96 protein-coding genes, 2 pseudogenes and 1 riboswitch (1 of these 99 cut by a window edge) are annotated in these 96,146 nt (G+C 72.7%); of the genes and pseudogenes, 52 read left to right on the forward strand and 46 right to left on the reverse strand.

The features are described from left to right. Window positions 1-228, reverse strand: partial view of a hypothetical protein gene (locus tag ACIO92_RS08935; RefSeq protein ID WP_402058377.1) — the 5' portion only. 177 nt of this gene lie to the left of the window's left edge; the window shows 228 of its 405 coding nt (coding positions 1-228); its start codon is at window positions 226-228; its stop codon lies beyond the left edge, outside the window. A gap of 249 nt (window positions 229-477) precedes the next feature. Then, the gene (locus tag ACIO92_RS08940; RefSeq protein WP_366443062.1) at window positions 478-1,932 is read right to left on the reverse strand and encodes a penicillin-binding protein 2; all 1,455 of its coding nucleotides are present in this window, start codon (window positions 1,930-1,932) and stop codon (window positions 478-480) included. A 277-nt stretch (window positions 1,933-2,209) separates the two neighbouring features. Between ACIO92_RS08940 and ACIO92_RS08945 the strand changes: the two genes are divergently transcribed. Next, window positions 2,210-2,707, forward strand: a complete 498-nt coding sequence (locus ACIO92_RS08945) for a cupin domain-containing protein (protein WP_401235600.1) — start codon at window positions 2,210-2,212, stop codon at window positions 2,705-2,707. A gap of 87 nt (window positions 2,708-2,794) precedes the next feature. On the opposite strand, the gene ACIO92_RS08950 is transcribed toward ACIO92_RS08945, so the two are convergent. Further along, window positions 2,795-3,565 (reverse strand): IclR family transcriptional regulator, encoded by a 771-nt coding sequence (locus ACIO92_RS08950; protein WP_402279202.1) that lies wholly within the window; start codon window positions 3,563-3,565, stop codon window positions 2,795-2,797. A gap of 141 nt (window positions 3,566-3,706) precedes the next feature. Between ACIO92_RS08950 and ACIO92_RS08955 the strand changes: the two genes are divergently transcribed. From ACIO92_RS08955 to ACIO92_RS08970, 4 genes are all read left to right on the forward strand, one after another. Continuing rightward, the gene (locus ACIO92_RS08955) at window positions 3,707-5,200 is read left to right on the forward strand and encodes an aldehyde dehydrogenase (NADP(+)) (protein ID WP_402279199.1); all 1,494 of its coding nucleotides are present in this window, start codon (window positions 3,707-3,709) and stop codon (window positions 5,198-5,200) included. A 328-nt stretch (window positions 5,201-5,528) separates the two neighbouring features. Next, window positions 5,529-6,005, forward strand: coding sequence for a GNAT family N-acetyltransferase (locus ACIO92_RS08960; protein ID WP_366443066.1), 477 nt, complete (start codon window positions 5,529-5,531; stop codon window positions 6,003-6,005). Window positions 6,006-6,074: 69 nt separating this feature from the next. Continuing rightward, the gene (locus ACIO92_RS08965) at window positions 6,075-6,782 is read left to right on the forward strand and encodes a DsbA family oxidoreductase (protein WP_366443067.1); all 708 of its coding nucleotides are present in this window, start codon (window positions 6,075-6,077) and stop codon (window positions 6,780-6,782) included. Window positions 6,783-7,408: 626 nt separating this feature from the next. Next, a complete protein-coding gene (locus tag ACIO92_RS08970) occupies window positions 7,409-8,467 on the forward strand; it encodes an aminotransferase class V-fold PLP-dependent enzyme (RefSeq protein WP_402279195.1) in 1,059 nt (352 codons plus the stop codon). An 87-nt stretch (window positions 8,468-8,554) separates the two neighbouring features. Here ACIO92_RS08970 and ACIO92_RS08975 read toward each other — a convergent pair whose 3' ends face one another. Further along, window positions 8,555-9,064 (reverse strand): MarR family winged helix-turn-helix transcriptional regulator, encoded by a 510-nt coding sequence (locus ACIO92_RS08975; protein ID WP_366443069.1) that lies wholly within the window; start codon window positions 9,062-9,064, stop codon window positions 8,555-8,557. Window positions 9,065-9,180: 116 nt separating this feature from the next. Between ACIO92_RS08975 and ACIO92_RS08980 the strand changes: the two genes are divergently transcribed. After that, a complete protein-coding gene (locus ACIO92_RS08980; RefSeq protein ID WP_402279192.1) occupies window positions 9,181-10,248 on the forward strand; it encodes an alkene reductase in 1,068 nt (355 codons plus the stop codon). A 93-nt stretch (window positions 10,249-10,341) separates the two neighbouring features. On the opposite strand, the gene ACIO92_RS08985 is transcribed toward ACIO92_RS08980, so the two are convergent. After that, window positions 10,342-11,439, reverse strand: coding sequence for an aminotransferase class V-fold PLP-dependent enzyme (locus ACIO92_RS08985; protein WP_366443124.1), 1,098 nt, complete (start codon window positions 11,437-11,439; stop codon window positions 10,342-10,344). Between the two features lie 222 nt (window positions 11,440-11,661). Here ACIO92_RS08985 and ACIO92_RS08990 point away from each other — a divergent pair, with 222 nt between their 5' ends. Then, entirely contained in the window at window positions 11,662-12,747 is a 1,086-nt protein-coding gene (locus tag ACIO92_RS08990) for an amidohydrolase family protein (RefSeq protein ID WP_366443071.1), read from the forward strand. 536 nt (window positions 12,748-13,283) lie between these two features. Here ACIO92_RS08990 and ACIO92_RS08995 read toward each other — a convergent pair. Continuing rightward, entirely contained in the window at window positions 13,284-13,847 is a 564-nt protein-coding gene (locus ACIO92_RS08995) for a GNAT family N-acetyltransferase (protein ID WP_366443072.1), read from the reverse strand. Then, window positions 13,844-15,982, reverse strand: a complete 2,139-nt coding sequence (locus ACIO92_RS09000) for a penicillin acylase family protein (protein WP_402279188.1) — start codon at window positions 15,980-15,982, stop codon at window positions 13,844-13,846. The genes ACIO92_RS08995 and ACIO92_RS09000 overlap by 4 nt, the downstream gene beginning before the upstream one ends. 113 nt (window positions 15,983-16,095) lie before the next feature. On the opposite strand from ACIO92_RS09000, the gene ACIO92_RS09005 reads away from it, so the two are divergent. Then, entirely contained in the window at window positions 16,096-16,815 is a 720-nt protein-coding gene (locus ACIO92_RS09005; protein WP_402279185.1) for a siderophore-interacting protein, read from the forward strand. Between the two features lie 328 nt (window positions 16,816-17,143). Then, entirely contained in the window at window positions 17,144-18,217 is a 1,074-nt protein-coding gene (locus ACIO92_RS09010; RefSeq protein WP_402279182.1) for an SCO1860 family LAETG-anchored protein, read from the forward strand. Between the two features lie 73 nt (window positions 18,218-18,290). Here the strand turns inward: ACIO92_RS09010 and cobC are convergent, their stop codons facing one another. Beyond that, window positions 18,291-19,349: an Rv2231c family pyridoxal phosphate-dependent protein CobC gene (cobC, locus tag ACIO92_RS09015; RefSeq protein ID WP_366443076.1), complete on the reverse strand. Its 1,059-nt coding sequence runs from the start codon at window positions 19,347-19,349 to the stop codon at window positions 18,291-18,293. Further along, entirely contained in the window at window positions 19,300-20,223 is a 924-nt protein-coding gene (locus ACIO92_RS09020; protein WP_402596706.1) for a cobalamin biosynthesis protein, read from the reverse strand. The genes cobC and ACIO92_RS09020 overlap by 50 nt, the downstream gene beginning before the upstream one ends. Here ACIO92_RS09020 and ACIO92_RS09025 point away from each other — a divergent pair. Next, on the forward strand, window positions 20,140-20,898 hold the full coding sequence (locus tag ACIO92_RS09025; RefSeq protein ID WP_402279175.1) for a ZIP family metal transporter: 759 nt from the start codon (window positions 20,140-20,142) through the stop codon (window positions 20,896-20,898). The genes ACIO92_RS09020 and ACIO92_RS09025 overlap by 84 nt on opposite strands. A 2-nt stretch (window positions 20,899-20,900) precedes the next feature. Here ACIO92_RS09025 and ACIO92_RS09030 read toward each other — a convergent pair whose 3' ends face one another. From ACIO92_RS09030 to ACIO92_RS09060, 7 genes are all read right to left on the reverse strand, one after another. Beyond that, complete coding sequence (locus tag ACIO92_RS09030; protein WP_366443078.1) at window positions 20,901-22,319, reverse strand: cobyrinate a,c-diamide synthase; 1,419 nt, start codon at window positions 22,317-22,319, stop codon at window positions 20,901-20,903. After that, window positions 22,313-22,921: a cob(I)yrinic acid a,c-diamide adenosyltransferase gene (gene cobO, locus ACIO92_RS09035; RefSeq protein ID WP_366443079.1), complete on the reverse strand. Its 609-nt coding sequence runs from the start codon at window positions 22,919-22,921 to the stop codon at window positions 22,313-22,315. Before cobO ends, ACIO92_RS09030 begins: the two co-directional genes overlap by 7 nt. Next, window positions 22,921-25,089 (reverse strand): putative cobaltochelatase, encoded by a 2,169-nt coding sequence (locus tag ACIO92_RS09040; RefSeq protein ID WP_402058354.1) that lies wholly within the window; start codon window positions 25,087-25,089, stop codon window positions 22,921-22,923. The genes cobO and ACIO92_RS09040 overlap by 1 nt, the downstream gene beginning before the upstream one ends. 112 nt (window positions 25,090-25,201) lie before the next feature. Beyond that, the gene (locus ACIO92_RS09045) at window positions 25,202-26,710 is read right to left on the reverse strand and encodes a cobyric acid synthase (RefSeq protein ID WP_366443081.1); all 1,509 of its coding nucleotides are present in this window, start codon (window positions 26,708-26,710) and stop codon (window positions 25,202-25,204) included. Further along, window positions 26,707-27,669, reverse strand: a complete 963-nt coding sequence (locus tag ACIO92_RS09050; RefSeq protein ID WP_402058356.1) for a cobalamin biosynthesis protein — start codon at window positions 27,667-27,669, stop codon at window positions 26,707-26,709. Before ACIO92_RS09050 ends, ACIO92_RS09045 begins: the two co-directional genes overlap by 4 nt. 31 nt (window positions 27,670-27,700) lie before the next feature. Next, window positions 27,701-27,843: riboswitch (cobalamin riboswitch) on the reverse strand. A 125-nt stretch (window positions 27,844-27,968) separates the two neighbouring features. Then, the gene (locus ACIO92_RS09055) at window positions 27,969-28,190 is read right to left on the reverse strand and encodes a hypothetical protein (protein WP_366443083.1); all 222 of its coding nucleotides are present in this window, start codon (window positions 28,188-28,190) and stop codon (window positions 27,969-27,971) included. Window positions 28,191-28,202: 12 nt separating this feature from the next. Further along, window positions 28,203-29,477, reverse strand: a complete 1,275-nt coding sequence (locus ACIO92_RS09060; RefSeq protein WP_366443084.1) for an inorganic phosphate transporter — start codon at window positions 29,475-29,477, stop codon at window positions 28,203-28,205. Between the two features lie 374 nt (window positions 29,478-29,851). On the opposite strand from ACIO92_RS09060, the gene ACIO92_RS09065 reads away from it, so the two are divergent. Both ACIO92_RS09065 and ACIO92_RS09070 read left to right on the forward strand, forming a co-directional pair. Beyond that, entirely contained in the window at window positions 29,852-30,979 is a 1,128-nt protein-coding gene (locus ACIO92_RS09065; RefSeq protein WP_366443085.1) for a hypothetical protein, read from the forward strand. A gap of 100 nt (window positions 30,980-31,079) precedes the next feature. Then, window positions 31,080-32,480 carry a hypothetical protein gene (locus tag ACIO92_RS09070; protein ID WP_402279168.1) on the forward strand — a complete coding sequence of 467 codons (1,401 nt, stop codon included), beginning with the start codon at window positions 31,080-31,082 and terminating at the stop codon, window positions 32,478-32,480. A gap of 43 nt (window positions 32,481-32,523) precedes the next feature. Here ACIO92_RS09070 and ACIO92_RS09075 read toward each other — a convergent pair whose 3' ends face one another. Both ACIO92_RS09075 and ACIO92_RS09080 read right to left on the reverse strand, forming a co-directional pair. Continuing rightward, entirely contained in the window at window positions 32,524-32,925 is a 402-nt protein-coding gene (locus tag ACIO92_RS09075) for a VOC family protein (protein ID WP_366443087.1), read from the reverse strand. Between the two features lie 68 nt (window positions 32,926-32,993). Beyond that, on the reverse strand, window positions 32,994-33,884 hold the full coding sequence (locus ACIO92_RS09080; protein WP_402279164.1) for a neutral zinc metallopeptidase: 891 nt from the start codon (window positions 33,882-33,884) through the stop codon (window positions 32,994-32,996). 265 nt (window positions 33,885-34,149) lie between these two features. On the opposite strand from ACIO92_RS09080, the gene ACIO92_RS09085 reads away from it, so the two are divergent. The 3 genes from ACIO92_RS09085 (at window position 34,150) to ACIO92_RS09095 (ending at window position 37,355) form a co-directional block, all read left to right on the forward strand. Continuing rightward, window positions 34,150-35,748, forward strand: coding sequence for an ABC-F family ATP-binding cassette domain-containing protein (locus ACIO92_RS09085; protein ID WP_366443089.1), 1,599 nt, complete (start codon window positions 34,150-34,152; stop codon window positions 35,746-35,748). 455 nt (window positions 35,749-36,203) lie between these two features. After that, entirely contained in the window at window positions 36,204-36,425 is a 222-nt protein-coding gene (locus ACIO92_RS09090) for a helix-turn-helix domain-containing protein (protein ID WP_006123601.1), read from the forward strand. 129 nt (window positions 36,426-36,554) lie between these two features. Beyond that, window positions 36,555-37,355 carry an enoyl-CoA hydratase/isomerase family protein gene (locus tag ACIO92_RS09095; protein ID WP_366443090.1) on the forward strand — a complete coding sequence of 267 codons (801 nt, stop codon included), beginning with the start codon at window positions 36,555-36,557 and terminating at the stop codon, window positions 37,353-37,355. A gap of 241 nt (window positions 37,356-37,596) precedes the next feature. Here ACIO92_RS09095 and ACIO92_RS09100 read toward each other — a convergent pair whose 3' ends face one another. After that, window positions 37,597-38,235 carry a hypothetical protein gene (locus tag ACIO92_RS09100; protein ID WP_366443091.1) on the reverse strand — a complete coding sequence of 213 codons (639 nt, stop codon included), beginning with the start codon at window positions 38,233-38,235 and terminating at the stop codon, window positions 37,597-37,599. Window positions 38,236-38,328: 93 nt separating this feature from the next. On the opposite strand from ACIO92_RS09100, the gene ACIO92_RS09105 reads away from it, so the two are divergent. The 5 genes from ACIO92_RS09105 to amaP all read left to right on the forward strand — a co-directional run bounded on the left by ACIO92_RS09105 (window position 38,329) and on the right by amaP (window position 40,859). Continuing rightward, complete coding sequence (locus ACIO92_RS09105) at window positions 38,329-38,805, forward strand: Asp23/Gls24 family envelope stress response protein (RefSeq protein ID WP_366443092.1); 477 nt, start codon at window positions 38,329-38,331, stop codon at window positions 38,803-38,805. 49 nt (window positions 38,806-38,854) lie between these two features. Further along, complete coding sequence (locus ACIO92_RS09110) at window positions 38,855-39,046, forward strand: hypothetical protein (RefSeq protein WP_366443093.1); 192 nt, start codon at window positions 38,855-38,857, stop codon at window positions 39,044-39,046. Between the two features lie 7 nt (window positions 39,047-39,053). Further along, entirely contained in the window at window positions 39,054-39,410 is a 357-nt protein-coding gene (locus ACIO92_RS09115; protein WP_402058361.1) for an Asp23/Gls24 family envelope stress response protein, read from the forward strand. 284 nt (window positions 39,411-39,694) lie between these two features. Next, the gene (locus tag ACIO92_RS09120; RefSeq protein WP_366443095.1) at window positions 39,695-40,267 is read left to right on the forward strand and encodes a DUF6286 domain-containing protein; all 573 of its coding nucleotides are present in this window, start codon (window positions 39,695-39,697) and stop codon (window positions 40,265-40,267) included. 4 nt (window positions 40,268-40,271) lie between these two features. Continuing rightward, on the forward strand, window positions 40,272-40,859 hold the full coding sequence (gene amaP, locus ACIO92_RS09125; RefSeq protein ID WP_366443096.1) for an alkaline shock response membrane anchor protein AmaP: 588 nt from the start codon (window positions 40,272-40,274) through the stop codon (window positions 40,857-40,859). 111 nt (window positions 40,860-40,970) lie between these two features. Here amaP and ACIO92_RS09130 read toward each other — a convergent pair whose 3' ends face one another. From ACIO92_RS09130 to ACIO92_RS09155, 6 genes are all read right to left on the reverse strand, one after another. After that, window positions 40,971-41,726 carry an SDR family oxidoreductase gene (locus ACIO92_RS09130; protein ID WP_366443097.1) on the reverse strand — a complete coding sequence of 252 codons (756 nt, stop codon included), beginning with the start codon at window positions 41,724-41,726 and terminating at the stop codon, window positions 40,971-40,973. A 5-nt stretch (window positions 41,727-41,731) separates the two neighbouring features. Beyond that, on the reverse strand, window positions 41,732-43,519 hold the full coding sequence (locus ACIO92_RS09135) for a glycoside hydrolase family 15 protein (protein ID WP_366443098.1): 1,788 nt from the start codon (window positions 43,517-43,519) through the stop codon (window positions 41,732-41,734). Window positions 43,520-43,553: 34 nt separating this feature from the next. Next, entirely contained in the window at window positions 43,554-44,369 is an 816-nt protein-coding gene (locus ACIO92_RS09140) for an SURF1 family protein (RefSeq protein ID WP_366443099.1), read from the reverse strand. Between the two features lie 593 nt (window positions 44,370-44,962). After that, window positions 44,963-45,196: a hypothetical protein gene (locus ACIO92_RS09145; protein WP_351795012.1), complete on the reverse strand. Its 234-nt coding sequence runs from the start codon at window positions 45,194-45,196 to the stop codon at window positions 44,963-44,965. A gap of 63 nt (window positions 45,197-45,259) precedes the next feature. Then, window positions 45,260-46,252, reverse strand: a complete 993-nt coding sequence (locus ACIO92_RS09150) for a DEDDh family exonuclease (protein WP_366443100.1) — start codon at window positions 46,250-46,252, stop codon at window positions 45,260-45,262. Next, window positions 46,249-46,953: a TetR/AcrR family transcriptional regulator gene (locus tag ACIO92_RS09155; RefSeq protein WP_402279153.1), complete on the reverse strand. Its 705-nt coding sequence runs from the start codon at window positions 46,951-46,953 to the stop codon at window positions 46,249-46,251. Before ACIO92_RS09155 ends, ACIO92_RS09150 begins: the two co-directional genes overlap by 4 nt. 98 nt (window positions 46,954-47,051) lie before the next feature. Between ACIO92_RS09155 and ACIO92_RS09160 the strand changes: the two genes are divergently transcribed. The 8 genes from ACIO92_RS09160 to ACIO92_RS09195 all read left to right on the forward strand — a co-directional run bounded on the left by ACIO92_RS09160 (window position 47,052) and on the right by ACIO92_RS09195 (window position 54,926). Then, window positions 47,052-47,849 (forward strand): acetoacetate decarboxylase family protein, encoded by a 798-nt coding sequence (locus ACIO92_RS09160; RefSeq protein WP_366443102.1) that lies wholly within the window; start codon window positions 47,052-47,054, stop codon window positions 47,847-47,849. Continuing rightward, window positions 47,849-48,808: an SDR family NAD(P)-dependent oxidoreductase gene (locus ACIO92_RS09165; protein WP_402279150.1), complete on the forward strand. Its 960-nt coding sequence runs from the start codon at window positions 47,849-47,851 to the stop codon at window positions 48,806-48,808. The genes ACIO92_RS09160 and ACIO92_RS09165 overlap by 1 nt, the downstream gene beginning before the upstream one ends. 94 nt (window positions 48,809-48,902) lie before the next feature. Next, entirely contained in the window at window positions 48,903-50,204 is a 1,302-nt protein-coding gene (locus ACIO92_RS09170; RefSeq protein WP_366443104.1) for an amidohydrolase family protein, read from the forward strand. After that, entirely contained in the window at window positions 50,201-51,430 is a 1,230-nt protein-coding gene (locus ACIO92_RS09175; RefSeq protein WP_366443105.1) for an amidohydrolase family protein, read from the forward strand. The genes ACIO92_RS09170 and ACIO92_RS09175 overlap by 4 nt, the downstream gene beginning before the upstream one ends. A 24-nt stretch (window positions 51,431-51,454) precedes the next feature. Continuing rightward, complete coding sequence (locus tag ACIO92_RS09180; protein ID WP_402279145.1) at window positions 51,455-52,174, forward strand: VIT family protein; 720 nt, start codon at window positions 51,455-51,457, stop codon at window positions 52,172-52,174. Window positions 52,175-52,305: 131 nt separating this feature from the next. Continuing rightward, complete coding sequence (locus tag ACIO92_RS09185; protein WP_366443107.1) at window positions 52,306-53,196, forward strand: sterol desaturase family protein; 891 nt, start codon at window positions 52,306-52,308, stop codon at window positions 53,194-53,196. Beyond that, on the forward strand, window positions 53,193-53,864 hold the full coding sequence (locus tag ACIO92_RS09190) for a lysoplasmalogenase (RefSeq protein WP_366443108.1): 672 nt from the start codon (window positions 53,193-53,195) through the stop codon (window positions 53,862-53,864). The genes ACIO92_RS09185 and ACIO92_RS09190 overlap by 4 nt, the downstream gene beginning before the upstream one ends. Window positions 53,865-53,882: 18 nt before the next feature. Continuing rightward, complete coding sequence (locus ACIO92_RS09195; RefSeq protein ID WP_401235558.1) at window positions 53,883-54,926, forward strand: zinc-dependent alcohol dehydrogenase family protein; 1,044 nt, start codon at window positions 53,883-53,885, stop codon at window positions 54,924-54,926. Here ACIO92_RS09195 and ACIO92_RS09200 read toward each other — a convergent pair. Both ACIO92_RS09200 and ACIO92_RS09205 read right to left on the reverse strand, forming a co-directional pair. Then, window positions 54,916-56,277 carry a CoA transferase gene (locus ACIO92_RS09200; protein WP_366443110.1) on the reverse strand — a complete coding sequence of 454 codons (1,362 nt, stop codon included), beginning with the start codon at window positions 56,275-56,277 and terminating at the stop codon, window positions 54,916-54,918. The genes ACIO92_RS09195 and ACIO92_RS09200 overlap by 11 nt on opposite strands. A gap of 214 nt (window positions 56,278-56,491) precedes the next feature. Continuing rightward, window positions 56,492-58,033, reverse strand: a complete 1,542-nt coding sequence (locus ACIO92_RS09205; protein ID WP_366443111.1) for a S8 family serine peptidase — start codon at window positions 58,031-58,033, stop codon at window positions 56,492-56,494. Window positions 58,034-58,306: 273 nt separating this feature from the next. On the opposite strand from ACIO92_RS09205, the gene ACIO92_RS09210 reads away from it, so the two are divergent. From ACIO92_RS09210 to moaA, 3 genes are all read left to right on the forward strand, one after another. Further along, window positions 58,307-58,678: a DUF485 domain-containing protein gene (locus ACIO92_RS09210; protein ID WP_366443112.1), complete on the forward strand. Its 372-nt coding sequence runs from the start codon at window positions 58,307-58,309 to the stop codon at window positions 58,676-58,678. Beyond that, window positions 58,675-60,315, forward strand: coding sequence for a cation acetate symporter (locus tag ACIO92_RS09215; protein ID WP_402279138.1), 1,641 nt, complete (start codon window positions 58,675-58,677; stop codon window positions 60,313-60,315). The genes ACIO92_RS09210 and ACIO92_RS09215 overlap by 4 nt, the downstream gene beginning before the upstream one ends. A gap of 177 nt (window positions 60,316-60,492) precedes the next feature. Continuing rightward, window positions 60,493-61,482: a GTP 3',8-cyclase MoaA gene (gene moaA, locus ACIO92_RS09220; protein WP_402279135.1), complete on the forward strand. Its 990-nt coding sequence runs from the start codon at window positions 60,493-60,495 to the stop codon at window positions 61,480-61,482. On the opposite strand, the gene ACIO92_RS09225 is transcribed toward moaA, so the two are convergent. Both ACIO92_RS09225 and ACIO92_RS09230 read right to left on the reverse strand, forming a co-directional pair. Continuing rightward, window positions 61,465-61,683: a hypothetical protein gene (locus ACIO92_RS09225; RefSeq protein ID WP_366443115.1), complete on the reverse strand. Its 219-nt coding sequence runs from the start codon at window positions 61,681-61,683 to the stop codon at window positions 61,465-61,467. The two genes, moaA and ACIO92_RS09225, sit on opposite strands and share 18 nt — an antisense overlap. Window positions 61,684-61,866: 183 nt before the next feature. After that, entirely contained in the window at window positions 61,867-62,211 is a 345-nt protein-coding gene (locus ACIO92_RS09230; protein WP_402279132.1) for a DUF3099 domain-containing protein, read from the reverse strand. A gap of 169 nt (window positions 62,212-62,380) precedes the next feature. On the opposite strand from ACIO92_RS09230, the gene ACIO92_RS09235 reads away from it, so the two are divergent. After that, the gene (locus ACIO92_RS09235; protein WP_366443117.1) at window positions 62,381-62,656 is read left to right on the forward strand and encodes a GlsB/YeaQ/YmgE family stress response membrane protein; all 276 of its coding nucleotides are present in this window, start codon (window positions 62,381-62,383) and stop codon (window positions 62,654-62,656) included. 227 nt (window positions 62,657-62,883) lie between these two features. Here the strand turns inward: ACIO92_RS09235 and tyrS are convergent, their stop codons facing one another. The 3 genes from tyrS to ACIO92_RS09250 all read right to left on the reverse strand — a co-directional run bounded on the left by tyrS (window position 62,884) and on the right by ACIO92_RS09250 (window position 67,381). Beyond that, a complete protein-coding gene (gene tyrS / locus ACIO92_RS09240; protein ID WP_366446175.1) occupies window positions 62,884-64,152 on the reverse strand; it encodes a tyrosine--tRNA ligase in 1,269 nt (422 codons plus the stop codon). A gap of 59 nt (window positions 64,153-64,211) precedes the next feature. Next, complete coding sequence (locus tag ACIO92_RS09245) at window positions 64,212-65,603, reverse strand: metallopeptidase TldD-related protein (protein WP_401235551.1); 1,392 nt, start codon at window positions 65,601-65,603, stop codon at window positions 64,212-64,214. A gap of 254 nt (window positions 65,604-65,857) precedes the next feature. After that, a complete protein-coding gene (locus ACIO92_RS09250) occupies window positions 65,858-67,381 on the reverse strand; it encodes a TldD/PmbA family protein (protein ID WP_402279127.1) in 1,524 nt (507 codons plus the stop codon). Between the two features lie 284 nt (window positions 67,382-67,665). On the opposite strand from ACIO92_RS09250, the gene fabG reads away from it, so the two are divergent. From fabG to ACIO92_RS09265, 3 genes are all read left to right on the forward strand, one after another. After that, the gene (fabG, locus tag ACIO92_RS09255; protein ID WP_366446178.1) at window positions 67,666-68,370 is read left to right on the forward strand and encodes a 3-oxoacyl-[acyl-carrier-protein] reductase; all 705 of its coding nucleotides are present in this window, start codon (window positions 67,666-67,668) and stop codon (window positions 68,368-68,370) included. A 4-nt stretch (window positions 68,371-68,374) separates the two neighbouring features. Beyond that, window positions 68,375-69,151 carry an enoyl-ACP reductase FabI gene (gene fabI / locus ACIO92_RS09260; RefSeq protein ID WP_366446179.1) on the forward strand — a complete coding sequence of 259 codons (777 nt, stop codon included), beginning with the start codon at window positions 68,375-68,377 and terminating at the stop codon, window positions 69,149-69,151. Window positions 69,152-69,451: 300 nt separating this feature from the next. Beyond that, window positions 69,452-69,865: a hypothetical protein gene (locus ACIO92_RS09265; protein ID WP_402279122.1), complete on the forward strand. Its 414-nt coding sequence runs from the start codon at window positions 69,452-69,454 to the stop codon at window positions 69,863-69,865. On the opposite strand, the gene ACIO92_RS09270 is transcribed toward ACIO92_RS09265, so the two are convergent. Continuing rightward, window positions 69,816-70,523 carry an FCD domain-containing protein gene (locus tag ACIO92_RS09270; protein WP_366446181.1) on the reverse strand — a complete coding sequence of 236 codons (708 nt, stop codon included), beginning with the start codon at window positions 70,521-70,523 and terminating at the stop codon, window positions 69,816-69,818. The genes ACIO92_RS09265 and ACIO92_RS09270 overlap by 50 nt on opposite strands. 62 nt (window positions 70,524-70,585) lie before the next feature. On the opposite strand from ACIO92_RS09270, the gene ACIO92_RS09275 reads away from it, so the two are divergent. From ACIO92_RS09275 to ACIO92_RS09290, 4 genes are all read left to right on the forward strand, one after another. Next, the gene (locus ACIO92_RS09275) at window positions 70,586-72,034 is read left to right on the forward strand and encodes a CynX/NimT family MFS transporter (protein ID WP_402279119.1); all 1,449 of its coding nucleotides are present in this window, start codon (window positions 70,586-70,588) and stop codon (window positions 72,032-72,034) included. Between the two features lie 17 nt (window positions 72,035-72,051). Continuing rightward, on the forward strand, window positions 72,052-72,168 hold the full coding sequence (locus ACIO92_RS09280; protein ID WP_366446183.1) for an SGM_5486 family transporter-associated protein: 117 nt from the start codon (window positions 72,052-72,054) through the stop codon (window positions 72,166-72,168). Window positions 72,169-72,326: 158 nt separating this feature from the next. Next, complete coding sequence (locus ACIO92_RS09285) at window positions 72,327-72,530, forward strand: hypothetical protein (protein WP_402279115.1); 204 nt, start codon at window positions 72,327-72,329, stop codon at window positions 72,528-72,530. 35 nt (window positions 72,531-72,565) lie between these two features. Then, entirely contained in the window at window positions 72,566-73,084 is a 519-nt protein-coding gene (locus tag ACIO92_RS09290; protein WP_366446185.1) for a histidine phosphatase family protein, read from the forward strand. Between the two features lie 509 nt (window positions 73,085-73,593). Here ACIO92_RS09290 and serB read toward each other — a convergent pair. Beyond that, on the reverse strand, window positions 73,594-74,808 hold the full coding sequence (serB, locus tag ACIO92_RS09295) for a phosphoserine phosphatase SerB (RefSeq protein WP_366446186.1): 1,215 nt from the start codon (window positions 74,806-74,808) through the stop codon (window positions 73,594-73,596). Window positions 74,809-75,102: 294 nt separating this feature from the next. On the opposite strand from serB, the gene ACIO92_RS09300 reads away from it, so the two are divergent. Then, entirely contained in the window at window positions 75,103-77,718 is a 2,616-nt protein-coding gene (locus tag ACIO92_RS09300; RefSeq protein WP_402279111.1) for an FHA domain-containing protein, read from the forward strand. 104 nt (window positions 77,719-77,822) lie between these two features. On the opposite strand, the gene ACIO92_RS09305 is transcribed toward ACIO92_RS09300, so the two are convergent. After that, the gene (locus ACIO92_RS09305) at window positions 77,823-78,569 is read right to left on the reverse strand and encodes a transglycosylase SLT domain-containing protein (protein WP_366446188.1); all 747 of its coding nucleotides are present in this window, start codon (window positions 78,567-78,569) and stop codon (window positions 77,823-77,825) included. 426 nt (window positions 78,570-78,995) lie between these two features. Between ACIO92_RS09305 and ACIO92_RS09310 the strand changes: the two genes are divergently transcribed. The 3 genes from ACIO92_RS09310 to ACIO92_RS09320 all read left to right on the forward strand — a co-directional run bounded on the left by ACIO92_RS09310 (window position 78,996) and on the right by ACIO92_RS09320 (window position 81,174). Beyond that, window positions 78,996-80,141, forward strand: coding sequence for a GAF domain-containing sensor histidine kinase (locus ACIO92_RS09310; RefSeq protein WP_366446189.1), 1,146 nt, complete (start codon window positions 78,996-78,998; stop codon window positions 80,139-80,141). Beyond that, complete coding sequence (locus ACIO92_RS09315; RefSeq protein WP_366446190.1) at window positions 80,134-80,778, forward strand: response regulator transcription factor; 645 nt, start codon at window positions 80,134-80,136, stop codon at window positions 80,776-80,778. Before ACIO92_RS09310 ends, ACIO92_RS09315 begins: the two co-directional genes overlap by 8 nt. Before the next feature lie 153 nt (window positions 80,779-80,931). Further along, complete coding sequence (locus ACIO92_RS09320) at window positions 80,932-81,174, forward strand: chaplin (protein ID WP_351796345.1); 243 nt, start codon at window positions 80,932-80,934, stop codon at window positions 81,172-81,174. 499 nt (window positions 81,175-81,673) lie between these two features. On the opposite strand, the gene ACIO92_RS09325 is transcribed toward ACIO92_RS09320, so the two are convergent. Next, window positions 81,674-82,465 carry a hypothetical protein gene (locus tag ACIO92_RS09325; protein WP_366446191.1) on the reverse strand — a complete coding sequence of 264 codons (792 nt, stop codon included), beginning with the start codon at window positions 82,463-82,465 and terminating at the stop codon, window positions 81,674-81,676. A 146-nt stretch (window positions 82,466-82,611) separates the two neighbouring features. Between ACIO92_RS09325 and ACIO92_RS09330 the strand changes: the two genes are divergently transcribed. The 4 genes from ACIO92_RS09330 (at window position 82,612) to ACIO92_RS09345 (ending at window position 85,811) form a co-directional block, all read left to right on the forward strand. Further along, entirely contained in the window at window positions 82,612-83,409 is a 798-nt protein-coding gene (locus ACIO92_RS09330) for an ABC transporter ATP-binding protein (RefSeq protein WP_351796318.1), read from the forward strand. Window positions 83,410-83,484: 75 nt separating this feature from the next. Beyond that, window positions 83,485-83,913, forward strand: coding sequence for an NfeD family protein (locus ACIO92_RS09335; RefSeq protein ID WP_402279104.1), 429 nt, complete (start codon window positions 83,485-83,487; stop codon window positions 83,911-83,913). A gap of 93 nt (window positions 83,914-84,006) precedes the next feature. Further along, window positions 84,007-84,945 (forward strand): SPFH domain-containing protein, encoded by a 939-nt coding sequence (locus ACIO92_RS09340; protein ID WP_351796324.1) that lies wholly within the window; start codon window positions 84,007-84,009, stop codon window positions 84,943-84,945. A 92-nt stretch (window positions 84,946-85,037) separates the two neighbouring features. After that, window positions 85,038-85,811: a sulfite exporter TauE/SafE family protein gene (locus ACIO92_RS09345; protein ID WP_366446192.1), complete on the forward strand. Its 774-nt coding sequence runs from the start codon at window positions 85,038-85,040 to the stop codon at window positions 85,809-85,811. Between the two features lie 66 nt (window positions 85,812-85,877). Here the strand turns inward: ACIO92_RS09345 and ACIO92_RS09350 are convergent, their stop codons facing one another. The 3 genes from ACIO92_RS09350 to ACIO92_RS09360 all read right to left on the reverse strand — a co-directional run bounded on the left by ACIO92_RS09350 (window position 85,878) and on the right by ACIO92_RS09360 (window position 87,931). Next, on the reverse strand, window positions 85,878-86,384 hold the full coding sequence (locus tag ACIO92_RS09350; RefSeq protein ID WP_351796330.1) for an HNH endonuclease: 507 nt from the start codon (window positions 86,382-86,384) through the stop codon (window positions 85,878-85,880). A 165-nt stretch (window positions 86,385-86,549) separates the two neighbouring features. After that, window positions 86,550-87,089 carry a YbhB/YbcL family Raf kinase inhibitor-like protein gene (locus tag ACIO92_RS09355; protein WP_401235532.1) on the reverse strand — a complete coding sequence of 180 codons (540 nt, stop codon included), beginning with the start codon at window positions 87,087-87,089 and terminating at the stop codon, window positions 86,550-86,552. A 59-nt stretch (window positions 87,090-87,148) separates the two neighbouring features. Further along, window positions 87,149-87,931: a sporulation protein gene (locus ACIO92_RS09360; protein ID WP_351796336.1), complete on the reverse strand. Its 783-nt coding sequence runs from the start codon at window positions 87,929-87,931 to the stop codon at window positions 87,149-87,151. A gap of 77 nt (window positions 87,932-88,008) precedes the next feature. Here ACIO92_RS09360 and ACIO92_RS09365 point away from each other — a divergent pair. The 3 genes and pseudogenes from ACIO92_RS09365 to ACIO92_RS09375 form a co-directional block, all read left to right on the forward strand. After that, a pseudogene (locus ACIO92_RS09365) lies at window positions 88,009-88,266 on the forward strand (DNA-3-methyladenine glycosylase); the annotation flags it as partial. A gap of 14 nt (window positions 88,267-88,280) precedes the next feature. Continuing rightward, on the forward strand, window positions 88,281-88,892 hold the full coding sequence (locus ACIO92_RS09370; RefSeq protein ID WP_402279099.1) for a DNA-3-methyladenine glycosylase: 612 nt from the start codon (window positions 88,281-88,283) through the stop codon (window positions 88,890-88,892). A 480-nt stretch (window positions 88,893-89,372) separates the two neighbouring features. After that, window positions 89,373-89,645 carry a hypothetical protein gene (locus ACIO92_RS09375; protein ID WP_401235528.1) on the forward strand — a complete coding sequence of 91 codons (273 nt, stop codon included), beginning with the start codon at window positions 89,373-89,375 and terminating at the stop codon, window positions 89,643-89,645. Window positions 89,646-90,150: 505 nt separating this feature from the next. On the opposite strand, the gene ACIO92_RS09380 is transcribed toward ACIO92_RS09375, so the two are convergent. After that, complete coding sequence (locus tag ACIO92_RS09380; protein ID WP_401235933.1) at window positions 90,151-90,612, reverse strand: DUF2199 domain-containing protein; 462 nt, start codon at window positions 90,610-90,612, stop codon at window positions 90,151-90,153. A gap of 235 nt (window positions 90,613-90,847) precedes the next feature. On the opposite strand from ACIO92_RS09380, the gene ACIO92_RS09385 reads away from it, so the two are divergent. Further along, on the forward strand, window positions 90,848-91,435 hold the full coding sequence (locus tag ACIO92_RS09385) for a recombinase family protein (RefSeq protein ID WP_401235526.1): 588 nt from the start codon (window positions 90,848-90,850) through the stop codon (window positions 91,433-91,435). 35 nt (window positions 91,436-91,470) lie between these two features. Here the strand turns inward: ACIO92_RS09385 and ACIO92_RS09390 are convergent, their stop codons facing one another. The 5 genes from ACIO92_RS09390 to ACIO92_RS09410 form a co-directional block, all read right to left on the reverse strand. Further along, on the reverse strand, window positions 91,471-91,719 hold the full coding sequence (locus ACIO92_RS09390; protein ID WP_402279094.1) for a hypothetical protein: 249 nt from the start codon (window positions 91,717-91,719) through the stop codon (window positions 91,471-91,473). A gap of 291 nt (window positions 91,720-92,010) precedes the next feature. After that, window positions 92,011-92,844, reverse strand: a complete 834-nt coding sequence (locus ACIO92_RS09395; RefSeq protein WP_402061225.1) for a helix-turn-helix domain-containing protein — start codon at window positions 92,842-92,844, stop codon at window positions 92,011-92,013. After that, window positions 92,841-93,365, reverse strand: a complete 525-nt coding sequence (locus ACIO92_RS09400; RefSeq protein WP_402279089.1) for a DUF6879 family protein — start codon at window positions 93,363-93,365, stop codon at window positions 92,841-92,843. Before ACIO92_RS09400 ends, ACIO92_RS09395 begins: the two co-directional genes overlap by 4 nt. Next, on the reverse strand, window positions 93,349-93,555 hold the full coding sequence (locus ACIO92_RS09405) for a hypothetical protein (RefSeq protein ID WP_401235518.1): 207 nt from the start codon (window positions 93,553-93,555) through the stop codon (window positions 93,349-93,351). Before ACIO92_RS09405 ends, ACIO92_RS09400 begins: the two co-directional genes overlap by 17 nt. A gap of 254 nt (window positions 93,556-93,809) precedes the next feature. After that, the gene (locus ACIO92_RS09410) at window positions 93,810-95,258 is read right to left on the reverse strand and encodes a recombinase family protein (protein ID WP_401235516.1); all 1,449 of its coding nucleotides are present in this window, start codon (window positions 95,256-95,258) and stop codon (window positions 93,810-93,812) included. A 68-nt stretch (window positions 95,259-95,326) separates the two neighbouring features. On the opposite strand from ACIO92_RS09410, the pseudogene ACIO92_RS09415 reads away from it, so the two are divergent. After that, a pseudogene (locus ACIO92_RS09415) lies at window positions 95,327-95,743 on the forward strand (DNA-3-methyladenine glycosylase); the annotation flags it as partial. A 145-nt stretch (window positions 95,744-95,888) separates the two neighbouring features. Here ACIO92_RS09415 and ACIO92_RS09420 read toward each other — a convergent pair. Beyond that, the coding region (locus ACIO92_RS09420) for a hypothetical protein (RefSeq protein ID WP_402279086.1) at window positions 95,889-96,146 on the reverse strand (258 nt) is incomplete at its 5' end.

Raw genomic sequence — 96,146 nt, forward strand, 5'->3', positions numbered from 1 at the left:
GACCGTCCAGCGGAAGAAGGGCTTCCAGTCGGCGAGGGCGGCCAGCACGTAGTAGACGCCCATGTTGAGCGCGGCCATCGAGGAGGCCGTCAGGAAGACCAGGGTGTGGTCGCCGTCGGCGCGCCCGCCGTCGGGCACCGGCTCGAAGCCCATCACGGTCAGCAGGGCGTCCGGGACGACCAGACCGACGACCCCGAGCGCGGCGGCGAGCACCCCGAAGACGGCCATGGTCCAGCCGGAGAGGGAACGGGGCAGGCGCACGGCGGTCCTCCGCGGGATCTCTGTTCGGGTCGTCCACCCGACTCGAATGCGTGCTCGGAAACGAGCGTGCCCCTGCTTACCGTGTGACGGGCCCCGACGGCCAATCGGGGCCCCGAACAGGCCGTTCCACGGCCGGAAACCGCGCGCCGAGCGGGAGCGTCCGCCCTGCCGGTCCAGGCCCTCCGCCCGCCGCTCCGGAGCCCGCCCCGCCCGCCCTCACCCCCGCTTCAGCGCCGCCGCCATCATCTTCTGCGCCACCGGGGCCGCGAGCCCGTTGCCGCTGACCTCGGAGCGGGCCGCGCCCGAGTCCTCGATCAGCACCGCGACGGCGACCTGCTTCCCGGTCGACGGGTCCTTCGCGTACGAGGTGAACCAGGCGTACGGGGTCTTGCTGTTGTTCTCGCCGTGCTGGGCCGTGCCCGTCTTGCCGCCGACCTCGGCGCCCGCGACGGCCGCGTTGCTTCCCGTGCCCCGCTCCACGACCGTCTGCATCGCGCTGCGCAGCTGCCCGGCGGTGGACGAGGAGACGATCCGCCGGGTGTCCCCGTCCTCGAACGTGGTGAGCGGGTCGCCGCCGGAGTCGACGACCTCCGACACCATGTGCGGGGCGGCGAGCAGACCGTCGTTGGCGATCGCCGCCGACACCATCGCCATCTGGAGCGGGGTGGCGGTCACGTCGAACTGTCCGATGCCGGTGAGCGCGGTCTGCGCCCGGTCCATGCCGGAGGGGTACACGCTCGGGTAGGCGCGGACCGGGACGTCCAGCTCGGCGTCGTTGAAGCCGAACTTCTCCGCCATGGCCCGTACCTTGTCCTGCCCCAGGTCGGCCGCCAGCTTCGCGAAGACGTTGTTGCAGGAGTACTGGAGCGCGGTGCGGATCGTGGCGTCCGCGCAGGGCGCCGAGGCGTTCTCGTTCCGCAGGACGGTCCGGGTGCCCGGCAGGGTGTAGGGGGAGGGGCTGTCCGTCGCCGTGTCCACGGAGCCGTAGAGCCCGTCCTCCAGCGCCGCCGCCGCGACGACCAGCTTGAAGGTCGAGCCGGGCGGCAGCGGCTGGCGCAGCGCCCGGTTGACCATCGGCTTGTCCTCGTCGGTGGTCAGCGCCTGCCACGCCTCGCCGTCCGAGGTCCCGGCGATCCTCGACGGATCGTAGGACGGGGTGGAGACCATGGCGAGGATCCGGCCGGTCGCCGGATCGACGGCCACGGCCGCGCCCTTCTTCTTCCCGAGCGCCTCGTAGGCCGCCTTCTGCACGTCCGGGTCGATCGTGGTGACGACCGTGCCGGGCTTCTGCTGTTCCCGGGTGACGGCGTCGAGCGGGCTCTTCAGCCGGTCGTCGGTGCCGTCGAGGACGTCCGCGTAGACGCCCTCCAGCTGGGTCGCCCCGTACGCCTGCGAGCTGTAGCCGGTGATCGCCGCGTACAGCTCGCCGTCGGTGTACGTGCGCTGGTACCGGAGATCCGTCCCCTCCGTCCTCTTCGAGCCGGTGACCGGCTCACCGGCCACGACGATGTTCCCGAGCGGCTGCGCGTACTGCGCGATCGTCTTCCGCCGGTTCTTCTGGTCGTCCGCGAGCGCCTTGCCCTGGTACGCCTGCACCCAGGTGGCCCGGCCCAGCAGGGCGAGCACCAGGGCGAGCACGAAGACAGAGGTGCGCCTGATCGTCTTGTTCATGGCACCCAGAGGGACGAACGGGCCGGTGGGGGACGTTCCGGATGTATCCGGTTTCTCAGCGAACCTTCATCTCCGGCCGCCGCTCCTTCCGGGGCTCCTCCTGTGGGCCGCCACGGTCTCCGGGGCTTCCCGCCGTGGGCCTTCGCCGCTCCCCGGATCCCTCCCGCGGGCTTTCGCCGCTTCCGTCCCAGGGGGTGTGGGGCGGACTGATTGACCCGACAATTCACTGATGAATTGCACCACTTGCCAGGGTCAATAGAGACCTAGAGTTGTCCTCATGAACGAGAACACGACCTTCGCCCCGCTCCTGACCCGCGCCGCCACCGCCGAGACGACCGCCGACCCGAGCAGTGTGATGACCCTCCTCGCCGACTCCGGGAGCACCGGCGGACAGCTCACCAGCTACCGCTCCACCTTCGCGAAGGGCGCGGTCGGCGCCCCGGCGCACTTCCACACCAGGGCGTCGGAGATGTTCTACGTGCTCGGCGGCTCGCTCCGGGTCCTGGTGGGCGAGGAGCTGTCCGTCCTGGAGCAGGGCGACCTCCTCCTCGTCCCGCCGCACACCCCGCACGCCTTCGCGGCGGCGCCCGGCGCCGAGGCGGACGTCCTGTTCGTCTTCACCCCGGGCATGGCCCGCTTCGACTACCTGCGCCTGCTCGGCCGGGTCATGCGCGGCGAGGCCGACTTCGAGGAGATCAAGGCGTCCTCGGAGCGGTACGACAACCACTACGTGGACAGCCCGGTCTGGCGTGCGGCGCTCGCCGAGCGCGGCTGACCGGACGTCCCCGACCGGACGTCCCCGACCGGACGTCCCCGACCGGGTCCGGACCTGGACCCGGACCCTGGCTCAGTGGGCCCCGGCTCAGAGTCGCCGGGTCGCCAGGGCCAGCCGGTCCCGCGCGTCGAACAGCGCGTCCTTGACCGTCTGCTCATGGGCCGGAGTCAGCCGGGCGACCGGCACCGAGCAGCTGACGGCGTCCCGCGCCGGGGTCCGGTACGGGATCGCGACGCCGAAGCAGCGCAGCCCCACCGTGTTCTCCTCGCGGTCCACCGCGAGCCCCCGCTCACGGATGACCCTCAGCTCCTCGATGAGCCGCTCGCGGTCCGTGACGGTGTGCTCGGTCAGCGCGGGCAGCGTCTCCGGCAGCAGCTTGCGCACCTGCTCGTCCGTGTGGGTGGCCAGCAGCGCCTTGCCCAGCGAGGTCGAGTGCGCGGGCAGCCTGCGCCCGACCCGGGTGAACGGGCGCAGATAGTGCTGGGACTGGCGGGTCGCCAGATACACCACGTTGGTGCCGTCGAGCCGCGCCAGATGGATGGTCTCGGTGGTGTCGTCGGAGAGCCGGTCCAGGGTGGGCCGGGCGGCGGCCACCACCTCGTCGCCGTCGATGTACGAGGTGCCGACGAGCAGCGCCCGGACCCCGATGCCGTACCGGGTGCCGGTCGAGTCCGTCTCCACCCAGCCCAGTTCGACCAGGGTCCGCAGCAGCATGTACAGGCTGGACTTGGGGTAGCCGACGGCCTCCTGGACCGTGGCCAGCGAGTGCATCCCGGGGCGTCCCGCGAAGTACTCCAGCAGTTCCACGGTCCGCACCGCGGACTTCACCTGTGCCCCGCCCGCGTCGGAAGTCGCCATGACCTCGCCCCTTTCCCCTCGTCCGGTGGCCGCCTGGCCGGACAGACCCCTTGTGGGACGGCCGGGCCGTCCCTAGAGTCCCGTACGGATGCTCGTTCATCCACAGGAACAGCGTTCAGAATAGCGAACAGGGGCGTGGCGGTGGCGGCAGAACCAGTGTGGAGCGTGGACCCCCGGACGGGGAAGCCGCGCGAGCGGGTCACGGTGGAGGCCACGGCCGAGGACGTCGACCGCTCCGTACGGGCCGCGCACGCGGTCCGGGAGAGCCTCGCCGACCGGACCGTGCGCGCCGCCTTCCTCCGTACCGCCGCCGACGTCCTCGACGGGGCCGCCGACCGGATCGTGGCCGCCGCCGACGCCGAGACCGCCCTCGGGACCGTCCGTCTCACCGGTGAACTCGCCCGCACCACAGCCCAGTTGAGGGCCTTCGCCGAGGTCGTCGAGGACGGCTCCTACCTCGACGTGCGCATCGACCTGCCCGACCCCGGGGCCACCCCGCCCCGGCCCGACCTGCGCCGCTGGAAGATCCCCCTGGGCGTCGTCGCCGTCTACGCGGCCAGCAACTTCCCGCTCGCCTTCTCCCTCCCCGGCGGCGACACCGCCAGCGCCCTCGCGGCGGGCTGCCCCGTGGTCGTCAAGGCCCACCCCGACCACCCGGCCACCTCCGAGCTGTGCGCCGCGCTGCTCCGCCGCGCCGCCGCCGACAGCGGTCTCCCGGAGGACGTCGTCGTCCTCCTCCACGGCTTCGACGCGGGCGTGGAACTGGTCCGGCACCCGCTCGTCGCGGCGGCCGGGTTCACCGGCTCGGTGCGCGGCGGCCGCGCCCTCTTCGACGCGGCCTCGGCCCGGCCCGTCCCCATCCCCTTCCACGGCGAACTCGGCTCCCTCAACCCGGTGGTGCTCACCACCGCCGCGACGGGGGAGCGCGCCGAGGAGCTCGGCGCGGGTCTGGCCGCCTCCATGACCCTGGGCGCGGGCCAGTTCTGCACCAAGCCCGGCCTCGTCCTCGCCCCCTCCGGCGAGGCGGGCGACCGCTTCCTCGACGCCCTCGCCGCCGCGCTCGCCGCGACCGGCCCGGCCGTCCTGCTCGACCACCGGATGCGGGAGGCGTTCGTCACCGGAGTCGCCGGGCGCGCCGCGCTCTCCGGGGTGAAGACGCCCGTGGCCCCCGGGGCGGCGGACGCGCACACGGTCACCGCGGGGGTCCTCGCCGTCGACGCCGCCCGGCTCGCCGAGGACGGCCACCGCCTCCTCCTGGAGGAGTGCTTCGGTCCCGTCACCGTCGTCGCCCGCTACGCCTCCCGTACGGAGCTGGCGGAGGTCCTCTCCCGGCTGCCCGGCAACCTCACCGCCACCCTGCACATCGGCCGCGACGACCCGGAGGCGGCCGGACTCCTCGCCGAACTCACCCCGCTCGCGGGCCGGGTGCTCGTCGACGGCTGGCCCACCGGTGTCGCCGTCGCCGCCGCCCAGCACCACGGTGGCCCCTACCCGGCCACCACCTCCACCTCGACCTCGGTCGGCGCGACCGCGATCGAACGCTGGCTCCGCCCGGTCGCCTACCAGTCGACCCCGGACCACCTGCTCCCGCCGGAACTCCGCGACGGGAACCCACGGGGAGTACGGAGACACTGAGACGGGAAGGCGCCGGGGTCCGCCGTCCGTCGACAGCCGCGCGCCGCCCGTCGTCCGGCTGAGGGGCGCGGGGCGCGGGTCGTACCCCGTCGCACCAGGGCCTTCCCGGCGGCGCCGGATCAGGGGAGATCCGTACGGGGGCGCTCCGCCCCTGCCCCGGGCCCTGCGGAGCCGGCGGGCCCGCCCCGGAGCCCCCGGAGCCAGCTCCGGCGACACCGGCGGGGCCCGCGTGCCCCGGCCCCAGGCCCTGTCTGCCGGATGCCACCTCGTGTCCGGGAGGCCGGGGTCCGCCGCAACCGGGTCACCGGCTCCCGCGTCCTGTAGGGCTGTGATCAGACTCGCCACCGCCGCAGATCTCGATGCCGTCGTCGCCCTCCACACCGAGGCCCGCGCCACCTACTACCGGGGCCACCTGCCGGACGCCGAGTTCCTCGGGCCCGAGGAGACAGCCCGTTCCCGGGCGGGCTGGGCCGCCGCCGTGGGGCGCGGGACGGTGCTCTGCGCCGAGCGCGACGCGGAGGTCGTGGGCGTCGCCGCGTACGGGGAGCGCGAAGGACTCACCCACCTCACCCAGCTCCATGTGCTGCCCGCCCGCTGGCGGTCAGGCGTCGGCACCGCGCTCCACGCCGCCTGCGTCCGCGTCTGGCGTGCCGCCGGGACCCCCTCCGTACGCCTGGAGGTCTTCGAGAAGAACGAACGGGCCCTGGCGTTCTACGCGGCCCACGGCTGGGTCCCGGACCCCGAGCGCCCCCGCGACGGCGACCACCTCGTGCTCCGGCTCACACCGGGGCCCGAAACGGAATGATCCGGACCGGCGAGGACGTTCCCCGGAGAACACCCGTCCGACCACCGGTACCCCTCGGAGAGAAGTCCTATGCGCGTCGAGATCTGGAGCGACATCGCCTGCCCCTGGTGCTACATCGGGAAGGCCCGGTTCGAGCAGGGGCTCGCGGCCTTCGCCCACCGCGACGACGTCGAGGTGGTGCACCGCTCCTTCGAGCTCGACCCGAACCGTCCCAAGGGCGACACGGGCCCCGTCCTGGAGATGCTCGCCGAGAAGTACGGCCGCACCCTCGACGAGGCACGCGCCATGGAGGCGCACGTCGCGTCGAACGCGCGGTCCGAGGGCCTCGGCTACCTGACCGACGGCCGGGACCACGGCAACACCTTCGACATCCACCGTCTGCTGCACCTGGCGAAGGAGCGCGGCCGGCAGAGCGAACTCCTGGACCTGGCCTACCGCGCCAACTTCGCCGAGGAGCGCTCCGTCTTCGACGACGCCACCCTGCTGGCGCTCGGCGTCGAGGCCGGTCTCGACGAGGCGGAGGTCCGCTCCGTCCTCGCCGATCCGACCGCGTACGCGGACGCCGTGCGCGCGGACGAGCGCGAGGCCGCCGAACTCGGCGCCAACGGCGTCCCGTTCTTCGTCCTCGACCGCCGCTACGGCGTCTCCGGCGGCCAGCCCGCCGAGGTCTTCACCCAGGCCCTGGAGCAGGCCTGGCAGGGCCGGGCCCTCCAGCCGGTCGGCGGGGACGCGGAGGCCTGCGGCCCGGACGGCACCTGCGAGGTCCCGGGAGCCTGAACGACCGGGCGTCCGGGGCGGCCGGGGCGTGAGCGGAACCTACGGCCTCCGGCCCTGGACCTCCCCGACCCGGGCCCCCGGGCACCCACAGGCCGGAGCTCCGCAGGCCCAGGCCCCCCGGGCCCCGGCTCACCGGTGGCCCCGGCCCTACGGCCCCGGCAGGGTTCCCCGATCCCGGTTCCACGGTCCCGGCCGCCCACAGGCCCGAGTGCCGCAGACTCCGCCCCCGGTCCTCCCGCTCCCACGGACGGGCCCTGGCTCTACGGCCACCGGCTCCACGGCCCCGGCAGGGGCCCAGACCCCCGCCTCCCGACCCTGGTGCGCCCGGCCCGGCCCCGACCGGCCCGAGTCCCGCAGACTCCGGCCCCGCTCCCGCGCCCCGGCCCCGGCTCACCGGCGGCCCCGGTCCTACGGCCCCGGCAGGGCCTCCCGCGCCGGTCCTCCCGGCCCCGCTCCTGCGGCCCCCGCCCCGGCTGCGGCCCTGCCCCCGACCGGCCCGAGTCCCGCGCCCTCCGGCCCGCAGCGGCCGTCCGGTATCCGCTCTCCGGCCGTTCGGCCCGCGGTGGCGCGGGCCGGTCCGGGGGCGGGTGATTGACGGGTGATCGCCGGGAACCCAGGCTGGGCCCATGGAATCCCTGGACCAGCCGCTCGGCGGCGCCGAGTTCGCGCCGACGAAGACCTACCTCAACACCTCCGCCTGCGGGCTGCTGCCCCGCCGTACCGTCGAGGCCGTCACGCTCCTCGCGCGGGAGACCGCCGAGGGCCGCCCCGACGGCGCGGGCAGCTTCTCCGTCGTGGCCGAGGCCCGCGCCGCGTACGCCCGTCTTGTCGGCGTCGGAACCGACCGGGTCGCCCTCGGCACCTCCGTCGGCGTGCACTGCGGGATGATCGCCCAGTCGATGCCCGCCGGGGCCGAGATCCTCTTCCCCGAAGGGGACTTCTCCTCCGTCCTCACCCCCTTCACGATCCGGGGCGACCTCAAGACCCGGTTCGTCCCGCTGGACCGCCTCGCCGAGTCCATCGGGTCCGGGACCGCGCTGGTCGCCTTCTCCGCCGTGCAGTCGGCGGACGGGCGCACGGCCGACCTCGCGGCGATATGGGCCGCCGCGGCGGCCCACGGCACCCGTACGCTCCTCGACGCCACCCAGTCGGCCGGGTGGCTGCCGCTGCGGGCGGGGGAGTGGGACTACACGGTGGCGGGCGGTTACAAGTACCTGCTCTGTCCGCGCGGGGCGTCCTTCCTCACCGTCACGGAGGAGGCGCAGGACTCGCTGCTCCCGATCCACGCCAACTGGGTCACCGGCGAGGAGCTGTGGACCAACAACTACGGCCCGGTCCGTGAACTCGCCCGCTCCGCACGCCGCTTCGACGAGCCGCCGGTCTTCCACGCCTACCACGGCGCCGCCAGTTCGCTCGCGCTCCTCGAAGAGGTCGGCATCGAGCGGATCGAGGCCCACGACAAGGGGCTCGCGGCCCGGTTCCGCGCCGGTCTGCGCACCCTGGGGCACGAGCCGGTCGCGGACGACTCCACGGTCGTCGCGGTCCCCGGCCTCGGCCACCGCGCGGACGCGCTGCGCGCGGCGGACATCCTGCTCTCGGACCGCGCGGGGAACCTGCGGGCCTCGTTCCACCTGTACAACACGGCGGCCGAGGTCGACCGCGCCCTGGACGTCCTGGCGGGCTGACCGGATTCCCCCGACCCGACCCGACCCGGCCCGGTGTCCTGGGGAGGGGCGGTACGGGTCACCCGTACCGCCCCTCCCCGGACGTCCTCAGCAGTTCCCCGGCCCCGTAGGGCACTCCCCCGCCTCGCCCGCCTCCTCACGCAGGTTCTCGGCCACGAGGCCGAGGAGCCGGGCCAGTTCCGCGCGCTCCTCCGGGGGCAGACCGCGCAGGGAGAGCGCCTCCAGTTCCGTCCAGACGCCCTCGACCCCGGCCCGCAGCGCCCGGCCCTCCTCCGTCGCCTCGACCAGGACCGCGCGCCGGTCGGCCGGGTCCGGGCCGCGCCGGACATGGCCGCACTGCTCCAGGCGCTGGAGCATCTTGGTGACCGTGGAGGCGTCGAGGCCGAGGGACTGGATCAGCTCGGACTGGCGGACGGGCCCGCAGTCCCAGAGCCGCATCATCATCATCTCCTGGCCGGGGTAGAGGCCGAGCTCCCGCAGTCCGCGTCCGGCGGCGATCCGGTGCATCCGGGCGACGCGGGCCAGGGCGACGCCGACGGGCCCGCCACGGGCGGCGGACGGCGCCGGTTCGGTACAGACGGGGTCGTTTCCAGACATGCGGACTCCTCGGGACGGCTCTTCCCCCAGATTACCTTGGTCGGCCAACCAATGGGCTACAGTGACATCCGGGCCAGATAGTTGGCCGACCACATAAAATTGTGAAGGGGACAGCCATGACCACCGCCTTCGACCCCGTCGACCTCGCCGGCACCCGGCTCGCCAACCGCATCGCCATGGCGCCCATGACCCGCAGCCGCGCCGACGCCACGAGCCGCACCCCCACCGCGCTCGTCGCCGAGTACTACGCCCAGCGCGCCACTGCCGGACTGATCATCACCGAAGGCGTCCAGCCGGTCCCCGGAGGCCAGGGCTACCCCTTCACCCCCGGACTGCACAGCCGCGCGCAGATCGCCGCCTGGCGCGAGGTCACCGACGCCGTCCACGCGCGCGGCGGCCGGATCTTCGCCCAGCTGATGCACGCCGGACGGATCGGCCACCCGGACCTCCTCGACGGCGGCCTGCACCCCGTCGCCCCCTCCCCGGTCGCCGCCGCCGGACAGGTCTTCACCCCCGAGGGACCCAAGGGCTACCCCGTCCCGCGCGAACTCACCGGCGACCAGATCCGCGAGGCCGTCGAGGGCTTCGCCACCGCCGCCCGCAACGCCGTGGAGGCGGGCTTCGACGGAGTCGAGATCCACGGCGCCAACGGCTACCTCATCCACCAGTTCCTGGCCACCGGCTCCAACCACCGCACCGACGAGTGGGGCGGCCCGGTCGCCCACCGCATCCGCTTCGCCGCCGAGGTCGTCCGGGCCGTCGCCGCCGAGATCGGCCCCGAGCGCACCGGCCTGCGCATCTCCCCGGCCAACACCCTCAACGACATCTCCGAGACGGAGACCGAGGAGCTGTACGCGGCCCTGCTCGACGCCGTCGAACCGGTCGGCATCGCCTACCTCCACGTCCTGGAGACCGCCCCCGAGCGCCGCCCCCTCGTCCTCGACCTGCGCAAGCGGTTCAGCGGCACCTTCATCCTCAACCCGGCCACCGAGGGCCCGACCGGCGCCGAGTCCCTCGCCCTGGTCGAGGACGGCACCGCCGACCTCGTCGCCTTCGGCAGGCTCTTCGTCGCCAACCCCGACCTGCCCGCCCGGCTGCGCACCGACGGCCCCTACAACCCGCTGGACCCCACCACCATGTACAGCGGCGACGCGCGCGGATACGTCGACTACCCGGCCCTGTAACCCGGACACGCCGGAGGGCGGGACCCGCGACCGGACCCCGCCCTCCCGCCGTACGACGACGTACCGCCCCCGGCAGATCCCAGGGGGCGTGTCTCACCAGGCCTCGGTGACCGCCCGGCGCGCGCCCTCCAGGTCCACCGCGCGGCCCGTCTCGCCGAGCGCCGCGCCCAGCGCGGCCAGCGAGGACTGCACCGCGCCCGGAGTCGCGTCCACCCCGTAGTGGTTGACCCGGATCATCTCCTGGGCCAGCGCCCCGCCACCCGCGATCAGCGGCAGCGACGGATCGGCGGCCAGCGCCTTCGCCACCAGCTCCGAGGCGTCCGTACCGGCCGGGACGCGCAGCGTCGTCGCCACCGGGGCCGCGTCCGCCGCCTCGTACACGTACGGCTCCAGACCGCCGCCCAGCGCCAGCGCGCCCGCCCGGGTCGCTGCCGCCGCCGAGGCGTGCCGCGCCATCAGGGCGTCCAGACCCTCGGCCTCGATCCGCTCCACACACGCCTCAAGGGCCAGCATCTCCAGCTGCGCGGGCGCGTGCAGCAGCGTCTTCCGCCCGCCGTCGATCCAGCGCTCCTTCCAGTCCAGGAGGGAGAGGTACGAGCGGCGCGGCGCCGCCGGGTTCGCCGCGAAGCGCTCCCAGGCCCGCGCGCTCACCGACACCGCCGACACACCGGCGGGGCCGCCCATCGCCTTCTGCGCGCCGATGATGCACATGTCCACGCCCCAGGCGTCCGGCAGCACCGGCTCGGCGCCGATCGAGGCCACCGCGTCCAGGTAGAACAGCGCGCCGTGCGCCCGGACGACCTCACCGATCTCGGCCACCGGGTTGGTGTTGCCGGTCGCCGCCTCCGCGTGCACGAGCGACACGAAGTCGATCTCCGGGTGCTCGGCGAGGGCCCGCTCCACCTGCTCGGCGGTGACCGCCGTGTGGAAGGGCACCACCAGGTCCACCACGGTCGCGCCGCAGTCCCGCAGCCAGTTGCCGAAGGTCTGCCCGTACGGGCCCGTGACCACGTTCAGCGCGGTCGAACCCGCCCGTGCCCCGCTGCGGATGCAGCCCTCCAGGGGGAGCAGCGCCTCGCCCTGGGTGATCACCACGTCCTGCTCCGTGGAGAGCAGCGCGGCCACCCGGCGCTCGATCGACGCGAAGTGCGCGGCGGTCAGCGGGGCCAGGTCCAGGAGCGGATGTGTCACGGTCACGGCGGTGCCTTCTTCGACTCGGTTCGATGGGCGGAACTGGGCATCAGGGTACCGAGGCGCGGTCCCGCGCCCCTTGGCCCACCTGTACAAAAGGGGATTCGTTCCGGTGCTTCCGGTGGGTCCCGCGCGGGGCGCCCGGACAGGGAGGGAAGGGAGGGAAGGGAGGGGGAGGGCGCGGGGCGGCGGCGCGGGGGCCCGCCCTCGTACAGTGCGGGCATGAGCGATCACACGGTGCTGCACGTGAAGGGGCGGGTGCTCGTCGGACCCGAGGACGTACGGGACGAACTGTGGTGCGTCGGCGGGCGGATCACCTTCGACCGTCCGGCCGCCGAGGCGGTCACCGTCGAGGGCTGGGCGCTGCCCGGACTCGTCGACGCCCACTGCCACGTCGGTCTCGACCGGCACGGTCCCGTCGACGAGGCCACCAGCGAGAAGCAGGCCCTCACCGACCGGGACGCGGGGACGCTGCTCATCCGGGACGCCGGTTCGGCCGCCGACACGCGCTGGATCGACGCGCGCGAGGACCTCCCGAAGATCATCCGGGCCGGTCGGCACATCGCCAGGCCCCGCCGCTACATCCGCAACTACGCCCATGAGATCGAGCCCGCCGACCTCGTCGCGTACGTGGGCGGGGAAGCCCGGCGCGGTGACGGCTGGGTCAAGCTCGTCGGCGACTGGATCGACCGGGAGGCCGGGGACCTCACCGCCTGCTGGCCGCGCGCGGAGGTCGGGGCGGCCATCGCCGAGGCCCACCGGCTCGGTGCCCGCGTCACCGCGCACTGCTTCGCCGAGGACTCGCTCAGGGACCTCGTCGAGGCGGGCATCGACTGTGTCGAGCACGCGACCGGGCTCACCGAGGACACCATCCCGCTCTTCGCGGAGCGGGGCGTCGCGATCGTCCCGACGCTGGTCAACATCGCGACCTTCCCGCACCTCGCCGACGGCGGGGAGGCGAAGTTCCCCCGCTGGTCGGCCCATATGCGACGGCTGCACGAGCGCCGGTACGACACCGTCCGCGCCGCCTTCGACGCGGGCGTCCCGGTCTTCGTCGGCACCGACGCGGGCGGCTCCCTGGCGCACGGTCTCGTCGCCGAGGAGGTCGAGGAGCTGACCCGGGCGGGCATTCCGCCGCTCGACGCGCTGTCGGCCACCACCTGGGGGGCCAGGGCCTGGCTGGGCCGCCCGTCCCTGGAGGAGGGCGCCCCCGCCGACCTCGTCGTCTACGGCCAGGACCCGCGCGAGGACGTCCGCGCCCTCGCGGCCCCGCGCCGGATCATCGTCAACGGCCGTGCGGTGGCCTGACGGCCTGACGGCCTGACGGCCTCACGGAGGCCGGGTGCGGCGGGCGCCGGGGCGGCCGGATGCTCCCGGTGGCCCTCCGTCAGAGCTCCGGACGGGCCCGGTCGGTGGCGGTCTCGGCTCCGGGCCCCGGGCCCGGCCCTGCCCCCTGCCCAGGCCCTGCCCTGGGCCCCGGTCCCTGGACCCGGTTCCCCGGGGTCCTGGCAGGACCGTCCGGTATCCGTCCTGGGGCCCGCCAGAGGGCCTCGGCCCCGGAGCCTGCCCGGTACGGCCCAGGAGCCGGACTCCCGCCCGAGGCCCCGGCCCCGGGGCGCCGGGCCTGGACCCGGTCCCGGGGGCCTTCCCGTGGCAGGCCCCCGGTGAATCGTCCCGGGTCCCTGCCCAAGGGGTCCCGGCCTCGGGTCGCGGGCCCCGCCGGGGGCCCCGCCGGGCCCGTACCCCGGGCGGTCCGCCCCGGAGACGTCCGGCCCCGGGCACACCCGACTCGGGGACGCGCACGCCGGGGCCCCGGCCCCAGGACAGCCCCCCAGGCCCCGGCCTCAGCGCTTCGTCAGGAAGGCGAGCTGGGCCTTCTTCTCCGGGATGAAGACCTCCGGCAGGTCCACCTCGGGGAGCACGACCAGCGGGCCGAGGGCGAAGCCCGCCCGGACCATACGGGCGACGGCCTTCTCGTTGGAGGCGTCCGGGTCGACCACCACCCGGTCGTGGTCCCGCAGCGAGAACGCGATCAGCGCGGTGAGCAGCTGCCCCGTCCAGCCCGGCCGGGGGGCCGTGCCGGGGGCGATCAGCAGGTGCACGCCGACGTCCCCGGGCAGCACCTCGTAGCACTCGCCGACGCGGTCGGCAGCCGGGTCGTACGTCTGGAAGAGCGCGACCGGCTCGTCGTCCCTGCTGACGAGGAAGCCGTGGTGGGTGCTGAGCGAGTCGAGGTGGGCGTAGGTCTCGCGGACCTGCTCGACGGTGGTGCCGACCATGCCCCAGAAGCGGGACCGCTCCTCGTTGACCCAGCCGTGCAGGAGGGGAGCGTCCCGGTCGGGGTCCACGGGCCGGACCGTGACGGTGCCGAAGCCCTCGACGTGCTGGACGTGAACGGCGGTGGTCATCCCTGCTCCTTGGTGAGGTGGTGCCAGTCGGTGGTGACGGGGGCGAGGTCGCCCCGCAGCCACAGCGGGAGCTGGTCCCGGTGGTGCGGGTCGCCGGGCACGCCGGACGCGCCGAGGGGCACGATCCAGCGGCTCCGTTCCCGGTCGGCGAGGTCCCAGACGTAGCGGGCGGCGGAGGCCCGGCCGCTGAGGTCGGTCCAGCCGGGCACGCTGGACGTGGAGAGCACGCAGTCGTGGTCCCCGCCGAGGCCCGGCCAGTGCTCGTCGTCCGGGTCGGGCAGCGCCTGCCAGGGCGCGAGCCGGTGGGTCACGCCCCAGGCGGCTGGCGGTTCGCCGGACCCGGTCTCGTCGAGCGCCTCGCGCACGATCCTGTCGACGTCCTCCGAGGGCACGGGACCGGCCACGAGCAGCGTCTCCAGGGCGAAGGCCACGCGGGGGCCGAGGACCAGCCAGGGCCGCAGGAGCGCGGGGTACGGGGTGTGGGCGTCGCGCAGCGCGGCGAAGGCCTCGTGGGCGGCGAGGCGGCGCACCACGGCTCCGCGCACGGCCGCGTAGAGCCCGGCTCCGGTGCTCTCCGCGTCCATCCGCCGGTCCCAGGCGAGGAGCCGGTCGCGGACGGCGGACGCGGCGGGGGAGAGGCCGCTCGCGGCACGGTCCACGGCCGCGAGCAGCCGCGCCGCCGAGGGGTTGTCGGTGTCGGTGTGGACGGTCGTGGTGTTCTCCGGGGTCCACCGGTCGCCGGCGCCGAGGAGCGCGTCGATCCGGTCGGCCCGGTGCGGCGGCGCGAACTCGATGCCGAGGGGCGCGGCCAGGCCCCGGGCGTTCGCCATCACGGCGTGCCCGGCCACCTCGGCGCGCGGCAGCGGCGCGGGCGCGGGCTCCCAGGCGTGCGCCGGGTCCCAGGCGGGCACGGTCCGAAGGGAGTTGGCCCGGTGCCGTACGGGTACGTGGCCGGCGGTCCGGTGCAGGGTGCCGCCCCCGGTGTCGGCGGCCAGGACCACGTTGACGGGCTCGACCCAGCCGTCGAGGGCGGTGTCCACGTCGGCGACGGTACGGGCGCGCAGCAGCGCGGGCAGCGTCCCGAAGCCGAGGTCGCCGGTGACGCGGGGCGGGTGCCGCAGGCTGAGGGCGTGGAGGACGCCGTCGCCCACCGGCCCGTCCCCGGCCCCGCCGGAGGTCTCCGGCGGGGCCCCCGGTCCGGAGGCCTCCGGACCGGCCACCGCGTCGAAGATCACCGGGCCCCGGTCCGTCTCGATCACCTCGATGACGACCGGTTCCGCGCCCGCGACCCCGACGGTCTCGGTGTGGACCGTCGCCGGGCTCCAGCCGTCGGGGCCGTACGCCTCAAGGCCGCCGTCCGGGAGCCGCCGCAGCCGCTCCCGGTAGACGTCCTGGTAGTCGGCCATCGCGTTGGTGATCGCCCAGGCCACCGGGCCGGTGTGGCCGAAGTGGGCGAGCCCGGGGACACCGGGCACGGCGAGTCCCACCACGTCGTACGAGGGGCAGGCGAGCCGGATCTGCTGGTAGACGCCGGGCGCCTCGATGAACCGGTGCGGGTCCCCGGCCACCAGGGCGGCCCCGCTCTCCGTACGGGCGCCCGTGACCAGCCAGCCGTTGGAGCCCGAGGTGCCGGGGCCGTCCGTGGCGAAGAGCTCGGTCCACTCCTCGCCGAGCCGCCGGGCGACCTCCTCGCGCCACAGCTTGGTGGGGAGACCGGCGAAGAGGATGTGGGTGGAGAGCCAGACCGCGAGCGGTGTCCACGGCTCCCAGCGGCCGGGCGCGAGTCCGGTCGTGGCGAACTCCGGCGCGCGCCGGGCCCCTTCGGCGAGACCGTCGTTGACCCCGGCCGCGTAGGCGCGGACCCAGGCGGCCGTCGGGGCGTCCTCGCGGGCGAGCCGCTCGTAGCAGCGCCGGGCGGTGTCCGCGAGCCGGGTGCGCCGGGCGAAGACGTCCCAGTCGAGTTCGGCGGCGCCGAGGAACGCGGCGGTGGTGCCCTGGGCCCGGTGCCGTTCGACCTCCAGCTGCCACGCCCGGTCGTGGGCGGTGGTCCGGCCCTGGGCGAAGGCGAGTTCGTCCGGGTCGGCGGCGCGCAGATGAGGGACGCCCCAGGCGTCCCGGTAGACCTCGATGCTCACGCGGACCCCGTTCCCGTACCTGATTCCGCCATGGTCGGCGCCATGTTCTTCCCATACTTCTTAGGTTAGGCTGGCCTAAATTAATCTACAGGACTCCAGGACAGGGGATCACGGTGGGTCACGGCTGGCAGGGTGCCGTTCTCAAGCTGATGCGCGGCAAGGACTTCACGTTCACCGTGACGGGAGCCGAGCAGGTCACCGAGGACTACCGCCGGGTGCGCTTCACGGACGGCGGGCTCCTCGCGGCGGCCGGGACCCACCCGACGATGTGGGTGCGCGCCTGGTTCGAGAGCGCGGGCAAACCGCACCAGCGCGGCTACACCCTGGTCGACCCGGACGTCGACGCGGGCACCTTCAGCCTGGAGTTCGCCCTCCACGACGGTCCCGCCAGCCGCTGGGCCCGCGCCTGCGCCCCCGGCGACACGCTGGAGGCGACCCTCCAGGGGGCCGGCTTCGAGGCCCCGGAGCCGCGCCCCGGGCGACTTCTGGTGATCGGTGACCCGGCCTCCCTGCCCGCCGTCAACTCCCTGCTGGACGCGCTCCCCGGAATCCCGGCCACCGTCTGGTTCGAGACCCAGCACGCCTCCGACGAGGAGCTGCCGGTCCGGCTCGACCCCGACCACCACGAGCTGCGCCGGGTGCCCCGCAAGAACGGCGGCGCGGACCTGGTCGCCCGGGTGAAGGCCGAACTCCCGGAGCTGGCCGACGCCGACCCGTACGTCTGGATCGCCTGCGACACCGCCACCACCCGCACCCTCGCCACGTACGCGCGCAAGGAACTGGCCCTGCCGAAGGAGCGCGTCCACGCGCTCGGGTACTGGCGCGCGGGCTGAGCGGCCGGGCCCCGGGCCGCCGGAGGCGGGACGCGTCGGGTTGACGATCCGTTACCCCCGCACGGGGCCGGTCGTTCTCACTCTTCCCGCCCGCCCGCCGGTCCGCTCCCGCGTGCGAAAGACGCGTGACAACGGGCAACGGTTGTGTCGAAAAAAATCGAAAATGAACACGGAAACCCCCCTTTGGAGTGAACTCACCGCAGGCGACTGCCGGTTCACTCTCCGTGCGTAAAGATTCCGGTGTCTCAAGTCGCCGAGGCCGCACCGACCCACTGTCCCCGTGGTGAGCGGCAGGCGACGCCATGTCTCTTGTGGGGGTTCCACCATCTTGAACAGCAACACCTTCGGCATGTCCGTGCGCCGTTCCGCCGCCGCCGCGACCGTCGCCGCCCTGGCCGTCGGTCCCGTCCTCCTCGGGGCACCGGCGGCCCAGGCCGCGGGCGGCGAAGGGAGCGCCACCGCCGTCGTCCTGCGGGCCGGTCTCGATGTCTCCCTCCTCGGCAAGGCGGTGAACGTGCCGCTGCGGGCCTCCCTCAACGAGGTCAGGGCGCCGGAGACCGAGAGCCGGACCGCCCTCTCCGTGAGGGTCCAGGGCGCCGAGAACGGAAAGCCGGTCGACGTCCTCGCCGCCGACGTCGCCACCTCGAAGGCCACCGTCGACAAGCGGAAGTCCGAGGGGTACGTGAACCTCGTCAAGGCCCGCGTCCACGTGCCCGGTCTCCCGCTGCTCTCCCTGATCGAGGTCGAGCAGGTCACCTCCAGGGCGCTGTGCGAGGTCGGCAGGAAGCCGGTCGCCGAATCCAACCTGCTCGGGCACGTCACCGTGCTCGGCAAGAAGACCACCCTGTCCACCGGCGGCCGGACGCACGTCTCCGTCCCCGGTGTCGGTGAGGTCACCCTCGACCTCTCCCGTACCTCCACCACCTCCCGTACGGCGGCGGCGACCGCCCTCGAACTGAAGGTGAAGGTCAACCCGCTGAACCTCGGCGTGGCCGAGGTCGACGGCACCGTGACGCTCGTCGAGGCCACCTGCGAGACGCCCAAGGGCACGGCTCCGACGGAGAAGCCGACGGAGAAGCCCACCGAGAAGCCGACGCAGAAGCCCACGGAGAAGCCGACCCAGAAGCCGACCGAGAAGCCGACGACCCAGCCCACCGGCCAGCCGGGCGGCACCGGGGGCACCGGCGGATCCGGCGGTACGGGCGGTTCCGGCGGCACGGGTAGCACGGGCGGCACCGGTGGCACCGAGCCGCACACCGGCGGCACCACGCCCACCGGGAACCTCGCCGAGACCGGCGGCAGCTCCACCACCCCGTACATCGCGGGCGGGGCGCTCGCCCTCCTCGTGGCGGGCGGCGGCGCCCTCGCGCTGACCCGCTCGCGCGCCCGCTCGCGGGGCTGACCGCCCGAGGGGGCGCCGGGGAGCGACCGGGGCCGGGGAGGGCGGTGTCGTCACCGCCCTCCCCGGCCCCCGCTCACCCGCCCATCAGCAGGGCCTGGTCGAGGGCCTGGAGGAACCGGTTCGTCGTCACCCGGTCCCGGACCGCGAGCCGCAGCCAGTTCCGGTCGAGCCCCGGGAACGTGTCGCCCCGGCGGGCCGCGAACCCCAGGGCCCGCAGCCGCTCCCGCACCGCGTCCGCCCCCTCGATCCGGACCAGCACGAACGGACCCGCCGCCGCCGACACCGTCCGCACCTCCTCGAACTCCGCGAGCCCGGCCAGCAGATGGGCCCGCTCCACCTCGATCCGGTGCGCCGCGTGCTCCGCCTCCGCCAGCGCCCCGCGCGACACACAGGCCTCCGCCGCCACGAGCGCGGGCGTCGACACCGGCCACAGCGGCTGCGCCCGCTCCAGGAGAGCGAGCGTCTCCGGCGCGGCCAGCGCGTACCCGATCCGCAGCCCGGCGAGCCCCCACGTCTTGGTGAGGCTGCGCAGCACCACGAGCCCCGGCACGTCGGTGCGCCCGGCCAGCGACTCGCGCTCGCCCGGCACCGCGTCCATGAAGGCCTCGTCGACCACCAGGATCCGCCCGGGGCGGGCCAGCTCGGCGATCCGCTCGGCGGGGTGCAGGACGGAGGTCGGGTTCGTGGGGTTCCCGACCACCACCAGGTCCGCCTCCTCCGGGACCGCCGCCGGGTCCAGCCGGAATCCGTCCGCCGCGCGCAGCACCACCCGGCCCACCGTGTGGCCCGCGTCGCGCAGCGCCGCCTCCGGCTCGGTGAACTGCGGATGCACCACCACGGGCCGCCGCACCGGCAGCGCCCGCGCCAGCAGCACGAACGCCTCCGCCGCGCCCGCCGTGAGCAGCACCCGGTTCGGGGGCAGGTCGTGCCGTTCGGCGACGGCCGCCCGCGCGGCCCGGCCGTCGGGATAGGAGGCCAGCGAGGTCAGGGAGGCGGCGATGCGCTCGCGCAGCCAGTCCGGCGGGGTGTTCGTCCGGACGTTGACCGCCAGGTCGGTGAGCTTCTCGTCCCGGACCTCGGCGTCACCGTGGTGGCGCAGGTCGTGGGCGTCGGTATCGGGGTACAGATCCATGACCGCCGTCGTGTGGGGGGGTGGGGAGGGTGGGGGGTGAGCCGGGCTCGCCAGCGATGTACCCGTGAGTCACGGGCAACAACCGTACGCCTGAGGCAACTTCGTTCGGACGAATCGGTATGAAAGCGGCGAGAGCGCACGTTGTGCGCCGTGATTTCCGTTTCGGTACGAGAAGTAAGCCCCGGCCCGCGATCCCTCCGGCCCCGGGCCGCCCTCCGTCCCCGCCCCCCGCGTCCACCCCGGGTTCCCCTTCGCCCCCGGGCCCCGCTCCGGCCCCGGGCTCCTCTCCGCCCCCGGGCTCCTCTCTGCCCCCGGGTTCCCCTTCGCCCCTGGGCTGCTCTCCGACCCCGGGTTCCGCCCAGGCCCCGAGCCCCGCTCTGCCCCCTGCCATCCCTTCAGTCCCTGCCATCCCTTCAGCCCCGGGCATCGCTTCCGCCTCGGCCCGCGCACGCGGAACGGCGTGCGCGGCCGACAGCAGGGCCGCCGCCTCCGCCACCGACGGGGTGCCCGTGACGGCCAGCGGGAGCGCCGAGGGATGCGGTACGCGTACCGCCGCGAGCTCCTCGGCCGGATACCCCCGCACCGGTACGCCGAGCGCCTCCGCCGCCTCCCTGACGCCCGGCTCCGCCGCCCGCGCGTCCAGCGTGGCCAGCGCGCGGACGTCCCCGCGCGTCAGCCCCGCCTCCCGCAGCACGACCCCGATCAGGGCCAGGATCTCCTCGGCGGGGACCCCGGACCGCGCCCCGACGCCGAGGTGCGCGTACGGCACCCCATCCGTTACCAAAGGCCCATGGCTGTAGTCGTCGCGCTCGGCGCGTTCCTCATGACGCTCTTCGGCGGCTGGGTCGCGCAGCGCGTCACCGACCGCCGCCACCTGGTCCTCGGGCTCGCCGGGGGCCTCATGCTCGGCGTGGTCGGACTCGACCTGCTGCCGGAGGCCCTGTCCGCGGCGGGCGGCGAGGTCTTCGGCGTCCCCGAGGCCCTGCTGCTCTTCGTCGGCGGCTTCCTCTTCGCCCATGCGGTGGAACGGCTCCTCGCCGTGCGCAGGGCCGCCCACGGCGCCGACTGGGGCGCGGAGCCCGGCGTCCCGTCGAAGGGGAAGGAGCGGGTCCCGCAGGTCGGTCTCACCGCCGCCGCCGCGATGGTCGGCCACAGCCTCATGGACGGCATCGCCCTCGGCGCCGCCTTCCAGGTCGGCGGCGGCATGGGCGCCACCGTCGCGCTCGCCGTCATCACCCATGACTTCGCCGACGGCTTCAACACGTACACGATCACGAGCCTCTACGGGAACGACCGCCGCAAGGCCCTCGGGATGCTCGTCGCGGACGCCCTCGCGCCCCTGGTCGGCGCGGCCTCCACCCTGCTGTTCACCCTTCCGGAGGAACTGCTCGGCGACTATCTCGGTTTCTTCGGCGGAGTCCTGCTCTACCTGGCCGCCGCCGAGATCCTGCCGGAGGCCCACCACGACCACCCCGCCCTCTCCACCCTGCTGTGCACGGTGGCGGGCGTCGGCTTCATCTGGTGCGTGGTGGGGATCTCCGGCGGCTGACCTCACGCGACCGGGCCGCCCGCGCAGTGCTCGACGAACCGCGAGGCCACCCCCGGCGCGCCCGCCCAGTGGGTGTGCACATAACTGGCGTGCACACCCCGCCGTACGAAGCCCTCGACCCGCCGCTCGGGCTGCCGCAGGCCCCACGCGGGCAGCTCACCGGCGCCCGGCTCGATCACGGTCCGGTGGAACTCGTGGCCCCGCATCCGCGCCCCGGCGGGCGCGAGGACGCTGTCGCTGACGGCGACGGCGTCCCGGTACCCGAGCGTGAGCCGCTCCGACATCCGGGCGTCGGCGTCGAGCACCCCGCACATCGGATTGCCGTCGAGCGACCGCGCCAGATACAGCAGTCCGGCGCACTCGGCGGCGACCGGCGCCCCCGACGCGGCCAGCACGGAGACGGCCTTCCGCAAGGGCTCGTTGGCGGACAGCGCCTCCCCGTACATCTCGGGGAACCCGCCGCCGATCACCAGCCCCGAGGTGCCCTCCGGCAGCTCCTCGTCCCGCAGCGGGTCGAAGGTCACGACCTCCGCCCCGGCGGCCGTCAGCAGCTCGGTGTGCTCGGCGTACGAGAAGGTGAACGCGGCCCCTCCGGCGACGGCGACGACCGGCCGCCGCACCCCGGCGCCCCCGGCCCCGCCCCCGCTCCCGATCCCGGCCCCCGACCCGGCCGCTCCACCAGGAGTCCCGGCCTCGGCGGACCCGGCCGACCACGGCTCGGCGGACAGTTCCGGCGCGCTGCGCGCCAGCGCGAGCAGGGCCTCCAGATCGCACCCGGCCCGTACCTGCTCCGCCTGCGCGGCCACCGCCGCCACGGCCGCCGCCTGCCGTTCGGCGACCGGTACGAGTCCCAGGTGCCGTGACGGCGTGGCCACGGCGGGCGCCCGCCGCAGCACACCGAGCACCGGCACCCCGGACTCCCCGAGCGCCTCCCGCAGCAGGTGCTCGTGCCGGTCGGTGGCCACCTTGTTGAGGATCACACCGCCGATCCGCACCTCCGGGTCCCAGGACGCGAACCCGTGGACCAGCGCCGCCACCGACCGCGACTGCGAGGAGGCGTCGACGACCAGCACCACGGGCGCCTTCAGAAGCTTCGACACCTGCGCGGTGGAGGCCAGTTCGCCCTGGTCGGCGGCCCCGTCGTAGAGGCCCATGACCCCTTCGACCACGGCCAGGTCGCAGCCGCGCGCCCCGTGCGCGAAGAGCGGCGCGACCAGCCCCGTACCGCACATGTAGGAGTCGAGGTTGCGTCCGGGGCGGCCGGTCGCCAGGGCGTGGTAGCCGGGATCGATGTAGTCGGGGCCGACCTTGTGCGGGGAGACGGCCAGGCCACGGCCGGCGAACGCGGCCATCAGACCGGTCGCGACCGTGGTCTTGCCCGCGCCCGAGGAGGGCGCGGCGATGACGAGACGTGCTACCACTCGATGCCCCGCTGGCCCTTCTGCCCGGCGTCCATCGGGTGCTTGACCTTGGACATGTCGGTGACGAGGTCCGCGAAGTCCACCAGCTCCGCCGGGGCGTTGCGGCCGGTGATGACGACGTACTGCTGCCCGGGACGGTCCCGCAGCACCTCGACGACCTCCTGGACGTCGATCCAGCCCCAGTGCAGCAGATAGGCGAACTCGTCGAGGACGTAGAACTTGTACGTCTCCTCGGCGAGGTCCCTCTTGACCTGCTCCCAGCCCTCGCGGGCCTTCTCCTCGTGGGTCTGCTCGCCCTCGGCGGTCTCCCGCTGGATCCAGGACCAGCCCTCGCCCATCTTGTTCCAGGTGACGGTGCCGCCCTTGCCGGTCTCGCCGAGCGCCTTCAGGGCGTTCTCCTCGCCGACCTTCCACTTGGCGGACTTCACGAACTGGAACACCCCGACCGGCCAGCCCTGGTTCCAGGCGCGCAGCGCCATGCCGAACGCGGCGGTCGACTTCCCCTTGCCGACGCCGGTGTGCACCATCACCAGGGCCCGGTTGCGGCGCTGACGGGTGGTGAGACCGTCGTCGGGAACGACGGTCGGCTGTCCCTGCGGCATTAAGCGGCCCTCCTGGTGGTGTGTGCGGTCTGTCCTGAGTGCCCCGCGCGGGCCGGACGCGCCGCCTGTACGTCCCTGACGAGCCCGGCGATAGCGTCGGCGCGCAGCTCCTCCAGGGTGACGGCGGTGCCGCCGAGTTCGCGGGCGAGTTCCCGGGCCAGCCCGAGCCGCACTGGTCCCGTCTCGCAGTCCACGACGACCGACGCGATGCCCTCGGCGGCGTGCAGCCGGGCCGCGCGGGCCGCGAGCGCCACCGGGTCGGCGCCGCCGCCGGTCGCCCGGCCGTCGGTCACGACGACGAGCAGCGGGCGGCGCGAGGGGTCCCGCAGCCGTTCGATCCGCAGCACGTCGTGGGCCTTGAGGAGCCCCGCAGACAGCGGGGTCCTGCCGCCCGTCGGAAGCTGTTCGAGCCGGGCGGCGGCGGCGTCCACGGACGAGGTCGGCGGCAGCGCGAGCGCGGCGTCCCGGCCCCGGAAGGTGACCAGACCGACCTTGTCGCGCCGCTGGTAGGCGTCGAGCAGCAGGGAGAGGACGGCGCCCTTGACCGCGCTCATCCGGCGCCGCGCCGCCATCGAACCGGAGGCGTCCACGGCGAACAGCACCAGGTTCCCCTCCCGTCCCTCCCGTGTCGCCTGCCGCAGGTCGTCCCGGCGCAGCACGAGTCCGGGCCCGCTCCGGCCGCGCGCCCGCTGGTGCGGCGCTGCGGCCCGTACGGTCGCCGTCAGATGCAGCTTGGTCAGCGCCCCCCGGGGGCGTACGGAGCCGGTGGTGCGGCCCTGCTCGGTCCGTGCCCGGGACCGGCGCCCGGCCGCGCCCTCGCCGAGACCGGGCACGCTGAGCACCTTCGTACGGAACGGCTCCGCGGCGGCGACGGCGGCGCGCTCACCCGAGCCCGAGCCCGCATCCGAGCCCGCATCCGAGCCCGCGCCGGTGTCCCGCGCGGCGGGCTCCGGAGCGGACGCGGGGGAGTCGGCAGCGGGCGCGCCGGGCGCGCCGGGGCCGGGGGCCTCCGGCCCCGCGCCGTCCGCCGGGGCGTCCGGCACCGTGTCCGGCCCCTCGCCCTGCGGCGGTACGCCCCCGCCGGGGCCGCCGTCCGGGCCGCCGTCGCCCGGACCGTCCGGCTCGGGCTCGTCGTCCGGGTCCCCCTGGGGTTCCTCGCCCTTGAAGCGCTCCAGGGTCTCGTCGAGCTTGTCCTCGTCGAGACCGGGCGCGTCGAAGGGGTTGCGGCGGCGACGGTGGGGCAGCGCGAGGAGCGCCGCCTGCCGTACGTCCTGCGAGTCCACCTCGGTCCGGTCCGCCCACGCGGCGAGCGCGGTCGCGGTCCGGGCCATCACGATGTCGGCGCGCATCCCGTCCACCTCGAACGCGGCGCAGGTCGCGGCGATCTGGAGCAGTGCCGCGTCCCCGAGGACCACCTGCGGCAGCCGTTCGCGGGCGGCGACGATCCGGGCCCGCAGCGCGGACTCCTCGTCGGCCCAGCGCGCGGCGAACGCGGCCGGGTCGTCCTCGAACGCGAGCCGCCGCCGCACCACCTCCACCCGCTGCGCGGGCTCCCGGGAGGCCGCGACCTCCACGGTGAGGCCGAAGCGGTCGAGCAGCTGCGGCCGCAGCTCGCCCTCCTCGGGGTTCATCGTCCCGACGAGCAGGAAGCGGGCGGCGTGCCGCACGGAGACGCCCTCGCGCTCCACGTGCGAGGAGCCCATGGCGGCGGCGTCGAGCAGGTGGTCGATGAGGTGGTCGCTCAGCAGGTTGACCTCGTCGACGTACAGGATGCCCCGGTGCGCGGCGGCGAGCAGCCCCGGCTCGAAGGCCTTCACGCCCTCGGCGAGCGCCTTCTCGAAGTCGAGGGCGCCGACGAGCCGGTCCTCGGAGGCGCCGACGGGCAGCTCGACCATCCGCGCGGGCCGCTCCGCCGCCGGGGCGGTGTCGTGCGGGCCGTCGGGGCAGCCCGGGTCGGGCGAGGCCGGGTCGCAGCTGAACCGGCAGCCCGCGACGACCGGCACCGGCGGCAGCAGTTCGGCGAGCGCCCGGACGGCGGTGGACTTCGCGGTCCCCTTCTCGCCCCGGACCAGCACCCCGCCCACGGCCGGGCTGACGGCGTTGAGCAGCAGCGCGAGCCGCAGGTCGTCCATGCCGACGACGGCGGTGAACGGATACCGGGCGTTCATCGGCCGGTCCTTTCGTCGAGTTCGCTCCACGGGCGTCCCGTCCGGGACCCCGCGCTTCCGGTGCCGGCGGGGACGGCCGTACGGGCGCCCGCGCCCGGCGGCCCTCCCGCGCTCACGGCGCTCCCGGCGGTACGAACGGCAGGCCGGGCGGCGGACCGTCCTCGATCAGCCGCAGCAGCGCGTCGGTGTCCGCGTGTTCCTCGATCAGGTCGCCGAGCCGGTCGAGCTGCTCCTCGCGGAGCGCCGCGAACGAGGTGTCCGGCGCCGGGACGAAGCGGCGCCCGGCCGCCGCGGCGACCTCCCGCAGGAACGCGCGCCGGAAACCGTCGCTCTCCAGCGAGCCGTGCCAGTGGGTGCCCCACACGGACCCCGCCCGGCATCCGTCGAGGAACGTCTCGCCGCCCAGCACCTCGGCGACGCCGTGGTGGATCTCGTACCCCTCGACCCGTTCCCCGAGGGCCTCGCCGGACGGCCGGGCGAGGGTCTTCTCGCGGGCGAAGCGGACCCGTACGGGCAGCAGCCCGAGCCCGGCGACGGCCCCCGCCCTCGACTCGACCTCGTCGTCGATGTGCTCGCCGAGGACCTGGAAGCCGCCGCAGATCCCCAGCACCGGACGGCCCTCGGCCGCGCGCCGGACGAGGGCGTCGGCGAGTCCCCGCTCGCGCAGCCAGGCCAGCGCCCGGACCGTGCCCCGGGTGCCGGGCACGACGACGAGGTCCGCGTCGACGAGTTCCTCGGGCCGGTCGACGAACCGGACGACGACGCCCGGCTCGGCCGCCAGCGCGTCCACGTCCGTGAAGTTGGACATCAGCGGTACGGCGCAGACGGCGACCCGCAGCACGTCCGCGCCGACCGGCGGGGCGACGACCGACTCGCGGACCGTGCCGCGCAGCGAGACGCGCAGCCCGTCCTCCTCGTCGATGCCGAGGCCGTGCGCGTACGGCAGGACGCCGAAGGTGCGGCGGCCGGTCAGCCCGTGCAGCATGTCGAGGCCCGGTTCGAGGAGGCTCACATCGCCCCGGAACTTGTTCACCAGGTATCCGGCGACCAGTTCCTGGTCCTCGGGGGCCAGCAGCGCCGTCGTGCCGAAGAACTGGGCGAAGACCCCGCCCCTGTCGATGTCGCCGACGACCACGACGGGCAGCCGCGCGGCCCGCGCGACCCCCATGTTGACGATGTCGGTGCGCCGCAGGTTGATCTCGGCGGGGCTGCCCGCGCCCTCGCAGATCACCGCGTCGTAGCTGCTCCGCAGCTCCTCCAGGCAGGCCATCACCGGTTCGAACAGCTCCTTCTGCCGTCCGCCGTGGTAGCCCCGGGCGCTCATCTCACCCACCGGCCGGCCCATCAGGACGACCTGGCTGGAGCGGTCGCCGCCCGGCTTGAGGAGCACCGGGTTCATCAGCGCCGTCGGCTCCACCCGGGCGGCCTGCGCCTGCATGGCCTGGGCCCGGCCTATCTCGGCGCCCTCGCGGGTCACGAAGGAGTTCAGGGACATGTTCTGCCCCTTGAACGGCGCCACCTTCAGGCCCGCGCGGACCAGCCAGCGGCAGATCCCGGCCGTCACGACGCTCTTCCCGGCGTCGGACGTCGTACCGGCGACCAGCAGCCCCCCACCCCTCACTTCGTCCTCCGCTTCACGGTGTCGGTCAGTATCCGGCCGCCCACGCAGACGGCCAGGGTGAGCGCGGTGACCCGGCGGGACAGCCGGACCGCCCGTTCGATGTCGGGCACCTCGACGGCCCGGCCCGTCGCGTTGAGCACCGGCCGGTGCTCGACCCGGCCGCCGTACGCGAGGGTGCCGCCGAGCCGGACGCCGAGCGCGCCCGCGAAGGACGCCTCGACGGGGCCCGCGTTGGGGCTGGGGTGGCGCGCCGCGTCCGCCCGCCAGGCCCGTACGGACCCGCGCGGGTCCCCGCCCGCGACGGTCGCGAGGGCGGCCGTCAGCCGGGCGCCGGGCCAGCCCGCGAGGTCGTCGAGCCGGGCCGAGGCCCAGCCGAAGCGCCGGTGCCGCGCGGACTTGTGGCCGACCATCGCGTCCAGGGTGTTGACGGCCCGGAAGCCGAGGAGCCCCGGCACGCCCGCGACCGCGCCCCAGAACAGGGCGCCGACCACGGCGTCGGAGGTGTTCTCGGCGACGGACTCGACGACCGCGCGGGCCATCGCGGGCCCGTCCAGGGACTGCGGGTCGCGCCCGCACAGGTGCGGCAGCCGCTCCCGGGCCGCCTCCAGGTCCCCGGCGGCCAGCGCCCCGCCGATCGCGCGGGCCTCCCGGCCCAGGGTCGTCCCGCCGACGACGGCCCAGACGGAGACGGCGGTGAGGGCGACGGCGGCGGACGGCCGGTCGCGCACGGTCCGCGCGGCGAGGGCGCCCAGGGCCGCGGCGGTTCCGGCGCAGACGGCGGTGTGCAGCGTGCCCCAGCCCCGGTGGTCGTGGTGGAGGCGGTCCTCGACGGCGGCGGCGGCCCGGCCGAACGCGGCGACGGGATGGCCCCTCCGGGGGTCGCCGACGAGCAGGTCCACGGCGAGACCGGCGGCGGTGCCGCACGCGAACACACCGGTGGTACTGGGGCGGCCGGGCATGGCGCTCCGTCCTCACTCAGGGTCCGCGCCCTGGATCGACGTCACCGGCGGCGAGAGTTCCTGGCTCCCGGACCCTCGGATCCGGTCACAGTGGCGGGACCGCGCCGGATTCGCACCGGACTTCCTCTTCTGCCGCCGTCTTGGCCCCGGCAGTCCACCACGCCCCGAGAACAGCCGTCAACTCACCGTTGACCTGCGGCGGGGCACTGTGCGGAGCACCACAGACAGGGCCCGGACGCGCACGGAGGCCGGGTGACCGCACACGAGGTGCGGCCACCCGGCCTCCGGGGGGTGGACCGTCAGGCGACGATCAGGTAGATGCCGTACGACACGGCCGCGACGCACAGGGCGAAGCAGGCGTAGGCGCCGGTGCGGGCCAGGACGGCGGAGCCGCCCCGCGCGGCGGCCTGCTCCTGCTTGGAGAGGCCGACGATGCCGAGGGTGAAGAGGCCCACGAGGGCGAGAGTGGCCACGAGGCTGACTCCGAACACGGAGCCGAGGGCCGCCCAGTCGATCTTCATGTCGTTCGTTCCTTACACCGCTGCGGCGGAGGCCGGGGGAGCGGACGGGTCGATGGGGGCCGGGGCCGGGATGGTCGCCTTCAGGTCCGCGTCCGTGACGGCGGCGAAGGAGCCGGCCGGGGGCGGCGGGGTGACGGCGGCCATCGCGGTGGTCACCACGCCCGCGGGCTCCGCCGGGGCGTCGGACTCGACCTCGTTGACGTTGTGGTGGTCGACCGGCTTGCGGCGGGACAGCACCCAGATGTAGGCCGAGCCGCCGATCAGGACGGCCGCGGTGGCGGCGATGCCCCAGGGGCCCTGCTTGGTGAGGAACTCGGCACCGGCGCCGACCAGACCCGCGGCGGGCAGGGTCAGGCCCCAGGCGACGAACATCCGGGTCGCGGTCGACCAGCGGACGACACCGCCCTTGCGGCCGAGACCGGCACCCATCACGGCACCCGAGCAGGACTGGGTGGTGGAGAGGGAGAAGCCGAGGTGCGAGGAGGCCAGGATGACCGTCGCGGCGCTGGTCTGGGCGGTGAAGCCCTGCTGCGGCTGGAGGTCGGTGAGGCCCTTGCCCATGGTGCGGATGATGCGCCAGCCGCCGAGGTAGGTGCCGAGGGCGATGGCGACACCGGCGGAGACGATGACCCAGAAGGGCGGGTTGGCACCGGGGGCGACGACGCCCTGGGTGACCAGCGCGAGGGTGATGATGCCCATCGTCTTCTGCGCGTCGTTGGTGCCGTGGGCCAGGGAGACGAGACCGGCGGAGGCGATCTGGCCGACCCGGTAGCCCTTGGCGGTGTGCTTCTGCTCGGTCTTCGCGCCGATCTTGTACGTCAGACGGGTCGCCAGCATCGCGGCGAGACCGGCGACGAGCGGGGCGGCGATGGCCGGGATCAGCACCTTGGTGATGATCGTGGAGCCGTTCACGGCCGACCAGCCGGCCGACATGACCGCGGCGCCGATGAGGCCGCCGAAGAGGGCGTGGGAGGAGCTGGACGGCAGGCCCAGGAGCCAGGTCAGCAGGTTCCACAGGATCGCGCCGACCAGCGCGGCGAAGATCACCTCTGTTCTGATGCCCTCTTCGTTGATGATCCCGCCGGAGATCGTCTTGGCGACCTCCACGGACAGGAACGCGCCGACGAGGTTGAGCACGGCGGACATGGCCACCGCCGTCTTGGGCTTGAGCGCACCGGTCGAGATGGTCGTGGCCATCGCGTTCGCGGTGTCGTGGAAACCGTTCGTGAAATCGAACACGAGAGCTGTCACGACCACAATGGCGAGCAGCAGCGTGATGTGTTCCATTTACCCAGGCAATCGTTTGACGTCAGTGGCCAGCCGAACGTAAGCAACCTGGGTGAACGGAAGGTGAACTGGGTAGGGCGCGACGGTGTCTCTATCCGGTGTCAACAGATTCCGTTTACGGCTCCGGAGCACCCGCTGTCCACGATGCGGTCACCCCGCAACCCCGGGTAATCCCGGACGACACCGGGCACGTACGACCTGTCCCGGTTCCACCCCCGCCACCCGGTTCCGCTCCCCGGACCGGACCATCCGACCGGGGGACCCCCCTGAGGAGACTCATGTCACTCCCCCGGGGGACCCCCGGACCCGCTCCCCGCACCCCCGGCCGGCCCCGTCCGGTGGCAGCCCGCCGCCACCCTGCCGAGACTGGGAACGTGCGCCCGGCTACAGCGACGGCAGCGGCCGTCACCACCCTGCTCGGTGTCGGCGCGGCCGCGGTCGCGGCCGGCCGGTACGCCAGCGACGCCGCCCTCAAGGCGCCGTCCGGACGTCCCCTCCCCGGGGAACCCCGACTGACCGTGCACGCCACCGGTCCCGGACAGATCACCCTCACCCGGGGCCTCGCCTCACTGCGCCCCGGCACCTACGGCATCGAGGGCCACGGCCTGCACGCCGTCGTCGGCCCCGTCCTCGACCGCGTCCCGCACACCGCCGACACCGTCGTCCGGCGCCTGGAACGGGTCGAGCTCGGCGTCGTCGCCCCCGGCGTCCGCGTCCGCCTCACCCCCCAGCTCCACCGGGGCACCCCGACCTCCGCCCTCGGCATCCCCCACGAGGACACCGAGATCCCCGGCGAACTCGGACCCCTGCCCGCCTGGCTGGCCGCCGCCCCCCGCACCACCTGGGTCATCGCCCTGCACGGCCTCGGCACCACCCGCGAGCACCCGCTGAACGTCCTCCCCTTCTTCCACCGGAGCAAGGTCCCCGTCCTGATCCCCGCCTACCGGGGCGACGAGGGCGCGCCCCCCTCCCCCGACGGCCTCGCCCACCTCGGCGCCTCCGAATGGCGCGACGTCGACGCCGCCATCCGCTACGCCGTCCGCCGGGGCGCGGGCAAGGTCGTCCTGCACGGCTGGGGGACCGGCGCCACGATGGCCCTGCGCGCCGCCGCCGAGTCCGGCGTCCGCGACCGGATCGCCGGACTCGTCCTCGACTCCCCGGTCCTCGACTGGGAGGCCACCCTGCGCAACCTCGCCGCCGCCCGGCACGTCCCCGGACCGCTGATCCCGCTCGCCGTCCGCGCCGCCCAGGGCAGGACCGGCCCGCACGGCGACCTCCTCGAAGCCGCCGTCGCCCCCGACGCCCTGCGCGTCCCCGTCCTCCTGCTGCACGGCCCCGACGACACCCTCGCCCCCTGGGAACCCTCCGTCGAGCTGGCCGCCCGCCGCCCCGACCTCGTCACCCTCCAGACCGTCCGGCGCGCCCCGCACGCCTGCCTGTGGAACGCCGACCCCGTCCGCTACGAGGAGGGCCTGCGCCGCTTCCTCACCCCCCTCCTCTGAGGAGAGCGGGACGGGCCCCGACCTCCTCCGTCCGTGTCCACCGCGCCGGGGTGGCCGATTCCGATTGGGCTTTCGGGCCGTCAGCGGGAAGACTGCCCCCGTGACGTCTCGAAAGCCCGATGAACCATTGGCGCGCAACTCCAGACTCCGACTCGTCCGCCCGCGGGCGCTGGCCACTGCCCGACGGGCCGTGACGACCCGGCGCACCCGGCCGGCGCCGAGGCCGCCCGAGGGCACTCCGCCCCGCGCGGAACTCGCCCGCCAGGCCCGGCACGTCCTCGCCGACGCCGTACGGATCGCCCGCTGGGCCGCCGTCGAGCGCGGCGCGGGCGCGGCCCCCGGCACCGGCCCCGCCCAGGAACGGGCCGCCGCCGCACTGGACCTGACACCCGGCCAGATCCGGGCCGGCTGGGACCGGGCCCGGCTCGCCGGACTCGTCGAGCTCCACGGCGGCACCGCCCGCCCCGGCTGGCGCCTCCACGCCTGGGACCGCGACGACTCCGCCGTGCTGCGCGGCTGGGTCGCGCTCCTCGACGCCTGGTCCCTGGTGCACCCGTCCCCCGAGGACGTCGCGCCCGGCGCCGTCGCCGAGGTCGTCGAGGCCCTCCCGCAGGTCCTCACGCTGCTCCAGCTCTCCCAGGGCCCGGTCGACGTCCCCGTCCTCCTCGACCTCCTCGGCCAGCGCGTCGAGGAACTGCGCGAGGAGCGCTGCGAGGTCCCGGCCGCCGCGGAACCCGCCCACGAGACCCAGGACACCCCCGGCACCGACGGGCTCCCCGCCCTCCTCGACTGGGCCCTCGAAGGCCTCGCGGCCGTCGGCGCGCTCACCCTGGGCCCCGGCCCCGAGGGGCGCCACGCCACCCTCACCCCGCTCGGCAACTGGGCGGTCTGGGTCAAGCTGGAGCAGATCTGCGTCGCCGCGCAGAGCCCCGCGGGCAACATCGAGCAGTCCGCCGAGGACATGCTCAGGGGCTGTGCCCGGCTCACCCCAGGACCCGCCCGCGCCGAGTACCGCGCCTGGCTCGCCGCCCGCACCCTCGCCGCCGCGGTGACCGAACTCCTCACCGTCGCCCGGGGCGAGGACGCCCTGCTGCGCGGGCTCGCCTTCGAGGCGCTCCGGGTCGTCGGCGCCCCCGCCGAGGCCGAGGTCCGCGCCACCGTCGCCGAGCCGTCGCTGCGCCCGTACGCCCTGCTCTGGCTCGCCGAGTACGAGGGTGCCGACGCCGACGACGCCCAGGAGGTGCTGACCCGCGAGGAGTCCACCTGGCTCTGGGTGGACACGGCGGCGGCCGTCGCGGACCACGGCGAGAGCGCGCTGCTCGTCCGGCACCTCGACTCCGCCGTGCAGGGCACCGTCCCGGCGCTGCTCGACGAGGTCCGCGCCGTCGGTCACCCCCGTACGGTCCAGGTCCTGGTCGCCCTCGCCGCAGCCCATCCGGACCCGGCCCTCGCGAAGGCGGTCCGCAGGGCCGCCTTCCAGGTCCACACCGGGGGAGCGTGACGGGCCCCGGCCCGGCGCGTCACGTCCTCCGCCCGGCGCCCCGCTACTCGGCGGCGCCGGGCAGGTACGTCCCGAAGCTCCAGACGTTCCCCTCGGCGTCCCGGGCCGCGTACTCCCGGGAGCCGTAGTCCTGGTCCCGGAGCGGCAGCACGATCTCGGCGCCGTGGGCGACCGCGCGCGCGTGATGGGCGTCGGCGTCGTCCACGTGCACGTAGACGCCGACCGGGCCCGCACCGGTCATCAGCCGGTCGAACTCGCTTCCGGTGCCCTTGCTGCCCAGCATCACCATCCCGTTCCCGTACGACAGCTCGGCGTGCGCGATCCGCCCGTCCTCGCCCTCGTACACCGCCGTCGCGGTGAACCCGAACGCGTCCGTGAGCTGCGCGATCGCCGCCTTCGCGTCCGCGTACAGCAGGGTCGGACAGACCTGGGGCGCCCCGGTCATCCCGATCACTTCCTCTCGATCCGTTCCCGTGTGACCCAGCTCTCATTCCCGCAGCCGCCTCCGACAGGTCAGCGGAACGTGTCGCACCGGGCCATGTCGCCGGTCCGGTAGCCCTCCTGGAACCACCGCTGACGCTGCGCCGCCGAGCCGTGCGTCCAGTTCTCCGGTGTCACCCGGCCCTGGAACCGCTCCTGGACGCGGTCGTCCCCGACCGCCGCCGCCGCGTCCAGGCCGTCCCTGATGTCCGCGTCGGTGAGCCGGGTGAGCAGCGGCCGTCCCGTCCGGTCGTCGGGGCTGGTGGTCGCGTGCCGTGCCCACACCCCCGCGTAGCAGTCGGCCTGGAGCTCGACCTTGACGGCGTTGGAGTTCGCGCCGGTCCGCCCGTCCTGGGCGCGGCCCAGCGTCCCCATCAGGTTCTGGATGTGGTGGCCGTACTCGTGCGCCACCACGTACGCCTCGGCGAAGGGCCCGCCGCTCGACCCGAACGTGGTGCGCAGCTCGTCGAAGAAGCCCAGGTCCAGATAGACCTGCCGGTCGCCGGGGCAGTAGAAGGGCCCGACGGCCGAGGTCGCGGAGCCGCACGCGGTGCTGACCCGGCCGCTGAACAGCACGGTCCGCGCGTTCGCGTACGTACCGCCCCGGCGCGCGTACTCGGCCCGCCAGTAGTCCTGCACGCTGTTGACGACGGCGACGATCCGGCAGTCCCCGCGCGTGTTGGCGTCGGAGCCCTTCCTGCAGCTCTGGTCGACCTGGGCGACGGAGGACGCGGTCGCCGCCGGTTCGTCGCCGCCGGAGGAGAGCCCGAGCTGCTCGGGCCCGATCCCGAAGAACAGCCCGAGGAGCAGTGCGACGACCCCGGCGATGCCGCCGCCGACGGTCGCCCTCCCGCCGGGGACACGGCTGCCCCGGACGTCCTTGACCTCCGAGGTGTCCAGGTCGGCGTCGTCGTCGAACTGCACGGTCCACCCTCCTCCGCGTCGCAGCCGCGGCAGAGGCCGCCGCCCTGCGCCGAGTATCGGATGATCCACAGCCGATCGCCCCTTTTCGGGGGCAATGGCGGTAAGGCGCGGAAAGGGCGGTCGTCCGTCCCGCCGCCCGCGCGGCCGAAAAGCAGTTGCAGGCGCCCGTTAGACTGGCCGTATGGCCATTCTCCTCGTGGGTTAGCGGCGTCGAAGCCCTCCCCAGCAGTTCCTTCCGCCCTTCCCATCGTCCTGGAGTCTGTCCGTGATCACCGCATCCGGCGTCGAGCTGCGCGCCGGCGCCCGTGTCCTCATCGAGTCCGCTTCCTTCCGAATCGCCAAGGGCGACCGCATCGGCCTCGTCGGTCGCAACGGAGCGGGCAAGACCACCCTCACCAAGTGCCTCGCGGGCCAGGGCGTGCCCGCCGGGGGCACCATCACCCGTTCCGGAGAGGTCGGCTACCTCCCGCAGGACCCGCGCACCGGCGACCTCGACGTGCTGGCCCGCGACCGCATCCTCTCCGCCCGCGGCCTCGACACCCTCATCAAGAAGATGCGGATGAACGAGGAGCGCATCGCCACCGGCTCCGGCGGCACCCGCGACAAGGCGATGAAGCAGTACGAGCGCCAGGAGACCGAGTTCCTGACCAAGGGCGGATACGCGGCCGAGGCCGAGGCCTCCACCATCGCCGCCGCCCTGGGTCTGCCCGACCGGGTCATGGGCCAGCCGCTGCACACCCTCTCCGGCGGTCAGCGCCGCCGGGTCGAGCTGGCCCGCATCCTCTTCTCGGACGCCGACACGCTCCTGCTCGACGAACCGACCAACCACCTCGACGCCGACTCCATCGTCTGGCTGCGCGACTACCTGAAGAGCTACCGGGGCGGCTTCATCGTCATCTCCCACGACGTCGACCTCGTCGAGACCGTGGTCAACAAGGTCTTCTACCTGGACGCCAACCGCTCCACGATCGACGTCTACAACATGGGCTGGAAGCTCTACCAGCAGCAGCGCGAGGCCGACGAGAAGCGCCGCAAGCGCGAGCGCCAGAACGCCGAGAAGAAGGCCGCCGCCCTCAACTCGCAGGCCGACAAGATGCGCGCCAAGGCGACCAAGACCGTCGCCGCGCAGAACATGGCCAAGCGCGCCGAGCGGCTGCTCTCCGGCCTTGAGGCGGTCCGCGCCTCCGACAAGGTCGCCAAGCTCCGCTTCCCGGAGCCCGCGCCCTGCGGCAAGACCCCGCTCACGGCCGAGGGGCTCTCCAAGTCCTACGGCTCGCTGGAGATCTTCACCGATGTGGACCTCGCCATCGACAAGGGCTCCCGCGTCGTCATCCTCGGCCTCAACGGCGCGGGCAAGACCACGCTGCTGCGGCTGCTCGCCGGTGCGGAGAAGCCCGACACGGGCGAGGTGACCCCCGGTCACGGCCTCAAGCTCGGCTACTACGCCCAGGAGCACGAGACGCTCGACCCCGAGCGCAGCGTCCTGGAGAACATGCGCTCCGCCGCGCCCGACCTCGACCTCGTCGACGTGCGCAAGACGCTCGGCTCCTTCCTGTTCTCCGGCGACGACGTCGACAAGCCCGCCGGGGTGCTCTCCGGCGGCGAGAAGACCCGTCTGGCGCTGGCCACCCTGGTCGTCTCCTCGGCGAACGTCCTCCTCCTCGACGAGCCCACCAACAACCTCGACCCGGCGAGCCGCGAGGAGATCCTCGGGGCCCTGCGCACCTACAAGGGCGCCGTCGTCCTCGTCACCCACGACGAGGGCGCGGTGGAGGCGCTGGAGCCGGAGCGGATCATCCTGCTCCCGGACGGCGTCGAGGACCTGTGGGGCCCGGACTACGCGGACCTGGTGACCCTCGCCTGACGCGGGGAGCCCCTGGGCCGACTGGCGCGGGCAGCCCCCTGGACGCACACCGTGACGGCCGGGCGACACCCGGTGGCGACTCCGGGAGCACCCCGTGACGCCCCGGACGCGGTGCGTGGCCGAAGGAAGTGATCATGACCGGCTGGATCATTCGGCCCATGGGTGATCCATCATCTGAGTGAGGACGTCTCGTACCTCCCGGTGCGGTGCTCTGCCGAATCCTTCCGGCGGACCCGCGCCGCCCGCTCTCCTCCGCCGCGCCGTTGACCTGGGACTTCCCGCACCCGAGGGGGGAGAGCCAGGTTTTCCCACGATCGGAATCAGGGGTTCCGATCGTGGTGACGCGGCACTCGTCCACAAACCCGGCGGCACGGACCTTGTCGAATGGGTGGCCAGGATGGGCAGGAGGGGTGATCATGAGAAGTCCAGAGCGCACTTCCCATGAGGAGGCACGGGTGGCCGAGACTCTGAAGAAGGGCAGCCGGGTGACCGGCGCCGCGCGCGACAAGCTCGCGGCAGACCTGAAGAAGAAGTACGACTCCGGTGCGAGCATCCGGGCGCTGGCCGAGGAAACCGGCCGCTCCTACGGATTCGTCCACCGGATGCTCAGCGAATCCGGAGTCACGCTGCGTGGACGCGGCGGAGCGACCCGGGGCAAGAAGGCGGCCTCGGCCTGACGCCGGGGTGCCTCGACCGGCCACCGGGTCTCCCGGTGGCCACCCGGTCGGTCTCCGGACCGGCCCGGGTGGTTACTGTGCAGTCACTTAGCATCGGACAGAGTGCTGCACCGGAACCGGAGGCGCCCCATGACCACGCTCGACGACTCTGAACCCGTCATCGACAAGGACGGTGTACGGCTCACCGTCGAGGACGCCGTTGCCACGGTGACCCTGACCCATCCGGCGAAGCGCAACGCCCAGTCTCCCGCTCTGTGGCGGGCGTTGACGGAAGCCGGCCGGTCGTTGCCCGGCAGCGTGCGGGTCGTCGTGCTGCGCGGTGAGGGCAAGTCCTTCTCCGCCGGACTCGACCGGCAGGCGTTCACGCCCGAGGGCTTCGACGGAGAGCCGTCCTTCCTCGACCTCGCACGCGGTTCCGACGAGGACCTCGACGCGGTCATCGGCGAGTACCAGGAGGCGTTCACCTGGTGGCGCCGCAGCGACCTCGTGTCGATCGCGGCGGTCCAGGGGCACGCCATCGGCGCGGGCTTCCAGCTCGCCCTCGCCTGCGACCTGCGGGTCGTCGCCGAGGACGTGCGGTTCGCCATGCGCGAGACCAGCCTGGGTCTCGTCCCGGACCTGACCGGGACGCACCCGCTCGTCTCGCTCGTGGGGTACGCCCGCGCGCTGGAGATCTGCGCCACCGGCCGCTTCGTGCACGCCGAGGAGGCCGAGCGCATCGGCCTCGCCAACCTCTCCGTGCCCGCCGAGGACCTCGACGCGGCGGTACGGGACCTCACCGCCGCCCTGCTCGCGGCACCCCGCGACGCGGTCACCGAGACCAAGGCGCTCCTGCGGGGCGTCCAGGGCCGCTCGTACGAGGAGCAGCGCGCCGCCGAGCGCGCCGCCCAGGCCCGCCGCCTGCGCGATCTCGCGGGTCTCGGCGACTGACACCACCGGCTGCGCCCTCGTGCCCCGGACCGGCTGCGGCACCCGGCGCCGCTACCGCCTCCCGGGTGGGAGGCGGTGCGGGTCGGAAGCCGGGGCGGGGGTGCCGCGGTGGGCCTTCCGGGGGTGTGCCGTGCCCCCGGAACCGTATGCCGTGATCCTTGTGCCGTGATCCCTGTGCGGTGATCCTTCCGGCGGTGCTTCCCGGTGGCGGTGCTTCCTGTTTCCCGGTGGCCGGTGCTTCCTAACGGAAGCCCGACACCACCACCGTGACCTCGGTGTCCTCCGGGGACGCCTTCGCCGCGGAGGCGCGGACGGCGCGGGCCACGTCCAGCGGGTGGCCGCCCGCCGTCACCGCGACCTCGATCCGCACCCCGGACGCGTCCCGCCGCACCGGCGGGCCCAGGGTGTCCGTGATCCCCGCGACCCCCGGCACCCCGAGGGCCGCGAGCGCCACCGGGTCGTCCGTCGCCGGGGAGGTCGGGCCGGGCCGCGGGGCGGCGGGCTCCGGCGCCGGGGGCGGCGCGTCGAGCAGCTCCGTCACCCGCAGGTCCACGGCCGCCACCACGAGCCCGAGCCCGTCCACGGCCGCCGCCAGGAGGGCCGCCCGCAGCTCCCCGGCCAGCTCGGGCAGCGGCCGTCCGGCCACCGCCCCGAACGAGGCCGCGATCCGCAGCCCCTCCGGGTCCTCGCCCTCCGGTGCCGGGCCGATCCGCAGTTCTCCGGGCACCACCCCCCGAACGGCCGCCCCGGCGCCGTCCAGTACCGAGCGCGCCGCCCGTTCGGTGATCAGGGCGCCGTCCGCCGCCGTTCCGAGCGGCAGCAGCCTGCCCGGGGCCAGGCGGTCGCGGACCGCCGCTGTCCAACCCTCAGCCGTCGTCATTGCCCCAGCCTGCCGTATTCCCGGGGCGGGACCGGGTAAGCGCCCTTAGTGTGGGCAAAGAACCCCGAAATATCCCAGAAGGGGCGAAAGGCAATGACGGACACCACACAGTCCAGTGGCTCCACCGGCGGCGAACAGCGCCGCACCTCGGTCACCAAGCGGGGCGGCGGCACGGCCGCGTCCCGGGGCCGTACGACGATCGCCGACGGCGTCGTCGAGAAGATCGCCGGCCTCGCCGCCCGGGACGTCGTCGGCGTCCACGCGATGGGCAGCGGGCTCTCCCGCACCTTCGGCGCCGTGCGCGACCGGGTCCCCGGCGGAGGCGGCGCCAAGGCGAACGCCACCCGAGGGGTGAAGGCCGAGGTCGGCGAGGTGCAGACCGCGCTCGACCTGGAGATCGTCGTCGACTACGGCGTCTCCATCGCCGATGTGGCGGGCGACGTCCGCGAGAACGTCATCGCCGCCGTCGAGCGGATGACCGGCCTCGAAGTCGTCGAGGTCAACATCGCGGTCAGCGACGTGAAGCTGCCCGACGAGGAGGACGAGGAGCCCGAACAGCGGCTCCAGTAGCCCGACGGGTACGCACGGGGGCTCAGGAAGACTCAGAAAGGGGTCAGGAATGAGCATGTCGGTGGTCGGCCTGCTGGCCGGCATGGCTCTCGGATTCGCCGGATACTTCGGCGGCTTCGGGGCGTTCGTACTGGTCGCCGCCTTGGGGGCGATCGGCTTCGTGGCCGGCCGCTTCCTCGACGGCGACCTCGAACCAGGCGATCTGTTCCGGAGCCGCGAACGCGGCGAACGGCGGCGGTGAGCGCGGGGTGACAGCCGACCTCGCCCCGGGCCCGGTCCGTGACCGGGGGGCCACCCGGATCGCCGACCGGGTCGTCGCGAAGATCGCGGCCCAGGCGGCCCGGGAGGCCGCGGGGCCCGTCCCCGAGGGAGCCTCGGAGCCGCACGCCTCGGTCGTCGTCCACCGGGACGCCGCGAAGGTCGCGGTCAGCCTCGAACTGGACTACCCGACCGACGTCGGGCGCCGGTGCGGGGCCGTGCGGAGCCGGGTCCGCACCCGGGTGGAGGAACTCGTGGGCATGGACGTCCACGAGGTCACCGTCCAGGTGGAACGGCTCCACTCCCCGCTCACCCGGCAGACCGGCCGACGGGACCGCATCTCATGACGACGCCCCCGGAACGCTCCGGAACGCCTCGGGAGGGCTCCGGCGGCCCCGGCGCTTCCGGTGGTTCCGGCACCCCGGGCACCCCGGGCACCCCCGGTTCCGCCGGTGCCCCGGGTGCTCCCGGCCGGGGCCGTACCCCCGTGCCGGACGGTCCGCACCCGGCGGGCCCCGGTCCGGGCGTTCCCGGCTCCGGGAGTCCCGGCTCAGGCCCCGATGGGCGCGATGGGCCCGATGGGCCCGGTGGGTCTGGTGGGCCCGGTGGGTCTGGTGGCGCGGGCGGGCCCGTGCCCGTGCTCGCCGGGGAGCCCGCCCGCCGCGTCCGGCGCTTCTGGGCCGTGCGGCGGGTCCCCGCCGCGCTCCTCGCGGCCGTCGTCCTCGGCGGGGCCGGGCTTCTCCTGTACGACGTGGCCGCCGTCCGCGCCGACCGCCGGGCCATGGCCTGGCGGCGTGAACTCGCCGACGGACTGGCCACCCGGCCGCTCGACGACACCTGGGTCGTCCTCGGAGCCGCCCTCGCGTGCGCCCTCGGCCTCTGGCTGCTCGTCCTCGCGCTCACCCCCGGGCTCCGTGCCGTCCTCCCGATGCGCCACGAACACGCCGACGTCCGTGCCGGACTCGACCGGGAGGCGGCGGCCCTGACCCTGCGGGACCGGGCCATGGAGGTCTCCGGAGTGCAGTCCGTACGGGTCCGCGCGGGCCGCGCCAAGGTCTCGGTCCGCGCGCTCTCGCACTTCCGCCCGTTGGACGAGGTCCGCGCCGACCTGGAACGGGTCCTCACCACCGGCGTCGGTGAACTGGGCCTCGCCCGTACGCCCGCGCTGACGGTACGGGTGGCCCGCCCGCCCAGGAAGGGGTGACCCGGTGACGGTCGTCCTCCGGCGCGTCAACCGCGTCCTGCTCGCCCTCGCCGGGCTGCTGCTCCTCGTCGGCGGCGGGGCCGTCCTCGCCGCCGCCCTCGGTTCCTCCCTGCCGTCCTGGTGGCCCTGGTCGGGCCGCTCCGACGTGCTGCTCTCCACCGCCGACCGGCAGCGGTGGCGGGACGAGGGCTGGTGGTGGCCGGTGGTCATCGCGGCCCTCGGGATCGTCGTCCTGCTCGCCCTGTGGTGGCTGGTCGCCCAGTTCCGGCGGGCCCGGCTCGCCGAGGTCCTCGTCGACACCGGCGACGGAGAGGCGGCCCTGGTGCGCGGCCGGGCCCTGGAGGGCGTCATGGAGGCGGACGCCACGGCCCAGGAGGGGGTGGCGCGGGCCAAGGTCGCCCTCACCGGCCGCCGGGCCGCGCCCCGCACCCGGGTGGCGCTCCGTCTGGAGCCGTACGCGGCCCCGGGCGACGCCCTGACCGCCCTCAGCTCCGAGGCCCTCGCCCACGCCCGTACGTCCACGGGGCTGCCCGCACTGCCCACCGAGGCGCGGCTGCGGGCCGTGAAGCACCGGGCCCGCCGGGTGACCTGACGGCGGGACCGGGCCCCCGGGCCGGTCCCGACGGCGGGCCGGTGACGCCCCGGAAGGAGCCTCAGGCCCGCCTACCGGCCCGGAAGCAGCCGAGGGCCGTCCGACGGCGGCTCAGAAGCCGCCCCGCGCCCCGCCGTCCACCGGGAGCATCACGCCCGTGAGGTAGGAGGCGGCGGGGGAGAGGAGGAAGGCGGCGGTCCTGCCGAACTCCTCGGGGGTGCCGTAGCGGCGCAGCGGGATCCCGGCCTGGTTGGCGGCGCGGGCCGCGTCCGCGTCGCCGGAGAGCGCGTCGAGGGAGCGCACCCGGTCGGTGTCGATCCGGTGGGGCAGCAGTCCGACGACCCGCACCCCGCGCGGGCCCAGATCGTTGGCGAGGGACTTCGCGAAGCCCGCCAGGCCGGGGCGCAGCCCGTTGGAGATCGTGAGGCCGGGGATCGGCTCGTGGACGGACGCGGACAGGACGAAACCGATGACCCCGCCCTCGGTGAGGGTCTCCGCAGCGGCGCGGGCGAGCCGTACGGCCCCGAGGAAGACCGTGTCGAAGGCGGCCGTCCACTGCTCGTCGGTGTTGTCCGCGGCGAAGCCGGGGGCCGGGCCGCCGACGCTGATCAGGACGCCGTCGAAGCCGCCGAACCGGGACCGGGCCTCGGCGATCAGCCGGGCGGGGGTCGCCGGGTCGGTGTTGTCGGCGGCGACGCCCGCCGCGTCCGGGCCGAGCTCCGCCACCGCCTCGGCGACGGTCTTCTCCTCGCGCCCGGTGATCAGCACCTTGGCGCCCTCGGCGAGCAGTGCCTCGGCGGAGGCCCGCCCGAGTCCCCGCGTCGCCCCGGTCACCACGTACACACGGTCCTTCAGTCCCAGATCCATGACGCCTATCCTGCCGGTTCGGAATCGTCCCGGGCCAGTGCGAACGCGGTGCCCACCAGGCCGATGTGGCTGAACGCCTGCGGGAAGTTGCCCAGCTGGCGCCCCGCCACCGGGTCGTACTCCTCGGCGAGGAGGCCCACGTCGTTGCGGAGGGCCACGAGCCGCTCGAAGAGCGCGCGGGCCTCCTCGGTCCTGCCGGTCAGCCGGAGCGCGTCCGCCAGCCAGAACGAGCAGACCAGGAAGGTGCCCTCCTGGCCCGGCAGCCCGTCGACCGCGTCCGAGGGGGTGTAGCGGCGGACGAAGCCGCCGTGCGTCAGCTCGGCCCGTACCGCGTCGACCGTCCCGATCACCCGGGGGTCGTCCGGCGGCAGGAAGCCGACCTGGGGGATGAGCAGGGTCGCGGCGTCGAGTTCGGCGGAGCCGTACGACTGGGTGAAGGTGTTGCGGACGGGGTCGTACCCCCGGGCGCACACCTGTTCGTGGATCTCGTCGCGCATGGCCCGCCACCGTCCCGCGTCGCCGGGCAGCGAGGGGTCGGCCTCCAGGGTGCGGACGGCGCGGTCGGCGGCCACCCAGGCCATCACCTTGGAGTGGGTGAAGTGGCGGCGCGGCCCGCGCACCTCCCACAGGCCCTCGTCGGGTTCGCGCCAGGTCGACTCCAGGAAGCCGAGCAGGCTCAGCTGGAGGTTCCAGGCGTGCCGCTCGGCCGGGATGCCCGCCAGCCGGGCGCGGTCGAGGGAGTCCATGACCTCGCCGTAGACGTCGAGCTGGAACTGGTCGACGGCCGCGTTCCCGGTCCTGACCGGGGCGGAGTCGCCGTACCCCCGCAGCCACGGCAGGCTCGTCTCGGGCAGTCTGCGCTCCCCGGCGGGCCCGTACATGATCTGGAGGTCGGCGGGGTCCCCGGCGACGGAGCGCAGCAGCCAGTCCCGCCAGGCGGAGGCCTCCTCGACGTATCCGGCGGCGAGCAGCGCGCCGAGCGTGAGGGAGGAGTCGCGGAGCCAGCAGGCGCGGTAGTCCCAGTTGCGGACGCCGCCGATCTCCTCGGGCAGGGAGGTGGTGGGGGCGGCCACGATCCCGCCGGTCGGGGCGTAGGTGAGCGCCTTGAGGGTGATCAGGGAGCGCATCACGGCCTCGCGGTACGGGCCCCGGTAGGTGCAGCGGGCGGACCACTCGCGCCAGTCCGCGAGGGACTGTTCGAGGGCCTGGTGGGGGTCGACGAGCTCGGGCCTCGGCTCGTGGGAGGGGTGCCAGGTGAGGACCCAGGCGACCTTCTCCCCGGCGGACACGGTGAAGGAGGAACAGGTGGAGAACTGCTGGCCCCAGGTCTTCACGGGGGGATCGCTGCGCAGCCACACGGCGTCGGGTCCCGCGACGGCGACCCGGTGTCCTTCGGAGCGGCGCATCCACGGCACGATCGATCCGTAGTCGAAGCGCAGCCGCAGGACGGCGCTCATCTCGACGGTGCCGCTGACGCCTTCCACGATCCGCATCAGGTCCGGGGCCTTGTCCCGCTGCGGCATGAAGTCGACGACCTTGACGGTGCCGGTGCGGGTCTCCCAGTAGGTCTCCAGGATCAGGGAGTCCTCGGCGTAGCGCCGCTCGGTGCAGGTCGTGGCGCCCTTGGGGGCGATCCGCCAGTGGCCGTTCTCCTCGTCACCGAGGATCGCGGCGAAGCAGGCGGCCGAGTCGAAGCGCGGCAGACACAGCCAGTCGACCGATCCGTCGCGGCCGATGAGCGCGGCGGTCTGCAGGTCGCCGACGAGGGCGTAGTCGTCGATACGTTGTGTCACGCTCTGGGCTGTTCCCGGAAGCGGCGACGGTCAATCAGCGGGACGGGACGGCCGCGGCGGTCTCGGGCTCCGGTTCGGGGGTCCCGGCCGGGCCGGAGACGGCAGAGGTCTGCCGGTCACGCTTCTCCCGGCGGACCAGGACCACCCAGCCGACGGGCACTCCGGCGGCGAAGAGCCACCACTGGACGGCGTAGGCCATATGGGCGCCGATGGACTCGTGGTCGGGTTCGGGGATCTGCTCGGGGGTGTTCCCCGCGGGCTCGGGCGCGGTCTGCTCGACATAGCCGCCGAGCACCTCGCGGCCGATCAGCTCGGCCTGCTGCCGGCTGTTGATGAGCATGACCTGACGGTCGGGCAGGCCCTTGAGGTCCTTGATGCCGCTGGCGCCGGTGGTCTCGTCGGCCTTGAGACGGCCGGTGAGCGTGACCTCGCCCCGGGGGGCGGGCGGCACGGGCGGGAAGGAGTACTGGTCGGAGGCGGCCGGGATCCAGCCGCGGTTGATCATGACGACCTTGCCGTCCCGGAGGACCAGCGGGGTGAGGACGTGCACGCCGACCCGGTCGTCGGAGGAGGTGCGGCGGCGGACCACCACCTCGTGGGCGGTGTCGAAGGTGCCGGTGACGGTGACGGGCCGCCAGTAGTCCTCGCGGGGGACGGTGTGCCCGGGGGAGGTGAGCCGTTCGACGGGCACCGGCTCCGCCGCGACGCTGTCCGCGATCAGGCTGTTCTGGGCGACCCGCCGTTCGTGCCGGTGGAACTGCCAGAAGCCCAGCTCGATCATCGTGGGGACGAGGACGAGGGCGATGAGGGTGAGGATCACCCACTGCCGGGACAACAGGAAGCGGTACACCCCATGACCGTACAGCGGGGGCCCCGGGGCGCACGCAGGGGGGTTCGGCTCGGCCGCCGTCGGCGCGGGCGGGAGGGCCGCCCGGTCCGGTGGGCGCTCGCACGGTGGCAGCGCCCTGGTGGGAGCGCGGCTGTTCGCCCCGGGGCGCGCGTGGCGCGGTGGGCGCGGGGCGGCCGGTCGGCCTGGCGCGGTGTACGCGGCCGGGGCCTGCTCCGCCCGGCCGGGCCGGTGCGGGGTGTGCGGCCGGGGTGGCGCGCGTGGCCGGGCGGTCCGTCAGATGGGGTGCGCGGGGTGGCGGTGGCTGGTTCCGGTGGTGCGCGGGGCGGTGACTGGTTCCGGTGGGGTGCACGGGTGGTGGTCGGTCCCAGCGGTGCGCGGGGCGAGCGCGGCTGGTTCCGGCGGGTGCGCGCCGTGGCGGGCGGCCCGTCCCGGTGGCGCGCGTGGGGGACGCCTCGCCCCGGGCCGGAGCGCGCGCCGGGTGGCGGGCTCGTAGCGGCGCGAGCACCGGGGCCGGAGCGCGCTCCGGGGGTCGGCTCGTACCGGCGTGGGCACCGGGCTCCGGCTCGTACCGGAGCGAGCCGCGAATCGTTTCCTCACACTCGGTCGACGATGCCCACCTTCCCCTCCGCGCGGGCGCAGTGGCCGCCGCAGTACCAGCTGCCGTCCACTTCGACGCCCTGTCCGATGATCTGGACCCGGCAGTGCTCGCAGAGGGGCGCCATGCGGTGGATGGCGCAGGCGAAGCAGTCGAAGACGTGCACCGCGCCCTGCGCGTGCACCTCGAAGGACATGCCGTATTCGTTTCCGCAGACCTCACAACGTGCCATGCGCCACAGGGTGGGGCGCACGGCGGGCGGGCGCGGGGCGCCGCGCCCGCCGTGCCGGGGGCGTCACCCGTCTGCCGGGGCCACGTCCCGCAGGAGCTGCGTGTAGGCGGCCTCGTCCACGATCGGCGTGCCGAAGGACTTGGCCTTGACGGTCTTGGAGGTGGCGGCGTCCGGGTCGTTGGTGACCAGCAGGCTGGTCAGCCGGGAGACGCTGCTCGCCACGTGCAGCCCCGCGTCGACGGTGCGGTCCTCCAGGAGCTCGCGGTCGACGGAGGTGTCACCGGAGAAGGCGATCCTCATGCCCTGCTTGAGCGGTTTGTCCGACTGGTAGCGGCCGGGGTTGGGGTGCGGGCACGCCGGACGCTTCCGCGCGGGGCGCCAGCTGCCCGCCCGGTAGGACGACGAGGACGCGTACGCGCCCTGACGGCCGATCCGCGGCTCCGTCGGCGACGCCGCCCACTCGGTCAGCGGACGGCACTCCAGGAGCGGCAGCCGGACGCCCCGCTCCGCGGCCGCGTGCAGGCTCGGCCGGAACGCCTCGGCGAGCACCCGGGCGTCGTCCAGCGCGTGGTGCGCGCGCTGCTGCACCACGCCGAAGTGCGCGGCGAGCGACTCCAGCTTGTGGTTCGGCAGCGGCAGCGCCAGTTCCTTGGCGAGCGCGATCGTGCACAGCCGCTGGCGCACCGGTGCCGCGGACTCGGCCCGCGCGTACTCCCGGGCGATCATCTGCCAGTCGAACATCGCGTTGTGCGCGACCAGGACCCGGCCGTCGAGGCGCGCCGCGAACTCCGCCGCCACCTCCGGGAAGAGCGGCGCGCCCGCCAGGACGTCACTGGTCAGCCCGTGGATCCAGACCGGGCCGGGATCGCGCTCCGGATTGACCAGGGTGTACCAGTGGTCCTCGACGTTCCCCTGGGCGTCGAGCCGGTAGACGGCGGCCGACACTATCCGGTCGTCGCGGGCGAGTCCGGTGGTCTCCACGTCGACCACCGCGTACCCCTCCGGGTAGGCGGCCGGCCACGTCGCTGCAGTCGTACGGTCGTCAAGCACGGTCACTGAGAATACGGCCCGCCACCGACACCCCCGTCCCCGGTGCCCCCGGCGGCCCCCCGGAGCAGTCCGTCGACCAGCGCCCGCACCGCGTCCACGAACAGCCGCTCGGTGTCGACCGGGGCGGCCAGGGCCCGCGCGAGGGGCCCGTCGGACTCCACCCCTCCGACGTCCCGCGGCTCGTCCCCACCCGGCGCCCCACCAGGCTCTTCACCCGGTTCCTCGCCGGGCTCCTGGACCGGCGCCCGCTCCCGGGCGCGCTCCACCAGTACGTATCCGACGACCTGGAACTGCACCGCGCGGACCGCCCCCGCCGCCCGCGCCCCGCGCAGCCCCGCCGCGTGGACCTCGTGCACCAGGGCCCGCCGGGAGGGCAGGAACATGCGCTCGGTCAGCCCCCGTTCGTGGACCATCGCCACCAGGTGCGGCCGTTCGAGCAGGGCGCGGCGCAGCGCGCGGGCGACCGAGACGATCCGCTCGGCGGGGGTCCCGCCGCGCGGCCGGATCGTGCCCAGATCGGCGACCGTACGGGCGACCAGCGCGTCCAGGAGCGACTCGCGGTTGCCGACGTGCCAGTAGATCGACGTGACCGCGGTGGAGAGCGCGGCGGCGAGCCTGCGCATGGTCAGGGCGTCCGGGCCGTGCTCCCGCACCAGGGCGGCAGCGGTGTCCAGGACCTCGTCCCGGGTCAGCGCCGAGCGTGCCATCCGAATCCTCCGAACTCCCCCGCGTGCACGGCTCTTTACCCTTCGGGGCCAGCGGTGTAACTGTGTTACAGGCTGACGGTCCCGAAAGGCGGTACCTCATGGCACGAGTACGGTACGGGGCGCGCACCGACGCCGAGGCGGCGGCGGCCCGCGAACGGAGCGCGAAACTCCCCGACATCTGGTCCACCGGGGTGGTCGCCCTCTGGGAGACCGACCCGGACGTCGTCGCGGCGGTCCTGCCGCCCCCGCTGAGACCCACCGGGCGGCCCCTGGTCCGCGCCACGGTCAGCAGGGTCGAGCTGTCCGGCTATCCGCTGGGCGCCGGTTCCGTGGCGGTCGCCGCCGCCCACGGAGACCGGCGGGGCTGGTACCCGCTGGTCATGCCGATGACCCACGAACGGGCCCTGACCGGCGGCCGGGAGGTCTTCGGCGAACCCAAGAAGCTGGGCGAGGTCACCGTCGAGCGCGACGGCCCGGTGGTCCGCGCCGCCCTGGCCCGGCACGGCATCGCGTTCCTGGAGGTGCGCGGCGCGGTCTCCGGGCCGCTGCCGCTGCCGGACCCCGTCGAGAAGACCGACTTCTACTTCAAGTTCCTGCCCGGTGTGGACGGCACCGGCTTCGACGCCGACCCCGTCCTCGTCCACTGCGTCCGCGACGAACGGGTGCGGAGGCTGGAGCGGGTCACCGGTGACGTCGTGCTCCGCGAGTCCATGTACGACCCGGTCGCCGACCTCCCCGTCCGCAGGCTCCTGGAGATCACCCTCGGCGAGAAGACCTCCGCCCAGCGGGGCAGGGTCGCCGAACGCGTGTCCGCGAGCGCCCTGCTGCCCTACGTCCACCAGCGCTACGACGACCCGCTGCACCTCCTCGACGGACCTCCGGAAGGGAGCGCCTGATGGAACTGCGCGAGGGACAGGTCGCCGTCGTCACCGGGGCGGCGAGCGGCGTCGGGCTCGCCCTGGCCCGCCGGTTCGCCGCCGAGGGCCTGGCGGTCGTCCTCGGGGACGTCGAGGAGGACGCCCTCGCGGCGGCGGCCGACGAGCTGATGGCGGGCGGAGCGCAGGTCCTCGCCCGGACGGTGGACGTCTCCGACCCGGAGGCGGTACGGGCGTTCGCGGACGCCGCCTACGACACCTTCGGCGCCGTCCACGTCCTCTGCAACAACGCGGGCGTCGGCTCGGGCGCCGAGGGCCGCATGTGGGAGCACGAGCCCAACGACTGGAAATGGGCCTTCTCCGTCAACGTCTGGGGCGTCTTCCACGGCATCCAGGCCTTCGTCCCGCGCATGATCGCGGGTGGCGCGCCGGGCCATGTCGTCAACACCTCCTCCGGCGACGGCGGCATCGCCCCGCTGCCCACCGCCTCCGTGTACGCGGTCACCAAGGCGGCCGTCGTCACCATGACCGAGTCGCTCTACGCCCACCTCAGGGCCGAGGACGCGCGCGTGGGCGCCTCCGTGCTCTTCCCCGGGCCCCACATGCTCCGCACCGGTCTGTGGGAGTCGCACCGCAACCGGCCCGGGCGGTACGCCAAGCAGCGCCCCCGCCGCACCCCGTACCGCACCCTCGACCAGTGGGAGGCCGCCATGAAGGAGGCCGGTCACGAGGTCGTCTTCACCCCGGTGGAGGAGGTCGCGGAACACGTCGTGGACGGCATCCGCGCCGACCGCTTCTGGATGCTGCCGGAGAGCGCGCACAGCGACCGGCAGATCCGGGCCCGCGCCCGCTCCATGCTCGACCGCGCCGCCCCCACGTACCTGGAGAACTTCATCCTCGACCGCACCGACCGCACCGACCGCACCGACCGCACCGACCGGGACCTGCCGGGACCGTCCGCACCGACCCGGGCTGACTGAGACCGACCGGTACTGACAGGGACTGACCGGAACCGTCCGTACTGACCCGCACCTACCGGGACCGACCGCACCGACCGAGACCGAGGGCACCCCTATGACCGAGGACGCCGACACGCCGTACGAGGACCCCTATCTGATCATCTCCTCCGACTGCCACGCCGGGCTGCCCACCGAGGAGTACCGGCCCTACCTCGACCCCCGCTTCCACCGCGCCTTCGACGGCTTCCTCGCCGGACGGGACGCCCGCCGCGAGGCCATGACCCGGCTCGGGGTGCGCAACGAGGCCTTCGCCGACCGCTGGTTCCACGACCACGAGGAAGGACTGCGCGGCGGCTGGGACCCCGTACAACGGCTCAAGGAACTCGACGGCGACGGGATCGCCGCCGAGGTCGTCTTCCCCGACGCGGACGCCGTCGACAGCGGGACCGCCGCTCCCTTCGGCGTCGGACTCGGCCTCTCCGGCGACCAGGACCCGGAGCTCGGCATGGCGGGCGCGCGGGCGCACAACCGCTGGCTCGCCGAGTTCGTCGGGCAGAACCCCGCACGGCACCGGGGGGTCGCTCTGCTCCCGGTCACCGCCGACCCGGTGGAGGTCGTCGCCGAGATCCACCGCGCCAGGGAGTCCGGGCTCGGCGCCCTGATGATCCCGTCCATGTGGGTCGACAAGGCCCCCTACCACGACCGGCGTTACGACCCCGTCTGGGCCGCCGCCGCAGAGACCGGGATGCCGCTGCTCACCCACTCCGGGGCCGCGCCGCGCGAGGAGTACGGCGACCACCTCGGCATCTACGTCTCCGAGGTCACCTGGTGGCCCGCCCGGCCGCTGTGGTTCCTGCTCTGGTCCGGCGTCTTCGAACGCCACCCCGGACTGCGCTTCGGGATCGCGGAGTCCGGCTGCTGGTGGCTGCCGAACCTGCTGTGGTTCATGGACCGGCTCTACCTCGGCGCGCACGGCGGCAAGAAGCTCTCCCCGTTCGCCGAGCTGAAACGGCCGCCCAGCGAGTACCTGGACCGTCAGGTCTTCGTCTGCGCCACCAACACCAAACGGCGCGAACTCGCCCAGCGGTACGAGATCGGCGTCGACAACATCCTCTGGGGCTCCGACTTCCCGCACCCCGAGGGCACCTGGCCCGACACCCGGGGCTGGCTCCGCCGCACCTTCCACGACATCCCGGTCGCCGAGACCCGCCGGATGCTGGGGCTCGCGGCGGCGGAGGTCTTCGGCTTCGACACCGAGGCGCTCGCCCCGCTCGCCCGCCGCATCGGCCCGACCCCCGCCGACCTCGGCCAGAGCCCCGACCAGGCCGCCGTGGAGGCCTCCTGGGCCCGCTCCCGAGAAGTCGGCCGGCACTGGCTCACCGACCACGACTTCCCGGTCCTGGGGGTGACGCCGTGACCGACCGGTACACGGTGATCTCCGCCGACTGCCACGCGGGCGCCGACCTCCTCGACTACCGCCCCTACCTGGAGAAGAAGCACCACGAGGACTTCGACGCGTGGGCCGCCTCCTACGTCAACCCCTACGAGGACCTGCTTGCCGACACCGCCGACCGCAACTGGAACTCGGCGCGCCGGACGGCCGAACTGGAGGCCGACGGCATCGTCGCCGAGGTCGTCTTCCCCAACACCGTCCCGCCGTTCTTCCCCAAGGCCGCGCTGATGGCCCAGCCGCCCACCCGGGCCGAGTTCGAGCACCGCTGGGCCGGGCTCCGCGCCCACAACCGCTGGCTCGCCGACTTCTGCGCCCAGGCACCGGGCCGCCGGGCGGGCGTGGCACAGATCCTCCTCAACGACGTGGACGAGGCCGTCGCCGAGATCCGCCGCGCCCGCGAGGCCGGGCTCACCGGGGGCGTCCTGCTGCCCGGGGTCCCGCCCGGCTCGCCCGTGCCCGAGCTGTACGCGCGGGCGTACGACCCGATCTGGGCCGTCTGCGCCGAGCTGGCCCTGCCCGTCAACCACCACGGCGGTTCGGCGTCCCCGCCGCTCGGCGACGAACCGGCCGCCCGCGCGGTCTTCATGGTGGAGACCACCTGGTTCTCCCACCGGGCCCTGTGGCACCTGGTCTTCGGCGGCGCCTTCCACCGCCACCCCGGGCTCAGGCTCGTCCTCACCGAACAGGGCTCGGGCTGGATCCCGGGCGTGCTCGCCATGCTGGACTACTACCACGGGCGGCTGGTCGCCGCCTCGGCCGCCGGGGCGGGCACCGCCGAGTCGAAGTTCGGTGCCGGGCTCGCCGCCGGGATGGGGAAGGGCCCCAGCGAGGTCTGGCGCGACCACTGCTTCGTCGGGGCCAGCTTCATGCGCCCCCACGAGGTCCCGATGCGCGACCGGATCGGCCTCGACAAGATCATGTGGGGCAGCGACTACCCGCACGACGAGGGCACCGCCCCGCACTCCCGCGAAGCGCTGCGGATCGCCTACGCGGGCCTGCCGAGGGACGAGGTCGCGGCGATGGTCGGCGGCAACGCGGCCCGCGTCTACGGCTTCGACCTCACCCTCCTCGACGCCCTGGCCGCCGTCCACGGCCCGTCCGTCGAGGAGATCGCCGAACCCCTCAAGGAGGTCCCGGCGGGCGCCACCAGTCCGGCCTTCGCCCGGGGCGGGTCGGTCCGCGTCTGGTGAACCACCGGGTGCGACCCTCCTGACGTGACCGATTCGTCCTTTCCCGTCCATGACGCGGCCCACGGCGGCAGTCTCGGCCCCCGTCTCAACTGGCTCCGGGCCGCCGTGCTCGGAGCCAACGACGGCATCGTCTCCACCGCGGGCCTCGTCGTCGGTGTCGCGGGCGCCACCGAGTCCCACGACGCCCTGCTCACCGCGGGACTCGCCGGGCTCGTCGCCGGATCGATGTCGATGGCGGCGGGGGAGTACGTCTCCGTCTCCACCCAGCGCGACTCGGAGCGGGCCGCGCTCGCCCAGGAGAAGCGCGAACTGCGGGAGGAACCGGAGGCCGAACTCCGCGAGCTGACCGGGCTGCTCGCCGGACACGGCCTCTCCGCCGAGGTGGCCCGCGAGGCCGCCGAACAGCTCACCGCCCGCGACGCGCTGCGCGCCCACGCGCGCGTGGAGCTGGGCATCGACCCCGACCGGCTCACCGTCCCCTGGCACGCCGCCGCCGCCAGCTTCCTCGCCTTCACCGTCGGCGCCCTGCTCCCGCTCCTGGCGATCGTCCTCCCCCCGGCCTCGGCCCGCCTCTGGGTCACCGTCGTCTGCGTCCTCGCCGCCCTCGTCCTCACCGGCTGGTGGAGCGCCCGCCTCGGTGCGGCCCCCACGACCCGGGCGATCCTCCGCAACGTGGCGGGCGGCGCCCTGGCGATGGCGGTCACCTACGCGACGGGAGCACTGCTGGGAGTGGCGGGCGTCTGAACCAGGCCCCTTGCGAGGGCCGCGCCCCACCCCTTGTCGGAAGGCTCCAAAGCTTGCTGACAAGCCGTCTCGCATACTTGTTGGTAACCACGTCTAGCCGCGCCCCCGCCCCCGCCTCTACCGTCGTCGGCATGTCGAACCTGCCCGATGTCGTGCTCTGGTCCATACCGGCGTTCGTCCTGCTCACCGTCGTGGAGGTGGTGAGCCACCGGATCCGTCCCGACGAGGACGCCGCCGGGTACGAGGCCAAGGACGCCGCCACCAGCCTCGGCATGGGCCTGGGAAGCCTCTTCTTCGACGCCTTGTGGAAGATCCCCGTCGTCGCGGTCTACACCGCCGTCCACGAGCTGACCCCGCTCCGCGTCCCCGTCCTGTGGTGGACGATCCCGCTCATGCTGCTCGCGCAGGACTTCCTCTACTACTGGCAGCACCGCGGCCACCACGTCGTCCGCGTCCTGTGGGCCTGCCACGTCGTCCACCACAGCAGCCGCAGGTTCAACCTCACCACCGCCCTGCGCCAGCCGTGGACCAGCGTCACCAGCTGGCCGTTCTACCTGCCGATGATCGCCCTCGGGGTCCACCCGGCAGCCGTCGCCTTCTGCTACTCGGTCAACCTCGTCTACCAGTTCTGGGTCCACACCGAACGCGTCGGCAGACTGCCCCGCCCCTTCGAGTACCTCCTCAACACCCCCTCCCACCACCGCGTCCACCACGCCTCCCAGGGCGGCTACCTGGACCGGAACTTCGGCGGCATCCTCATCGTCTGGGACCGGATGTTCGGCTCCTGGGTGGGCGAGACCGAACGGCCCGTCTACGGACTCACCAAGAACATCGGGACCTACAACCCGCTGCGCGTCGCCACCCACGAGTACGCCGCCATCGCCCGCGACCTGCGCACCGCGCACGGCTGGCGCGAACGCGCCGGACACCTCTTCCGCGGCCCCGGCTGGCAGCCCTCCGCCCCCGCCGCCCGCCCCGACACCCGACCGACCGCCCCCACCGCCCCGGAGGCGACCGCGTGAACACCGCCACCCCCGCCGACACCGCCCGCACCACCCCCCGTACCGTCTCCCGCGTCCTGCTCGCCGCCTTCGTGCTCGCCGCCGCCGCCGACCTGCTCTCCCTGCTCGCCGGGGCCGACCTCGGCCACCGGATCGCCAAGCCCCTCCTGCTGCCGCTGCTCGCCGCGTACGCCGTCACCCGGGGCGCCCCCCGGCTGCTGACCGCCGCGCTCCTCTTCGGCTGGGGCGGCGACGTCTTCCTGCTCCTCGACGCCGACTGGGCCTTCCTCGTCGGCATGGGCTCCTTCGCCGTGGGACACGTCTGCTACCTGGTCCTCTTCGGCCGCCGCCGCACCTCCCCGGCACTCGGCGCCCTCTACGCCGCCGCCCTCGTCGGCACCGTCCTCCTCCTCTGGCCCGACCTCCCCGCCGACCTGCGCCTCCCGGTCGCCTGCTACTCCCTGCTGCTCACCGCCATGGCCTACCGGGCCAGCTCCCTCGGGCTCGCGGCGGGCATCGGCGGCGCCCTCTTCCTGCTCTCGGACACCCTCATCGCCGCCGGGATCGCCGACTGGCCCCAGCTGCCCGCGCCCGACTTCTGGGTCATGCTCACCTACCTCGCCGCCCAGTACCTGCTGACCTCGGGCGCCCTCCGTGCGCTGTACGGTGAAAGTCGTACAAACGTCTGACAGCAAGGACCGTCCGTCATGCGCGCCACCACCATCCACGCCCCGTTCGACCTGCGCGTGGAGGACGTGCCCGACCCGGTGCTCCAGGACCCCACCGACGTCGTCGTCCGCGTCCTGCGCGCCTGCGTCTGCGGCAGCGACCTGTGGGCCTACCGGGGCGAGTCGGCCCGCCGCCCCGGCCAGCGCATCGGCCACGAGTTCCTCGGCGTCGTGGAGGCGGCCGGCCCCGAGGTCACCGGCTTCACCACCGGCGACCTCGTCGTCGCCCCCTTCGTCTGGTCCGACGGCACCTGCGACCACTGCGCCGAGGGCCTCCAGACCTCCTGCCCGCGCGGCGGCTTCTGGGGCTCGGTCGGCTCCGACGGCGGCCAGGGCGAGGCCGTCCGGGTGCCCTTCGCCGACGGCACCCTGGTCAAGCTCCCCGCCGACGCCGCCTCCGACGACCGGCTCCTGACCGCCCTGCTCGCCCTCTCCGACGTCCTCGGCACCGGCCACCACGCCGCCCTCGGCGCGGGCGCCCGGCCCGGCGCCACCGTCGCCGTCGTCGGTGACGGAGCCGTCGGCCTCTGCGGTGTCCTCGCCGCCAAGCGCCTCGGCGCCGAACGGATCATCGCCCTCGGCCGCCACACCGCCCGCACCGACATCGCCCGCCTCTTCGGCGCCACCGACGTCGTCGCCGAACGCGGCGAGGCCGCCGAGGCCGCCGTCCGCGAACTCACCGGCGGCCAGGGCGCCCACGGCGTCATCGAGGCCGTCGGCACCGAGCAGTCCATGCGCACCGCCGTCGCCATCGCCCGGGACGGCGGCTCCGTCGGCTACGTCGGCGTCCCGCACGGCAGCGGAACCGGCCTCGACCTCTCCGTCATGTTCGACCGGAACATCGCCCTGCGCGGCGGCGTCGCCCCCGTCCGCGCCTACATCCCGGAGCTGCTCCCGGACGTCCTCGACGGCACGATCGACCCGTCACCGGTCTTCGACCTGACCGTCGGCCTCGACGGCGTCCCCGGCGGCTACCGGGCCATGGACGAGAGGACGGCGCTCAAGGTCCTCGTCAAGCCGTGAGCCAGCGGGGGACGTCGGCCCCCGCGACCCCCGGCGGACGCGACCAGTCACCCGGCCCGCCCTCGTACGACACCGGCGACCGCGCGTACCGCAGCCTGCCGAGCGGCCCGTCCGACTCCGCGAGGTACGGCTCGGGCCGTACGGGGGCACCGCCGGTGCCCCCGGGCCCGTGGGGGAGGGACGGCGCGTGCGTCAGCCAGTGGCCCGTCCGCGCCAGGCCCAGCCGGACCAGCCTGCTCCCGCCGTCCCGGTCCTGCTCGGTGAGCGACCGCAGCACCGCCGCCGCCAGGAGGTAGCCGGTGCCGTGGTCCAGGGCCTGCGCGGGCAGCGCGCCCGGAGCGTCCGCCGACCCTTCCGTGACCGCGATCCCGGTCGCCGCCTGCACCAGGCTGTCGAAACCCCGCCGCCCGCCCCAGGGCCCGAAGTCGCCCCAGGCGGAGAGCCGCGCGGTGACCAGGCCCGGTGGTCGGCCGGTGCCGGTGAGGAAACGGTCGAGGGCGCCCGGCCGGTAGCCGGTGACGAGCACGTCGGCGGCGCCGAGGAGTTCCCCGAAGGTCCGCAGGTCGGACCGGCGGGTCAGGTCGAGCGCCGAGGTCCGCTTGCCGACGTCGGTGTCCGCGTGCTGGTCGGGCAGCTCCGGACTGTCCGGCGGGTCGATCCTCAGCACGTCCGCGCCGAGCAGCGCGAGCGTCCTGGTCGCCACCGGTCCGGCGATCACCCGGGTCAGGTCGAGCACCCGCAGGGGTCCGTGGCGCCGCCGGGGCGGGGCCTCGTCGAGCCGCTCCCGGGTCAGCACCGGGCGCGCCGCCACCTCCCGGCCCTGCTCGTGCGCCGCCCACTCCCCGGGCGTGCGCAGGGCCACGGCCAGGCCCCCGGCCGCGTACACCGCCGTCTCGGTCCCGACGGCCGTGCGCTCGCCGATCGCCGCCGCCACCGCCGCCACGGTCTCCGTGACCCCCACGGCCTCGTCGCGCACACCGAGCGCGGACAGCAACGCGGCCCGGTGGTGCGGGTAGTTGGCATGGGTGCGGACCCAGCCGTCGCGGGCCCGCCAGAACCGGGACAGCGGGGCGAAGTTCACCGGGGCCCGTCCGTCGATCCGCAGCTGGCGCTCGCTGACGAAGGCGGTGGCGACGGCCCCCTCGTCCACCCGCACCGGGCCGGGCAGTCCGGCCCGTTCGACGGCGGCGAGCCCGGCGACCGCGACCGTGGCACGGGCCAGGTCCCGCACCGGCAGCCGCGCGGGCAGCACCCCGGCGGGCCCGCCGTACTCCACCCGGTCGAGCAGGGCGGGATCGCCGCCCAGGGCCGACCACAGCGACTCCGTACCCCTGCGCACCGTGTTGTCCATGGGGCCAGTGTGGCACTGGGTGCCATGCGAAGGGCCCTGGCGCGAAACTGCCGCACCAGGGCCCTCGTTCGAGCCCCCGCCGTGGCCGACGGGCTCTCGTTCACACACCCGCCGTGGCCGACGGGCTTCGTCCACCGGCCCGCCGTCACCGACGGGTCAGCGTCCACCGCACCCGGTGGTCACCGGAGTGCGGTGCCCCGTGGAGCTACCGCCGTCAGGGGCGGACGGCGTCCAGCGCGTCGATCAGACCGACTCCGTAGAAGCCGTTCTTGTTCTTGCCGCCCTCGCAGACGGCGTCGATCTTGCCGTCACCGTTGATGTCGTACGGGTTGGTGCACGCGCGCTTGTCGGCCTGCGCGTACAGCAGCGCCTTCAGGGTCGCGGGGCCCGCCTTCGGGAACGTCGACTTCAGGAGCGCGAGGACGCCCGCCGCGTGCGGCGAGGCCATCGACGTACCGGCCTTGTAGTTGTAGCCGCCGTTGACCGTGGTCGACAGGATCAGGCCGTTGGTCGCCGGGGCGTCCGGGGTCTGGTACGCGGTGCGGTCACCACCGGGGGCGGCGATGTCGATGACGCCCCGGCCGTAGTTGGAGTACGAGGCCTTCAGGCCCTTCGCTCCGGTCGCGGAGACCGTGACGACGCCCGGGAGCATCGCCGGGTAGTCCAGGCACTCCTTCGGGTTGATGACACGGTCGCCCGGGGTGCTGTCGTTCGGGCTGCTGTTGTCGACGATCGAGTCGGCGGCCAGGTCGAAGTTCGAGTTGCCGGCTGCGGCGACGTTGACCGTGCCCTTGCGCTCCGCGTAGCGGCTGGCGCGGGTGACGGCCTCGATGAGGGCCCCCTGGTCCGCGTCGTTCTTGCACGCGAACATCCACGGGTCGGTGTAGTAGCTGTTGTTCGTGACGGCGATGCCGTTCTCGGCCGCCCAGACGAAGCCGCAGACCACTGCCTCGGTGTAGAAGAAGCCGTCCGGGGTGGACACCTTGATGCCCGCGAGCTTCACACCGGGGGCGACACCGGTGATGCCGATGCCGTTCTTCGCGGCGGCGATCGTACCGGCGACGTGGGTGCCGTGGTCGCTCTCGCCCGCCTTCGGACGCCAGGAGCCGGGCGTGGTGTCGGGCTTGCCGGACACGCAGTTGGCCGAGGCCTTGGCGTTGAAGTTCGGGGCCAGGTCCGGGTGGGTGTCATCGACACCGGTGTCGATGACACCGACGGTGACGCGCTTGCTGCCCAGGGTCTTCTTGTGGGCCTTGTCGGCCTTGATCGCGGGGAGGTCCCACTGCAGGGGCTCAAGGGCGTCCTGCTCGTCCGTGGCGCGGGCCGCGGCGGCCTTGGCCTCGGCCTCGGTCAGGACCTGGGTGCCGCCGCCGATCGCGTTGTCGCTCTGCACGGAGAGCGGAGCGGTACGGGTCGAACCGGCCGACACCACACCACGGGCCTTGCGGATCGTCTTCGCGAACTCGGGGTTCTGCGAGTGGACGACTATGACGCCTATCTGGTCGTACGAGATGACCACCTCGCCACCCGCGGCGGCTATGGCCTTCTTCACGGAGGCGGCGGTCTTGCGGCCGTCCCCGACGTTCACGACGTACGACAGCTTCGGGCCGTTCGTCGCCGCGACCGCGGCCGCCGGAGCGTCACTCAGTTCCGCGGCGGAGGCGGCGCCGGAGGGAAGGAAGCCGAGCGAGGCCGTGAGCGCGAGACCAACCGGCAGAGCGAGAGCTCGGCCGCGCCTCGATCCCAGATGAGCCATGGGTTCTCCACATCATCCGTACGTGTCCGTCCGCGCGCGGGTTTACGCACGAACAGGTGTATGACGAGTGAAGCTATCGCTGATCTTCCTCAGCCTTCAATGAGTTGAGAAGACTTCATGAAGATCTGCGCAAGAAAATCTCCCGGTGAACCGCTTCGCTTCCCGCTCCGTGCCGTTGTGCAGGGGAGGGGTTCCAGCCGGAACCCCGTCGTCCGCACCCCGGGTGAGGCCCCCTTGACCACGCCGTCCATTCCCGCGTCACGAGGAGATTCCGTGGCTACCGAAGCACCGCCGCCCAGAGACGGCACGGAGACCGCCACCGGTCCCGCACAGCCCACGACGGAGGAGTTCGTCGAGGTCCAGCGGAGCGGGGAGTTCGGCGAACTGCGGCACACCTACCGCTCGTTCGCCTTCCCGCTGACCCTGGCCTTCATCGCCTGGTACCTGCTGTACGTGCTGCTCTCCAACTACGCGGGCGGCTTCATGGGCGCCAAGGTCTTCGGCCACGTCAACGTGGCCCTCGTGATGGGCCTCGGCCAGTTCGCCACGACCTTCCTCATCGCCTGGCTCTACTCGCGGCACGCGGCACGCCGCCTCGACCCCAAGGCCGAGGCCATCAGAACCCGTATGGAGGGCGACGCATGAGCACCCCCGTCCTGCTCGCGGCGGGCAACGCCACCAGCGAGCACCGGCCGCTGATCATCGCCCTCTTCGGGGCCTTCGTCATCGCGACCCTGATCATCACCGTCTGGGCGGGCCGCCAGACCCGCAGCACCGCTGACTTCTACGCGGGCGGCGGCCAGTTCACCGGCTTCCAGAACGGCCTCGCCATCTCCGGCGACTACATGTCCGCCGCGTCCTTCCTCGGCATCAGCGGCGCCATCGCCCTCTACGGCTACGACGGCTTCCTCTACTCGATCGGCTTCCTCGTCGCCTGGCTCGTCGCCCTGCTCCTGGTCGCCGAACCCCTGCGCAACTCCGGCCGCTTCACCATGGGCGACGTCCTCGCCTACCGGATGCGCCAGCGGCCCGTCAGGACCGCCGCGGGCACCTCCACCATCGTCGTCTCGATCTTCTACCTGCTCGCCCAGATGGCCGGCGCCGGCGTCCTCGTCTCGCTGCTGCTCGGCATCACCAGCGACGGCGGCAAGGTCGCGATCGTCGCCCTGGTCGGCGTCCTGATGATCGTCTACGTGACCATCGGCGGCATGAAGGGCACCACCTGGGTGCAGATGGTGAAGGCCGTCCTGCTCATCGCGGGCACGCTCCTCATCACCTTCCTCATCCTCCTCAAGTTCGACTTCAACCTCTCCGACCTGCTCGGCGCCGCCGCCACCAACAGCGGCAAGGGCGACGCCTTCCTGGAGCCCGGCCTCAAGTACGGCGTCAGCGCCCTGTCGAAGCTGGACTTCCTCTCGCTCGGCATCGCGCTGGTCCTCGGCACGGCCGGTCTGCCGCACATCCTGATCCGCTTCTACACGGTGCCGACCGCCAAGGCCGCCCGTAAGTCGGTCAACTGGGCCATCGGCATCATCGGCGGGTTCTACCTGATGACGATCGTCCTCGGCTTCGGCGCCGCCGCCCTGCTGAAGAACAGCGACATCATCGCCTCCAACAAGGCGGGCAACACCGCCGCCCCGCTCACCGCCCTGGAGGTCGGCGGCGGCGCGGGCTCGACCGGCGGCGCGATCCTGCTGGCCGTCATCTCGGCCGTCGCCTTCGCGACCATCCTCGCGGTCGTCGCCGGACTGACCCTGGCCTCCTCCTCGTCGTTCGCCCACGACATCTACGCCAATGTGATCCGGCGCGGACAGGCCACCGAGAAGGAGGAGATGCGGGCCGCCCGCTGGGCGACCGTCCTCGTCGGCGTCGTCTCCATCGCGCTCGGCGCCCTCGCCCGCGACCTCAACGTCGCCGGTCTGGTGGCCCTGGCCTTCGCCGTCGCGGCCTCCGCCAACCTGCCGACGATCCTCTACTCGCTGTTCTGGAAGCGCTTCACCACCCAGGGCGCGCTGTGGTCGATCTACGGCGGGCTGGCCTCCTCCGTCGTCCTCGTCCTCTTCTCCCCGGTCGTCTCCGGCGGCCCGGCCTCGATGTTCAAGGGCGTGGACTTCCACTGGTTCCCGCTGGAGAACCCCGGCCTCGTCTCGATCCCGCTCGGCTTCCTCCTCGGCTGGCTCGGCTCGCTCCTCTCCAAGGAGGAGCCGGACGCGGGCAAGTACGCCGAGCTGGAGGTCAAGTCCCTCACCGGCGTCGGGGTCGGCGAGGCGGTGAAGCACTGACCGGAGCGCAGCGGTCCGTACACGGTCCGCGACCACGGGGAGGCCGCGTCGTAGAGTCCTACGACGCGGCCTCCCCGGTCCCGTGACAATCTGCCCTCCTCGCTGTCCGAGGGCTCACGTAGTCTCAGAACACACGCATCCGCACCACGCGTCCGCAAGACGGGAAGGGGGCCCACAGTGCTCATCGACACCTACGGCCGGGTGGCCACCGATCTCCGCGTCTCGCTCACGGACCGCTGCAACCTGCGCTGCACGTACTGTATGCCGGAGGAGGGCCTCCAGTGGCTCGCCAAACCGGACCTGCTCACCGACGACGAGATCGTCCGTCTCGTCCGCCTCGCCGTCACCCGCCTCGGCGTCACCGAGGTCCGTTTCACCGGCGGTGAACCCCTGCTCCGCCCCGGTCTCGTCGGCATCGTCGAGCGCTGCGCGGCCCTGGAGCCGAGACCCCGGATCTCCCTCACCACCAACGGCATCGGCCTCAAGCGCACCGCCGCCGCCCTCGCGGCCGCGGGACTCGACCGCGTCAACGTCTCCCTGGACACCCTGCGCCCCGAGGTCTTCAAGGCGCTCACCCGGCGTGACCGCCACCGGGACGTCCTGGACGGCATGGCCGCCGCCCGGGACGTCGGACTCGCCCCGGTCAAGATCAACGCCGTCCTGATGCCGGGACTCAACGCCGACGAGGCCCCCGATCTGCTCGCCTGGGCGATCACACAGCGGTACGAGCTCCGCTTCATCGAGCAGATGCCGCTGGACGCCCAGCACGGCTGGAAGCGCGACGGAATGATCACCGCCGGTGACATCCTGGAGTCCCTGCGCACCCGCTTCACCCTGACCCCCGAGGGCGCCGACGAGCGCGGCTCGGCCCCCGCCGAGCGCTGGACCGTGGACGGCGGACCGCACACGGTCGGCGTCATCGCCTCCGTCACCCGCCCGTTCTGCCGGGCCTGCGACCGGACCCGGCTCACCGCCGACGGGCAGGTGCGGACCTGTCTGTTCGCCACCGAGGAGACGGACCTGCGGGCCGCGCTCCGCTCCGGCGCACCGGACGAGGAGATCGCCGCGCTGTGGGAGCGGGCGATGTGGGGCAAGAAGGCGGGCTCGGGCCTCGACGACCCGAGCTTCCTCCAGCCCGAGCGCCCGATGTCAGCGATCGGCGGCTGACTCCCACTCGGCGAGCGGGACGACGTCCTTCAGGAAGCCCCGTACGCTCAGGAACTGGGAGAGGTGCTCGCGGTGTTCGTCGCACGCGAGCCAGGTCTTGCGCCGCTCGGGCGTGTGCAGCTTGGGGTTGTTCCACGCCAGGACCCAGACGGCGTCGGCGCGGCAGCCCTTGGCGGAACAGATCGGATTCTCTTCGCTCATCCGGTCATTGTCCGGCAAAGGCGATGCCGAGCAGCCACGGGGGGAGCTGCCCGGCATCGGTCTGTCGCTCCGACGGGGGATGCGGAGCGCGTACGCAGTATGTCACGGCACCTGGGGTGCGGTGCACCGGAACTTCATGATTGATCTGATGCTTTTACTGAGGTTCCGGCCACTGTCAGTGACTCATTTCCGGCCGCTCGAAGGGTCGTCGTCCCGGCCCTCCGGGGCCTCGTCGGAGGCCAGCGCCGGACGTACCGGAGCCGGTACGAAAGTGGAGGGAAGGGACGGAGTCGACTCGCGGCCCGCGTTCGCGACGACCACGGCGACGTAGGGGAGCAGGATGCCCAGGGCCAGCGCCACGACGGCCACGTGCCGCTCGACGTTCCACAGCACCGCCGCCGCGATCACGGACAGTGTGCGGACCGTCATGGAGATGATGTAGCGCCGCTGCCGCCCCCGCACGTCGTCGGCGAGCCCCTGCCGGGCCCCCGTGATCCGGATGACCTCGCTTCCGCCGCGCTTCCGCATCGTCCTCCACCATCCGCCGCTCGCGCCGGACCCTCCCCGGTCCGGACCTCGCTCCACGGTACGCCCGCCCTCCCGCGCCGACGAGACCGGGGCACGGATGGCGGTGTCCGACATGCGCCGTGCGGAGGATGGGCCGAGACTGGGCGCAGACCCACAGAAGGAGGCGACCATGGGCTGGTTGTGGGCGATCATCGTAGGACTCGTCCTCGGTCTGATCGCGAAGGCGATCCTGCCGGGGAAACAGCAGATCCCGCTCTGGCTGACGATCGTGTTCGGCATGGTCGGCAGCCTTCTCGGCAACGCCGTAGCGACCTGGATCGGAGTCAACGACACCAGCGGCATCGACTGGATCCGCCATCTGCTCCAGCTGATCGGCGCCATCGTGGTGGTCGGAGTCGGCGACATGCTCTGGGTCTCGATGAAGGGCAACAGACAGCGGAGCTGACCCGCACGGAGAGCAGCGGAGAACCGGAGGCCCGGTGCCACACCTCAGGTGTGGCACCGGGCCTCCGGGTCTCCGCTGCTCTCCTGCGGAAGGACTCACGGCAAGCGGCTCGTGAGGCCCTTCACCCGTGCGAGGCCCTTCACCCGCGCGAGCCCTTCCCGTGAAGCACTCGCGCGAAAGGCCGCATGGGACATCCGCTCACGGGAGAAGGGCTCGCGCCGAAGGGGTCACGCCCCCGCGAACTCGATCGCCGCCAGGTTCTTCTTGCCGCGCCGCAGCACCAGCCAGCGCCCGTGCAGCAGGTCGTCGGCCGACACCTCGGCGTCCTCGGCGGTGACCTTCACGTTGTTCACGTACGCCCCGCCCTCCTTCACCGTGCGCCGCGCCGCCGACTTGCTCGCCACCAGACCGACCTCGGCGAACAGGTCGACGACCTGGCCCAGCTCGGTCACCCGGGCGTGCGGCAGCTCGGACAGGGCGGCGGCCAGCGTCGCCCCGTCCAGCTCGGTCAGGTCGCCCTGCCCGAACAGCGCCTTGGAGGCGTCGATGACGGCCGCGCACTGGTCGGCGCCGTGCACCAGGGCGGTCAGCTCCTCCGCGAGCGCCCGCTGCGCGGCCCGTGCCTGCGGTCGCTCGGCGGTCTGCGCCTCCAGCGCCTCCAGCTCCTCGCGGGACCTGAAGGACAGGATGCGCAGGTACGTGGAGATGTCCCGGTCGTCCACGTTCAGCCAGAACTGGTAGAACGCGTACGGGGTCGTCATCTCCGGGTCCAGCCAGACGGCCCCGCCCTCGGTCTTGCCGAACTTGGTGCCGTCCGCCTTCACCATCAGCGGGGTGGCGAGCGCGTGCGCGTGCGCCCCCGGCTCCAGGCGGTGGATCAGGTCGAGACCGGCCACCAGGTTGCCCCACTGGTCCGAGCCGCCCTGCTGGAGCGTGCAGCCGTACCGGCGGTACAGCTCCAGGAAGTCCATGCCCTGGAGCAGCTGGTAGCTGAACTCCGTGTAGCTGATGCCCTGCTCGGACTCCAGACGGCGGGCCACGGAGTCCTTGGTCAGCATCTTGTTGACCCGGAAGTGCTTGCCGATGTCCCGCAGGAACTCGATCGCCGACAGACCGGCGGTCCAGTCCAGGTTGTTCACCATGACCGCGGCGTTCTCCCCCTCGAAGGAGAGGAAGGGCTCGATCTGGGTGCGCAGCCGGTCCACCCAGTTCGCGACCGTCTCGGGGTCGTTCAGGGTGCGCTCGGCCGTCGGCCGCGGGTCACCGATCTGGCCGGTGGCCCCGCCGACCAGCGCCAGCGGCCGGTGCCCGGCCTGCTGGAGCCGGCGGACGGTGAGGACCTGCACCAGGTGCCCCACGTGGAGACTGGCCGCGGTCGGGTCGAAACCGCAATAGAACGTCACGGGACCGTCCGCGAGAGCCTTGCGCAGTGCGTCCTCGTCGGTGGACTGGGCGAAGAGCCCGCGCCACTTCAGCTCGTCGACGATGTCGGTCACGATCGTCCGTCTCCTCGTGATGTGTGGTGGGAGTAGTTGTTTCGGCCAGTCTAGGCGGGTCAGACCCCCTTGCTGACCGAGCTCATGTTGAAGTCGGGCACCCGCAGGGCGGGCATGGCGGCCCGGGTGAACCAGTCGCTCCACTCGCGCGGCAGCGTCTTCTCCGTCCGGCCCGCCTCGGAGGCCCGCGACAGCAGGTCCACCGGCGACTCGTTGAACCGGAAGTTGTTGACCTCGCCGACCACCTCGCCGTTCTCGACGAGGTAGACGCCGTCCCGGGTCAGACCGGTCAGCAGCAGTGTCGCCGGGTCCACCTCGCGGATGTACCAGAGGCAGGTCAGCAGCAGACCGCGCTCGGTGGCGGCCACCATCTCCTCCAGGGACTTCTCGCCGCCGCCGTCCAGGATCAGGTTCCCCGCTCCCGGCGCCACGGGCGAGCCGGTGAGGGCCGCCGTGTGCCGGGTGGTGATCAGGTGCGCCAGCTTCCCGTCCCGGACCCAGTCCACCGGTGCGACCGGCAGCCCGTTGTCGAAGACGGACGAGTCGTCGCCGGAGGAGTGCGCGATCACGAACGGCGCGGACTCCAGGCCCGGCTCGTTCGGGTCGCTGCGCAGGGTCAGCGGCAGCGGGGAGAGGGTCTCGCCGAGCCGGGTGCCGCCGCCGGGCTTGGAGAAGACCGTACGGCCCTCCACCGCGTCCCGGGCCGTCGACGACCACAGCTGGTAGATCAGCAGGTCGGCCACGGCCGTCGGCGGCAGCAGCGTCTCGTACCGCCCGGCGGGCAGCTCGATCCGCCGCTCCGCCCAGCCGAGCCGGGTCGCCAGCTCCGCGTCGAGCGCGGCCGGGTCGACGTCCTTGAAGTCCCGGGTGGACCGGCCCGCCCAGGCGGAGCGCGAGCGGTCGGGGGACTTGGCGTTCAGCTCCAGGGTGCCGTTCGGCTGGTCGTGCCGGAGCCGCAGCCCCGTCGACGTCCCCAGATAGGTGGAGGTCAGCTCGTGGTTGGCGAAGCCGTACAGCTCGCGGCCACCGGCCCGAGCGCGGGCGAAGGCCTCGCCGAGCGCCGGAGCGAAGTCGGCGAACACGGCGGAGGAGGTCTCCACCGGGGCGTCCGTGAAGTCGGGCGACGAGGGCACCCCCGTGACCAGCGGCTGCGCGTCCTCGGCGGGTCCCGCGGCGCGCGCGGCCGCCTCGGCGGCCCGTACCAGCGGCTCCAGGTCGTCGGCGGTCACGGCGGACCGGGAGACGACACCGGAGGCGGTGCCCCGGGAGCCGTCGACGGTCGCGACGATCGTCAGCGTCCGGCCCCGGGTCACGCCGTTGGTGGTGAGCGCGTTGCCCGCCCACCGCAGATTGGCCGAGGACTCCTCGTCCGCGATGACGACGCACCCGTCGGCACGGGACAGCTCAAGGGCCCGCTCGACGATCTCGTACGGCTTGCTGACGCGGCTCATCGACCGGCCTCCTGCGTCGTGTTCAGGCTGTGCCTGCCCGGGTGACGACCCCCGGACCCCCAGCGGATCGTGTGGCGGACGTTCATCGACCGGCCTCCTGCGTCGTGTTCAGGCTGTGCCTGCCCGGGTGACGACCCCCGGACCCCCGGCGGATCGTGTGGCGGACGTTCATCGACCGGCCTCCTGCGTCGTGTTCAGGCTGTGCCTGCCCGGGTGACGACCCCCGGACCCCCGGCAGATCGTGTGGCGGACGTTCATCGACCGGCCTCCTGCGTCGTGTTCAGAATGTTGACGCCCCGGAAGAGGGCGGAGGGGCAGCCGTGGGAGACCGCGGCGACCTGGCCCGGCTGGGCCTTGCCGCAGTTGAAGGCGCCACCGAGGACGTACGTCTGCGGGCCGCCGACCTGCTCCATCGAGCCCCAGAAGTCGGTGGTCGTCGCCTGGTAGGCCACGTCCCGGAGCTGCCCGGCCAGTCGGCCGTTCTCGATGCGGAAGAAGCGCTGCCCGGTGAACTGGAAGTTGTAGCGCTGCATGTCGATCGACCACGAGCGGTCGCCGACCACGTAGATGCCCCGCTCCACCCCGCCGATCAGGTCCTCGGTGGACAGCCCGCCGGGGTCCGGCTGGAGCGAGACGTTCGCCATCCGCTGCACCGGCACGTGCGCGGGGGAGTCCGCGAAGGCACAGCCGTTCGACCTGCCGAGCCCGGTGAGCTTCGCGATCCGCCGGTCCAGCTGGTAGCCGACGAGCGTGCCGTCCTTCACCAGGTCCCAGCTCTGCCCCTCGACGCCCTCGTCGTCGTACCCGATCGTCGCGAGCCCGTGCTCGGCGGTCCGGTCGCCCGTCACGTTCATGATCGAGGAGCCGTACGCCAGCTTGCCCAGCTGGTCGAAGGTGGCGAAGGACGTGCCCGCGTACGCCGCCTCGTAGCCGAGCGCCCGGTCCAGCTCGGTGGCGTGGCCGATCGACTCGTGGATGGTCAGCCAGAGGTTCGACGGGTCCACGACCAGGTCGTACCGGCCCGCCTCGGCGCTGGGCGCCCGCATCTTCTCGGCGAGCAGCCCCGGGATCTCGTCCAGCTCCCTGTCCCAGTCCCAGCCGGTGCCGGTCAGGTACTCCCAGCCCCGCCCGGCCGGCGGGGCGATCGTCCGCATCGAGTCGAACTCGCCGGTCGTCTCGTCGACGGCCACCGCCGTCAGCTGCGGGTGCAGCCGGACGCGCTGCTGCGTGGTCACGGTCCCCGCCGTGTCCGCGTAGAACTTGTTCTCGTGGACGGTGAGCAGCGAGGCGTCCACGTGCGCCACGCCGTCCGCGCGCAGCAGCCGCGCGCTCCAGTCGGCGAGCAGCGCGCTCTTCTCCTCGGCGGGCACCGAGAAGGGGTCGATCTCGTACGAGGAGATCCAGACCTTGTCCTCGTGCACCGGCTCCGCCGCCAGCTCCACCCGCTCCTCGGACCCGGCCGCCGTGATGACCCGCGCGGACAGCTGGGCCATGGCCACCGCCTGCGAGGCGACCCGGGCGGCCCCGTCCATGGTCAGGTCCACCCCGGAGGCGAACCCCCAGGCCCCGCCGTGCACCACCCGTACCGCGTACCCGAGGTCGGTGGTGTCCGAGGAACCGGACGGTTTGGCGTCGCGCAGCCGCCAGGAGGCGCTGCGCACCCGCTCCAGACGGAAGTCGGCGTGCTCGGCACCCAGCGCGCGTGCTCGGGCGAGCGCCGCGTCGGCGAGCGCCCGCAACGGCAGCGCGACGAACGAAGGGTCGATCTGATGGACCACGAGCGGCCTCGCTCTCGGCGATCAAAAGGCGGCGGTTGGACTGCCCGCGCAGTCAATCACGCCTCGGGGCGCGGGGGCGGCGCATTGTCGCGCTCCGCCGTCCCGGGGCGCGCGGGGACGGCGTGCGGCGCAGACGGGAGCCCTGTACGGATCCCCCGCCAGGCCCCCGAGCTGTAGGGACTCGACAGTTGCGCCGGTATGCGACTGTCGGAGGTCGATTCCTCATGTCGGGAGCGATACCGATAGGTTTTCGGCTACCAGACCGCTATCGAAAGGGTGATCCGTTGAGCCGCTCGGTTCTCGTCACCGGAGGAAACCGGGGCATCGGCCTCGCCATCGCCCGCGCATTCGCCGAGGCGGGCGACAAGGTCGCCATCACGTACCGTTCCGGCCTGCCGCCGGAGGGGTTCCTCGCGGTGAAGTGCGACATCACCGACAGCGATCAGGTGGAGCGGGCGTACAAGGAGATCGAGGAGAAGCACGGTCCGGTGGAGGTCCTCGTGGCCAACGCCGGCGTGACGAAGGACCAGCTCCTGATGCGCATGTCCGAGGAGGACTTCACGTCCGTCCTCGACACCAACCTCACCGGCACCTTCCGGGTCGTCAAGCGCGCCAACCGGGGGATGCTGCGCGCCAAGAAGGGCCGGGTCGTCCTGATCTCCTCGGTCGTCGGTCTGCTGGGCTCCGCGGGCCAGGCCAACTACGCCGCCTCCAAGGCGGGCCTGGTCGGTTTCGCTCGTTCCCTCGCGCGTGAGCTGGGCTCGCGCAACATCACGTTCAACGTCGTCGCCCCCGGCTTCGTCGACACCGACATGACCGCGGTGCTCACCGACGAGCAGCGCGCGGGCATCGTGTCGCAGGTGCCGCTGGGCCGTTACGCGCAGCCCGAGGAGATCGCCGCCGCGGTGAAGTTCCTCGCCTCGGACGACGCCTCGTACATCACTGGAGCCGTCATCCCGGTTGACGGCGGATTGGGCATGGGTCACTGATCACATGAGCGGAATTCTCGAGGGCAAGCGCATCCTGATCACCGGTGTGCTGATGGAGTCCTCCATCGCCTTCCACGCCGCGAAGCTGGCCCAGGAGCAGGGTGCGGAGATCATCCTCACCGCCTGGCCCCGGCCGTCGCTGACCGAGCGCATCGCCAGGAAGCTGCCCCACCCCGACAAGGTCAAGGTCCTGGAGCTCGACGTCTCCAACGACGAGCACCTCGCGCGCCTCGAAGGCCAGGTCCGCGAGCACCTCGGTGACCGTCTCGACGGCGTGGTGCACTCGATCGGCTTCGCTCCGCAGGACGCGCTCGGCGGCAACTTCCTCCACACGCCGTTCGAGTCGGTCGCCACCGCCATGCACGTCTCGGCCTTCTCGCTGAAGTCCCTGACGGTGGCGCTGCTGCCGCTGATGACCGAGGGCGGCTCCGTCGTCGGCCTCACCTTCGACGCGCAGTACGCCTGGCCGCAGTACGACTGGATGGGCCCGACCAAGGCGGCCCTGGAGGCCACCAGCCGTTACATGGCCCGTGACCTGGGCAAGCAGAACATCCGCTGCAACCTGATCTCGGCGGGTCCGCTCGGATCGATGGCCGCCAAGTCCATCCCGGGCTTCGACGGACTCGCCTCCGTCTGGGACAGCCGCTCCCCGCTGGAGTGGGACCTCGCCGACCCGGAGCCGGCCGGCCGCGGCATCGTGGCGCTGCTCTCCGACTGGTTCCCGATGACGACGGGCGAGATCATCCACGTCGACGGCGGTCTGCACGCGATCGGCGCGTGACCGTCCGGTACCTCGTGCGGCCGTCCGGTACCTCGTGCGACCGCCGGACACCGGGTGACCGTCCGGTGCCCCGTGCGACCGTTCCGCGTCACGCCTGAGCGGGCTCGGACCCTTCGTCCGTCCGTCCCGTTCCTCCCGTCACGGTCTCCGTGACGCCCCAGGGCCGTGCGCCCGCCCCCGCCGGGCGGTGCACGGCCCTGGGCGTTCCGCAACTCCTGCCCGACTCGAAAAGTCACGCGAACCACCCCAGACTGGGGCGGAGCGTGATGTTCCTGCTACGGGTGGGGAGGAGGTGCGGACATGCGCGTCACCCGGCAAGGACTCGCCGTCTCCGTCTCCGTCGCGGTCCTCTTCACCGGCATGGCCGTCGCCGCCGAGGTGCGGGCCGCGCCCGCCCCCGCCGAGGACCTTCCGGCCGCCGCACCGGCGCGGCGGGAGAGCGGGGAGCCGGAGAACTTCGGCGCCTCCTGCCGGACCGTGGTGCGGGGCTCCCACGTCACCGCGCACTGCCAGAACCCGTACCTCATCACCGACCGGGTCCGGCTGCACGTCGAGTGCGACCGCTGGTGGGACGTGGACACCGACAGCACTCCCGTGGAGGTCGGCCCCGCCGACTACGGCCGGCTCGACGGCCGCTGCTGGAAGGAGGTCCGGGCCGCCTGGCTCACCCACCAGCCCGCGGACCGGACTCCGGCTCCGGTACGGGGCTCCTGAGGCACATGAAGGGGTAACCGGCCGCCTCCGCGCCCGCCCGCTCGGCGTCACCCTCCCGGACGGCGTCCACCAGACGCGCGTGGTCCATGTGGTTCTCCGGCCGCAGCACCCGCCCGATGTCGTCGCGCAGCCACTGCCGCAGCAGATCGCCCAGGTCGGCGTAGAGCTCGGTGAGCACCTCGTTGCCCGAGGCGGCGACGACCGCGTGGTGGAAGGCGGCGTCCACGGTCACGAACCGCTCCGCGTCCCCGGACTCCCACGCCTCGTCCCGTCGTACGAGGAGCGCGTCGAGCTGCTTCAGGTCCCGCTCGGTGCGCCGGACGGCGGCGAGCCGGGCGGCGGCGGACTCCAGCGTCGAGCGCAGCTCGGCGACGTGCCGGGGGTCGGAGCCCGCGAAGCGGCGGTGCATGACGCCCGCCAGCTCACTGGTGGCGATGACATACGTCCCCGAGCCCTGGCGGATGTCGAGGAGTCCGTTGTGGGCGAGCGCCCGCACCGCCTCGCGGACCGTGTTGCGGGCCACCCCGAGCTGCTCGACCAGCTCGGGTTCGGTCGGGATGCGGGAACCCACCGGCCACTCGCCCGAGGTGATCTGGTTCCGCAGCTCGGCGATCACCTGATCGGAGAGACCTGCGCGCCGCGGGTGACCGAGGGCCATGGAGCACCTTCCGTTCGTTCGAGATTGGACAACCAATCATCCCATGATTCTATGATGTCCTCATGCCAGACGAGCCGAAGACCCTCGACCCCGCCGCACGACCGGCCGGGAGCACCGCCGCGGACGGTGCCGTCGGCGCGGCCACCTCCGTACCGGCCACCTCCGCACAGGCCACCTCCGTACCGGTCACCACCGCACAGGCGGTCTCCGCACCGGTGACCTCCGCGAAGGCGAACGGAAGGGCCGCCACCGACTCTCCCGCACCCGCCCCGGCGCTCCGCTGGACCCTCGGTCTCGTCACCGTCGGCCTCGTCCTCGCCGCGCTGAACCTGCGCCCCGCCATCACCAGCCTCGGCGCCCTCCTCGAAGACGTCAGCGCCGACCTGCACATGAGCGGCAGCCTCGCCGGGGTCCTGACCTCCGTGCCGCCGCTCTGCTTCGCGGTCTTCGGCATCACCGCCCCGCGCCTCGCCCGCCGCTTCGGCCCCGCCGCCGTCGTCTGCGCGGGCATGGCCGCGATCTTCGCCGGGCTGCTCCTGCGGTCCTTCGCCACCGGCACCCCCGCCTTCCTCGCCGCCAGCGCCCTCGCCCTCATGGGCATCGCCGTCAGCAACATCCTGATGCCCGTCATCGTCAAGCGGTACTTCCCCGACCGCGTCGGCAGCATGACCGGCCTCTACTCCATGGCGCTGGCCCTCGGCACCTCCCTCGCCGCCGCCGCCACCGTCCCCGTGACCGAGGCCCTCGGCGGCGACTGGCGTCTCGGCCTCGGCATCTGGGCGGTCCTCGCGGCGCTCGCCGTGCTGCCCTGGCTGCCGCTGGTGCGCGACCGCACCCTGACCACGGCCACGTCCCCGGGCGCACCGGCCACCACCGCCCCCGCCGGGGCCGCGCCGACCGGCGGGTCCGGCCCGGTCGCGTCCGCCGCCGCCCCGCGCGTCGGCCGCAGCCCCACCGCCTGGGCGCTCGCCGTGTTCTTCGGACTCCAGGCGACCGGCGCCTACATCACCATGGGCTGGATGCCGCAGATCTTCCGTGACGCGGGCGTCTCCGCCTCCACCGCGGGCGTGCTCCTGGCCGTCACCATGGTCATGGGCGTCCCGCTCGCCTTCGTCATACCCCGGCTCGCGAGCCGGATGAGGACCCAGGGCCCGATCGTCGTCGTGCTCGGACTCTGCGGACTCACCGGCTACACCGGCCTGTTCCTCGCCCCGGCCGGGGGCGCCTGGGCCTGGGCCGTCCTCCTCGGCATCTCCAACTGCGCCTTCCCGCTGGCCCTCACCATGATCGGGATGCGCTCGCGCACCGGCGTCGGAGTCGTCCGGCTCTCCGCCTTCGCGCAGAGCGTCGGCTACCTCATCTCGATCCCCGGCCCCCTCCTCGTCGGCGTGCTCTACCAGCACAGCGGCGGCTGGGGCCTGCCGATCGCGCTCATGGGCGGACTGATGATCCCGCAGATGATCGTCGGCACCCTGGCGGGGAGGGACCGGACGGTCGAGGACGAATGCTGAGATGCGAGACTGTTCCCATGCCAGTCCTCGAACCCAACCCCCCGAACGGCCAGAAGAAGCTGCTCATCGTCTTCGGCGCCATGATCGGCATCACGGTCGTCATCGGCGTCATCGCCTCCCTCGCCTCCCCCTGACACCCCGGCACCCCCACCCCGGGGTGGGGGTAACCCCCGCATCCCCTAGGGGGCACGTCTCAGGGTGAAGTGGGTGGATCACCTGATGGGCCGGAGGGTCCGCGATCCCTAGGTTGGAGACACAGGGAAAACGGAGACTCTCACCCATGGAGGCGGTCATGTCGGCCCACACGTACACCCGGGACCGGCCCACGGCGAGCGGCGTCGACACCCGGCTGCCCTGGTGGGCCCTGGCCCTTCCGGTGGCCGCGTTCCTCGCCCTGCTGTTCCTGATGACCGGGTCGGGAGAGGCCCAGGCACCCCTCGGGGCCCATGGGGTCGGAGGGTTCCTGGAGCGGGTCCAGCAAACGCTCTCTCTCTGAGTCGACACGGCCTGTTTCATGCGAAGCTGAGCACCATGAGCGTCGACACACCCCGCAGGATCGCGCTGCTGCGACACGCCAAGGCGGACTGGAACCAGGAGTCGGACCACGAGCGCCCCCTCGCCGAGCGAGGCCGCGCGGACGCCCCCCTGGTCGGCCGCAAGCTCGCCGGGACCGGCATCGGCTTCGACCTGGCCCTCTGCTCGACCGCCCTCAGAACGCGCGAGACCTGGAAGCTGGCCGTGCAGGCACTGCCGGAGCGCCCCAGGACCGTGTACGAGGAGCGGTTGTACGAGGCTTCGCTCGGTGAGCTCATCGCCCTGCTCAACGAGGTGCCGGACGAGGTCTCCGACCTCCTGGTCATCGGGCACAACCCGGGGATGCACGCGCTCGCCGACGCCCTCGCGGGCGAGGCCGAGGGAGACGCCCTGGCCCGGATGAACCGCAGCGGCTTCCCGACCTCCGCCCTCGCCGTCCTCACCTTCGACGGCTCGTGGAAGTCGGTCGAGCACGGTGTCGGCCGCCTGGCCGAATTCTGGACCCCGCACGCCTGAGCCACACCCACCCGAGCCCGATGCTCCGGCGCCCGCCCCGGTGACCGCTGCCGGGAGGGCGCCGGGCCGTCCTGAACCCGGCGCATCCGAGGGCCGCGCAGATGGCCGCCGCAGGAAAGGCGTCCGTGCCGCCCCGGTCCGGGTGCTCCCCAGCACGCTCGACGGCTCCGCGCTCCCTGCCCAGGCTGCCGGAGCCGTCCTTCCGCGTGCTTCGCGCCCCGGGTTCCGTACGGCCCTGATCCGTACGGAACCCGGCGCGTACGGCGCGACGGATCGCATCCGTACGGCCCTGACCACTACGGCCCGGCCCCGTACGGCGCGACTCCGCGCGGCCCGGACCCGCGGGCCAGAGCCCCGGCCCGCCGGGCCACCCGGCGCGTGGCGGAGCACGGTACGACGAAGGGGCCCGGCCGTCCGACGACGACCGGGCCCTCCCGTACGACTTCCGCTTCCGCCCGGCGGCCGCCCCGCCCGGCGCGGCAGATCCCGCCGGTGCGGCGGCCTTCCGCTCAGTGCAGCAGGTCCTCGCCGCCGTCCGCGGTCTCGACCTCCTCGCGGGTGATCCCCAGGAGATACAGCACGGTGTCCAGGAACGGCACGTTCACCGCCGTGTCCGCGGCCCGTCGCACCACCGGCTTCGCGTTGAACGCCACCCCGAGCCCGGCGGCGTTCAGCATGTCCAGATCGTTCGCCCCGTCGCCGATCGCCACCGTCTGCGCCAGCGGCACACCCGCCTCCTCGGCGAACCGGCGCAGCAGCCGCGCCTTGCCCGCCCGGTCCACGATCTCGCCGGTCACCCGCCCGGTGAGCCTGCCGTCCACGATCTCCAGGGTGTTGGCGGAGGCGAAGTCGAGCCCGAGCTGTTCCTTCAGATCGTCCGTGACCTGGGTGAACCCCCCGGAGACGACCCCCACCTGGTAGCCGAGCCGCTTGAGCGTACGGATCAGGGTCCTGGCCCCGGGCGTGAGCCGCACCTCGGCGCGGACCTTCTCGACCACGGAGGCGTCGAGCCCGGCCAGCAGCTTCACCCGCGCGTGCAGGGACTGCTCGAAGTCCAGCTCCCCGCGCATCGCCGCCTCCGTCACCTCGGCGACCTTGTCCTCGCAGCCCGCGTGCGCCGCGAAGAGCTCGATCACCTCGTCCTGGATCAGCGTCGAGTCGACGTCCATGACGACGAGCCGCTGGGCCCGCCGGTGCAGCCCGGCGGAGACCACGGCCACATCGACGCCGATGGTGTGCGCCTCGGTGGCCAGCGCCGTCCGCAGCGGCTCGGTCCCACAGCCGGATACGGCGAACTCGACCGCCGTGACCGGGTACTTCGCCAGCCGGAAGATACGGTCGATGTTGCCGCCGGACTCCGTGATCCTGGCCGCTATGGCCGCGGTCTGCTCCGAGGTCAGCGGGTTGCCCAGCACGGTGACGTGCGAGCGCCCCTCGCCCCGGGGACGGTTGTCACCGGTGCCGGAGATGATCTCGGCCTGGAGCTTCAGGGACTCGGCCCAGCTGTGCACGGTGGCCCGGAGCTCGCCCTGCGAGGCGACGGTCGGCTCGGTGACGAGCGCGCACAGGACGAGACGGCCGCGGGAGACGACCTGCTCGATGTCCACGACGTCGACGGAGTAGGCGGCGAGGGTGTCGAAGAGTCCCGCGGTGATCCCGGGACGGTCCTTCCCGAAGATCTTGACGAGAAGGGTGGGGACGTCTGAGGTCTGCGATGCGCTCATGGTGCTTCCACCGTATCGGGCACGCCCCGCCACCCGGCCCCCCGTCCCGCCCAGCGGACACCCGAGTGGTCGCGCGGACGCCCCGGAGGACCCCGTGCGGTACGCGCGGGCGCGCGGGCGGAAGCGCGCGGGCGGAAGCGAGCGGAGGCGAAGCGGGCGGAACGGAGGGGCGGAGGTTCCACCGGGTCCGCGCCCGGCCCGACTTCCGGAGAGGGGACCGGGCCTGAAATAGTTCCCCCCGGATGTTCGCCATCCCTGGACCCCCGGCGACGGGGGTACATCGGGGGACAAGTAGTGGGGCATGGAGTGCCGGAACTCGTACTGGAATTGAACGGAAGGACCTGGACGCTCGACCCGTCCAGGTCGTACACCCTGGGCCGTGATCCACAGGGTGACCTGGTCATCGACGACGCCAGGGTCTCGTGGCGCCACGCCACCATCAGCTGGGGCGGCCGGAGTTGGGTCATCGAGGACCACGGCTCCACCAACGGCACGTTCCTGCGGGGGCAGCGGATCCACCAGATGGAGATCGGCCCCGGCTCGGCCGTCCACCTGGGCAACGCGACCGACGGCCCGCGGCTGAATCTCGCCGCCGCCGGGCAGCAGGCCCAGCAGCCGCCGCAGCAGTCGCCGGTGGCCCAGCAGGTCCCGGCCCACCAGCCGGCCGAGCAGGCGGAGTGGGCCGGGCACGACGGCCCGCCGCAGCAGGCACCGCGGCACCAGGGCTGGCAGCAGATCCCGCCCGCACAGCCGCAGGCACCGCACCAGCAGGCACCTCACCAGCAAGCACCGCACCAGCCGATGCCGCACCAGCAAGCACCGCACCAGCAAGCACCTCAGCAGCAGGTACCGCACCAGCAGGGCCCCGACGGCGTCGCGGGGGCGTCGTCGGTCTACGCCGACCGCAGCCCGACCACCTTCCACCAGCTGGCGCTGGGCCGCGTCATGCGGATCGGCCGTGCGCTCGAGAACGAGCTGGTCGTCTCCGACCTCCAGGTCTCGCGCCACCACGCCGAGTTCCACTCGACGCCCGACGGACGCTTCGAGATCCGCGACCTCGGCTCGCACAACGGCACGTACGTCAACGGCCAGCCGATCCCCAAGGGCGGCGCCGCCGTCCTCGGACCGCAGGACATCGTCGGCGTCGGCCACTCGACCTTCCGGATCGTCGAAGGCCGACTCGAAGAGTTCGTCGACACCGGCTCGGTCTCCTTCTCCGCCCGCCACCTCACGGTCACCGTCGACGGCGGCAAGCAGATCCTCAAGGACGTCTCCTTCGGCGTCCCGGAGAAGTCGCTGATCGGCGTCATCGGCCCGTCCGGCTCCGGAAAGTCCACCCTCCTCAAGGCCCTGACCGGCTACCGCCCGGCCAACGAGGGTGACGTCCTCTACGACAACCGGAGCCTCTACAAGCAGTTCGCCGAGCTGCGCCAGCGCATCGGTCTGGTCCCGCAGGACGACATCCTGCACAAGGAGCTGACCGTCCAGAAGGCCCTGCGCTACGCGGCCAAGCTCCGCTTCCCCGGCGACACCGCCCCGACCGAGCGCGAGGCCCGGATCGACGAGGTGCTGCGCGAGCTGAAGCTCGACATCCACAAGGAGAAGAGGGTCACCTCCCTCTCCGGCGGCCAGCGCAAGCGCGTCTCGGTCGCCCTGGAGCTCCTCACCAAGCCCTCGCTGATCTTCCTGGACGAGCCGACCTCCGGTCTCGACCCGGGCATGGACCGCGATGTCATGCAGCTGCTCCGAGGCCTCGCCGACGACGGCCGTACGGTCCTCGTCGTCACTCACTCGGTGGCCGAGCTGGGCCTGTGCGACAAGCTCCTGGTGATGGCCCCCGGCGGCTCCGTGGCGTACTTCGGCCCGCCGGAGGAGGCGCTGAACTTCTTCGGCTACTCCACCTGGGCCGATGTCTTCTCCGCCTTCGAGAACTACCGCGACTACGACTGGGCGGGCCGCTGGAAGGGTTCGCAGCACTACCAGCTGTACGCAGCGGACATCGACGCCGTCGCCGCCCAGCCCGTGCAGATGCCGCACCAGTCGATGGTCCGGCCGCCGAAGCCGCAGGGCTGGGGCTCCCAGCTGTGGACCCTGATCCGCCGCTACGTCTCGGTGATCGCCTCCGACCGGGGCTTCCTGGCCCTGATGGTGATCCTCCCGGCCGTCCTCGGCGCGGTCTCGGTGGTCATCCCGGCCGACTTCGGCCTCGGCGCGCCCGAGCCGCCGGCCCGCTTCAACAGCGACGCCGGAACGATCATGCTGATCCTCGCGGTCGGCATGTGCTTCAGCGGCGCGGCCAACTCCGTCCGTGAGCTGATCAAGGAACGGGTCATCTACGAGCGCGAGCGGGCCACCGGCCTGTCCCGCTCGGCGTACCTGATGTCCAAGGTCATCGTGCTCGGCGTGATCACCGCCCTCCAGGGCGTCATCATCTGCGGCATCGGCTTCTCCACCCGGGCGCTGCCCGCCGAGGGCCTCCTCATGCCCCCGGCGATCGAGCTGTGCGTCCAGGTCATCGCCCTCGGCCTGACCTCGATGATGGTCGGCCTGGTCATCTCCGCGCTGGTGAAGACCGCCGAGAAGACCATGCCGCTGCTGGTCATGTTCGCGATCGTCCAGGTCGTCTTCACCGGCGTCCTCTTCCAGGTCTACGGTTCTCCCGGCCTGGAGCAGTTCGCCTGGCTGATGCCCTCCCGCTGGGCCATCGCGGGCGCGGGCGCCACGCTCGACCTGGGGCACCTGATGCCGCCGTGGGACCGGGACAACCCGCTCGACACCGACCCGCTGTGGGAGCACTCGGTCGGCCAGTGGAGCCTGGACCTCGGCGTCCAGCTCCTGATGGCGACGATCTGCTGCGTCCTGGTCGCGCGCCTGCTGCGCCGCCACGAGCCCGAGGTCATGCGCAAGTAGTGGTCGGGCGGTCCGTACGCCGAAGGGCGGCACCCCGGGTCAGGGGTGCCGCCCTTCGGCGTACGACGGCGCGGAGCGGCGGACCCGGTGCGGTCCGCGCGGGCTCAGTACGCGCTGTTGACGTTGTCGATCGAGCCGTAGCGGTCGGCCGCGTAGTTGGCGGCGGCGACGATGTTGGCGACCGGGTCGTACTGGTCGAAGGGGGTGCCGGGCACGTGGTACGCCTTGAAGGTCGGGTAGATGACCTGGAGCAGACCCTTGGACGGGACGCCGTTGACGGCGTTGATGTCCCAGTTGTTGATGGCGCGGGGGTTGCCGCTGGACTCGCGCATGATGTTCTTGTGCAGGCCGTGGTAGCTGCCCGGGATGTCGTGCTTGTCCATGATGAACAGGGCCTCGCGGATCCAGCCGTCGAGGTTGTTCGTGAAGACCGGGGCGCGGGCCGCGGAACGGTTCGCGGCCGCCTGCTCGGCGGCGCGCTTCTGCGCGTCCGCCTGCGCCTTGACCCGGGCGTCGGCCTTGGCCTTCGCCTCGCTCCTGGCCTTCGCGTCCGCCTGCGCCTTCGCGTCCGCCTTGGCCTTCGCCTCGGCCTCCTGCTTGGCCTTCAGCCCGATGGTGCTCTGCTGGTCGGCGATGCTGGCGGCCAGCGCCTTCGCCTGGGGGCTGCTCGCGTCGTACGACCAGGAGACCTGCTGCGTTCCGGAGAGGGCCTGCGGCTCCGTCTCGGTGCCGCCGTTCCCCGGGACGAGGGAGAGGGCGAGGGCCCCGGCAGCGAGGGCGGCCACACCGGCGGCGGCGGCCTTGTGGGTCTTCTTCAGACCACGACTGTGGCCAGGGGTGTTCGCAGACATAACGGACTACCTCTTCGAATCGCTGGGGGTCGCTCGGCCGGGGCGGCGCTGCGCCTGCTCGGCGGCGACGAGGGCAATTCTTAGCGGCGGCAAAATGCTGTGGCAAAGGTGCGACCTACGATCCCGGGTAGTGGATCAGGGTCCCGTGCACAGGCCACGGAAGGGCCCTGATGTCTGACTCGCCCCGCTCTGGGGCCGTACTGGAGCGCCCACTAGGCCACTTCGTAAGTGATGTGCGTCCTATGCGCGGGCTCACATCGCCCTTACCTCGAACTCACCCCACGTTGCTGAAGCAACGCATTCGGTGAGCGTCCTCCTCCTTGAGGGGGAGGAAATCCAGGGGCCCTGCGACCTAGGTCCCCGGTCCCGTCCGCCGAGGTCTCCGGACGGATACGCAGTGTCACGACCCGCCGGTACGGTGAACACATGAGCCATCGACCCAGCTCCGGCCTGGCCGCCGTGAGCACCGCCCTCCTCGCGATGAGCAGACACCTGGAGGTCCGCGACGTCCTCAAGACGATCGTGGCCTCCGCCCGCGAGCTGCTCGACGCGGAGTACGCGGCCCTGGGCGTCCCCGACGACCACGGCGGCTTCGCCCAGTTCGTGGTCGACGGCGTCAGCGACGAGCAGTGGAAGGCGATCGGCCCGCTGCCCCGGCAGCACGGCATCCTGGCCGCGATGCTCCACAAGGCCGAGCCCGAGCGGCTCGCCGACGTCCGCCGCGACCCCCGCTTCGAGGGCTGGCCGGACGCCCACCCCGAGATGTCCGACTTCCTCGGCCTGCCCGTCCGGGACGGCGACGAGACCCTCGGCGCCCTCTTCCTCGCCAACAAGCGCTGCCCCAAGGAGGACGGCCGCTGCGGCTTCACCGCCGAGGACGAGGAACTCCTCTCGATCCTCGCCCAGCACGCGGCCATCGCCCTCACCAACGCGCGCCTCTACGAGCGCAGCCGCGAGCTGACCATCGCCGAGGAGCGCTCCCGTCTCGCCCACGAGCTGCACGACGCCGTCAGCCAGAAGCTCTTCTCCCTCCGGCTGACCGCGCAGGCCGCCGCCGCCCTCGTCGACCGCGACCCCGCCCGCGCCAAGGACGAGCTCCAGCAGGTCGCCGCGCTCGCCGCCGAGGCCGCCGACGAACTGCGGGCCGCCGTCGTCGAGCTCCGCCCCGCGGCCCTCGACGAGGACGGCCTCGTCCACACCCTCCGTACCCAGATCCAGGTCCTCGACCGCGCCCACAGCGCCCGCGTCACCTTCGAGAGCACCGGCACCAGGGCCCTGCCCGCCGCCCAGGAGGAGGCCGTGCTCCGCGTCGCCCAGGAGGCCCTGCACAACGCCCTGCGGCACGCCGAGGCGGGGCACGTAGCCGTCTCCCTGGCCCGCGCGGGCCAGGGAGCCCGGCTGACCGTCACCGACGACGGCAAGGGCTTCGAGCCGCGTACGGTCCGCAGCGCGGGCCGCCACCTCGGCCTCGTCTCGATGCGGGACCGGGCGGGCGGCGTCGGCGGATCGCTCACCGTGACCTCTGCCCGGGGCGAGGGCACCACGATCGAGATGGAGGTACCCGGTGGCTGACAAGCGGATCCGCGTCCTGCTGGTCGACGACCACCAGGTCGTCCGCAGAGGACTGCGCACCTTCCTGGAGGTACAGGACGACATAGAGGTGGTGGGGGAGGCCTCCGACGGCGCCGAGGGCGTCGCCAGGGCCGAGGAACTGCGCCCCGACGTGATCCTCATGGACGTGAAGATGCCCGGCACCGACGGCATGGAGGCGCTGAAGCGGCTCCGGGGGCTCGCCAACCCCGCCAGGGTCCTCGTCGTCACCAGCTTCACCGAGCAGCGCACGGTGGTGCCCGCGCTCCGCGCCGGTGCCTCCGGATACGTCTACAAGGACATCGACCCGGACGCGCTGGCAGGCGCGATCCGCTCGGTCCACGCCGGGCACGTGCTGCTCCAGCCCGAGGTCGCGGGCGCGCTCCTCTCCCAGGAGGACTCGCCGGGCGGCACCGGCCGGGGCTCGACCCTCACCGAGCGGGAGCGCGAGGTGCTCTGCCTGATCGCGGACGGCCGCTCCAACCGCGAGATCGCCCGCGCGCTCGTCCTCTCCGAGAAGACGGTCAAGACCCATGTCTCGAACATCCTGATGAAACTGGACCTCGCGGATCGCACACAGGCGGCCCTCTGGGCGGTCCGGAACGGCCTCACCGACTGACGCGCCCCCGAACGCGCCGGGCGCACGACCGTTCAATACTTCATACCGTCGTGTGTATGTCCCCCGTTCGGCGCAACCTCACGGGAGGTACGGCGTTCTCCATGGCGTGCTGCGGCGGACCGGCCGCAGCGATGACCAGGAGGAAGTACACAAGTGAAGAACCTCAAGAAGGCCGCCGCCCTCACCATGGTCGCCGGTGGCATCGTCGCCGCCGGTGCCGGTGTCGCCTCCGCCCACGGGGCCGACGCCACGGGGCAGGCCCACCACTCGCCGGGCGTCGCCTCCGGCAACCTGGTGCAGGTCCCGGTCCACGTCCCCGTGAACGTCTCCGGCAACACGGTCAACGTGATCGGCCTGCTGAACCCGGCCTTCGGCAACGGCGCCTTCAACGGCTGACCCACCGCACGCAGAACCCGACCGGCCCCCGGCAAGCTCCGGGGGCCGGTCCCGCGCGTCCGGCCCCCGCGAGAGCACCGACCCCGGGCCGCACGGCACCCGAGCCCCCGGCCCCGGAAGCCGTACGCCCCACCCCTGCGCGTGGCCTTTCCGCCGTACGCCCGAGCGCACTCCGCGCCCCCGAGCAGTTCTACGCCCCCGGGGCCGTACGACTCCCCACAGGGGCGACCCGACTCCAGAGCCCGCGCCCCCGCCCACCCCCGCTCCGAGGGAAGGCGACCCCTATACACGGGCGGCGGGTCCCCCGGACGAGGCTTCGTCCCGCTCCCGCGCCTCCAGGCGAACGCGCGGGAGCTCGGGCCGCAGACCTCCGACCGGATCCACGCAGAAGCACTCCGGGACGGACGTACCCGAGCCGGACCCACCCCGAGGCAGACCCACCCGGGACGGACCCACCCCGAGCCGGACGTACCCGAGGCGAACCCACCCACGGCAGGTCTCAGACCCCCCGCTCCCGCTCCCTCTCCTCCACATACGCGTTGTACGCCGCCACCTGCGCCCGCCGGGCCACCCGCTCCACCGGCCGCAGCGCCGCCCCCCGTGCCGCCATCTCCGAGGCGCTCACCGCGCCCCCGTGCCCGTGGTCGTACGCCAGATCCACCAGCAGCCCCACCCGCTGCGCCAGCTCCAGGACCCGCACCGCCCGCGCCGGATACCCCGGTGCCAGCACCTCGCGCCCCACCTCCGCGCGCGCCCGGTACGCCTCCCGCACCGCGTCCGCCACCGGCCCCGAGGCCGCCACGTCCAGCCGGGTCAGGACGGCCGTCGCCTCCCGCAGCCCCTCCGCCAGCTCCCGCTCCGCCTCGCCCAGCGAGGGCACGTCGGCGGGCGGTGCCTCCCGCACCGGGAGGCACCGCCACACCACCGACACATGCGCGTCGCCCCTGGGCCCCGCCTCGGAGACCTCCGGCACGAGCCCGTACGGGGCGCCGAAGCCCACCACCGCCTCCTCCGCCTCCAGGGCGCGCGCGTTGAAGTCCGACGGCCCGCTCAGCCCCAGCGGATGCCCCGGCGCGGGCAGCGCCACCCGCCACCCGGTCACCCCGAGCCCCCGCAGCCGCCCGAGCGCCAGCGTCAGCCCCACCTGCCCGGCCTCACCCGGCAGCCCCTCGACGCGGTGCACCGCGTCCTCCCCGACAATGGCCAGCGCCGCCTCGTCCGGCGACACCACCCCGGCCAGCAGGGCATTGCCCCATGCGGCCAGGCGTCCTGAGCGTGGTTCAGAAAGCATCCCCCCAGACTAGGCCGCGCTCGCCGGCCCAAAGGAAGCCCTAGGGACCGGCCCGTCCCGCCGATAACGTAGGTTTTCCCCTGGACGCCGCGCCCATCGGCGCAAGGCGACGACACGACTCGACCGCAAGGGGAGACAACGCGCTCATGAGCGATGTACTGGAGCTGGTGGACGTATCCGTGGTCCGCGACGGACGGGCTCTGGTGGACGAGGTCTCCTGGTCGGTCAAGGAGGGCGAGCGCTGGGTGATCCTCGGACCCAACGGCGCCGGAAAGACCACCCTTCTGAACATCGCCTCCAGCTACCTCTTCCCCACCCGCGGCACCGCCCGCGTCCTGGGCGAGCAGCTCGGCGGCGTCGGCACCGACGTGTTCGAGCTCCGTCCCCGCATCGGCATGGCGGGCATCGCCATGGCGGAGAAGCTCCCCAAGCACCAGACCGTCCTGGAGACCGTCCTCACCGCCGCGTACGGCATGACCGCCACGTGGAACGAGGACTACGACCCGGTCGACGAGGAGCGCGCCAAGGCCTTCCTCGACCGCCTCGGCATGAGCGACTACCTGGACCGCAGGTTCGGCACCCTCTCCGAGGGCGAGCGCAAGCGCACCCTGATCGCCCGCGCGATGATGACCGACCCCGAACTGCTGCTGCTCGACGAGCCCGCCGCCGGTCTCGACCTCGGTGGCCGCGAGGACCTCGTCCGCCGTCTCGGCCGCCTGGCCCGCGACCCGTACGCCCCCTCCATGATCATGGTCACCCACCACGTCGAGGAGATCGCCCCCGGCTTCACCCACGTCCTGATGATCCGCCAGGGCAAGGTCCTCGCCGCGGGCCCGGTGGAGATGGAGCTGACCTCCCGCAACCTCTCGCACTGCTTCGGCCTGCCGCTCGTCGTCGAGCGCGCCGGTGACCGCTGGACCGCCCGCGGTCTCCCCCTGAAGTGACGCACCCGGCGCCGGCGTTCCGCACAGCCGCCCGCGCCCTGTCCCGAGGGGCCCCACCCGCCCTACCATGACCAGGTGGACATCGACGCGTGGATCTGGTGGCTGATCGGCGCGGTGGGGCTCGGCATTCCGCTGGTCCTGACCGCGATGCCGGAGTTCGGCATGTTCTCCGTGGGAGCGGTGGCGGGGGCGGTGACCGCGGCCCTGGGCTTCGGCGTCGTTCCCCAGGTGCTCGTCTTCGTCGTGGTCTCGGTGGCGCTCATCGCGGTGGTACGCCCCATCGCCGCCCGCCACCGCGGCGGCGGGCCGGGCATCGCGACCGGGATCGACGCGCTGAAGGGCCGTCAGGCCGTCGTGCTCGAACGGGTCGACAGCCACGGCGGCCGCATCAAGCTCGCCGGGGAGATCTGGTCCGCCCGCACCCTCGACACCGGACAGACCTTCGAGACCGGCGAACAGGTCGACGTCGTGGACATCGACGGGGCGACCGCCGTCGTCATGTGACCGAACCTCGCCCATGACGTCCCGACGTCTGCGAAACTCGATCATCGAAAGCAACCCGGCAGTCAACCGGCAGCGAAGGGCACGGGGAACACGATGTCAGCAGTCATCATCGTCCTGATCATTCTGGTGGTGCTCGTCTTCATCGCCCTGATCAAGACGATCCAGGTCATCCCGCAGGCGAGCGCGGCGATCGTCGAGCGGTTCGGCCGCTACACCCGCACCCTCAACGCCGGGCTGAACATCGTCGTCCCGTTCATCGACTCGATCCGCAACCGGATCGACCTGCGCGAACAGGTCGTGCCGTTCCCGCCGCAGCCGGTGATCACCCAGGACAACCTCGTCGTCAACATCGACACGGTCATCTACTACCAGGTCACCGACGCGCGGGCCGCGACCTACGAGGTCGCCAGCTACATCCAGGCGATCGAACAGCTCACCGTCACCACCCTCCGCAACATCATCGGCGGCATGGACCTGGAGCGGACCCTCACCTCCCGCGAGGAGATCAACGCGGCCCTGCGGGGCGTCCTCGACGAGGCCACCGGCAAGTGGGGCATCCGCGTCAACCGCGTCGAGCTCAAGGCCATCGAGCCGCCGACCTCCATCCAGGACTCGATGGAGAAGCAGATGCGCGCCGAGCGCGACAAGCGCGCCGCGATCCTCACCGCCGAGGGCACCCGCCAGTCCGCGATCCTCACCGCCGAGGGCGAGAAGCAGTCCGCGATCCTGCGCGCCGAGGGCGAGTCCAAGGCCGCCGCCCTCCGCGCCGAGGGCGAGGCCCAGGCGGTCCGCACGGTCTTCGAGGCCATCCACGCGGGCGACCCGGACCAGAAGCTCCTCTCGTACCAGTACCTCCAGATGCTTCCGAAGATCGCCGAGGGCGACGCCAACAAGCTCTGGATCGTGCCCAGCGAGATCGGCGACGCGCTCAAGGGCCTCTCCGGCGCGTTCGGCAACGTGCCCGGCGGCGCACCCGGCTTCAACACCAAGAGCGCCGGACCCGAACGGCGCGACGAACCGCCGGTTGACTGACACGTACACGTAATATTCGTGCATGATCGGTACGAGCCCCTCGACCCGGACGACCTCAGGGCGGGGAGGCGACTCGCTGACCATGTAAGGAGATGGCGTTGTCCATCTGGGAAGCTCTGGCGGTCTTCGCCGCCGGCATCGGCGCCGGCACCATCAACACCATCGTCGGATCGGGAACGCTCATCACGTTCCCGGTCCTCCTCGCGACCGGACTCCCCCCGATCACCGCGAACGTCTCCAACGCCCTCGGACTCGTCTCCGGCTCCGTCAGCGGAGCCATCGGCTACCGGCGCGAACTCAAGGGCCAGAAGAACCGCGTCCTGCGTCTCGGCACCGCGGCCCTCCTCGGCGGCCTCATCGGCGCGATCCTGCTGCTCGCCCTGCCGTCCAAGGCGTTCGACGCGATCGTCCCCGTCCTCATCGGACTCGCGCTCGTCCTGGTCCTCCTCCAGCCCCGGATCGCCGCCGTCGTCAAGCGCCGCCGGGAACGGACCGGCACCGAGGCCCACCCCGACGGCGGCCCCGTCCTCCTCGTCGGACTCTTCTTCGCCAGCATGTACGGCGGATACTTCGGCGCCGCCCAGGGCGTCCTCTACCTCTCGCTCATGGGCCTGCTGCTCCATGACGAGCTCCAGCGGATCAACGCCGTCAAGAACATCCTCGGCGCCCTCGTCAACGCCGTCGCCGCCGTCTTCTTCCTCTTCGTCGCCGACTTCGACTGGACCGCGGTCCTGCTCATCGCCGTCGGCTCCACCCTCGGCGGCCAGCTCGGCGCCAAGATCGGCCGCAGACTGCCGTCCGCCGTCCTGCGCGGAGTGATCATCACGGTCGGCGTCCTCGCCATCCTCCAGCTCACCCTGCGCTGACCCCGACGACGAAAGGGCCCGTCCACCCCCACCGGGGTGGACGGGCCCACACCGTACGAGAAGGGGTTACGCGGCCGCCCCCGCCAGCCACTCCGGCAGCTGGGAGCGGTCACCGGCCCGCATCGCGAGCAGCATCGCGTCCGCGGGCGTCGGCTCGAACGGCTGGCGCAACAGCGGCATCCCGGCCTGCTCGGGCGTCCGGTCGGCCTTGCGGTGATTGTCCTCGGCGCAGGAGGCGACCGTGTTCAGCCAACTGTCCCCGCCACCCTGGGCGCGCGGCACCACGTGGTCGACGGTCGTCGCCCGCCGCCCGCAGTACGCGCACCTGTGCTGGTCGCGCACCAGCACCCCCCGTCTCGACCACGGCGCCTGTCTTCGGAAGGGCACCCGTACGTACCGGCAGAGCCTGATCACCCGCGGCACCGGAAGATCGACGGCCGCGCCCCGCACACGGAGATCGGGATGGGCGTGCTCGACCACGGCCTTGTCCGTCAGGACGAGCACCACCGCGCGGTTGAGCGTGACCGTCGACAGCGGCTCGAAGCTCGCGTTCAGTACCAGCGTTTCCCGCATGGGTGCCCACCTCCCGTGTGCAGGTCCGGCCCCCGGACGGGGCGATGGGACCTGGATCAACGATGGCCGGGACGGCCGGGGTCGGACAACGCAATTTCCGCGAAACAAAAGATGCCCGCTTCTGATCTCTCCAAGACCAGAAGCGGGCAAACAACAAACGAACGATCAGACCGCCGCAGGAGCCGCGTACTCACCGACCAGCTGGGCGCGTCCCAGCGTGTGGAAGCGCAGGTTGAAGCCCACCACCGCGGGCGACGCGTCTCCGTCGGGCCCGAGCCTCTCGCTGTCCACCGCGTACACCGTGAAGACGTACCGGTGCGCCGGGTCCCCCGCCGGGGGAGCCGCCCCGCCGAAGTCCTTCGACCCGTAGTCGTTCCGTACGTGCGTGGCACCGGCGGGCAGCCCCTCGAAGGCACCGGAGCCGACGCCGGCGGGCAGCTCCGTCACCGACGCCGGGATGTCGAACAGCACCCAGTGCCAGAACCCGCTGCCCGTCGGGGCGTCCGGGTCGAAGCAGGTGACGGCGAAGCTCTTCGTCTCCGCCGGGAAACCTTCCCAGCGCAGCTGCGGCGAGGTGTTCCCCGCCGCGTACACCTGCGCGTCCTTCAGGACCCCGCCCGGCGCGATGTCGTCGCTCACCACGGTGAACGCCGCCACCGGCGGATGGAAGTCGTGGGGGAGCGGCGCCCTCTTGCCCTCGGACACGTCGAAAACCTCCGAACCTCACGCCCGTACGCTGCCTCGGCAGCCTGACGGGACCGAGCCTAGAGCCAGTTGCGGCGACCGCCGACCTCGGCGAGCCACTGGTTCAGGTAGGCCGCCCAGTCGGTGGTGTGGAAGTCGTGCAGCCCGACCTTGAAGGCGCGGAAGGAGTCGCTGCCCTCCGTGAACAGACCCGGCTTCTTGTCCATCTCCAGGATGACGTCCATCTCCCGGTCGTCCGCGACGAAGCTGACCTCGACCTGGTTGAGCCCCCGGTACTGCTGCGGCGCGAAGAACTCGATCTCCTGGTAGAACGGCAGCCGCTGCCGCGTCCCCCGGATGTGCCCGCGCTCCATGTCCGCGCTCTTGAAACGGAAGCCCAGCTGGAGGAAGGCGTCCAGGATCGCCTGCTGCGCGGGCAGCGGGTGCACGTTGATCGGGTCCAGGTCGCCCGAGTCCACCGCGCGGGCGATCTCCAGCTCGGTCGTCACACCGATGTGCATCCCGCGCAGCTGCTGCCCGGAGACCGAGGTCACCGGGGTCTCCCAGGGGATCTCCAGACCGAACGGCACCACGTGCACCGCGCCGGCCTGCACCTGGAAGGCACCGCCGAGGCGCACCTTGACGAACTCGATGTTCTGCTTGTGCTCCTGGTCACCGCCCTCGACCTCGACCCGCGCCTGGAGCCCGACCGACAGCCCCTCGATCTGCTGGTCGACACTGCCGCCCTGGATACGGACCTCACCCTGGACGACCCCGCCCGGGACCACGTTCTCCTCGGTGAGCACCGTCTCCACGGTGGCCCCACCGGCGCCCAGGCTCGCGAGCAGCTTCTTGAATCCCATGACTTTCACTCCTTCTCGGTCCTGACCCCTACATACGCGCAACGACGGTAACCGGTTCCCCACTACGCTCGGACGCCATGAGCGAGACCCCCGACCGCACGCCGCTCCCGCGTTCCTTCTTCGACCGTCCGGTCCTGGAGGTCGCGCCCGATCTCCTGGGCCGCACGCTCGTCCACCGCGTCCCCGAAGGAGTGCTGGAACTGCGCCTCACGGAGGTGGAGGCGTACGCCGGTGCCGTCGACCCCGGCTCGCACGCCTTCCGGGGCCGCACCACGCGCAACGCCGTCATGTTCGGCCCGCCCGGACACGTGTACGTCTACTTCACCTACGGCATGTCAAGGCGGTCAGCATGAACATCGACTTCCTTGCCCACCCAGCCGAAGAGGTCGCCCCCAAGCTGCTCGGGAGCGTCCTCACCTGCAAGACACCCGAAGGTACCGTGAGCATCGCCATCACGGAGACCGAGGCGTACTCCGGTGAGGCCGATCCGGCTTCCCACGCCTACCGGGGCCGGACACCCCGTAATGCCGTCATGTTCGGACCCGCGGGGCACCTGTACGTCTACCGGTCCCACGGACTCCACTGGTGCGCCAACGTCGTCACCGGAACGGACGGCATCGCCTCGGGTGTGCTCATCCGGGCAGGCAGGGTCATCGAGGGGGAAGACCTGGCACGCCGACGACGAGGGGAAAGGGTCGAGAGCGCACGTCTGGCCCGAGGCCCGGGGAACCTCGGCCAGGCGCTCGGCATCACAGCAGAGCACAACGGCGCAGACCTCCTTACGGGTACCTCGGTCATGCTGTCCGAGGGCAAGCCGGTACCCGCTGCGCTCATCCGGGTCGGCCCACGGGTGGGCGTGAGCAGAGCCCACGACTGGCAGCACCGCTTCTACCTCGCCGGTGATCCGACGGTCTCGGCGTACCGACTGAGCCCGAGAGCCAGGCCGCCGGCCGGAGCCTGAGCTGCTGTGCGCCTCGCTCGCGGCCTGCCGGTGGGTCGGCGCGGAATTGGGGGTCAGGCGATGCGTGATCGTCCGCGAGCGCGGCGCGTGCCCCGTTCCTGGCCGGCCGAGTGACCGCCGATGCGCGCGCCACACGGAAGGGCAGCTCCCTGAACAGGGTGCTCCCTCCTCCGGGTAAGATCCCTCGGTCAGGTCGCCGCAGTCGCTCCCGACCGCACGAGACCGAGTCCAGGCCCGAAGGCTTGGGCGTCCACCTGTGAAGAGAGACCGCGCCATCCGTGCCCGGTCCACCCCCGCGACGAAAGGGAGGCACATGTCCCGCCATCCGGCGGGGGTCACTGGCGCACCCGTGTGCGCCTCACAGGAAGGGACTGCCCAGTGGGACGTCTCCCGTTTCAGTTCGAAGGCGACTTCGCCGCTGTGTCTCAGGAGGAGTACAAGCGGCGGGCACGAGATACACGCTTCGACTACGCCCACCGCGTGGAGTACGCAGCCATGGGATGGGCGAACCAGATCGGGCACGCCGAGTTCCCGCCGGATGAGCTGAACAAGATTCTTGCCGACAGGGACGGCAAGGTGCCCAGCAACAACGCTTTGAACAACCATGTGCGCAAGGCGAAGGGGTGGGGCTTCATCGAGACGGAGTCCAACCGCCGGTGCCTCATACTCCCGGTGTTCCACTTCCAGAAGGGCATCGGGGACGCAACCTGCGATGAGCACGGCATACGCAAGGCCAAGAGCTTCCGGCCGTAGCTCACAGGCGGGACGTGTCGATCAGGCATGCCCGCGACATGTGAGACGTGCCGATCGGGTAGCCAACGACATGCGACATCTGTCAGGGCAGGGCTGTGACCTGCGGTGATGTGCTGCCTTTCTTAATCTTCTTGGCAAGCCATCGGCAACACTCGCAAGGAGTAGCGGAGGGGCGGCCGGTAGGCCGCCACAGTCGCAAGTGGTCTACGGCAGTGCGGCCTCAGCAGGGGCCGCCAGGAGCAAACCGGCAGGACCAAGAGTGGCGCTGCCGCGCCCCACAGCCACAGACGTAAGGCCTTGTTCCTTGCAGCCTTCCGCCGCTGCCGGCAAGGGCAGGGCAAGGCTGTGACCAGGTCATATGCTCCCGCCGTGGCAGTCTGTGGGCAGGGCGGACGGACCCTGAAACCGTGGCGGAATCTTGGCTGCCAAGACATGGCGGTCGAGCAAGGACCCGTCAGGGGGTCATACCCCACCCCTCCGACGCCGACGTGCTCGGCTGTCTCGGTCAGCGGTTCTCGCCGTTGCCGTGGAGGACGGCTTCGGCGATCTCGCGGACGCGGTCGAGACTGATGCCAGTGCGCTGCTCGACCGCGAGAGGATGATCGGTGGGTTCGAGCTCGATGAGGGGGCGCTGGCCGACCGGGCGGGTGTGAGCGTTCGTCTTCAGGTTGGTGGTGCCGGGCGAGTAGATCGGCAGTTCGGTGGTCAGCCAGCCGAAGTACGGCTTCTCGTCTTCGCGGCCGGGCGTGTTCCACATGTCGGCGGCCCGGGAGAAGCTGTCTCGGCTGAGGGAAACCCAGACTCCCCACGAGAACACCTCGTCACTGCCGATGACGGGTATCTCGATCAAGCCCTTGATGAAGTAGTGCTGCGCCTTGATCACGCACTGGTCTGATGAGAGCAGGCTGTCGGATCGGCCTTCGAAGCTCGCATCCCAGACATCGGGGGCCGTGGCGCTGTAGCCCATCGGAAGTTCCGCGTGGTACTCGCCACAGCATGAACAGGTGTAACCGAGATCGTTGGTCATGCGCGGGAGCCTAGCTTCGCTGCGAAGCGCAGCGACGAAACCGGGTCGCAAAAACCAAGGTTTGTGAGACGAGAGGCTGAGAACCCCTCGCGGGGGCGCAGCCCTGTTCAAAACCCGTCTCGAAACTTCCATTTCAGACTTGATCTTTTGAGATGAGTTCTGAGACGGTCTCGTCATGGCAGAGATCACCACGTCCGCGGGGCAGCCCATCGGTTACGCCCGCGTCTCGACCGATGACCAGGAAGCGCAGTTGCAGCGAGACGCACTGACGGCCGCAGGGTGCACCCGGATCTTCGAGGACAAGGCGTCCGGCAAGAACACCAACCGGCCGGAGCTCACGGCCGCACTGGACTACGCCAGACCTGGCGACACCCTGTGCGTGTGGAAGCTCGACCGATTCGCTCGGTCGCTGATCGACCTTGTGACCATGGTCGACACCCTGCGAGAGCGGGGTATCGGGTTCAAGGTGCTCACGGGTGCACTGGCCAACATCGACTCCGGTACGGCGGACGGCCGTCTCATGCTTCAGGTGGTCGGGGCCATGGCGGAGTTCGAGCGCAGTCTCATCAGGGAGCGCACCCGCGCAGGACTGGACGCAGCCAAGGCCCAGGGCCGTACCGGCGGCCGGCCGTCCGTGGTGGACGAGGACGTACTCACTGTGGCCCGTGCCAGGCAGGCCAAGGGAGAGAGCGTCAGCGCCATCGCCAAGGCACTCGGCGTCTCCCGCGCCACGCTGTACCGGCACCTGGGAGAGCGCACCTGAGACAGCAGCGCAGCAGTGCAGACAGGCCCTCGGCTCTACGCCGGGGGCTCTTGTCGTCTGTCCGGCTCGGTACGCACCACCATGGCGAACGCCGTGCAGATCCGCCGGAACCCGCGATGGTTGCTCAGGCCGGTGTGACTCATGCACTCGCCGTCGACCGTCGCACCGTCCGTCGAGGGCTCCGCCTTCCACTTGCAGTGCAGGCACTCCGCCTCGAAGGTCACGTCCGTGTCCGGATGCTGCGTGATCCGGTGCGTCACGAACTGCAGGATCGTGCGCGCCATCAGCGCCCCTGGTGTTCGTTCCGGAGGTGAGCCCGCAAGCCCACGTTCACGTCCGACACCTGTGAGTGATCCCCGACCGACGTGGCGTTCGCGCGAGCCACCGCGTACCGAAGGCACTCACGACAACCCGACACAGGGTCGGGCGGCGCAGAGGGAAGGGTCACGTATACCGGCCCGTCCATCGTCGTCTTGGGTGTGCTCATCCGTGCGACCTCCCGACTTTTCGCCTGCCGAAGGATGATCCCCCGGGGTGCGTACGGGATGGCGCTTCAGTCGCGTAGTCGACTGAAGTCATGCGCGGCAAGCGGCGGACCACTCGGCGAGCCGTGCCCGAAGGTCTTCGCCGAAGAGGGCGTGTTCCTCGTACCCGGCGAACTCCTTCAGGTACGCCTGAACGTCTCGGCCGTCGCGGAGTACGAGACTTCCCGCCGTCGTCTCGATGGTGACCAACGCGGCGTCATAGACGGTGAACGTGCTCAGAGGAGTTCGGGGTGTCGGTGCCCCTACGGGGATCACCCCGATCTGAACGTTCGGGAGGTAGGACAGGGACGCCAGCCGGTCCATCTGCTCGGCCAGTGCCAGCGGGGAGACGACCGGCCAACGAACCGCCTGCTCGGTCAGAACGAACGTGAACCGCTTCGAGGCGTCGTAGAGGACGGCTTGCCGTCCCAGCTTCCCTGCTGCGGCCTTGCTCGTGTCGGCCGTCGAGTGGGCCAGACTCGCCCGTACGTACTCCGGGGTTGCGAGCAGGCCCGTAACCATCGAGAGCAGGAAGTAGCGCATCTGCGTGGAGGACGTTTCGAGTGCCTTCAGCTCGGCCTGTCTCGTGCCGAGCCCCTTGCGCCGAAGTTCTCGGAGGTTCCGCCACTCGGTGTTCGCCATCCTGGCGAGGGCGGAGACCTCGGCAACCAGACTCGGCGGAGCGTCCAGCGCTCGCAAGATCTGCTCGACGTCGACCAGGGACGGCCGTGTCCGGCCGTTCTCGATGCGAGACACCTTCGACTGGGACATGTTGCAGCGCGCTGCGAGCCGGTCCCCTGAAAGGCCGGCTCGCTTGTGCAAGTCCCGTAGCAGGGAGGCGAGTTCGGTACCAGACTCGCCAAGCTGCTCAGCTTCGAACGTCACTCCGTCACATGCTCCGTGTACTCCAGGAAGGGAACCGACTCGGCAACGGCGATGCGCTGCCACTCGATGAACGGCGCAGGGTCACCCTCGTACAGCTCCCGGCTGATCTGCGTTCCGTCGTTCTCGTACTTCATGAGAACGACCGTCGAGCGGTCGAACATCCAGAAGTCCTCGACGTCCGGCAACGGGTTGTCTCGCTCGGTCACGTCAAGGATGCGGATGTCCTCCCCGGCGAGCACGTGCGGGGCGTAGTACCGGGAGAACTCGAAGCGCAGGTACTCGGAGAGCGGTCGAGTCAGGACGTGCACTCGCCCCTTGCTCCTGCCCTCGCCTTGCAGCCGCTTCAGGTCTTCCGTGTACGCCGACGAGTAGGTGCCCGGGTCGACGCGCTTGCCTGCCCTGAAGGCTGCGAGTTCGTCCGACTCCTGCGGTACGAGGTACTGGGGCAGGGTCTCCAGCCGCCACGCTTCCGACTGGAAGCCGCGGAGCATCGCCCGCCGCTCCTCACCATCCAAGAGCACGAACGGCCTCCCGAAGAACACTCTCGGGGATCTCCACGAGCCCTTCCCCCTGTGGGGGAGCGAAGGCGTCGGACACGTCGCCCTGAACCGCAATGGAGCCGGACGCGGTGCGGTAAACGTTCGGGCAGTCATCCTCTCCGAACGTGCCGTTGCCGTTACCCGTGAGCCGAGTCAGTTCTTCGCGTGCCATGCGGAACCCCCTTGACCTGCCAGCCCGGTTGGGCCGCCTGAGACGACCGTACGGGGGCCACTCACAGCCGTCCATGCATGGACGTGACTCATGCACGTTGTTGCATGAACTGAGGAGAGAGGGGCGCACAGATGCTCTGAGGGATGTCCGGCCTCTCCCTCGCCGGGCATGACGAGGGGCCCCGCCCGACTCTCGTCAAACAGGGCCCGTATTCGTTGAGCGAGACCGCCGGCTCAGCTCTCAGGGAGCGGATCTCAGGGGTTCCGGAACGTGATCCGACAGTGCTCGCCCTTGAAGGAGCGGACCCCTCGACCGCGCGGCATCAGCTCGACTCGCTCGCAGACCTGCATGACGACGGTCCGCACGTAGTCGATGCGGTCGGGGTCCTCGTAGTCCAGTTCCTCCCACAGGTACTCGATGTCGCCCAGGTCGACGCGCACACGCTGCGATGCCATGTCTGCCAGCTCGGCCCGGATCTTGGTCAGCTCCGCGTCACACCTGCCGATGCCCGTCCGCAGGGTCGACGCGTCGATGTCCCCTACAGCGAACATCTCCGCCAGGGCCGTGCGCCTCTCGGATGCGGCCGTCTCCTCGGCCAGCAGTTCGGCCTCTCGCTCCTCGTCTGCGGCATCCGTGGCCGGTGCCGCGTTCCACTCCTCGGCCCTGTCGATGACCTTCCTGACCACGAAGGAGTCCAGCGGGTCCGCCGGGCAGGTGATGCACCGGCCACCCGAACACGTGTAGATGCGGTACCGCTCTCCCGCCGCGTTCTTCTTGCTCCACCCTTGGGTGACGACGGCCTGGCACTTCGAGCAGCGGACCACGCCGGACAACAGGGCCTTGCGCTTGCCGCCGCCACCCGTGTTGCGCTCGGGGTCGCTCAGGTGGCGGACCAGGGCACGGAATATGCCCTCGGAGACGATCGCCTCCCAGTTGCCCGCCCCGGTCTCCTCGGTCCGCCGCACGCGCATCCCGTCCGGCTTCTCGACCCACTGCGAGTACGTCTGGATTCCCGCGTTCCTCGGCTTCAAGAGGACGACCCGAAGGTTCGAGCTGCGCCACTCCTTGCCGTGCGGCGAGAGCAGTCCACGCGTGTTCCAGTCCTTCGCGATGGACCAGAGGGTGACGCCGGCCAGGACATCCCGGTACGCCTGCCGCAGGGCTTCCGCCTCTGCTTCTCGGTGCCTGCCGTCCCGCTCGAAGCCGAAGGGGCGAGTACTCCAGAAGGGCCTCCCCGACTCCCTGCGCCGCTGGTGTCCGAGTACCTGGCGTTCTACTCGCATCTCGGTCTCGTTGCGAGCCACCACAGCGCCGATGCGAGCAGCGAGGCGGCCGGACGGAGTGGACAGGTCGAGCACTCCCTGAGCCTGCGCGGCGGCCAGCGTGACGCCGGTCGCCTCGGCCAGGTCCACCAGGTCCTCCAGGTCCCAGGGGGTGCGGTACATACGGTCGTAGTGGCGGGACACGATGGCGTCTGCTTTGCCGTCCTCCACCAGAGCCTTGGCGCGCTCCCACTCGGCGCTCCGCTTGGTTCCCCGCTTCGTCGAAGCCGACGTGTCCTTCTCAACGATCACGTCTACGACCGACCAGCCCTTCCGGTCGCACAGCGCCTGACTCAGCTCGACCTGTTGTGTCAGGTTCCCGCCCTTGGATTCCTCGCCCCTCGGGGTGGGGCTGAGCCTGGCGTAGATGATCGCTCGCACTGCCTGTCTCCTGCTTGTCGTCGCTTTGCCGATGCTGCCGGACCAACGACCTACATGCCTAGCGAGTTACCTACAGCATGTGGCACTGCATGAACCTGGTGTGCGGCCCCGAGGGCGAGGCGAGCGGGGTGCTGCTGCGCGCGGGGGAAGTCCTGCGGGGCGCGGACCTGGCGCGTCCACGCCGCCGCTCGGCCCGCTCCGACCGCGAGCTGGCGAAGGGCCCCGCCCGTCTGGCGACCGCCCTCGACATCGGTCTCTCCCTGAACGGCACGGACGCCTGCGGCGGACCGGACACCCCGGTGGGCCTGCTGACCGGGACTCCGCCCGCGCCGGAACTCGTCCGCAACGGTCCTCGTACGGGCGTGGGCGGCGACGGCGCCCCGCACCCCTGGCGCTTCTGGATCGACGACGATCCGACGGTCAGCCCCTACCGGCCCCACACACCCCGCAAGCGCCCTCTTGACTCCGGGCGCGCGACCACCTAACGTAGCCCGAGCAGCTGGACACGGGCCTGCTTGTTCAAGCACCCCGCAGCCGCCACCCACTACTCAAGATGACTCCCCAGCAGGGGCTTATTTCGGCGTGCCGAAATTCGAATTCGAATGACTCGATTATGAGTCGCCGAAGAAATCAGCTAACGTAGTGGACATGCCGAGAGGCAAGGCCGCCAACAGGCCACTGGATACGAAATCCGAACCGGAAACGGAGCGGAAAACGATCTGGTAAGGTTGGAAACACGAAGGGAAAGCCCGGAGGAAAGCCCGAGAGGGTGAGTACAAAGGAAGCGTCCGTTCCTTGAGAACTCAACAGCGTGCCAAAAATCAACGCCAGATTAGTTGATACCCCGTCCATCTTCGGATGGTCGAGGTTCCTTTGAAGTAAAAACAC

The organism is Streptomyces sp. NPDC087215, assembly GCF_044744885.1.
GTDB lineage: Bacteria > Actinomycetota > Actinomycetes > Streptomycetales > Streptomycetaceae > Streptomyces.

Coding starts and splice junctions, on each gene's coding strand:
- ACIO92_RS09205 (WP_366443111.1), bottom strand. CDS start 58,033: ATGGCTCATCTGGGATCGAGGCGCGGCCGAGCTCTCGCTCTGCCGGTT.
- ACIO92_RS09325 (WP_366446191.1), bottom strand. CDS start 82,465: ATGCTTTCTGAACCACGCTCAGGACGCCTGGCCGCATGGGGCAATGCC.
- ACIO92_RS09170 (WP_366443104.1), top strand. CDS start 48,903: ATGACCGAGGACGCCGACACGCCGTACGAGGACCCCTATCTGATCATC.
- ACIO92_RS09160 (WP_366443102.1), top strand. CDS start 47,052: ATGGCACGAGTACGGTACGGGGCGCGCACCGACGCCGAGGCGGCGGCG.
- ACIO92_RS09165 (WP_402279150.1), top strand. CDS start 47,849: ATGGAACTGCGCGAGGGACAGGTCGCCGTCGTCACCGGGGCGGCGAGC.
- ACIO92_RS09145 (WP_351795012.1), bottom strand. CDS start 45,196: ATGGCACGTTGTGAGGTCTGCGGAAACGAATACGGCATGTCCTTCGAG.
- ACIO92_RS09310 (WP_366446189.1), top strand. CDS start 78,996: ATGAGCCATCGACCCAGCTCCGGCCTGGCCGCCGTGAGCACCGCCCTC.
- ACIO92_RS09155 (WP_402279153.1), bottom strand. CDS start 46,953: ATGGCACGCTCGGCGCTGACCCGGGACGAGGTCCTGGACACCGCTGCC.
- ACIO92_RS09055 (WP_366443083.1), bottom strand. CDS start 28,190: ATGAAGATCGACTGGGCGGCCCTCGGCTCCGTGTTCGGAGTCAGCCTC.
- ACIO92_RS09290 (WP_366446185.1), top strand. CDS start 72,566: ATGAGCGTCGACACACCCCGCAGGATCGCGCTGCTGCGACACGCCAAG.
- ACIO92_RS08950 (WP_402279202.1), bottom strand. CDS start 3,565: ATGGCGACTTCCGACGCGGGCGGGGCACAGGTGAAGTCCGCGGTGCGG.
- ACIO92_RS09195 (WP_401235558.1), top strand. CDS start 53,883: ATGCGCGCCACCACCATCCACGCCCCGTTCGACCTGCGCGTGGAGGAC.
- ACIO92_RS08990 (WP_366443071.1), top strand. CDS start 11,662: ATGAGCGATCACACGGTGCTGCACGTGAAGGGGCGGGTGCTCGTCGGA.
- cobC (WP_366443076.1), bottom strand. CDS start 19,349: ATGGATCTGTACCCCGATACCGACGCCCACGACCTGCGCCACCACGGT.
- ACIO92_RS09275 (WP_402279119.1), top strand. CDS start 70,586: ATGCCAGACGAGCCGAAGACCCTCGACCCCGCCGCACGACCGGCCGGG.
- ACIO92_RS09285 (WP_402279115.1), top strand. CDS start 72,327: ATGTCGGCCCACACGTACACCCGGGACCGGCCCACGGCGAGCGGCGTC.
- ACIO92_RS08940 (WP_366443062.1), bottom strand. CDS start 1,932: ATGAACAAGACGATCAGGCGCACCTCTGTCTTCGTGCTCGCCCTGGTG.
- cobO (WP_366443079.1), bottom strand. CDS start 22,921: ATGCCGCAGGGACAGCCGACCGTCGTTCCCGACGACGGTCTCACCACC.
- ACIO92_RS09230 (WP_402279132.1), bottom strand. CDS start 62,211: ATGCGGAAGCGCGGCGGAAGCGAGGTCATCCGGATCACGGGGGCCCGG.
- ACIO92_RS09185 (WP_366443107.1), top strand. CDS start 52,306: ATGTCGAACCTGCCCGATGTCGTGCTCTGGTCCATACCGGCGTTCGTC.
- ACIO92_RS09095 (WP_366443090.1), top strand. CDS start 36,555: ATGACCACGCTCGACGACTCTGAACCCGTCATCGACAAGGACGGTGTA.
- ACIO92_RS09100 (WP_366443091.1), bottom strand. CDS start 38,235: ATGACGACGGCTGAGGGTTGGACAGCGGCGGTCCGCGACCGCCTGGCC.
- ACIO92_RS08965 (WP_366443067.1), top strand. CDS start 6,075: ATGCGCGTCGAGATCTGGAGCGACATCGCCTGCCCCTGGTGCTACATC.
- ACIO92_RS09225 (WP_366443115.1), bottom strand. CDS start 61,683: ATGAGCGAAGAGAATCCGATCTGTTCCGCCAAGGGCTGCCGCGCCGAC.
- ACIO92_RS09105 (WP_366443092.1), top strand. CDS start 38,329: ATGACGGACACCACACAGTCCAGTGGCTCCACCGGCGGCGAACAGCGC.
- ACIO92_RS08975 (WP_366443069.1), bottom strand. CDS start 9,064: ATGTCTGGAAACGACCCCGTCTGTACCGAACCGGCGCCGTCCGCCGCC.
- ACIO92_RS09380 (WP_401235933.1), bottom strand. CDS start 90,612: ATGGGCTACAGCGCCACGGCCCCCGATGTCTGGGATGCGAGCTTCGAA.
- ACIO92_RS08945 (WP_401235600.1), top strand. CDS start 2,210: ATGAACGAGAACACGACCTTCGCCCCGCTCCTGACCCGCGCCGCCACC.
- ACIO92_RS09345 (WP_366446192.1), top strand. CDS start 85,038: ATGGCGTTGTCCATCTGGGAAGCTCTGGCGGTCTTCGCCGCCGGCATC.
- ACIO92_RS09305 (WP_366446188.1), bottom strand. CDS start 78,569: ATGTCTGCGAACACCCCTGGCCACAGTCGTGGTCTGAAGAAGACCCAC.
- ACIO92_RS09235 (WP_366443117.1), top strand. CDS start 62,381: ATGGGCTGGTTGTGGGCGATCATCGTAGGACTCGTCCTCGGTCTGATC.
- ACIO92_RS09215 (WP_402279138.1), top strand. CDS start 58,675: ATGAGCACCCCCGTCCTGCTCGCGGCGGGCAACGCCACCAGCGAGCAC.
- ACIO92_RS09370 (WP_402279099.1), top strand. CDS start 88,281: ATGAACATCGACTTCCTTGCCCACCCAGCCGAAGAGGTCGCCCCCAAG.
- ACIO92_RS09130 (WP_366443097.1), bottom strand. CDS start 41,726: ATGGATCTGGGACTGAAGGACCGTGTGTACGTGGTGACCGGGGCGACG.
- ACIO92_RS08980 (WP_402279192.1), top strand. CDS start 9,181: ATGACCACCGCCTTCGACCCCGTCGACCTCGCCGGCACCCGGCTCGCC.
- ACIO92_RS09360 (WP_351796336.1), bottom strand. CDS start 87,931: ATGGGATTCAAGAAGCTGCTCGCGAGCCTGGGCGCCGGTGGGGCCACC.
- ACIO92_RS09390 (WP_402279094.1), bottom strand. CDS start 91,719: ATGGCGCGCACGATCCTGCAGTTCGTGACGCACCGGATCACGCAGCAT.
- ACIO92_RS09350 (WP_351796330.1), bottom strand. CDS start 86,384: ATGCGGGAAACGCTGGTACTGAACGCGAGCTTCGAGCCGCTGTCGACG.
- fabI (WP_366446179.1), top strand. CDS start 68,375: ATGAGCGGAATTCTCGAGGGCAAGCGCATCCTGATCACCGGTGTGCTG.
- ACIO92_RS09025 (WP_402279175.1), top strand. CDS start 20,140: ATGGCTGTAGTCGTCGCGCTCGGCGCGTTCCTCATGACGCTCTTCGGC.
- ACIO92_RS09040 (WP_402058354.1), bottom strand. CDS start 25,089: ATGAACGCCCGGTATCCGTTCACCGCCGTCGTCGGCATGGACGACCTG.
- ACIO92_RS09050 (WP_402058356.1), bottom strand. CDS start 27,669: ATGCCCGGCCGCCCCAGTACCACCGGTGTGTTCGCGTGCGGCACCGCC.
- serB (WP_366446186.1), bottom strand. CDS start 74,808: ATGAGCGCATCGCAGACCTCAGACGTCCCCACCCTTCTCGTCAAGATC.
- ACIO92_RS09060 (WP_366443084.1), bottom strand. CDS start 29,477: ATGGAACACATCACGCTGCTGCTCGCCATTGTGGTCGTGACAGCTCTC.
- ACIO92_RS09330 (WP_351796318.1), top strand. CDS start 82,612: ATGAGCGATGTACTGGAGCTGGTGGACGTATCCGTGGTCCGCGACGGA.
- ACIO92_RS09405 (WP_401235518.1), bottom strand. CDS start 93,555: ATGGCACGCGAAGAACTGACTCGGCTCACGGGTAACGGCAACGGCACG.
- ACIO92_RS09280 (WP_366446183.1), top strand. CDS start 72,052: ATGCCAGTCCTCGAACCCAACCCCCCGAACGGCCAGAAGAAGCTGCTC.
- ACIO92_RS08995 (WP_366443072.1), bottom strand. CDS start 13,847: ATGACCACCGCCGTTCACGTCCAGCACGTCGAGGGCTTCGGCACCGTC.
- ACIO92_RS09270 (WP_366446181.1), bottom strand. CDS start 70,523: ATGGCCCTCGGTCACCCGCGGCGCGCAGGTCTCTCCGATCAGGTGATC.
- ACIO92_RS09265 (WP_402279122.1), top strand. CDS start 69,452: ATGCGCGTCACCCGGCAAGGACTCGCCGTCTCCGTCTCCGTCGCGGTC.
- ACIO92_RS09385 (WP_401235526.1), top strand. CDS start 90,848: ATGGCAGAGATCACCACGTCCGCGGGGCAGCCCATCGGTTACGCCCGC.
- ACIO92_RS09340 (WP_351796324.1), top strand. CDS start 84,007: ATGTCAGCAGTCATCATCGTCCTGATCATTCTGGTGGTGCTCGTCTTC.
- ACIO92_RS09200 (WP_366443110.1), bottom strand. CDS start 56,277: ATGGACAACACGGTGCGCAGGGGTACGGAGTCGCTGTGGTCGGCCCTG.
- ACIO92_RS09110 (WP_366443093.1), top strand. CDS start 38,855: ATGAGCATGTCGGTGGTCGGCCTGCTGGCCGGCATGGCTCTCGGATTC.
- ACIO92_RS09075 (WP_366443087.1), bottom strand. CDS start 32,925: ATGACCGGGGCGCCCCAGGTCTGTCCGACCCTGCTGTACGCGGACGCG.
- ACIO92_RS08970 (WP_402279195.1), top strand. CDS start 7,409: ATGGAATCCCTGGACCAGCCGCTCGGCGGCGCCGAGTTCGCGCCGACG.
- ACIO92_RS09245 (WP_401235551.1), bottom strand. CDS start 65,603: ATGAGCCGCGTCAGCAAGCCGTACGAGATCGTCGAGCGGGCCCTTGAG.